The organism is Methylobacterium sp. CM6246, assembly GCF_054818005.1.
In genome coordinates this window covers 4,407,441-4,519,650 of record NZ_JBTXKY010000001.1, presented here as the reverse complement: position 1 = coordinate 4,519,650, position 112,210 = coordinate 4,407,441, and the positions used below count along the sequence as shown (strand labels likewise).

Here is a 112,210-nt window from a genome sequence, read left to right as displayed (position 1 = left end):
GGCGGCAAGACGATGCAGCTCGCTGCCACCGGCGCGCGGGTGACGGCGGTCGACCGCTCGGCGCCGCGGCTGGAGCGCCTCCGCGAGAACGTCGCCCGCCTCGGCCTCGACGTCGAGATCGCGGTCTCCGACGCCCTGGCCTTCCAGGCCCAGGACCACGACGCGGTGCTGCTCGACGCCCCGTGCTCGGCCACCGGCACGATCCGGCGCCACCCCGACGTGGCCTGGACCAAGTCGAAGTCCGACATCATCCGGCTGTCGCTGCTCCAGGTCAGGCTCCTCCAGAGCGCGGCCGAGTTGGTGCGCCCGGGCGGTCGGCTGGTCTACTGCACCTGTTCACTGGAGCCCGAGGAGGGCGAAGCGCAGATCGCCGCCTTCCTGGCCCGGGACACCCGCTTCGCGCGCGTGCCGGTGCGGCCGGAGGAGATCGGCGGCGCGGCCGAGATGATCGACGGCAACGGGGACCTGCGCACCCTGCCGTGCCACCTGCCCGAGGTCCCGGGCGCCCGCGGCGGCCTGGACGGCTTTTTCGCGAGCCGGCTCGAACGCGTGGGGTGAGGAGCGCCCCGCGGCCCTTTCCGTCATCGCGGGCGCGGCGACGCATCCGAGCAGAGCACGCGATCGAGAACGGGCGGATCCTTGGGCGAGGGACCGCGCGCGACCGGGTGCAGGCCGATCGGCACCCTACGCCGCCCTTGACAATGTTCCTATTTTGTGCTCATTAGCCGTCACCTGTCCTTCGGCGGTGTGGGGGTGACTCCACGGCGCTCCTCGGGGGTCCGTCCGGTGGCTGACCGGCGGGCTCGGGGGATGGGGCGATGCCCGCGTCGGTGGCTCTCAGCCGCCATCGCCCCGGGCGGCGTGCCGATGCAGGGCGTGTCTCGGATGCGGGCGTGAAGATCGGGCGGTAGTCTGCCCGGCGGGGTGCGGAAATGCCCCCGCGGCGACCCGGATCTGGGCGTGACCCTCAGAAACCTGCGGACCCGCCCACTACGAGGCGGATGTCGGGTGGAAGGCCACGGCGGTGATGCGGGTTCCGGGGGCGTCTCGGCTGCGATTGCGGCTTGGGCGCCATGGGCAGTGACCGCTAACACGGAGTCGCGGGGATCGGGGCGTCGCACAGACATCGCGACGAGACAGACGGCACCGGCCGGGGACCATGCCCGGCCGATGCCGCGGGTCGCCGCGGGGATCGGATCCCGCGCGTAACTTGGCCGACACCTGGGTTCCCGCGGCGTCCCGCGTCCAGCGTGCTGAATCTTCTTGGGCCATGCCCCCGGCGCACCAGGCGCGCGGGGACGATGAGGCCTGTCGGGAGGTCGCGTGCGAACCGTTGATTCGATCCGTCTGGTCTGGATCGACTAGGTTGGCTGATGAATATCCGCCGCCGAGATCTTTCGGCCGGGGATCGATAGGTTTTTGTCACACTTCGTTCGAGGAGTAAGGCGGAGCCGCCGTTGAGGCGGGGAACGATTATCGCTAGCGTGCCGCCAAATCGGGAGGATGCACGGCAACCGTGCACGGGATGGATATGGCACACGCAACCCACGCGACGACCGCGCCCGGCGCTCCCCGCGAGCCCTGGTACAAGGTCCTCTATATCCAGGTCCTGATCGCCATCGTGCTCGGCGTCCTGCTGGGCTGGTACGACCCGGCCACCGGCAAGGCGATGAAGTGGCTCGGCGACGCCTTCATCGGCCTGATCAAGATGATGATCGCGCCGATCATCTTCTGCACCATCGTACACGGCATCGCGTCTGTCGGTGATCTCAAGAAGGTCGGCCGGGTCGGCGTGAAGGCGCTGGTCTATTTCGAGGTCGTCTCCACCCTGGCGCTGCTGATCGGCGTGCTGGTCGGCGAGGTGATCCGGCCGGGTGCCGGCTTCAACGCCGACCCGACGAAGCTCGATGCCAGCAAGGTCGCGAGCTACGCCAACAAGGCGGCCGCCGATTCCACCGTCGCCCACATCCTGGCGATCATCCCCAAGAGCTTCCTGGATCCCTTCGCCACCGGCGACCTGCTGCAGGTGCTTCTGATCTCGATCCTCACCGGCGTGGTCGTGACCAGCCTCGGCGAGCGCGCGGCCGCGGTGAACAGCGCGATCGATACCGCCGGGCAGATCTTCTTCAAGATCATCGGCATCGTGGTGAAGCTCGCCCCCGTGGGCGCCTTCGGCGCGATGGCGTTCACCATCGGCGAGTACGGCATCCAGAAGGTCTACGACCTCGCCTGGCTGGTCGGCACCTTCTACGTCACCGCGATCCTGTTCGTGGTCGTGGTACTGGGCAGCATCGCCAAGGTCGCGGGCTTCTCGATCTTCCGCTTCCTCGCCTACATCAAGGACGAGCTGCTGATCGTGGTCGGCACGTCCTCGTCGGAGACCGTGCTGCCGCAGCTGATGACCAAGATGCGCCGGCTCGGCGCCTCGGATTCGGTGGTCGGCCTCGTGGTCCCGACCGGCTACTCGTTCAACCTCGACGGCACCAACATCTACATGACGCTCGCCACGCTGTTCCTGGCGCAGGCGGTGGGTGCGGACCTGACCTTCGCGCAATACGCGACGATCATCCTGGTGGCGATGCTGACCTCGAAGGGCGCCTCCGGCGTCACGGGCGCCGGCTTCATCACCCTGGCGGCCACGCTCTCGGCGATCCCGAACAGCCCGGTCCCGGTCGCCGCCATGACCCTGGTGCTCGGTATCGACAAGTTCATGTCCGAGTGCCGCGCGCTCACCAATCTCGTGGGCAACGGCGTCGCCTGCGTGGTGGTCAGCCGCTGGGAGGGCGAGCTCGACATGGCCAAGCTCAACGAGGTGATGGCCCATCCGGTCGCGATCGGCACCGACATCTCCGACCACGCGCCGCAGCCGATGGGGACCGACACCAAGGTCACCAAGGTCGCTGCGGCGGAGTGATGCCGGCGCCCAGCGGGCGGGCTCGCCTCGGCATCGATCTCGGCGGCACCAAGATCGCCGGGATCGTGCTGGATTCCAGCGGCGCGACCCTGGCCGAGGCCCGGGTCCCGGCCCCGCGCGGCGATTACCGGGGCACCCTCGACGCCCTGGCCGCCCTGGTGGAGCGACTGGAAGCCGAAGCCGGCGCCGCGTCCGGCGCTCCTTGCAGCGTCGGCATCGGCATGCCCGGCAGCCTGTCGCCGGCGACCGGCCTCGTGCGCAACGCCAACTCCCACTGGCTCAACGGTCATCCGTTCGGGATCGACCTCGCGCAGCGGCTCGACCGTCCGGTCCGGATCGAGAACGACGCCAACTGTCTCGCGGTCTCTGAGGCGGTCGACGGCGCCGGGGCCGGCGCCCGGGTGGTCTGGGCGGTGATCCTGGGCACCGGGGTCGGATCGGGCATCGCCATCGACGGCCGCGTGCTCACCGGCCGCAACGGCATCGCGGGCGAGTGGGGCCACGGCCCCCTGCCGGCGCCCACCCCCGACGAGCAGCCAGGACCGGATTGCTATTGCGGTCGCCGGGGCTGCGTCGAGACCTGGCTGTCCGGGCCAGGACTCGCCGCCGACCATGCCCGTCGGCACGGCGGCCATCGCACCGCCGAGGCTGTCGTCTCTGCCGCCCGCGACGGCGACGAGGACGCGCGGAAAACCCTGACGACGCATCTCGACCGGCTCGGGCGCGCCGCGGCCCAGGTGGTCAACCTGCTGGATCCGGACGTGATCGTGATTGGCGGCGGCCTGTCGCGCATCCCCGAGCTGATCGCCGGACTGCCCGGTGCGATCGCCCCGCACGTCTTCTCCGACGCCTTCGACACCCCCGTGCGCGCCAGCCTCCATGGCGACGCCTCCGGGGTGCGCGGTGCGGCCTGGCTCTGGGAAGCCGACCGATAACACCCGCTCGAGAGCTGGCCGCCGCTCCGGGATGCCGATGCGCCGGCGCCGGAGGAGCCTTGGACATCGCGGGCGTCGGGCGAACCTGAAAGTTACCTCCAAGGCCCGGCCGGGCGGCGCAGCCCGGGGCAAGGCGGCGGGAGGCCACAGGGGGGAGACCACAGGGACGTGTACGGCGGGCCCCTTGCCCATGCCGGGAGGGCAGGGCAGGAGGGCCGCACCCGCTACCGCGAAGCCCCGATGATCGTCCGCACCCGGCCCAACCTGTTCACCCTGCTATTCACGATGCAGGGCTCGATCCTGCCGCGGGTGGCCCAGAAACTCGTCGGGATCGTCGCGGTCTCCTGCCTCGTGGTCTGGGCGGAGGCGCGCTGGCCCGCTTTCTTCCCGGTGACCGCCGGGGTCGCGCCGTTCACGCTGGTCGGCCTCGCCCTGTCGATCTTCCTGAGTTTCCGTAACAACGCCTGCTACGAGCGCTGGTGGGAGGCTCGGAAGGCCTGGGGCAGCCTGATCGGCGAGGTGCGCAACCTCGCCCGCCTGATGCCGGCCCTGCTGCCGGCCGCCGAGGCGGCGCCCCAGCTGCGGCGCCTGTCGGCCTTCGCGCACGGCCTGCACGCCCGCCTGCGCGGCCTCGACGAGGCCCGCGCGGTGGACGGGAAGGCGCTGGGCTCGGACCTCTGCGGCCCGAACCCGACCGATTCGGTCCTGGCCGCCATGACCCGCGACCTCGCCGGGCTGATGCGGGCCGGGCGCCTCACCGACATCCAGTTCGGCCTTCTGGAAACCCGGATCGAGGCCCTGTCCGGGGTGCACACCGCCTGCGAGCGGATCGCCAACACGCCGCTGCCCTTCGCCTACACGCTGCTCGTCTACCGTACGGCCTGGCTCTACTGCCTGCTGCTGCCGGTGGGCCTCGCGGGCTCGCTCGGCTGGGCGACGCCGGTCGTGGTGGCGCTCGTCGGCTACACGTTCTTCGGCCTCGACGCCCTCGGCGACGAATTGGAGGAGCCGTTCGGCACCGAGCCGAACGACCTGCCCCTCGACGCGATGGTCCGGGCCGTCGACCGCATCGTCCACCACGCCCTGGGCGAACCGATGCCGGCGCCGCTCGCACCGGACGGGTATTGGCTGCGGTAGCGCCGGGATCAGGCGTTCCAGGCACGCAGGACCGGTTCGCTGCGGTCGTGCTCGTAGCCCAGCACGCTGACGCTGGCGGTACCGAGCACCAGCAGCGCGCCGCCCTCCGGCGGCAGGCCGATCCAGCGGGCGGCGAGCACGCGCAGACAATGGGCACTGGAAAAGAGGATCAGGTCCGCATCCAGGGCGCGGATCCGGGCGATGACCCGGTCGGCCCGGGCGCCGACATCGGCGGCCGTTTCGCCGCCGGGGCAGCCGTCGCGAAAAAGCCGCCAGCCCGGGCGCTCGGCCAGGATCTCCTTCGTGGTCCGGCCCTCGTAGGCGCCATAATCCCACTCGGCGAGGTCCGGGTCGATCGTGCGGGCCGCGCCGAACCCCGCGAGCGCGCAGGTGGTCGCCGCACGACTCGACGGGCTCGACCAGACCGCCGCATAGGCTCCGGCCGCCAGGCGCGGCGCGAGGGTACGGGCCGCCGCCTCGCCCACCGGCGTCAACAGGATGTCGCTGCGCCCGGTATGCTGCCCGGACAAGCTCCAGGCGGTCTCACCGTGTCGGACCAGAGTGATCTGTGGGAGCTTGGTCTGGGACATGCGCGCCTCCGGGTGCCTGCACGCAACGCACCTGCGCGCATCCGGCACCCAAAAACCAGGCAATACGCTGGCACCGCAACATCACCCTTGCGCCTCCGATGAAACGGACATAAACATATCTTTATGTCTAGCGCTGAGAGTCGAACGGCGGGATCGATCCCTTTTCCAGAAGCCCTGGGCGTCCTGCGCGCGGCGGCCGAGGAGACGCGCCTGCGCATCCTGGCGCTGCTCACCGACGGCGAATTGTCGGTCTCCGACCTCACCGACATCCTGGGCCAGTCGCAGCCGCGCATCTCACGCCACCTCAAGCTCTTGGTGGAAGCCGGTCTCGTCGAGCGGCATCGGGAAGGAGCCTGGGCTTTCTTCCGCCTGTCCGAGGCCCGTGCCGGCCTGGCCGACCCCCTCCTGTCCGGGTTGGACCGGAATACGCCACCGCTCTCGGAGGATCGGGCCCGGCTCGACGCGGTCCGCACCCAGAGGGCCGAGACGGCCCAGACTTTCTTTGCCCGACTGGCGCCCAAATGGGATGAGCTGCGCTCCCTGCACGTTCCCGAGGCGACGGTCGAGGCGGCGGTCCTCGATGCGCTGGGCGAGCGCCCCCTCGGCAGCCTGATCGATCTCGGCACCGGCACCGGCAAGATGCTCGGCCTGCTCGCCCCGCGGGCCGCCCGGGCCACTGGCCTCGATTCGAGCCACGCCATGCTGTCGGTCGCCCGGGCCAACCTGGAGCGGCGGGGTTTGTCGCGCGTGGACTTGCGCCAGGGCGATATCCACGCGCCGCCCTTCGCCCGGGCGAGCTTCGATCTGGTGGTGGTGCATCAGGTGCTCCACTATCTCGACGATCCGGCCCGTGCCCTGCGGGGCGCCGTGCGTCTCGTGGCGCCGGGCGGACGGCTCCTGGTGGTGGATTTCGCGCCGCACGATCTCGAATTCCTGCGGACGAGCCAGGCCCATCGCCGGCTCGGCTTCTCCGCGGACCAAGTCTCCGGCTGGCTGGCCGAGGCTGGGCTCGCCACGGTCGCAACCCGCGATCTGGTGCCCCGGGAGGTCGGCCAGCTGACCGTCACGCTGTGGCTCGCGCAGGAAGCCGGTCACCGGCAGCCCGGCCTCGACCGCGCCGCCGAACCGCTCCAGCGAGCGGTCGCCTGACCCCGAAGTCCGGCGACCCTCACACAACCTGTCACCCTTATCGTCTGAACCGACCGACATAGAGGACGAGATCCGATGCGCCGCCCCACCCACCGCGCCAGCCGAGACGGCTACCACCCGATCCGCGTCTCGATCGAATTCTTCCCCCCCAAGACCGACGAGATGGAGAAGGTCCTGTGGTCGTCGATCGAGCGTCTGGCACCGCTTCAGCCGAAATTCGTCTCCGTGACCTACGGGGCGGGCGGCTCGACCCGGGAGCGCACACACAACACGGTCGCCCGGATGATCCGCGAGACGACCCTCAAGCCGGCTGCGCACCTGACCTGCGTGGATGCCAGCCGCGAGGAGATCGACGCGGTTGTGCAGTCCTATTGGGATGTCGGCGTCCGCCACATCGTGGCCCTGCGCGGCGATCCGGCCGACGGCGTCGGCCACGCCTACCGGCCGCATCCTGAAGGCTACGCCACGACCGCCGAGTTGGTGGCGGGAATCAAGCGCATCGGCGACTTCAAAGTCTCGGTCTCGGCTTATCCCGAGAAGCACCCGGAGGCCGCCACCCTCGATGCCGACATCGACGCCCTGAAGGCCAAGGTCGATGCCGGCGCCGACCAGGCGATCACGCAGTTCTTTTTCGAGAACGAGGTCTATCTGCGCTATCTCGAGAAGGTCCGGGCCGCCGGGATCACGATCCCGATCATCCCGGGCATCCTGACGGTGCAGAACTTCAAGCAGTCGGCGAACTTCGCCCGGCGCACCGGTGCCTCGGTGCCCTACTGGCTGGCAGCCCGGTTCGAGGGGCTGGACAACGACGTGGAGACCCGCCGGCTCGTCGCCGCCGCCGTGGCGGCCGAGCAGGTGCTCGACCTGGTGGACGAGGGCGTCCAGGACTTCCACTTCTACTCGATGAACCGCTCCGACCTCGTCTACGCGATCTGCCACCTGCTCGGCCTGCGCGCGCAGGCGCCGAAGCTGGCGGCGGAGAAGGCGGCGGCTTAAATTCAGCTGCGCCCGGTTCGGGCGGCAGGGGGTTAGGACCATGACCGAACCGCAGGATAGCGTTCTTCCGATTCGCCGGGGGATACGGACCGATATACGAGACCGCAGGCGGAATGCCGCGCGCGCGTTCACCGTGGTCAACCAGCGACTCGACCAAATCGAGCGTCGGTCCGGCAATCTTCAGGACGCCGTCGACGGCGAATCGCTCCTCGGGCGCTACGCGGCGGCTGAGGTCGAAGAACGTGTCGACGCGATCGAGACGCGGCCCGCCGCCCTGGGGAAGGCGCACTGATCCGGTCGAACGCCGGACCGGTTCAAGACAAGATCACACCCTCCGCCTCGTCCTGAGGTACCGCGACGCGGCCTCGCGGGAGGGTTCCAGGGAACGCTAAGACATCTGGGGGCCACCTTCGAGGCCTCCGTTTCGCTCCGGCACCTCAGGTTGAGGTGATCTGTTGGGACCGATCATGACTGACTTTCCGCCCGTCGACGGCACCGAGATCGCAACCGCGCTGCGCCAGCGCGCGTCGGAGAAGATCCTCGTCCTCGACGGGGCGATGGGCACCGTCATTCAGCGGCTCGGTCTGACCGAGGCGGATTTCCGCGGCGACCGGTTCAAGGATCATCCGAACGACCAGAAGGGCAACAACGACCTCCTGATCCTGACGCAGCCGGACGCGATCCGGCAGATCCATCTGGATTACTTCCTGGCCGGCGCCGACGTCTGTGAGACCAACACGTTCTCCGGCACCACCATCGCGCAAGGCGATTACGGCCTCGAATCGATCATCCACGACCTGAACCGGGAGGGCGCGCGGCTCGCCCGCGAGGCGGCGCAGCTCGCTGAGAAACAGGATGGTCGCCGCCGCTTCGTCGCCGGCGCCATCGGCCCGACGAACCGTACGCTGTCGATCTCGCCGGACGTGAACAATCCCGGCTACCGCGCAGTGACCTTCGATCAGGTCAAGACCGCCTACATGGAGCAGGTCCGCGGCCTGATCGCCGGCGGCGCCGAGCTGATCCTGATCGAGACGATCTTCGACACGCTCAACGCCAAGGCAGCAGTGGCCGCGGCCTGGGACGTGTTCGAGGAGACCGGGATCCGCCTGCCGATCCAGATCTCCGGCACGATCACCGACCTGTCGGGCCGGACGCTGTCGGGCCAGACTCCGGCGGCATTCTGGAATGCGCTCCGCCACTCCGATCCGCTGACCTTCGGCCTGAACTGCGCGTTGGGTGCCCGCGAAATGCGCGGCCACATCGCCGAGCTGTCGCGGATCTGCGACACCCTGGTCTGCGCCTACCCGAACGCCGGCCTGCCCAACGAGTTCGGTCTCTACGACGAGAGTCCGGAGGCCATGGGGGCGCTGGTCGGAGAGTTCGCGCAAGCCGGCCTGGTCAACATGGTCGGAGGGTGCTGCGGCACCACGCCGGATCATATCCGGGCGATCAGCGAGGCGGTCGCCGGCAAGACGCCCCGGCAGACCCCCGAGATCCCGCGCCTGATGCGGCTCTCGGGCCTGGAGCCCTTCGTGCTCACCAAGGAAATCCCGTTCGTGAACGTCGGTGAGCGCACCAACGTCACCGGGTCGGCCAAGTTCAGGAAGCTCATCACCAACGGCGACTTCGCCGCCGCCCTCGATGTCGCCCGCGATCAGGTCGCGGCGGGCGCCCAGGTGATCGACGTCAACATGGACGAAGGCCTGCTCGACTCGCAGAAGGCGATGGTCGAGTTCCTCAACCTCGTCGCTGCCGAGCCCGATATCGCCCGGGTCCCGGTCATGGTCGATTCCTCGAAGTTCGAGGTGATCGAGGCCGGCCTGAAATGCATCCAGGGCAAGGCGATCGTGAACTCGATCTCCATGAAGGAGGGCGAGGAGAAGTTCATCGAGGCCGCCAAGATCTGCCGCTCCTACGGGGCTGCCGTGGTGGTGATGGCCTTCGACGAGCAGGGCCAGGCGGACACCTACGAGCGCAAAGTCGAGATCTGCACCAAGGCCTACCGGATCCTGACCGAGCAGGTCGGCTACCCGCCGGAAGACATCATCTTCGATCCGAACATCTTCGCGGTGGCCACCGGCATCGAGGAGCATAACGGCTACGGGGTCGCCTTCATCGAGGCGACCCGGACGATCCGCGAGACCCTGCCGCACGCCCACATCTCAGGCGGCGTCTCGAACCTGAGCTTCGCGTTCCGCGGCAACGAGCCGGTGCGCGAGGCGATGCACGCAGTGTTCCTGTACCACTGCATCCAGGTCGGGATGGACATGGGTATCGTCAACGCCGGCCAGCTGGCCGTCTACGACGAGATTCCGGCGGAGCTGCGCGAGCTGTGCGAGGACGTGGTCCTCAACCGCCGGGACGATTCCACCGAGCGCCTGCTGGAATCGGCCGAGCGCTTCAAGACCGGTGCCTCCGCCCAGGCCAAGACGGCCGACCTGACCTGGCGCGAAGCCCCTGTGGCCAAGCGCATCGAGCACGCGCTGGTCAACGGCATCACCGAGTACATCGTCGCCGACACCGAGGAGGCGCGGCAGGGCGTCGAGCGCCCGCTCCACGTCATCGAGGGCCCGCTGATGGCCGGCATGAACGTGGTCGGCGACCTGTTCGGCGCCGGCAAGATGTTCCTGCCCCAGGTGGTGAAGTCCGCCCGGGTGATGAAGCAGGCGGTCGCCTATCTCGAGCCTTACATGGAGGAGGAGAAGCGCGCCAATGGTGGCGACGGCAAGCGCCAGGCCGCCGGCAAGGTGCTGATGGCCACCGTGAAGGGCGATGTGCACGACATCGGCAAGAACATCGTCGGCGTCGTGCTTGCCTGCAACAACTATGAGATCATCGATCTCGGCGTGATGGTCCCGGCCGCCAAGATCCTCGACGTGGCCCGCAAGGAGAACGTCGACATCGTCGGCCTGTCCGGCCTGATCACGCCGTCGCTCGACGAGATGGTCCATGTCGCGGGCGAGATGGAGCGCGAGGGTTTTTCCGTGCCGTTGCTGATCGGCGGCGCCACCACGAGCCGCGTCCACACCGCGGTGAAGATCCACCCGGCCTACGCCAAGGGTCAGGCGGTCTACGTCACCGATGCAAGCCGCGCAGTCGGCGTGGTGTCGAGCCTGCTGTCGAAGGAGACCCGCGACACGACGATCGAGAAGGTGCGTGCCGAGTACGCCAAGGTCTCGGCCGCCCATGCCCGCTCGGAGCTCGACAAGCAGCGCCTGCCCCTGGCCAAGGCCCGAGCCAACGCGTTCAAGGTCGATTGGTCGGGCTACGCGCCGAAGAAGCCGGCCTTCACGGATGCCCGGGTGTTCGGGTCTTACGAGGTCGCCGACCTCGTCCCCTACATCGACTGGACGCCGTTCCTGCAGACCTACGAGTTCAAGGGCCGCTTCCCGGCGATCCTCGACGACCCGGACCAGGGTCCCGCTGCACGCGCCCTCTACGAGGATGCGCAGGAGATGCTCAAGCAGATCGTGGCGGAGCGCTGGTTCAACCCGAAGGGCGTGATCGGCTTCTGGCCGGCCAACAGCGTCGGCGACGACATCGTGCTCTACACCGGCGAGAGCCGCAGCGATCGGCTGGCGACCTTCCACGGTCTGCGCCAGCAGCTCTCGAAGCGTGACGGCCGGCCCAACACCTGCCTGTCGGACTTCGTCGCCCCCGCGGAAACCGGCATCGCCGATTACGTCGGCGGCTTCGTGGTGACGGCCGGCCTGGAGGAGGTGCGGATCGCCGAGCGGTTCGAGCGGGCCAACGACGATTACCGGGCGATCCTTGTGAAGGCGCTGGCCGACCGGATCGCCGAGGCCTTCGCCGAGCGCATGCACGAGCGCGTCCGTCGGGAGTTCTGGGGCTACGCGGCGGACGAGAGCTACACGCCGGCGGAACTGACGAGCGAGCCCTATGCCGGCATCCGCCCGGCCCCGGGCTACCCGTCCCAGCCCGATCACACCGAGAAGACGCAGTTGTTCGATCTCCTGAAGGCCGAGCGACGGATCGGGGTGAAGCTGACCGAGTCCTACGCCATGTGGCCGGGCTCCTCGGTCTCGGGACTCTACCTGGCGCACCCGCAAGCGCATTACTTCGGCGTCGCCAAGGTCGAGCGCGATCAGGTCGAGGACTACGCCCTGCGCAAGGGCATGGACATCCGTGAGGTCGAGCGCTGGCTCGGGCCGATCCTGAACTACGACCCGACGCGGTATCTGGCGGAGGCCGCGGAGTAGGGCGGCAGCCACGCCTCCAGCGGCGGCCCGACTCCGTAAAGCGGGGTCGCCGCCGGATGCGTCGTGCGATCGACCGGGATCAGCAGGTCCCGGCGCCGCGCGTGTTGACGTAGAGCGCGTAGACCGAATGCGAGGCGGACATCAGCAGCAGGTTGCGCTCGAGGCCGCCGAAGCAGAGGTTGGCGCAGCGCTCGGGCAGGCGGATCCGGCCGATCGGATTGGCTTGCGGCGATAGGACGAGCACGCCGTCCTCGGCCTCGCTCATGCCCCAGCCGCACCACAGGTTGCCATCGACGTCGACCCGGAATCCGTCCGGCGTCCCCGTGCCGGCGTCGAAGAACACCCGTCCGTTGGCGGCCTTGGTGCCGTTATCGACGATGTCGTAGACGCGGATCAGGCGGTTCGGCTTGGCGCGCGCCTCGATGACGTAGAGCTTGGACTCGTCTGGTGAGAAGGCCAGCCCGTTCGGACCCGCGAGCCCCGCCACTGCAAGGCTCGCCTGCCCGCTGGCCGGGTCGATCCGGTAGACGTTGCCCGGAAGCTCCGGAGCCGCCATCGACTCGTGCGGGTTCGGCCCGAAGGCCGGGTCCGTGAACCAGACGGCGCCGTCGGAATGGCAGACCACGTCGTTGGGCGAATTGAGCGGCTTGCCGTCGAACCGATCGAGCAGCGTGGTGATCGAACCGTCATGCTCGGTCCGGGTGACGCTCCGGGTCTTGTGCTGGCAGGTGACGAGGCGCCCTTGCCGGTCCCGGGTGTTGCCGTTGGCATAGGCGGACGGCTTGCGGAACACCGTGAGCGCGCCGGAGGCCTCGTCCCAGCGCATGATCCGGTCGTTGACCACGTCGCTGAACAGCAGCGCCCCCATGTCGCCGAACCAGACCGGCCCCTCGGCCCAGCGCAGGCCGGTGGCGACCCGCTCCACGGTGGCGGAGGCCAGGCGGTACTTGGCAAAAGCCGGATCGAGCACCTCGACGGCCGGATCGGGCACACGCTGCGACGGCTCCCATCCGGCTCCGGCGGCCCGCGCGGCTCCAAGCAGGGCCGCACCCGCGAGCAGGCCCCTGCGTGCGATCGTGGCCATATACCCTCCCTCTCCGTTTCCGCCGCCGGCGCTTGCCGGCAGCGTGCAGGCCGCTGTGTCGATGGGCTTCCTTGCGCCGGGCTGGGATCGCGGGCGGCGGGTTGGCGTCAGTGGATCTCGGGTTCGGGAATGCCGCCGGCGCCCTCCAGGAAATCGAAGTCGCAGCCCTCGTGCGCCTGCCGGACGTGCTGGGCGAACAGGCGGTTGTAACCCCGTGGATAGGCCCGGTTCGGCGGTACGAACGCGGCCACGCGCGCGGCGATCTCGGCTTCGTCGAGGTGCAGGTGAATGCGCCGCTCGGCTACGTCGACCGTGATGCGGTCGCCGTTGCGCACCGCCGCCAGCGGCCCGCCGACCGCCGATTCCGGGGAGACGTGCAGGATGCAGGCACCGTAGCTGGTGCCGCTCATGCGCGCGTCCGAGATCCGCAGCATGTCGCGCACACCCTGCCGGAGCAGCACCTTCGGGATCGGCAGCATTCCCCATTCCGGCATGCCGGGGCCGCCGACCGGGCCGGCGTTGCGCAGGACCATGATGTGGTCCGGGGTGACGTCGAGGTCGAGGTCGTTCACCGCCGCGCTCATGGCGTCGTAATCGTCGAACACCAGGGCCGGGCCGGTATGCTTGAGGAAGCGCGGGTCCGCGGCCGGCGGCTTGATCACGCACCCATGCGGCGCAAGGTTGCCGTACAGGATCGCGGTGCCGCCGGTCGTCACGATCGGCTTGTCCAGCGGGCGGATCACGTCGTCGTTGTAGACGCTCATGCCGGCGAGCCCGTCGCCGACCGTACCGCCCGTGACCGAGCGGGCGTCGAGGTGGAGGAGGGGGGACAGCCGCACCATCAGCGCCCGGATGCCGCCGGCGATGTGGAAATCCTCCATCAGCCACTGGCCCGAGGGCCGCAGGTTGGCGATCACCGGCACCTTCTGGGCGAACTCGTCGAACTCCGCGAGCTTGATCGGGATCCCGGCCCGCCCGGCCATCGCCACCAGATGGATCATCGCGTTGGTCGAGCCGGCCAGCGCGTTGTGGACCACCAGGGCGTTGTCGATCGAGCGCCGGTCGAGGATGTCGGACGGCTTCAGGTCCTCCCAGATCATCTCGACGATGCGCCGGCCGCAGGCGCTGGCCATGCGGGGGTGATCGGCGTCGGCCGCCGGGATCGAGGCCGAGCCCGGAAGCGACAGGCCGAGAGCCTCGGTGATCGACGTCATCGTCGAGGCCGTGCCCATGGTCATGCAGGTTCCCGCCGAGCGGGCGATGCCCGCCTCCATGTCGTTCCACTGCTGCGTGGTGATGGCGCCGGCTTCCTTCTCGGCCCAGTACTTCCACACGTCGGAGCCCGAGCCGAGGATCGTGCCGCCGGAATGCCCGCGCATCATCGGCCCGGCCGGCAGGAAGATCATCGGCAGGTTCATGGAGATGCCGCCCATAACCGTGCCGGGCGTGGTCTTGTCGCAACCGCCCATCAGCACCGCCCCGTCGACCGGGTGCTGACGCAGCAGTTCCTCCACCTCCATGGCCAGGAGGTTTCGGTAGAGCATCGTGGTCGGCTTGACGAAGTTTTCGGACAAGGAGAGCGCCGGGAGTTCGATCGGGAACCCACCCGCCTGCCACACGCCGCGCTTCACGTGCTCGACGCGCTCGCGGAAGTGGAGGTGGCAGGGATTGATGTCGCTCCAGGTATTGATGATCCCGACGATCGGCTTGTCGCTGAAATCGGCGCGCTCGTAGCCCATCTGAAGCATGCGCGATCGGTGACCGAAGCTGCGCAGGTCGGTGGCGCCGAACCAGCGCTGGCTGCGCAGATCGCCGAGGTCTTTCTTGCGTGCAGTCATTCAGACGGTCTCCGGTCTCGCGCGTTCGGTTGCGGCAACGACCGGCGGTCCCGCGGCGGTTCCCGGATCCGCCGAGGATGCGATGGGCCGAACCGCCAGAAGGGTAATCGTCGCAGAAGCGCACGCACAGGCTGCCAGGAAGTACAGCCCGGCCTCGTAGGTGCCCGTCGCGTCTTTCAGCCAGCCAAGGACATAGGGGCCGACGAAGCCGCCGAGATTGCCGATCGTATTGATCAGCGCGATGCCCCCGGCCGCAGCCGGTCCCGACAGGAACTCCCCCGGCATTGCCCAGAAGGCCGGCTTTGTCCCGTAGAGGCCGATCGCGGCCACCGACATCGCCGTGAGCGCCCAGAGGCTGCCCAGCATCGGCCCCGCCGTGACGAGGCCGAGCACGGCGATCAGGCCGGCAACCACGAAGTGCCAGCGGCGCTCGTCGCGCCGGTCCGACGACCAGCTCCAGGCGACCATGCCGACGGTGCCGACGACATAGGGAACCGCCGTGGCGAGGCCGGTTTCCCAGTCGGTGAGCTTCAAGCCCTTGAGGATCGGCGGCAGGAAGAAGGTGATGCCGTAGGTCGCCGTACCGATGAAGAAGTAGATCGACGCGAGCGCCAGAACCCGGCGGTCGGTCAGGGCTTGCCTGAGCGTGAAATGCCCATGCCTCCCGACCGTGCTCCGGCGCTCGGCCTCGAGCGTGTCCTCCAGCCAGATCCGCTCATCGGGTGCGAGCCAGGCGGCCCTGGCGGGCCGATCGGTCATCAGCGCGAGCACGGCGAAGGCCAGAAAGATCGACGGCACCGCTTCCAGCACGAACAGCCACTGGCAGCCGTACAGGCCGAGCGCGCCATCGAGCTGGAGGAGCGCCCCGGAGATCACCGCCGTCAGGGCGTTCGAGCCCGGCACCGCCAGGAATAGGGCCGCGACGACCCGGGCCCTGTATCGGCGGGGAAACCAGTAGGTGAAGTACAGGATCATACCGGGGAAGAAGCCGGCCTCCGCGACCCCGAGCAGGAAGCGCATCACCAGAAAGCTCACCGGCCCGGTGATGAACGCCATGCTGCCCGCGACCAGGCCCCAGGTGACCATGATCCGGGCGATCCAGAGCCGCGCTCCGTTGCGTTCCAAGAGGATGTTGCTCGGCACCTCGAAGATGACGTAGCCGAGGAAGAAGATCCCCGCGCCCCATCCGTAGAGGGTCGCGGAGAAGCCGAACTGCCGGTTCAGGCCGAATGAGGCGAAGCCGACATTGGTACGGTCCATGTAGGCGACGAAATAGATCACCACAATCAGCGGCAGAATTCGCCAAGCGACCTTGCTGACCGTTCGCTTCTCTATCTCCGTCTGCGCCGCGATAGCTGGTATGCCCCCCGACATAGCCGCTCTCCTGACCCCGGGTTTTCGTTTTCGCCGGCGACGCGCCGGTGCGTATCGGGCCCCGTCAGCGCCCGGTCTGCTTCCGCCACGCGGCGAAGTCGGCGAGACTCTGCTCGTCGGTGGCTGGGTAGAGTCCGAGGATCGAGCGCCCCTTGCGGACCTCTTCGGTGACGAAATCCTCGTAGGCGGTCATCTCCACCGCCTCGTCGGCGACCTCGTCGGCGAGATGGGCCGGGATCACCGCCACGCCGTCGCCGTCGCCCACGATCACGTCGCCCGGAAAGACCGGGGCGTCGCCGCAGCCGATCGGCACGTTGATGTCGATGGCCTGATGATGGGTGAGGTTCGTCGGCGCCGAGGGACGCACGTGGTAGCTCGGCATGTCGAGCTGGGCGATCTCGTCGGCATCGCGGAAGCCGCCGTCTGTGACGAGCCCGGCGCAGCCCCGCACCATCAGCCGGGTCGCCAGGATCGAGCCGGCCGAGGCCGCCCGGGCATCCTTGCGGCTGTCGATCACGAACACGGCGCCGAGCGGGCACTCCTCCACCGCCTTGCGCTGCGGATGCGCGCGGTCGCGGAACACCGTGATCGGGTTCAGGTCCTCGCGGGCGGGCATGTAGCGCAGGGTGAACGCCTCGCCGACCATCGTGCCGCCGCCGGCCTTCAGCGGGCGCACGCCCTGGATCATCTGATTGCGCAGGCCGCGCTTGAACAACGCGGTCATCAGCGTCGCCGTGCTGACGGTCTTGAGCTTGTCGCGCGTCGCAGAGGACAGCCCGGCCATCCGCATCTCTCCCCTTGAAGGCGGTCGCCATCGAACCCGGATCGTCGAGGATCCGGTCGGCGCGGATGCGCCCTGGACGACTCCTGATATCTCAGTGCTTGAGTAGGGCGCCGACTGGAGCCATTGTCAACAGAAGCAAGCCAAGGCTTCGAGAGGGAATCCGGTTGGGGGATGCGAGGAGCTTGACGGCAAGCCCCGACGCGCGCGCGATCGCGACCGACGCGGGACGGACGCGGTCCCTCGCCGAGACCGCCTACGACGCCATCGAGCAGATGATCATCAGCCGCCGCCTCGCACCGGGCGCGATGGTGTCGGAGGGCGAACTCGGCGCGGAACTGGCGCTCGGGCGCACCCCGGTCCGCGAGGCGCTGGCGCGGCTCAAGACGATCGGCTTCGTCGAGGTCCATCCGCGCCGCGGCGTGCTCGTCACCCCGGTCGACGTCATCCGCCACCTCGAATTGCTGGAGGTCCGGCGCCCGCTGGACGAGACGATGGCCCGCTGCATCATCGTCCGCGCCTCCGACAACGACCTGGACGCCCTGCAGCGTCATACCGAGGGCTTGCTCGTGGCCGCGGGTGCCCGGGATCGCGAGGTCTACTTCCGCCTCAAGCGCACCCTGCACGAGGCGATGGTCGGAGCGGCCTACAACCAGACGCTGACCAGCACGATGGTCCCGCTCCACGCCCAGTCCCGGCGGTTCTGGTACAGCCACGAGCCCACCGCCAGTTTCCAAGACTGCGCCGGAATCCACGCTACGATCGTGGCCGGCATCGCCGCCCGAAACGCCGAGCGGGCCCTTGCCGGAATCGCGACCCTATTCGATCTCCTCGATCAGATGACGCGACGGGCCCTCGACCGACGGCCTCTGGTCTGACAGGTTGACCGGGCCACCCGCAGCCCTACCCTGAGGCTGACATATCAGTCGCATCCCAGGACACGGCATCGGTAAGGCGCACGGCCGCAACAGGCCGGCCGCCCCTGGAGACCTCCTCCGGGCGGCATCATCGCCAGGGAGAAACGGCTTGAGCGGATTGCCCCCACGCACCGGTGCGCAGGTGCTCGTCGATCAGTTGCTCGTCCAGGGCATCGAGCGGGTGACCTGCGTCCCCGGCGAGAGCTACCTCGCGGTGCTCGACGCCCTGCGCGACAGCGGCATCGACGTGCTCGTGTGCCGGCAGGAGGGCGGCGCCGCGATCATGGCGGAAGCCGCCGGCAAGCTCACCGGCCGTCCGGGCATCTGCTTCGTCACCCGCGGCCCCGGAGCCACCAACGCCTCGGCGGGCGTCCACATCGCGCGCCAGGATTCGACGCCGATGATCCTGTTCGTCGGGCAGATCGGCCGGGCGATGCGGGGCCGGGAGGCGTTCCAGGAAGTCGATTACCGCCAGATGTTCGGTGGGCTGGCCAAGTGGGCGGTGGAGATCGACGACGCAGCCCGCATTCCGGAGATCCTCGCGCGGGCCTTCCGGGTCGCGCTGCAGGGCCGCCCCGGGCCGGTGGTGATCGCCCTCCCGGAGGACATGCTCGACGATGTGGCGGCGGTCGCCGACGCGCCGCGGGTGGTCCCGGCCGAGCCCGCCCCGTCGCCTGAGGATGTCGAGCGGCTGCGCACCCTGCTGGCCGCGGCGCGGCGACCGGTCGTGCTGCTCGGCGGCGCACGCTGGACGGAGGCCGCCCGCACCGCCCTGGCCGCCTGGGCCGAGAGCCACGACGTGCCGGTGGCAGTCTCGTTCCGGCGGGCCAACCTGTTCGATGCCGACCACCCGAACTTCGCCGGCGAACTCGGGATCGGACCGAACCCGGACCTCCTGGCCCTCATCCAGGCGTCAGACCTGCTGCTCATGGTCGGCGGGCGTCTCTCCGAGATGCCGGCCCAGTCCTACGGGCTGCTCGGCATCCCCAATCCCGGGCTGCCGCTGGTCCACGTCCATCCCGATCCGGAGGAGCTCGGCCGGGTCTATCAGCCAGCCCTGGCGATCCAGGCGAGCCCGGGGGCGTTCTGCGCAGCCCTGCCGCGCTACGACGCGCCGGGGGCAGGGCGCGCCGCCGAGGCACACGCCTCCTACCGCGCCTGGTCGGAGGCGCCGGAACCCAAGCCCGGGGCGTTCCAGTACGGCCAGGCGATCACCTGGCTGCGGGAGCGGCTGCCGCGCGATGCGGTGATCTGCAACGGCGCCGGCAACTTCGCCACCTGGATCCACCGCTACTACCGGTTCCGCGCGTTCGGCACGCAGCTCGCCCCGACCTCGGGGTCGATGGGCTACGGCCTGCCCGCCGCCGTGATGGCCAAGCGCAGCACGCCTGAGCGGATCGTCGTGACGCTCGCGGGTGACGGCGACGTGATGATGACCGTGCAGGAATTCGCCACCGCCGTGCAGTACGGCATCGCGATCGTCGTCGTGGTCCTGGACAATGGCATGTACGGCACGATCCGGATGCACCAGGAGCGCGAGTATCCCGGGCGGGTCTCCGCGACCGAACTGCGCAATCCGGATTTCGCCGCCCTGGCCCGCTCCTGCGGCGGCCATGGCGAGCGCGTCGAGCGCACCGAAGAGTTCGCCCCCGCCTTCGAGCGCAGCCTCGCCGCCGGCCTGCCGGCGATGATCCACTGCCTCGTCGACCCGGAGGCGCTGACACCGACCATGACCCTAGCAGCGATCCGCGCGAAGGCCCTGGCGGCACGCGAGGGCTGAGAGGCCTCGTCTCACCGACCCGGTGCGGAGCGTCCGCACCCGTTTCGAACAGGAGTCGATTATGACCGTGCGTGGCGAGAACCTGATCGGCGCTCAGGCCCAGCGAGGCACGCAGGCCGCGTTCCAGGCCGTGGAGGCGGCCACCGGCAACACCCTGGAACCCGATTTCCCCGGCGCGAGCCTCGCCGATCTCGACCGGGTCTGCGCCCTGGCGGATTCCGCCTTCGACACCTACCGCGAGACCGCGCCGGAGGCCCGGGCGGCCTTCCTGGAGGCGATCGCCGCCAACATCCTCGACATCGGCGATGATCTCGTCACCCGCTGCATGGCGGAGACCGGGCTGCCCCGGCCCCGGATCGAGGGCGAGCGCGGCCGCACCGTGGGTCAGCTGCGCCTGTTCGCCGGCGTCTTGCGCGAGGGCAGCGCCTTCCAGATCCGCATCGATCCGGCGCTGCCGGACCGCAAGCCGCTGCCGCGGCCGGACCTGCGCCTGCGGATGCTCGCCGTGGGACCGGTGGCGGTGTTCGGCGCCAGCAACTTCCCGCTCGCCTTCTCGGTGGCCGGCGGCGACACCGCCTCGGCGCTGGCGGCCGGCTGCCCGGTGATCGTCAAGGCGCACCCGGCCCATCCTGGCACCTCCGAGCTGGTCGGCCGGGCGATCCAGAAGGCGGTCGTCGCGAGCGGCCTGCCGGAAGGGGTGTTCTCCCTGCTGTTCGATGCGGGCCAGTCGATCGGGCAGGGGCTGGTGGCCGACCACCGGATCGCCGCGGTCGGCTTCACCGGATCGCGCCGGGGCGGCACCGCCCTGATGGAGATCGCGGCCAAGCGCCCCCGCCCGATCCCGGTCTATGCCGAGATGAGCAGCATCAACCCGGTCCTGCTGTTCCCGGGCGCCTTGGCGACCCGGGGCGAGGCGATCGGGCGGGCCTTCGCGGCCTCGCTGACGCTGGGCGCCGGCCAGTTCTGCACCAACCCGGGCCTGATCCTGGCGGTGCCCGGCCCCGGCCTCGACGCCTTCCTGGCCTCGGCCACGGCCGTCCTGCGGGAGAGCCCGGCTGCGACCATGCTGACCCCCGGCATCCACCGCGCCTATTGCGAGGGCGTCGCGCGCCTGGGCCGCCACGCCGCCGTGACGCAGCTCGCCGAAGGGCCGGACGGCGCGGCCACTCAGGGCCGGGCAGCCCTGTTCGCCACCGATTCGGACGCCTTCCTGGCCGAGCCGGCGCTGCAGGAGGAGATGTTCGGCGCGGCCGCCCTGGTGGTGCGCTGCGCAGACCTCGCCGCGATGCGGGCGGTGCTCGAGCAGCTCGAGGGACAGCTCACGGCGTCCCTGCACATCGCCCCCGAGGATCACGCGGCCGTGCGTGGGCTGCTCCCGCTGCTCGAGCGTCGGGTCGGACGCATCCTGGTCGACGGTTTCGGCACGGGGGTCGAAGTGGCACACGCCATGGTCCATGGCGGCCCGTACCCGGCGACCTCGGACGGGCGCACGACCTCGGTGGGGAGCCTCGCGATCGACCGGTTCCTCCGGCCGGTGAGCTACCAAGACCTCCCCGACGCCCTGCTGCCCGCAGCGCTCCAGGAAGCCAACCCGCTCAACCTCCCGCGCAGGCTCGACGGCACCCTCGAGCGCCGCTGACGGCCCCAGGGCCACGGGGCCACGCACGCAGCCAGCCATCCCCGCGCGCCACAGGCTCGAACCCCGCCGTTCGCGCCCGAACGACCGCTTGCCACGCCGGGGCTGCCCGTCTAGACAGCCCCGGCCCACGGTGGGGCGTCGCCAAGTGGTAAGGCAGCGGTTTTTGGTACCGCCATTCCCAGGTTCGAATCCTGGCGCCCCAGCCAAATTCCTGTGCTTCTCAGCCGACCGTTGATTCTCCGGCTCTTGTCGGATCCGTCCGGGTTCGCTCGGGAGGTCCGTTGTCCGGGATGGACAAGGAGGTATGCCTCGCCCCGCTCCCGGAGCAGGTTGAGCGCATGACCGCTCGATCCGTCGAGGCTTCAAAACGCGAGCTTCAGACCTCCCACGAGCGTGCGTGGGGCGCCGGCGAAGATCGATCCTGTCGTCTGGGCGAGGATGCCCGCTCCGTTCTGAAGGCCGGTCTTGGCGTCGATCGTATCGGCCAGGTTCTGTGCTGAGTTGGTGTAGACCCGATCGAGCAGGTTGCGCATCTCGAGGTAAAGGCTCAGCCGCCGGGCGAAACCCATGTCCGCGCCGCCCGTCAAGGCCCGGTCGTAGTGCAGGTTGAGGTTGACGACGGCAAAGCCGGACGCTTTCAGCAGGTTCGCGTTGTCGATGAAGAAGCTGCTCTGGTAGACCGACTCGGCGAACAGGCCCACGCCCGCCCACGGCCCATGCGTCTGCTCGTAGCCGAGCCGGATCAAGGCTGCGTCCGCGGGCACGCCGGGGATGTGGTTGCCGGCACGGTCGAATTGGGCGGCCCGTGTCCCGGCGCTGAGTCGCTCCACGAAGCTGGTGTAGACTTGGTCGTCGTGGGTGTAAGCCAATGTGGCGCGCCAGCCGTCTGGTGAAATCCAGCGGCCGCCGACCTCGACACCTCGGTGTTCCGAGGCCGGAGCATTGAAGACATAGGGCAGCAGGCCGGCCCCTGGTGACTGCGAGAGCAGTTCGTTGCGGAACAGTTCGTAGAAGCCGGTGACGGACAACTGCAGGTCTGGTGCGGGGGCCCAGTTCACCTCGAGGTCAAATCCCAGGTTTCTCTGGGCCTGAAGCTGCACGTTGTCGCCCGGTTGCCCCGCGGGTGTGATGAACAGGTTGGTCGCCGCAGGCGTCCCGTAGCCGATGGCGGCCCGGGCGCGGATTTGCCATTCGCGAACGGGGCTGAACACCAGCGCCAACTCGGGCGCGACATTCAGGAAGCTGCGATCCACGCGCACGACCGTGCCGACCGTGCCGGCGGCGCTGGTCGAGAAGGCGTTGTTCTGCCCGGTGATGACCGTACGCTCGACGCCGAAACCCGCCACAGCCGTCCAGTGCTCTCCGAGCGCCAGCTCGATCCGCGCCCGCCCGCCGAGATTGTCCTGCACGGTGCGCTGATCGCCGACGAGGGCTCCCAGGCGTGGGCCGCCGTAAGGCACCCTGTTGAAGATAGCCGCGTGGCCGTCGATCGTGTTGTAGGTGAGTGCCGCGTAGCCGACCGCCGGGAGCCCGAACAGCGTATCCTGTCGCCTCAGGTCGGTGAGGAAATTCCAGGCCGGGTACGATCCGCGCGGGGCCGCCGTCGAGAACGGCTGATTGAAGTCTCGCTCATCGAAACCGAGCTGCGTGCGCAGAGTGGTGGACGCGTCGAGGTCGTGCTCCCAGCGCGCGGCCACCACCGAACGCTGGTCGGCGCGCAACAAGGCCGCTTCGCTCGCTGTGACCGACGCCATCGGTTCGAAAGCGCCGTTGACGAAGTAGGCGACCGTCGTGCAGCCCGGCGCAGCGGTCGCGGCTGCCGCGCAGCCGCGCTGGTAGGGGTTGATCCGGTACTGCGCCAGAGACGAGCGGGCCGCGAGGTTCGCGTTGAGCGTGTTGTCGATGACCTTCAAAGTAAAGCGATTGTCCGGGGTCGGGGTATAGTTCGCCAAGAGGTTTATCGTCTGCGTGTCGTAGCTCGAATGATCCTGATAGCCGTTGGCGCGGACATCGCTGGCGAACAGGCTGATCTCGAACGGCCCGCTGGCGTCGCCCACGGTGAAATAGGTGTTGCGGTATCCGAAGCTGCCGGCGTCGGTGCCGATCTCGTAGCCGTCGATCTCGCGGCCGGTCCGGGTCTGGAATGCGATGGCGCCCCCCGTGGCGTAATTGCCGAACAACGCCGATTGCGGTCCGCGGAACACGTCGATGCGGCTGTAGGCATGCGGGTCGGTCAGATCGAAGCGGGAAACACCGTCCGGTTGTGTCAGGGAGAAGCCGTCTTCCACGACGACGATGTTCCTGTTCGTGCCCGTCGACCGGGCATTGCTGCCGCGGATCGACACGATGACGTCGCGGCCTCCCGTCCCCTGACGGACCGTGACGCCGGGACTGTCGATCAGGACCTGTCCGATGTCGGCGGCGGGCCGATACGCAATCGCGCCCAGGTGGGTCATCGTCGCTCCGGCCGACTCGCGGATTGGCCGGGCTCGGTCGTCCAGCCGGGGCCTGGATGCGAAATCGTCGGCGGACGGGTTCGCGTCGCCGACGACGGATAATTCATCCAGGACGAGGGCACGGGCCGCCGGTGCGGCGCCTGCGCCCGTGCACGGCAGGGAAGCCGCGAGAAGCGCGATGACGCCACAGGCTGCACGGTGGCGGGTCATGGCGTCGGAGAGCCGTCGGTCACGCACATGACGATGTAGGCCTGGAGCGCGCGCCGCCGAAGTGGATACCGGTTCGGCGCCACGGCTCCAGCCGACGTCTCGAGTGGATGCCGGATGGCGAAAGGCGCTGCGCGTGCATCGAGGCACAGTCGATGACACGGGCGTAACATGTGAAAACGGTCAGCACTACGGCCCGAGATTGAGATTGGCCCGATATCGACTTTACCGTCGAGCAGCGACGGTCCGGATCGTACGGTCTTTGCGGGCGGCTTCCTGCGTTCGCCGCGGCGCGGTCGCGGTCTCCGGCGTGGATCCCGCTGCAAGGTCGGCAAGTCAGCGGCTCGAACGCCGGGGACCACGGCTCGCCAATCGCTTACGGTCCGCGGTTGCGAAGTCACCAGATCGTGACCGCGGCTGGAGTGGGGCCTGTTACGGCCGGGTCTGGCAGGTCGGCCGTTCGGGAGGCGCCAAATCAAGGTTGCGCGAGGACGCTGCCGACGCCCTTGCGTCGGGTTGGGCCGCTTGGCATCCCAGGAACCATTCGAACCGTCGCTGGTATCGCAGTGCGGTCGCCGCACCTGGGCGGAGATCTATGGGACCGCTGCGAGCGCGTGCTTGGCCGCGCTCGCAGTCGCGATCCGACCGAGATCCTTGCCTCAACCGTCCGGGAGAGACGCCGATTCATGCCTGTCGAAGCGCTGACCTTTGACGCGCGCGCCGCCACAGACCGCGGCAGCTTCGAAGCGTATCGGCGGCTCTACAGCTCGGGCACCGACGTCACGCGCACCGACGGCTGTTTCCACGCCAGCGTCCGGATCGTGCGAGAGCCCAGGATGATCGTGTTCGATCGTCAGATCAGCGGCCTTCGGCACAGCCGGGACGCCGCGCGCGTCCGACGCGACGGCTTCGACCATTTCGCTCTGCACCTCCTCCTCTCCGGAGAACTGGTGTCGGGTCCGATCGAGGACGAGCGGCGGCTCAGTCCCGGCGAGATCATGATCGTCGACACCTCGCGGCCGCACCGATCGCAGATGGAACGCGCCCGGCTCATCTCCGTGCAGTTGGCGCGCGAGCACGTGCAGAGCGTGCTCGGGACCATCGATCACATCCACGGGGCGATCCTGCCGGCGGCCGCGGCCGGGTTGCTCTCCGACTTTCTGGCCTCGTTCGTCCGGCGGGTGGCGACGTTGCCGCCGGACGGCACCGGCCATGCGGCGCGCGCCGTGACGGAGCTCCTGGGCCTCGGCCTCGCCAACCTGCCGATCACGGACCGGGCGCTCTCGCACGAGGCGGCCGACCCCGTGCGTCGAGCGCGGGCGGAAGCGTTCATCGGGGCCCACCTGATGGACGCGGGGCTCGACGTGCAGGCTGTCGCGACCGGAATCGGGATGTCGCGCTCGGCCCTCTACAAGGTTTTCGGCGTGGACGGCGGCATCGCGCGCTACATCCAGCAGCGCCGGCTGGAGGCGGTGCGGAAGGCCCTGCTGCGGCCCGGCGAGGATCGCCCCCTGGCCAGCCTGGCACATGAGCACGGGTTCGCCAACGAAAGCCATTTCAGCCGCGTCTTCGCGGGTGCCTACGGCGCGCCGCCGGGCCGGTTCCGCACGGAGATCCGGCAGGCCCGTTCGACCGGAGCCAAAGACGGGGTCGCCCCCGACCCGGTCCTCGCGCGCTGGGTCGCCGAGCTGTACTGATGCGGGCCGTCCAGGAGGGAAGCACTCGGCCCGGACGCGCCTGGCGCGACCGGGATGGACTGCCGCTGGTCCTGCTGCTCGCGGCGGTCCAGCTGGTCGCCTTCGGCGATCGCTTCCTGATCACCCTCGTGGCGCAGCCCCTGAAGGTGGATCTCGGGCTCAGCGATGCGCAACTCGGACTGGTCCAAGGGTCCGCCTTCGCGCTGGTGAACGCGCTCGCCATGCCCGGCATGGGTGTCCTCGCGGATCGCGGCCATCGGCGTGCGCTGCTAGTCGCCAGCCTCGTCGTGTGGGGCTCGGCGACCTTCGCGTGCGGACTCGCAGACACCTTCGTGCTGCTCCTCGGTGCCCGCGCGCTCCTCGGCCTCGGCCAGGCGGCGATCACGCCCGTCGCGCTCTCGCTCCTGTCCGATCGTTTGCCGAGGCATCGGCTCGGACGAGGCATCTCGTGGTTTACGGCCGGCGGAAGCATCGGGCGCAGTTCCGCCCTCCTGCTGGGCGGGACGGTGCTGGCTTGGATGACCCTGAACGGCGGCTTCCGGATTCCCGGGATGGAGGCCGCCCTGCCGCCATGGCGTGCCCTGTTCGTCCTGGCCTGCCTCCCCAACGTCCTGCTGCTCGTCGGCGCCCTCCGCATCGTTGAACCGTCACCCGCGCCGCCAGCGCGCGACGCACGGCTGTGGGCGTGGATGCATCGGCGGCGCGCGCAGTATCTGCCGCTCTTCGGGACCGCCGTCGCGGCCGTCCTGATCGGACAGACGCTGACGGCCTGGATCCCGACCTTCTACGTGCGGGTGCATCATCTCACGCCGGCCGAGAGTGGTATACGGATCGGCCTGCTGGTTCTCGTCGCGGCGCCGGCCGGGCATCTCACGGCCGGCCGGCTGCTCGACCGCTGGCGCGCGCGCGGACGACGCAGGCCTGGATCTCTCATCCTCGCGGCCGCTCTCGCCCTGACGGGTCCCGCGGTCGCCGTGACGGCGCTCGCCTCCGACCTGAGCGTGTCCTTGACGGCGTTGACCGCTCTGGTGGCGCTTCTCGGCATGACCAGCGCACCCATATTGGCCAGGCTTCAAATCCTGACACCGAGAGCGTTTCGCGGGCGCGTCAATGCGCTCTTCGTGTCCGGCGTCACGCTGATCGCCTTCGGTCTCGGTCCCGTCCTCGTCGGCGTTCTCAACGATCGTGTCTTCGGCACCGAGGGCGTCGGGCTGGCGATGCTGACCGTCTTCATCCCCGTCTCGGCGCTTGGGTCTGTCCTCGCCCTAGTCGGCGGCACCGTTCGGGCGCCGTCTAGGCCGGACCGTTCGCGGTAGCCCTATCTCGGATCGGACCGGCGACGCTGTCGAGGCCGGGTCCCTTTCAGGCCCCGACCCGCCAGCGTTTGTCTCGGTGTCCCGTTCTTTTGTCCTGCCGTTTTTCCCGGCTCAATTGGTTAGCTTGGCGGGTTACAGTGTCTGTAAGGGCACTGCGGACCTGTGCATAACCGCCTATGCGGTCATTGCATCGTCTTTGGTTTCATGTGCGGCCAGACATCGTGTTTAAATTACAGATCAAGTCTTCAACCACAAAGATCCGGTGCGCCCCCTTCGTCCTGGAGACCCAGGTCTTCGACGAGGCGATGAGCGTCGCCGACCGGGTCGCTGCAGCGTGCCGTAAGACCGGGGCCGCCCGTTGCGATTCCACCTGGGACTGGGTCGTGGAGATCATCGGGGAGACCGGCGGCATTTTCTATTGTGCACCGGTGGCTCAAGCGTGATCGCGCCCAGCATACGGCAGATCGGTGTGATCGGTCATCGAGGCGTAGCTTCGATCCCGTCGGCCGATGTCTCAGTGCGCGCGACGGGCCGCGTGCCGAACCTTGCCGGCATCGGGCTTCACGTCGCCCGTAGCCCGAGCGATCAGGGATATGGCGTGGCGCTGACGTGGGCGGCACCACGGGTTCGCCCACGACCGACGAATCGCAATCGACCAGCTCGGTCTCGTGATGCGAGGACAGGTCTTTCTGCCGATGTACTCGTAGCGCACCTGACCGATGGGTCTCGCTCGACGTGGGTGATGCCGTCCGAGGCATCCGTGACTGTGTCGCGTACGATCGATCCGGCCAGACGGGTCTCTATGAGACGAAACTACGTAGGTTTTGGCCGCTGAACCCGCTTGGAAGCGGGCGGGGAACAGATTTCCTGCAACGCGCATCGCCCAACTACGTATGCGGCCTTAGACCAGTTAACTAAGTACCATTTGAACTAAATATTGGCTCTAGTCTCATATCGACATCCGTGATTTACCCATTTTTAGACGTAATGATTGATTAACCATCTAACCAATACCCAAGGCGAACGTCGCCGTCGAGAGGTCGGAACTATGCTGCAGAGTGCATTACAGCGACGGGGGGCGGCCGATTTCTCGGCTTATCCGGGCGCGCTTGGCGGCGGCTGCGCCGTGACGGCCGAACTCACGCTCGGGCAGGTGGGCGAGGCGGCTGAGGCCGCTCTGCCGGAGACGCCGTTCGTGGCGCGTGGGCTTCGGTTGGATTGGGCGGCCAAGCGCGGGCTCGACATCGGGGTGGCGGCGACCGCGCTGTTCCTGCTGCTGCCGCTGATGCTGCTGATCGCCGTGCTGGTCTGGGCCGGCGACCGCAAGGCGCCGATCTTCCGGCACATGCGGCTCGGCCGGGACGGGCGCAGCTTCGGCTGCCTGAAGTTCCGCTCGATGGTCACGGACGGCGAGGGCGTGCTGGCCGCGCACCTGGCCGCCAGCGCTGGCGCCCGGGCCGAGTGGGCCGCCACGCACAAGCTCTCCGACGATCCGCGCATCACCGCCATCGGCCAGGTGCTGCGCAAGACCTCGCTCGACGAGCTGCCGCAGCTGTGGAACGTCCTGCGCGGCGAGATGAGCCTGGTCGGCCCGCGCCCGATCGTGCAGGCCGAGGTCGCCCGCTACGGCCGGGCGTTCGCGACCTGCTTTGCCGTGCCGCCGGGCGTCACCGGGCTGTGGCAGGTCTCGGGCCGGTCCGACACCAGCTACGCCGAGCGCGTGGCGCTCGACCTGGACTACGCCAGCCGCTGGAGCCTGCGCCGGGACATCGCGATCATGCTGCGCACCGTCCCGGCCGTCCTCGCCCAGCGCGGCAGCAAGTAGCGTGGCCGCGCCGCCGAGGGACCACGCCATGCAGGACGACAACCCGCTCTGGTACGACTACGCCGAGGCTGAGACGCCACCCTCCAGGCCTCTGCTGCTCTTGGCGAGCGTGCTGAGCCTGTCGCTGGGTGTGATGCTGCGTGCGGCCCGTGCGCACGAAGCCTCGCACCGGCTCTGGTCGCGGATCGTTGCCCGAGTGAGCCGCCGCCCGAAGATCGATGTGCAGCACTTTTGAATGTTAGGGCCGGCGATCCGGTCCGATGGCGCACAAGGTCGGCGACGCCGGTCGCCCCGCGCGCGTCGTGGCATAACGCTCGTCACCCCTGACCGAGCATCGGCAGCGGGAGGCATGGGTGGGCGAGGCCCCCATTCCGAGCGTCTCGATCCATCCACCGCGTCATTACAGCGGCACGACCGGCGACCGTCACCGCTCGGATACGGCGGCCGATCCGGAACCATACCCATCAACCCAGAAAACAGATCAGTAAACTGACAGCAGACTCACGATAGTCCGCATGGAGAAACCGTTCGGTATTGTGATTTCCGGATCGCCGCTCCAAAGTGACTTGATATCGCGCTTCGATGTCATGGATCGATGACGCGGGTTCATGTCCGAGGAAGGCCCGGGAACCCAGCGTCGAAAGCTCGAGGCGGCAGGGCACGAGATGATGGCCTTCGAGATGGAAACGGCGTCGCGTGACGGCGAGCGGCAACGCCTGATCGAGGCGATCGAGAGCAGTTCTGACGGCTTCGCCCTGTTTGATGCCGAAGGCCGCCTCAGCCTCTGCAACGGTCATTTCCGCGACTTTCATCCCGGCCTCGATGCCGTGATCGCCCCGGGGGCAGCGTTCTCCGCAATCGCGCGAGCCGCCGCGGAACGCTGCGTCGTGCGAGAGGAGGGCGACACCGGCGACGCGTGGCTCGAAAGCCGGCTCGCACGTTTCCGCGACCCGCGCGGGCCGATCCTCCAGCAGCAGCGCGATGGACGCTGGATCCAGATCAACGAGCGCCGGACCCGGGACGGCGGGACGGTCGCGGTCTACACCGACGTCACCGAGATCAAGCGCACCGAGCAGGCCCTGCTCACGACGCAGGGGCGGCTGACCTACCTCCTGACCGCGTCGCCGTCGATGATCTGCAGCTTCGAGGTGGGTGGCCGCAACGCGCCGACCTTCATCAGCGAGAACGTGCGCGACCTCCTCGGCTACGAGCCGAGCGATTACCTCGCCGGCCCCGAATTCTGGCTGGACCGGCTGCACCCCGAGGACCGGGACCGGGTCCTGGCGGAGTTCCCGCACCTGCTGGCGACCGGCCACAACGTCATCGAGTACCGGTTCCTGCGCAAGGACGGCACCTATCGCTGGGTCCGGGACGAGCAGCGCCTCGTCCGGGGCCCGGACGGCGAGCCCGTCGAGGTCGTCGAGTCGTGGAGCGACATCACCGAGCGCAAGGCGGCCGAGTTCGCGCTCCGGGAGCAGACGGCCTTCGTCGAGCTGCTGCAGGTCACCGCGGCCTCGGCCAACGAAGCCGCCACCGTAGAGGACGCCGTGCGGTTCTGCCTGGATCGGGTCGCGGCCCATACCGGATGGCCCCTCGGGCACGCCTATCGCTTGGCCGAGGACGGGAGCGGAACCCTGGTGCCGACCGGCCTCTGGCACTGCGACGCGCCGGAGCGCTTCGCGCGGTTCCGGGACGTCACGGCGCAGACGCCGCTCTCGGCCGGCGTCGGGCTCCCGGGGCGGGTCCTGGCGTCCGGCGCGCCGGCCTGGGTCCTCGGGGCGGAGCCGGAGCCTGGCCTCCCCCCCGCCGCGGCCGCGGACGGGATCCGGGCCGCCTTCGCCTTCCCCGTCACGATCGGGCGCGAGGTCGTGGCGGTGCTGGAGTTCTTCGCCGGCGAGGCCAAGACGCCGGATCCGGCGCTGCTGAAGGTCATGGGCAACATCGGCGCCCAGCTCGGGCGGGTGATCGAGCGCAAGCGCGCGGAGGAGCACCTGCGTCAGGCCAAGGACGCCGCGGAGAACGCGAGCCGGGCCAAGAGCAGCTTCCTCGCCAACATGAGCCACGAGCTGCGCACGCCGCTCAACGCGATCATCGGCTTCACGCGGCTGGTGATGCGCCGGGCCAAGGACGTGTTGCCGCTGAAGCAGTTCGAGAACCTCGAAAAGATCCTGACGAGTTCCGAGCACCTGCTGTCGCTCATTAACACCATTCTCGACCTGGCCAAGGTCGAGGCCGGGCGGATGGAGGTGAAGGCGGCACAGTTTGCGCTGGAGCCCACCATCGACATCTGCCTCCGGACGGTCGAGCCCCTGGTCAAGAGCGAGCGCGTGCAGCTGCTCAAGGACGTGGAGGGCCTGCCGGAGACGGTCTTCACCGACCAGGAAAAGCTCAAGCAGATCCTCATCAACCTCCTCAGCAACGCCATCAAGTTCACTGAGACCGGCTCGGTGACGCTGCGGGCCCGCGCGGTCGGAGACCGGATCGCGCTCGCGGTCGCGGATACGGGCATCGGCATCCCGGACGCGGCGCTGACCGTGATCTTCGAGGAGTTCCAGCAGGTCGACAACTCCGCGAGCCGCGCCCACAGCGGCACCGGGCTCGGCCTCGCCATCAGCCACCGGCTGGCGCGGATGCTCGGCGGGGACGTGGCGGTGGAGAGTCGGCAGGGTGTGGGCTCGACCTTCACCCTCACCATCCCGCAGCGGGTCGAGGGCGCTCTCGAACTCCAGCCGAGCCCGAAGCCGTCGGCGCCCGCGACGGCTGCCGCGCCCCGGACCGGGTCCAGGCTCGTGCTCGCGATCGATGACGACCCGAACGTCGTCTACCTGCTGCAGGAGAACCTGTCGGACGCCGGCTACGAGGTGGTCGGCGCCCCCAACGCCGAGGAGGGCCTGCGCAAGGCGCGCGCACTTCAGCCGCGCGCGATCACCCTCGACATCATGATGCCGGGCACGGACGGGTGGCAGGTGCTGCACGCGCTCAAGACCGACCCGCTGACGCGCGAGATCCCGGTCATCCTGATCTCGATCGTCGACCAGAAGGAGCTCGGCTTCCACCTCGGCGCCAGCGACTACATCGTGAAGCCGTTCGAGCGCGAGTCGCTGATCGGCGCCCTCGGGCGCGCCGCCCCCAACAGCGAGCGCATCCTGGTAGTCGACGACGACCCGAACGTGGTCGACCTCGTCCGCCAGCTGCTGGACACCGAGGGCTGCACGATCGACTGGGCCCCGGACGGCGCCGCGGGCCTCGAGCGCATCGCGCAGGCGCGCCCGAGCGTGATCCTCCTCGACCTGCTGATGCCGGGCATGGACGGCCTCACCTTCCTCGACCATCTCCAGGCCGATCCCGTCGGCCGCACGATCCCCGTCGTCGTCCTGACGGCGGCGTCGTTGAACGCGGCCGACCAGGGCATGCTCCGGGAGCGCGTGCGCGGACTGATCGACAAGCAGGGCCTCGACCGCGACGCCCTGGTCCGGGAGGTCAGGCGGGCGTTGCCGCTGGCGGACAACCCGGCGGCCGAGGTGACGCAATGAGCGCTGCCATCGGAAAGGCCGCGGCAGGACCGCTGGATCGCCCGCACGCAGCCTCCGAGGAGGTCGGCGGATGAAGACCATCCTCATCGTCGAAGACGTCGAGCTCAACCGCGACCTGCTGATGCAGCTCCTAGAGGACGACTACGCGCTGATGATGGCGGTCGACGGCGCCGCCGGCGTCGCGATGGCCGCGAGCCACACCCCGGACCTGATCCTGATGGACCTCTCGCTGCCGGTCATCGACGGCTGGGAGGCGACGCGGCGGATCAAGGCCGACCCGGCGACGGCCGGCATTCCCGTCATCGCGATCACCGCCAACGCGATGAGCGGCGACGCCGACAAGGCCAAGGCGGCGGGCTGCGACGACTTCATGACGAAGCCCGTCGACGAGGACCTGCTGTTCGCCAAGCTGCAACACTGGCTCGACTGAGCGCGGGCGGCCCCAGAGAGGCTTCAGCCCAGAGTGGCATCGGCCCGGAGAGAGCGAGACCCGTGGACCCAGCGCGCATCCTCATCGTCGACGACGAAGCCTTCAACCTCGACCTGCTGGAGCAGGAACTGGAGCTTCTCGGCCATGCGAGCGTCCGGGCCGCCAACGGGCGCGCGGCCCTCGATCTGCTGAACGCGGAGCCGTTCGATCTGGTCCTGCTCGACGTGATGATGCCGATCCTCGACGGCTACGCCGTACTCGACCGCATCAAGGCGCACGAGCGGCTGCGCCATACCCCGGTGGTCATGATCTCGGCGCTGACCGAGATCAGCAGCATCGTGCGCTGCATCGAGATGGGGGCCGAGGATTACCTGCCGAAGCCCTTCGAGCCGGTGCTGCTCGAAGCCCGGATCCGCGCGTGCCTGGACCGGAAGCGGCTCCACGACCGGGAGATGGCGCATCTCGAAATCATCGAGCGGCAGCGCAAGCGCGCCGACGACCTGCTCCACGCGATCCTGCCCGTGGCGGCGGTGAGCGAATTGATGACCACCGGGCAGGTCAAGCCCCGGCTCTTCGACGATGTCGCGGTGCTGTTCATCGATCTCGTGGGATTCACGGCGTGGTGCCACACCCAAGGCCCCGAAGCCGTGGTCGCCGAGGTTCAGCGCCTCGCGGAGGCGTTCGAGGTGGTGGCCCACACGCACGGCATGGAGAAGATCAAGACGATCGGCGACGCCTTCATGGCGACCGCCAACCTGCTGTCGCCCCACGCCGACCCGGTGACCGCGGCGGTGCGCTGCGCCCGGGACATGGTCGCCATCGCGGGTGACGGGCCGACCGGCTGGCGGATCCGCGCCGGCATCCACATCGGTTCCGTCGTCGGCGGCATCGTCGGCCGGTCCAAGTTCACCTTCGATCTCTGGGGCGACACCGTGAACGTCGCCGCCCGCCTCTGTGCGCTCGGCGACGGATGCGCCGTCCACCTGTCGGAGGAGGCCTCGACCCGGGTGCAGGATGGCGGCGCGATCCGTCCCGTCGGCAAGGTCGCCCTCAAGGGGAAGGGCGAGTGCGAGGTCTATTGTTGCGCGTTGAGATAGGCGTTTCGACCGCGCGACGAATGACGCGAATCGCTACGGCGGCGGACAGGCTTCGACGCATCCGCGTCGCTCCTGAGATCCCGGCCGGGCGTCGTGGCGGTCAGGGGCTCTCCGAGACCGCCGCGACCGTCCCGGCCGGTGCGGGCCGCGGGCCTCGCGCGCGGCGCTCCTCGAGGCGCTGCAGGATGACGTAGAAGGACGGCACGAACAACACCGCCAGGCAGGTCGATGCGAGCATGCCGCTGAACACCGCGATGCCGATCGACTTGCGCGCCGCCGCCCCCGCCCCGGTGGCGGTGACCAGCGGCAGCACGCCGAGGATGAAGGCGAACGAGGTCATCAGGATCGGGCGGAAACGCAGCCGCGCCGCCTCCACGGCCGCCGCCGCGATGTCGAGCCCGGCCTGCCGCTTCTCGCGGGCGACCTCGACGATCAGGATGGCGTTCTTGCTCGCCAGCGCGATCAGCAGGATCAGGCCGATCTGCGTGTAGAGGTTGTTGGCGACGCCGAGCGACAGCAGGGCCCCGACCGTCCCCAGGAGCGCCAGCGGCACGCCGAGCAGGACCGCCAGCGGCAGGATCCAGCTCTCGTACTGCCCGGCCAGCACGAGGTAGACGAGCACGATGGCCAGCGCGAACACCCAGTAGATCTGGGAGCCCACGGCCTTCTCCTGATACGACATCGCCGTCCAGTCGTAGCCCGTGCCCGGCGGCAGCACCTTCGCGGCGATCTGCTGCATCAGGTCCAGCGACTGCCCGGAGCTGAAGCCGGGGGCCGCCCCACCCACGATCGTGGCCGTCGGGTAGAGGTTGTAGAGGCTGATCAGGGATGGGCCCTGCACCGACTTGATCTCGACGACGGTGCCGAGCGGCACCATCACGCCGTTGCCGGCGCGCACCTTCAGGTTCTGGATGTCCTCCGGGCGCAGCCGGTAATCGGGCGCGGCCTGCACGTAGACCTGGAAGGTCCGGCCGAACTTGTTGAACTGCGTGACGTAGGACGATCCGACGTAGCTCGACAGCGTCGAGAACACCTGTCCGACCGTCACGCCCAGGGCCTCGGCCTTGATCCGGTCCACCGCGATCGCGATCTGCGGCACGCCAGCCCGGAACGAGGTGTTGAGCTTCTGCAGCCCGGATTGCGCGGTCCCGTCGGCAACGATCGTCCGGGCGAGGCTTTCCAGCAGCGGGTAGTCGAAGTCGCCGTTGCGCAACTCCACCTGCATGGTGAAGCCGCTGGCATTGCCGATGCCCTGGATCGGCGGGGGGATGAGCACGAAGGTCGAGGCGCCCTCCACCCCCTCCAGCATCGCGTTGAAGCGCTCGTAGAGGCTGCGCAGGTCCTGGCCCTTCTCCTTGCCCCGGGCACCCCAATCCTTGAGCACGACGTAGGCGACGCCGGCGTTGGGCAGGGTGGCGTTGGCATCGAGGACCGAGATGCCGCTGATGGTGAGCACGTTGTCCACGCCGGGCGTCGCCTTCGCGTGCGCGCTGATCCGCTGCATCACCGCGTCGGTGCGCTCCTTCGAGGCGCCGTCCGGCAGCTGCGCCCCGATGAGGACGTAGCCCTGGTCCTCGGTCGGCAGGAACGCGGTCGGAAGGCGGGTCAGCCCCCATCCGGCCAGGCCGATCAGCAGGAGCGCGACGGCGACCATGACGCCACTGTGCCGGACCATGTGGCCGATCAGCCTTGCGTACCAGCCTTCGGCGACGCCGTAGACGCGGTTGAAGCCGCGGTAGAACACGTTGCGCTTCTCAGGCGGGACCGGCTTGCGCAGCCACAGGGCGCACTGGGTCGGCTTCAACGTGGCGGCGTTGACCGCGCTGATCAGGGCGGTGGCGGCGATCACCAGGGCGAACTGCTTGTAGAGCTGCCCGGTCAGGCCGGGCAGGAACGCGGCCGGCACGAAGACCGACATCAGCACCAGGGTGATGCCGATGATCGGGCCGAACAGCTCCTCCATCGCCTTCTCGGCCGCCGCCCGGGGCGAGAGCCCCTGGTCGATATGGTGGGCGACGCCCTCGACGATCACGATGGCATCGTCCACCACGATGCCGATGGCCAGCACGATGGCAAACAGCGTCGAGAGGTTCACGCTGAAGCCCATCGCCGCCATCGCCGCGAAGGCGCCGATGATCGTCACCGGGACCGTCGTCGCCGGCACCAGCATGGCGCGCCAGTCCTGCACGAAGACCAGGATGACGATCAGGACCAGGACGGCGGCCTCGAACAGCGTCGTGTAGACCTCGTGGATCGAGGCCTGCACGAACCCGGTCGTGTCGAACGGGATGCTGTAGACGAGGCCCGGCGGGAAGCTCTTGGCCAGCTCGCCCATCCGGGTGCGGACCGCCCCCGCCACCGTGAGCGCGTTCGCCTCCGGCAGCTGGAAGATGCCGAGGCCGGCGGCGGGCTGACCGTTCAGGGTGAACGACTGGCTGTAGGTCTGCGCGCCGAGCTCGACGCGGCCGACGTCGCGCAGGCGGGTGATGCGGCCGCCGTCCTGCGCATCCGCCTTGATGACGATGTTCTCGAAGTCCGGGGCGTCGTTCAGCCGCCCGTTGACGTTGAGGGTGTACTGGAAATCCTGGCCGGCCGGGACCGGCGGCATGCCCACGGCCCCGGCGGTGACCTCCTGGCTCTGCTGCTGGACGATGGTGACGATGGCGTCGGGGGTGAGACCCCGGGCCTGCACGAGGTCGGGGTCCAGCCAGATCCGCATCGCGTACTGGCCGGCGCCGAACACCGTGACGTTGCCGACGCCCGGGAGCCGGGCCAGCTCGTTCTGAACGTTGATGACGCCGTAATTCGACAGGAACAGGCTGTCGAATGTCCCATCGGGGGCGGACAGGGTCACGAATTGCAGGACCGCGGTGGACTTCTTCTGGGTCGTGACGCCCTGCACCTGCACCGCCTGCGGCAGCGACGACATCGCGATGGCGACGCGGTTCTGCACCAGCACTTGGGCCTGGTCGCCGTCCGTGCCGATCGCGAACGTGACCGTGAGGGTGTAGGTCCCGTCGCTGGCGCTGGTCGACTGCATGTAGAGCATGCCCTCGACGCCGTTGACCTGCTGCTCGATCGGCAGCGCCACCGTGTCGATCACCGTGCGGGCGCTGGCCCCCGGATAGCGCGTGGTGACCTGGACCGTCGGCGGGACGACGTTCGGGTATTGCGACACGGGCAGGTTGAACAGCGACACCGCGCCGACCAGCACCATCACCAGGGCGAGCACGTTGGCCAGGACAGGCCGCTCGATGAAGAAGCGCGAGATCATGCCGTGGACCCTCGGTGCCGGCGTCTCAGGGGCGGCCCGCCGGATCGGCGGGAGCGCGGATCGACGGGTGCCGACGGCCGGCGTCTCACCGCCGGATCGCCGCCGGGTCGGCCGAAGCATCGGCCGGCGCCACCTTCCGGGGCGCGACCTTGGCCCCCGGGATGGCCCGCTGGATGCCGTCCGTGACGACCCACTCGTCGGGTTTGAGCCCCGTCTGGATCACGCGTTCGCGCCCGTCCCGCGGACCGAGCGTCACCACCCGCTGCGAGACCGTGTCGTCGGCCCCGACCGTAAGCAGGTAGCTGCCCTGCTGGTTCGTCCCGATGGCGTCGTCGCGGACCAGCAGAGCCTTGTCGTCGCGTCCGACCGGGATCCGGACCCGCACGAACAGGCCCGGCAGGAGCGCATGATCGGCGTTGTCGATGAGCGCCCGGGCCAGCAGCGTGCCGGTGGACGGGTCCACCTGCGGCGCGAGGTAGTCCAGCTTGCCGATATGCGGATAGCCGGCCTCGTCCTGCAGGCCGATCTCCACCGGGATCTTGGACAGGTCGCCCAACGTCCGCTGCGTCGCGAGCAGGTGCTGCTTGACCCGCAGGACCTGCTGCTCGCCGACGTTGAAGTAGATGTAGAGCGGGTCGATGCGCACGAGCTGCGCCAGCTTGGTCGGTCCGCTGATGCCGACGAGCGCCCCGACATCCACCAGGTGGTTGGTGACCACGCCGTCGAAGGGCGCGGAGACCTGCGTGTAGCCGAGGTTGATCGCGGCGATATCGAGGTTGGCCTGCGCCTCCAGCACGGCGGCGGTGGCCTGGTCCAGCTTGGTCTTGGCATCCTCCACCCGCGCCTGCGAGGCGAATTCCTGCCGGCCCAGGGTGAACTGGCGCTGATACTCCGACTGGGCGTTGGCCAGGGCGGCCTGCTGCGCGGCGAGGGCGCCCTGCGCCTGCTTGAGCTGCGCCTCGTAGGTGTTGCGCTGGATGGAGAAGAGCGGCGCGCCCTTCTTCACCACGGCCCCGTCCGTGTAGCTGATCCCCTCCAGAAATCCCTGGACGCGGGCCTCGAGATCGACGGCCGCGAACGCCTTGGTGTTGCCGGTGAGCTCGAAGTAGCGCGTCACGTTGCGCACGACCGGCTGCGCCACCGAGACGCTCGGGGGCGGCGGCGGAACGTACTGGTTGGTGTCGCGGCACCCGGCCGCCAGCGCCGCGATGGTCGCGACGACCAGAACGCGGACGGGTCCGGAAAGCAGTGGCGCGATCGGCACGGGCGGCCCCTCGACTGGGATCGTTACGGGACGGTCGTGGGCAGAGATCCTGCCGCGGCTACCACGTGTCTTCCGCCTTGGCCTCGCGGGCGAGGGTCAGGCACTCGAGCAGATCGACGTAGCTCGGCAGCCCATCCAGCTGGGCCTCCGCGGTGCAGCGCGTCCGGTCGACGGCCGCATAGCGCGACCATTTCTGAGCGACCTGCGCGCGTGCCGACGCCTCATCGTCGAGGCAGAGTTTCTGCCGCCTGGGATCGAGGGTCATCAGCGTGGTGGCCGCCCGGCACCCCGGTCCGACATCGAAGACCGGCACGCGGTCCGCGACCGGCACCGCCAGGGTCGCTCCCATCAGCAAGGCGGGAATAGCGATCATCATCGTCGATACGCCTCCGGTCACTGCGCCGACCGGGCCAACCGATCGATCCAAGCCGCGACCACCCTCCTCAGGTGTCGCGCGCCCCGCGATGCCGCGGTGTCTCTGCGCAGGACAAACCCGATTCGGCCGCCGGTTTGCAATGGATACCACAGGCCGTGCGCGCTCCGACTTCAAAAGGCGGGCCATCAGAGCGGATTTCTACTGATAATCGGCATTCGCGCCGCGGAAACGATCGGCTTCGTTTGAATTGATTACCGAATGTGAAATGCCAATCTTGAAGCCCGGACGCGGGGCGACTCGCCAGGCCCGGCTATCCCGATGGGAGAACGACCGCCATACTGAGCGGGCAGGTCGCCGTTATTGCATTCGAGACGCCGCCTCCCATCGTCGACGCGTGCCCCCGTCCGATCCGGTGGCGCGACCGTGTCGAGTACCGCGGCCGCCAGGAGGTGCCTCGGGACGCGGCGCGCGGCCGATGCTGGCGAGGGAGGCCGCGTCGTGAGCTAGCCCGTGCCGCTCGACAGATCGGAACGGAGCCGATCCGCTGCCGGGAGGCGGCTGGCGTATCCGCGTCCCGGATCGCGCCCCGCACAGGTGGGCCCGAGTCGCGGCGTCCCCTCGCAGCGGACCCGCTCCAGCCCGAGCGCTCGCCAGCCACGTGGATGCCGGCTCGGCGCAAGCCAGAACGATGCGTCGAGGCCGTGGCATTGCGCCGGGCTGCCGTTTCGCGGTTTGCCGCGCGGCAACATCGAGCAGCGGCCGCCCGGTGGATCAACCGCCGGCGACCGTCTCGTACCGGGAGGCAACCGGTGCCGGCAGGCGCCGGGCGCGACCCTCCGGGCCACACCACGCACCATCCCGCCGGCTGCGGACATCCGCAGGTCCCGCTGAGCGAAGCGGCCCGCGCTCGCAGGCGCCTTCCGAAACCGCGTTCGAAAGCGGCGCCTACCAGAGGTGCATCAGGATGTTGGACAGTTTGGTGAACCAGTCGGTGGTCGCGGGTGCGCTGGCTTCGCCCTTGTTGATCTTGGCCATCAGGGCGATCGCGGCTTTCCGCTGGCTCTCGGGGACGGAGAACGTCTCATAGGTGGGAGCCTTGCTCACCGCCGGGACGGCGGGACCCTGCGGGCTCGTGGCGCCCGCGGATGCGGCTGGGGACGCGCTCGTTACGCTGCCCGGATTGATGGGGGCCGTCGGCGCGGCGGCGATCGGGTTGCCGGTCGGCGGGTACGGGTTCTGCGTGCCGGCGGGAGAACGGGTTGCGCTGCCCAGCACCGGCCGCGCCGTACCGCCGGAGCCGGGTGCCACCGTCGAGGCCGGGTTGGTCGGAGCGGTGGCCATGGCCGGCTGCGCGGTGGCGCTGCTCGCCACCGGGACTACGCTTGCCGGGCTCGCGACACCGTTTGCGCCGGACCCACCGGGCGGGGTCGTCACCGCCGTTGTGTCGAGGGCCGCCGGGGCCGCCGCGCTCGGTCCTGCGGTCGGCGTGTGGGCCATGCCGTTTGCCGGCGTTGTCGAGGCGGCCGCGGACTGACCCGACACGGGGGACGCGGACAGATTCGCCGTCCCCGCGGAGTTCGTCGTCGGGGCAGGGGCCTGAGGCGCTGCGCCGACGGTGGTCGGAGGGGGAGCCGAACCCGTGGCCGCAAGAGGCGCACCGCCCGAATGGGTCGCACCACCCGAGTGAGTCGTCTCCGCGGCGGCCTGGGACGGCGCGCTCGCGGTCGTGTGCGATCCGCCGCTCGTGCTGCTCACCGCGCTGGAAGCGGCACTGGTCGGCGCGCTGGCGGTCACCGTCGAGGGCGTCGTGCCGGCGGCATTCGGCGTCGGCGCGGCAGGTGCTGCGCTGAGGGTGGTCGAAGGGGACCCCGTCGTCGCACTGCCGCCTGCCGGGCCGGTTCCGCTCCCGGTGCTGGCCGGCGCAGACGCGGCGGTGGAACCCGTGGTCGGAGTCGCCGAGCCGCTCGCACTCGTCGTGGAGGTTGCAGCCGGCGGCGTCGCGCTCGCGGTGGACGCCTGCGTTGCACCGTTCGCACCGCTGCCGGTCGCGCTCGGAGCAGTGCCGGTCGATGCGACCGGGGCGCTGCTTTGCGCCGTCGTGGGGGTCGTGCTTGCGGCAGGGACCGCCGATGGAGCCGTCGATGAGGCCGTCGTGGGCGCAGCGCTGGCGGTGGGCGCGCTCGTTCCCGGTGTGGCGTTGGTCGAGCCCGAAGACGCGCCGACAGGCGGGTTCTGAACGGCTGACGGCGTGGAGGCGCCGGACCCCGTCGTCGGAGCGGCCGGTGTCGGTGCGGCGGCGGGGGACACGCCTCCGTTCGGGCTGACGCTCGACGGGGAGGCAGTCCCGGTCGGCGCCGTCGAGACGGCGGGCTTGGGGGTCGCGGCAATCGTGGCCGTGGAACTCGTCGTCGGCGCGGCGGCCGAGCCGTTCGTCGGGTTGGTCGTTCCCGATGCCGTGCCGGTGGTCGAACCGGTCGCCGGCTTGGTGGCCGACGCTGCCGACGAAGCCACGCTCGTGGCCGTGCTCGTCGTGCCCTTCGCCGCACTCGCCGTGGTCGCGGCGGCTGTCGTCGTGTTCGTCGAGGTTGCCGCGGCGGCGCCGTACAGGCCCGGATCCCGGCCGTCGGGGCTCGACACGGTGTCGCGCTTCACGGCGACTGCGGTCGGATCGTTCGAATAGGCTCGGACGTAGTCGATCTTCGAGCTGATCGGCACGCCGGCGAGATCGGCGTTGTTGCTGCCGCCCCCCTGGGTGGCCAGGTTCACCAGCATGTACATCGGGCTGTGCAGATCCGACGGCGTCGCCTGCGAGCCGGTCATCTGGCCGTCCACGTAGAAGCTGATCCGGTCGGCCTGCCAGTTCATGCCGTAGGTATGATAGCCGGTCTGGTCCGGCATCACGCTCGTGACCTGGCGGTTCTGCTGCCAGGGGATGTTCGGCGTCTGATCCGTCGTGTGGATCGTGCTGTAGACGGTGCTCGGCCCGTCGCCGTAGCGCTCGACGACGTCAAGCTCCTGGTGCTGGCCCGCGTTGTAGGGGTCGGCCTTCTGCTGGTTGGGCAGCAGCCAGAACGCGTCCCAGGCGCCGACCTGTTCGGAGAAGTCGGCCCGGACTTCGAAATACCCGTAGGTCTGCGAGAAATTGCCCTGGGTCGTCAGCAGGCCGGATTCCCAGCTGCCCGGCACGCCCGACGAAGTCCTGTCCGGGACCGCCGTGATCGACAGGGCGCCGTCCTGGAGCTGAAACGGATCGTAGCCAGACCCCTTGTCCACGAAGGACGAGTGGCCGAACCCGACATCGGCATTCGCGTCACCACGGTCTTGCGCGCGGATATCGGCCCAGGTGGTCCCCGCGCCGGTCTGTGAAATGCTGCGGGTGTTAAACTCTTCGTCGAAGGTTAGTTTATAACCGGTCAAGTCGACCATGAATGTTTCCCCAGACTTGCAGCAGGGCGCGATTGATCCATCGCAGCACAAGAGAACTTGCCTACGTCGCGTCAGCCACCCGAGTGGACGGGCAACCTACTCAGCTATTTTTCCTAAATTTAACACTGTGGAAACATTACGTACGTGGTTGCGCTGCTGTCAAGATTTGTATTTGTGCAGCATTCAAGATCCCGTTTTCGGCGTATGAAGATCAGCTCGGTTCGATGCTGCATTCGGGATTGACAGTTGCTGTCGAGCCATACCGCGCACAAGCCTATCTTCCTATTCCCGGTCCGCCCGAGACCTGTCGGAATGAAGATGGGTGTTGCCGGGGATAGCCGGTCCGGAAGCCCCGCTCAGCGGATGAAATCCTGCGTTGAGAGCGGGTTATCCTGCGGGCCGGTCCGCGCGGAATGACCGGCGTGCGATCGCGGCGGGACTTCGCTTTGGCTGGGAATGGGCGGATCCTGCCAGCTCGGATTTCGCCGGGCCCAGGTCGAGCGGAGCGGATCCGAAGCGGATTCGGGGGGTTCGACACGAAGCCGCAGGGGCGACGATCAGAAGCCGCCGGTGGCCGGCCTCCGGACGCCGGTTGGCGCAAGCCCGAGAAGGGCCAAGGATCGATTACCTACCAATCGGGCCGCACCGGTCCGGGGAGCCCGGCCGGTAACAGCGAGCCCGTCGCCGTGGCGGATCCGCATTTCATGCGATCGACCGGGGAACGCGCGCAGGAACGGGGGGGCGCCGACATCATGGGCGGTCGGGGCGGTGCACGAGTTCGGTATCGGGACGAAGCCTGCACTGTCGGGCGGACCGCCGACGCGGCATCGCGTTTTGCACTGCAACCGTTCGCACCCTGTCAGGCGCGTCGATCCGCGATTCCGACTGGGTCTTATGGGGGCGCGCGCCTATGCGGCCTGGGGATCTTTCATCCCGGGCCGCTGGTCCGGCACCCGCCGGGCGCAGGGGTGGTGCGCTCGGTCGGCGCCATCCCGGAGCAGGGCTGGGGGCTCCGGGATGCGTCTGAGCGATGCGCCGTGAAGATGCGCCGGGAGGCGTCCCGCCCGCATCAGCGGGTCGGCATCGCGGTAGCGGTGACGACACGGGTGGTCTGAGCCGCCGGGACGAGGCGCGGCGTGGTCGCCAGTTCGGTCGCGGGACGGGTGGTCGAGATCACCCGGGCCTGCTCCCGGTAGAGCGGCGGCGTCAGGTTGATGGCCTCATCGGCCAGGGCTGAACCGATCATCGGGATGGAGGCCAGGGCGGCCAGGATCAAGGAACGCGTGGTCATGGGGGGATACCTCTTGCTGTCCGGGTCCGAAGCCCGGTGTCGAGGCACTATCTACGCTGCACTGCGTCATGATCCAAACAGATAGGATCGATAATAGAAATCGATATGATCAATGACGCAAGCGGCCCGAATGTAGGGCGTGACCGGTGCCGGCTGATGCGAACCGCCGATCGCCATGCTAGGCGTATCTGGCAGTCGAGCTTGCACGGATACTGATCCTCGAACCGGGACGTCACATGCTGGGCTGGTTTCGTGCGTTGATGCCGAAGGAAGACCGGTTCTTCGACCTGTTCGAGCGCCATGCCGCCACCCTGGTCGGCGGCGCGGCCGCGCTCCGGGCCCTGCTCGATGGCACCCAGGACGTCCCGGTGGCCTGCCAGGCGATCGCCGACCACGAGGATGCCGCCGACACGATCACCCGGGATGCCCTGCTGGCCGTGCGGCGGACCTTCATCACCCCGTTCGACCGGGGCGACATCCAGGCCCTTGTCGGCTCCCTGGACGACGCCATCGACCAGATGCTCAAGACCGCCAAGACGGTGCAGCTGTTCGAGGTCACCGCCTTCGAGCCGTCGATGCGCGAGATGGGCGCGGTGATCCAGGAGGCCGCCGCCGCGACCGCCGAGGCGATGCCGAAGCTGCGGGCGCTGGGCGAGAACGCGACCGTCCTGAACACCCTGACCGAGCGGGTCATCCAGCTCGAAGGCCGGGCCGACGACCTGCACAATGCCGGGCTCAAGGCCCTGTTCAAGGCTTCCCGGCAGGATCCCATGGCCTTCGTGGTCGGGTCCGAGCTGTACGACCACCTGGAGAAGGTCATGGACCGGTTCGAGGATGTCGCGAACCAGATCAGCAGCATCGTGGTCGAGCATGTCTGAGCCGGCCGCGTGACCCTCCTGATCGTCCTCATCGCCGTCGCCCTGGTCTTCGATTTCTTGAACGGGCTGCACGACGCCGCAAACTCGATCGCCACCATCGTGTCGACCCGGGTGCTCGCGCCCCGCTACGCCGTCATCTGGGCGGCGTTCTTCAACTTCGTGGCGTTCCTGATCTTCGGCCTGCACGTGGCCGGCACGGTCGGGTCGGGCATCGTCGATGTCGACATGGTGACCGACCGGGTGATCCTGGGGGCCCTGGGCGGCGCGATCAGCTGGAACCTGATCACGTGGTACGCCGGAATCCCATCCTCGAGCTCGCACGCGCTGATCGGCGGCCTGCTCGGGGCCGGCATCGCCAAGGCGGGCCTCGGCGCGATCGTCTGGCCCGGCGTGATCGCGACCAGCGCCGCCATCGTGCTCTCGCCCGCCCTGGGCTTCGGCCTCGGGCTGCTGCTGATGCTGGCGGTATCGTGGATCTTCGTGCGCTCGACCCCTCACGCGGTGGACCGGCTGTTCCGGGGTATGCAGTTCGTCTCGGCCTCGCTCTACTCGCTGGGCCATGGCGGCAACGACGCGCAGAAGACCATGGGCATCATCGCGGTGCTGCTCTACGCCCACGGGGAGGAGGGCGGTGCGTTCCACGTGCCGCTCTGGGTGGTGCTGTCCTGCCAGACCGCCATGGCGCTCGGCACGCTGCTCGGCGGCTGGCGCATCGTCCACACGATGGGCTCGAAGATCACCCGGCTGTCCCCCATGCAGGGCTTCTGCGCCGAGACCGGTGGGGCCGTCACCCTGTTTGCCGCCACCGCGTTCGGGATCCCGGTCTCCACCACACACACGATCACCGGGGCGATCGTCGGAGTCGGTGCGGCCAAGCGGGTTTCGGCGGTGCGCTGGAACATCGCCCAGGGCATCGTGATCGCCTGGGTGGTCACGATGCCCGCGGCGGCGCTGGTCGCGGCATTGATCTACGGCGTCTCCGGCCTGGTGCTGCCGTGACCGGCCAGGAAAAATATGCGTCGCGCGCACGAAACCGAATTTAAGAGGCTTAATATAGCAACATGCGTAGGATTGAGCTATAAATCTTACTATTACGCCATACAGGGTGCTGCTTGTTGCTTATCGCGGCCCTCTTATGCGCAGCAGGAATTCTGGAAGGCTGGCTCTATCGGGCCCCGGCTGTCGTGGCGAGTTCGGTGCTGATCGCCCTGATATGCCTGCCCCTCTGGGCACTGACATCCACGATCGATGCCGTGAAGGTCCTGGTGCTGCTCGCCTATCTGGCGGCCCACCAGTCCGGCTACCTGATCGGAGCGTTTGTCGGCGCGAGCCGTCACGACGATCGCTGAACCCGATCACCAGGTCCAGATCACGCGGCCGGAATAGGCGTAGATCACGACCCACATCCCGACCGACACCGCCAGCCACGAGACCACCAGGGGCAGGGGCGGCCGCTTCGTCTCTTCCCGGCGCAGCCGCGCGAATGTGTCTCTCACCATCAACCTCCCGGACGCGCCTTGTGGTTGAAGACGCGAACGGAGGCGATTCGACAAAAGTTTCAGGACGGCGCCGCGCACCGTCGCAAACTACGGGTTTCCGAGGCCGAGGTTCGGCGCATCGTCGTGTTCCGAAAGCCGGCGGCCACCTTTCGGAACGATGCTCTAGCGCCCGAACTGCACCGGAACGCTGAGGTCGGCGACCCCGTCCTCGGCCAGCAGCTCGACCGGGGGCGCCCTGAACGGGCTCGCCCCCTGCACCGCCCGGAGCGCCCGACGGTCGAGCCCGCGGGAGCCCGAACTGCGCTCGATCTCGGCCTGACGCACCGAACCGTCGGCGGCGATCTCGATCCGCACCAACACGGTGCCGGCTGCCCGGCGGGTGTTCGCGTGCCGATCAGCGCGATCGACCGCGTCGATCCGGGTGACGAGGCCGGACAGCCAGGTGCGCACCGCCGGCGAGACCCCCATCCGCGCCGCCGCCGGCCAGGGCAGCAGCAGAACGCCGAGGAGCGCGGCGGTCCCGTAAGTCAACACGCGTGACGACATGCTGGAACAACGATCCTGTGCCTGATGGTAGCCCGGCTATCCTCACGCCGAAGGGTTTACCGGCCGTGACCCCGGCCCCGGTGTCCGGGGGCAAAGCCTGCGGTGCCGCGGGGCCCGAGCAACCTTCAGGACGGCTCGGTCCTTGCGATCTCGATCCGTTGCGGATCGTCAGCCGGCCGGATGGAAACCTTGATCCATGATGTGAAACACACCTACCGTGACGCTTATGAGGGTCGATTATCCGGTTTCGACGCAGACCAGCGCCGCCGGCATCGTCCCGGTTCCGGGACACAGGCGCGGCACCCCTTGAACCATCCCCGCCGATGGGTCCAAAGGCTCCGGTGACGCCGCAGACAACACACGTGATCCAGGAGAAAGCCTCAGATGACCCGATTGGCGGAGCTGCAGAACGACCCCGCGTTCCAGCAGGCCGTGCTCGCCGTGCGCGGGGCGGCCAGTACGCTGAGCGGTCGCGCGGTCACCGCCGAGGAAGCCAGCTTTCTGGTCGGTATCGCGTTGGCCACCTTCGCCAATGCCGGTGGCCTGAACGAGCCGACCCTGAGCCGTCTCGGACGGTTCTCCGACACGCTCGGGCAGAACGAGACCCTCGACAGCCTGACGAAGCACTGAGGCGATCGGGCGCCGGCTCGGTTCGGCGTCCGGCATCGCTGCTGGTCCTGCGGGAGACGCAGAGACTCCGATGCCCCCGATGGGACGATGCGGCACCCCGAGATAGCCGTCCGACGACGCTCTCGTGGGCCTCCGGCTACAAGAACCCCATCCGCCGGGCCAGCATCACCGCGAAGGCGAGGCCGGCCGCTAGGCTGACCACCAGCATCGCGACATTCGTCCAGAACCGGACCGGCCGACTCGAGCCCTCGATCCCGCTGGCGCGCAGCCTGACCCAGGGCACATAGAGGAACAGCGCAACCACGGTCAGGACCATGAACGCGAAGGTGGCGATCCGGCCCGCCAGCAGCGCGGCCCCGGCCAGGACGACCCAGCCGAGGACGATACCCAGCATCGTGAAGAGGGCCGTCGTGTTCAATCCTGCATCATCCCCAAACGGATGGAACGGCGCGCCATCCTAGGCGCCACGGGAAGCCGACAGGCTCGACGACGCCTTTCCGGCGATCCCTCAAGCAAACCCGAGTATCGGCGCAGCGAGAGCCCGCTGTACCCTTGAAACGATCAGTCAGTCAGGAGAAACTCTGGTGCTGCGAGACAGGATTGAACTGTCGACCTCTTCATTACCAATGAAGTGCTCTACCACTGAGCTACCGCAGCAAGCGCCGTGGCGACCCCGCTTGGGGGCGTGTCCGTCCGGCTGAGAGGGGCAATAACGGATCATCGCCGGCTTGGCAACGGTGGGTTACGCGTCCGTCGCCTTAACTTGCCGGCATGTGGCGCGAATGATCGCCGCGAGGCCCGGTTCGGACACGGCCTCGGCGGCCTCGGCAGGCGTGAACCAGCGCAACTCGCGCTGATTCGCCTCCGGGAAGTTCTTGAGCTGCTTGCGAACCTTCAGCGGGAACACCTTGACCTGGCACAGGACCGCGTCGAGGTTCTTCAGGCGCTTCTGGTAGACGTAGTAGCCGAGTGGCCGCTTGCCGACATCGCCACGCAGGCCGGCTTCCTCGTAGGCTTCGCGCGCCGCCGCTTCGAACGGCTTGCGGCCCTTCATCGGCCACCCCTTCGGGATGACCCAGCGCCGACTTTCCCGGGAGGTCACCAGGAGGATCCGGTTCTCACCGTCGCGCCCCTGCTGAAACGGCAGAACGCCCACCTGCCGGCGCGGTTCGGCCGTGTCCTCGATCGCGGCCGTCACGACAGGACCGGCCGGGTCGGAACCCGCGTTGCGCCCCGCCGGATCGGCGACGCGACAGGGAGATGAAGCGGAGGGCAGATTGTCTGATCCTCGGTCGGCGCGGGCGTGCATCAGCAACAGGGTACGCAGTATCAACAACTGACGTCAACGTAAGCGCGTGACCGAGGGAAAAGTTCAGTACAAGACTGATATCTCCCACTCTTCTCTCGTTATCCGGCTAAGGCTGGACCAGCCGATCCGTCATGCCGTCCGCCGCGCGGCCCGCTCGCCCGAGGCCGGGACCGCGGCAGAGGCCATGCCGGCGGAGACCGCGTCGGCCACCGGACCAGCCGGCGGGCTGGCGGCGGGGATGATGGTCGGAAGCGGGGCGGGCGACATCGGTTCGGCCGGTACGAGGACGGGTTTCGGCAGGTCGGGCTCCTCCGGCTCCACCGCGGGCTCGGAGGGTGCCAACGTGTTCGGCGGCTCGCGCCACGCGAACGCGTCGAGGCGGCCGCTGACCGGCGAGACCGGCGCCCAGGTGTCGGACGCGATGCCGTCGGCGATCCAGACCGGGTCGCGCGGCGCCCGGGCCGCCCGGGACAGCCACTCGCGGGCCTGACCGGACGCCGCGCCGTGCTCGGCCTCCTCGATCGCCGCCATCATCAGGCTGGAGCGGACGGTCGGGCGGTCGGCGAGCAGCGGCTTCAGGGCCTCCCGGGCCCGGCCGTATTCGCGCGCGTCGAGGGACGCCTGCGCCACGGCGAGGCGGGATTCCGGATCCCAGGACGTGAGTTTGGCCAGGGTCTCGGCCCGGGCCAGGCGGTCGCGGACCGAATCACCGGGGCGCAGGCCGAGATAGACCTTGGCGAGGTCGGGGTGCGGATTGTTCTTCCAGGCCGTCTCGACGACCTTGGCGGCCTTGCGCAGGTCGCCCCGGCGCGAGAGCAGGCGCCCCGCGATGCAGGCTGCCGGTACCAGGTCGGGGGCGAGCTTGACCGCCTGCAGGGCGCGCTCGGCGGCGAGTTCCGGCTCACCGGCCTCGCGCTCGCCGGCGATCGCCGTCAGGAGCACGGCCCGCTGGCGCCGGGCAGTCGGCTTGTCGATCAGCCCCAGGGAGGAGCGCCGCTCGATGGTCTCGAGAGCGGAACCCCAGTCGCCGTCGGCGGATTGCGCCTCCAGCATCGCCTCGTTGGCCCAGGTCACGCTCGGAGCGAGGCGGGCCGCCTCCACCGCGTAGGCGCGGGCGGCGGTCTCGTCCTCGCGGCGGCGCGCCTCGACGAACAGGCCGCGCAGGCCGAGCACCCGGGTCTCGGGGTCGTCGACCATGCGCTGGAAGGCGCTCTCGGCGGCGTCGCGGTCGCCGGAGATCTGTGCCGCCTGGGCCTTGAGCAGGAGGGTCAGCGGCTCGGGGCCGAGCAGCCGCTCGGCATCCCCGGCGTAGCGGCGGGCGGCGAGCGGGTCGCCCGAGCCCACCGCCACCATCCCGCGCGAGAGGGCGGAGAAGCCCTTCGCCCGGCGGCGTTCCGCCGAGCCGCGCACCAGCGCCTCGGGCAGGCCGATCACGCCGCGCACGATCGCCCAGAGCAGGCCCAGGACGATGGCCGCGGCGATCACGCCGACCAGGGCGACCGCGAGGCTGGTGCCGATCTGGTAGCCGTTCCAGACGACGGTGACGGTGCCGGGCCGGTCGGCGATCCAGACCGCCCCGAAGGCGGCGAGTGCGAGCAGGGCCAGGAAGGCGAGGGCGCGCCACATGGGGTCAGTGTCTCCTGTCGACGGCCGCCGGGCGGCCACCGCTGGGTGCGGGAGAGGCGGGGCGCCTGGGCGCCCGACCGGAGAAGATGCAGCCGCGCGAGACGCGGATCGACGCCGTCACTGCCTAGCGGCCTGGCGCCGCCGGGGCGGCACCGGAGGCCGCATCCGTAGGCAGGGCCTTGAAGACACCGGCGAGCAGGGCCCGTACGGACTCCTCGGCGGCGGCCCGGGCCTTGAGCTTGGCGGCGAAATCGCCGGCCTGGTCGCGCATCTCGGGCGGCAGGGCCGCGAAGGCCGCGGACGCCGCCGGCAGGTCGCCGCGGTCCAGCGCCGCCTGGACCTTGGCCTCGGGTTCGTCGGACGCCTCCGGCGTGGCGGCGGGCGCATCGACCTTGCGCACCTGCACGAGGCCGTCGGCCATGCTCAGGAGCTTGGTGCGGAAATCGCCGGTCTCGGCGGCGCTCCGGGCCAGCTGCGACCGGCGCTTGGCGGCGACTTGCTCGGCGACCGGCCGGAACGCGTTGGCGAGTTGGGCCGTGGTCGGCGCGCCGGTCTCGGCGAACGGCGCGAGCGCCGTGGCCTGGGCTTCCGCACCCGGATCCAGCTTGCGCAGCGTCGCGAGCGGCTCCGCGTAGGGCATGCCGGCCGCGAGCGCCGAGGCGACGCGATCGGCCACCACCACCCGCAGCGCCGCCTGAACGGTGGAGATTTCGGCCCGCTGGGACACGCTCTTGTCGAGCGCGGCGATCTTGTCGGCCTGCTCCTGCAGGCGGCGGTCGACCGCCTTCGCGGCCTCGGCGGCCTGGGTCTGACCCGCCTCCGCGGCGGTGCGGCTCGCCTGCGTGGCCGCCTGAACCGCCTCGGTGGCGGCCTTCACGCGGGCGTCGAGGGCCTGCTGCAGGCTGTCGAGGCGCTGGCCCAGGGCGGCGTCGGCCGTGGCATTGGCCTTGGTCCGCTGCTCGACCTCGCCCTGCAGGGCGGCGATCGTCTTCGACGCCTCGGCCGCGGCCCCCTTGTCGGGCTGATCCGCCTCGAGCGCCTTCACGCGCGCATCGAGATCGGCGACCTGCTTGGGATCGGCCGCCTGGGCCGCGCCGAGCTTGGCATCGCCCCCCTGATCCCGGCCGGGCTCCTCCTGGAGCGCGGCGACCCGCTGATCGAGGCTGTCGAGGCGCGCGGCGAGATCGGCCGGCACCGCCGCATTCGTCCCGGGCGCCTGCCCGTCCGTCGCAGCGCCGCCGGGGGCCGGGGCCTTCTCCAGAGCCTGCCGGGCCGCGGCCTCTGCGGCGGCGACACGCTTGTCGAGGTCGGCGACGGCATCGCGCGGGGCGAGCCCGTCCACCCGCTTGTCGAGGGAGGCGACCTGGCCGGACAGGGACGGATCGGAGGCGTTCGGCCGCACAGTGCCGAGGCCGGCGCGCTCCGCGCCGAATAGCGCACCCGCGCCGATCAGGCCGCCGATGAGGCCGGCCGCCGCCAGGGAGCCGAACCCGGCCCGGGCCCGCCCGGCCGGCGGGGTCACGGGGGTCAGGGCCGTCGTCCCGGAGCCCTTCGGGGGCTCCTTCGCGGCAACCTTTGCAGTGTCCTTGGCAGTTTCCTTGCCAGTTTCCTTCGCAGCGTCCTTCGACCCGTCCCTGGGCGCATCTTTCGGGGCGTCCTTGCCGGGCTGCGGCGGATCGGGAATGCGCTTGGCCTTCAGGTCCAGGATCGGCCCGGCCGTGACCGCAGCGGCCGCGGCACCGGTCGCCGCAGCACCGGGCCGGGGACCACCGCCATTCTGCGCGCCCGCACCCGGCTGGCCAGCCTTGGTGGGATCCGGCTTAGCCGCCTCGGGCTTGCCGGGTTCGAGTTTGCCGGGTTCGGATTTCGGCCCGGCGATGCCGGACGCCAGCTTGGCCTCGGAGCCCGAAGAGGCCGTGGCGCCCGGCTGGGACGCGGCAGGCTTGCTCTCGCCGGGACGATCCGTTCCAGCGGCGGACGGCTTGGCGCCGTCGCCAAGTGGTTTGCCGGCTTCTGGCTTGCCGTCGGCCGCACCGGGGCTGCCCGGCTTGACGGTCAAGACCGGCTCGGTCGCCGGCTTGGGCGGAGTGGCCGCCGGAGATCCAGTGCCGGGTGCACCCGGCTGATTCGGTGCGACCGGCACGGGCTTGACGCCCCCCACCGCGGGGGCGGGCGACTTCGCACCGGGTCGGGATTCGGTCCGGCCCGGATCGGGTTGCGCAGGGGTGGACGGAGCGCCGCCCGGCTTCGGACCGCCGGCTCCGGGCTTGTCGGCGTCGCTGGGTGGTGGCGTCACGGGCAAGTCCTCCAACTCTTCGGCGTCGCCGCGCCCCCGTAGCACCGCGGCGGCACCGGGCGCGAGGGCGAGATACGGCGGCTCTGTCCCGCTGTCACCGCGCGCCGTCGCCGAAGCGTGGCGCGAGGGCATCGAGCAGATCCGTTTCCCGCGGCCGTGCCGCAACGAAATGGACCGCGATGCCGGCGGCTTCCAGGGGGAACGCGACATCAACAGACAGGCAGTAATGCCTCAAGCGGCGGAAAGCTCCGCCGTGTCCCGATCCATCCGCGAGCGCGAGCGCGGCGGCCGCACTGCGGCGGGAGTAATGCAGCGCGGCATCGAGCGCCCCGGCGGCGAGTGCGTCGCCCACGGCAGCAGGCAGGGTCGGGACCAGATCCGCCGTGTAGGCCTCGACGATCACGATCGTGAATCCGGCGGCCGTCAGGGTCGCTTCGGGCTCGGGCTTGCGGGCGGTCCCGGTGGCGTGGAGCAGGCACGCCCCGGCCGGCAACACCTCGGCCACGAGGGCGGCGAGCCCGGCCGCGTCACCCGGTCCCTCCCGAACAGGCCCGAGCCCCGCCGCGCGCACACGCTCGGCGGTCCGGGGGCCGACCGCGAAGACCGGCAGCCCGCGCAGGCTTTGCGTGTCCCGGAGGGCCGGCACCGCGTGGGCGCTGGTGAACAGAAGCGCGTCGAACGAACCGGCGGGCGGTTCCGCGCCGGTCGGCCCGATCGCCAGCACCGGTGCCACGAGGGGGGCGTGCCCGCGCGCGGCCAGGGCCGCGCCGGTGCGGGTGGCCCCCGGCTCGGGTCGGGCGACCCAGACGCGCAACCGCTAGGTTTCCAGGGTCAGGCGGACGCCGTGACGAGCCTCGTCACCCGGTGGCAGCACGCGTTGCGCGTCGCGCTCCTGAAGCGGGCCGGAGAAATCCGCCCAGTCGGCGTAGCCGGTCCAGCACTCGAGCGACAGGAACGGCGCGGTCGGCTTCGTCCAGACGGCGAGGTGCGGGAAATCCTCCATCTCCATGCGGATCGCCTTGACCGCCCCCTGGCCGGGTCCGGTGAAGCGCATCCATCGGCTCTGCGCATTCCGGAACACGAAGGCTTCGGTGAAGATCGCCGGGTCGAGGGGCAGGGTATCGCCGGCCAGGGGGATCGGCTGCTCGTCGCGCAGCAGCAGCCCGCCGGGGCCGACCTGCGGGGCGAACGGGCGCTCGTGCCGCTCGAACGCCAACGCGTAGCCGCCGTCCCGGGCCCGCTCGCCACCCGCGAAGGGCCACGGGAAGGCCGGGTGGAACCCGAGCGCGTAGGGCAGGGGAACGTCGCCCGTGTTGACCACGGTGACGGTAAGGTCGAGCCCGGACGGCTTCACCCGGGCCGCGATGTCGAGGCGGAAGGCGAACGGGTAATGCACCCGTGTCTCCGGCCCGTCGGTCAGCCGAAGCGTCACCGCGTCGGCGCCGCGATCGACGACCGTGAACGGCAGGTCCCGGGCGAAACCGTGCTGCGCCATCGGGTAGCGCGCGGCCCCGACCGTCACCTGGCCGCCGGCCGAGGCGCCGACCACGGGGAAGAGCCAGGGAGCGTGCCGGTTCCAATGCGCCGGATCGCCGCTCCACAGGTACTCGGTGCCGCCTACCCGCCAGGAGACCGGCTCGGCCCCGTGGGTGGAGAGCACGGCCGTGGTGCCGTCCGGAGCGGTCAGGTCGATGCGCATGCTCAAGCGTGCCTCCCGGGCGATCCTCGAACCGTCGAGGTAACGGACGCGGACCGGGACGCAAGGGGAGGGCGCCACCTCACGCCGCATTCCCCAATCCCGGCAGGATCGTCTCCGGCGGCCCGGAGGCCACTATCCGGCCGGCCTCCAGCACGTGGACCGCGTCTGCCCCCTCCAGGGTCGAGAGCCGGTGGGCGATCAGGATCACGGTGCGCCGGCCCGAGAGCGCCCGCAGGGCGCGCATCACGGCCCCTTGCGTCTCGTCGTCCAGCGCGGAGGTCGCCTCGTCGAACACGATCACGTCCGGATCGTGGTAGAGCGCCCGGGCGATGCCGAGGCGCTGGCGCTGGCCGCCGGAGAGCCGCGCGCCGCGCTCGCCGACGCGCGCGGCGTAGCCGTGGGGCAGGGCGGCCACGAAATCATGCGCGCCCGCGAGCCGGGCCGCGCGCTCGACGGCGGGCAGATCCGGCGCGTCGAGGCCGAGGGCGATGTTCTCGGCAACGGTGCCGTCCACGAGAAACACGTCCTGCGGGACGTAGCCGATGCGGTTCTGCCAGGCGGGGAGGGCGCTGGCGTCGAGCACGCGCCCGTCCACGGTGATCCGGCCCGTGCCCGGGGTGAGCACCCCCAGCAGCAGGCCGGCCAGGGTCGACTTGCCCGAGCCGGTGCGGCCGGCGAGGCCGATCGTCGTGTTGACCGGGATCGTCAGGTCGATCTCGGCCAGCGCCGGCCGGCCGGTGCCGTAATCGAAGCCGACCCCCTCCAGACTGATGGCACGGCCGAAGGGCAGGCGCTCGTCGGTACGTGGGCCGGGGCGGCGCTCGCCGGAGAGTTCATCGACGATCACCCGCACCACCGGGCTGTAGAAGCGCATCAGGGAGACGGATGTGAAAATGTTCTGGAAGGCCGGGAGCATCCGGTAGCCCGCGAAGGCGAACAGGCCGAGCAGCGGCAGGATCCCGGCCACATCCAGCCCCTGGGCGAGGGCGAACAGCACCACCACGATCACCCCGCCGAAGGCCAGGGCCTCGATCACGAAGCGCGGCATCTGGCCGGTGAGCAGGCTCTCGGCGGTGGCGATCGCGTAGGCACGCGCCGGGGCGTCGAACCGGCCCGCGAAGGCCTCGGCCCGACCGTAGAGCTTCAATTCCGTGAGCGCGCCGAACGTCTCCTGCACGATCCGGAACCTTGCCTCGTTGTCGGCCACCGAGCGGCCGCCGAGCCGGGCGAGCCGGGCCCGCATGATCAGGTAGATCCCGACATAGAGGCCACCGAAGCCGCCGCCGAGGATCAGGGCGAGCTGCGGCGCGTAGGCCAGCAGGAACGCGATCACCGCGAGCGCCGAGGTCGCCCGCGAGGCCAGCACGGTGGCCGGGGTCAGCACGCCGACCACCAGCCGGTCGGTCTCGGACAGGACGTTCTTGGCAAGCTCGGCGCTGTTGGCCTGGGCGAAGAACAGCCGCTCCCGGTCGAGGTAGCGGAACAGCATCCGCCGGCTGAAGCCGTAGCCGGCCAAATGCGTGAACCGGAGCTGCGCGTAGGTCAGCCCGGCATTGACCACGGCGGTGGTCAGGATCGCCAGCAGCGCCGCCCCGCCGGTGACCAGCAGGAAGCTGCGCGCGTCGGCGAGCCCAAGGGCCTCGCGGGCCTGGGCCAGGTACGGCACGCGGGTCGCCGCCGATGGGTCGCCGACCAGGGTCAGGAACGGGATCACCGAGGCGACGCCGACCACCTCCAACAGTGCCGCGCCCGCCAGGCCCGCCGCGATCAGGACGAGCCGCCGCCGATCGCGCGCATGCATGATGCGAACGAGATCGATCAAGGCGCGCATGGTTCGGGACGGATCGGCGGGAGGGGTCGCATGGCCGGGCCGGGCTTAGAGGGCCCGGCGCCGGAGGGAAAGGCGGCTTGGCTTCCCGGCCCTGGGTCGAACACCCGCAGACATCGTCCCAAACCCGAAACGCCTGGTTTCCGAATGGCCCGAACCCAGCCCCTCTGGCGGGTTTGAATCGCGTTCTGTGCCGCTCGCCCGACGAGGCTGACCTTAGGCTCAGGCCTTTATGAAGCCGCCCCTGTCATCCCGGGGTCGCGGAGCGGAACCCGGGATCCAGAACCACCGTGGGATCAAGGCTTCGCATCGTCGGCGGCTCTGGATCCCGGGCTCGCCTCCGGCGCCCCGGGACGACCGGGAGGTTGATAGGGCGGCCTCCAGGCTGCCCGAACCTGTGCGGGCCGGCACTTTCAACGGGTTGGGTGCTGGGCCTTATCAGACCTGGACGGTCAGTCGAGCTTCTTGAGCGAGCCCAGATCCACGTCGCCGTTCTGGCTCGAGAAGGTCAGCGACTTGGTGCTGCCGTCCAACTGCGAGACGCCGCCGATCCGGTGGTCACCGCTATCGTAGGTTGAGACCTGGCCGTCGCGCTCGATCAGGAGACGATGTTTGTCCGGGAAGAACGCGTATTTCATGCCGTTCTGGGAGCCGCTGGTCGAGGGATCGCCCAGGTCCTTCGGCCAGAAGGGCTCCATGCCCTTCATCGGCTCCATGGGCTTCATGGGTTCCATCGGCTTCATCGGTTCCATCGGCTTCATCGGTTCCAAGGGGTGCCTCCTGTTCAGCTGGGTGACAGGAGGACGCGGCAGGGGGGAAACGGTTGCATCGTGCCCTGACCGCCGGGCCGGAGATCGGTCCGGCGGCGCGCACATGCAGGCGACCGAGGCCTCAGAGCCGGGCGCCCGGGACCGGCCGCTCGCGAACCTGGCCGTCGAAGCCGACATGGAGCTGGTGCTCGCGCCCGTCCCGGTCTTTGGCCGCGACGTCGAGGTGGCGCGGCCCGCGGCCGGTCACGCGCACGTCGCCGTAGCCGGCGGCCTGGACGGCGGCGGTCAGCGCCGGCACGTCCGGGTTCGGCCCGAGGCCGAGCTTGTCCTTGGCCCAGTCGAGGCTGCCACGCGGAGGTCCGCCGGCCGGCCCGATCACCACCTTGCGGCCGTCACCATGGGTCAGCACGCTGGCATGCAGGAACCCGGTCTCGAACCGGCCCTGCACCGTCACGGCCTCGCCTTTGGCCACGAGGTTGCCGCCCTCGCCGGCGGGGCCGGTCTCGACCAGCGCCCGGCCGGTGGAATCCTGGACCACGAACTTGTTGCCAAAAATCTCGGCGACCTCGCCCTTGATGGCGGTTGCGCTCGACGGGGCCAGCGCCTGGATCGCCACCGGATCCACCGGGGTCGGCTGGAACGCGGTGCCCTGCGCCAGAGACAGGCCGGCGGCACCCAAGGCCAGGGGTGCGGCGATCGCGGCCACAACCCAGGTCCGCCCCGGGACCTTTCTGGTTGGCTTGGCGGAGGCCGGCTCGCGGATCTCGCGGGCGGTGCCGTCGATGGTGTTGTCGTCGCTCATCGTTGTCGTCCTCTTGAGAAGGTTTGGGACCCGATCGGTCCGTGGCGCCTTCGTAAGACGCCCCCTCAAATCCGGCCTGAACCGCCCGGTTCAGCCTCGGTTAAAGCCGTCCGCCTATGGCCGGATCGGCGTCGAGACGCGCGGGCGATCAAGGACTTGGCCGCGGGTGCAGATCCGGGGGCCGGATGGATGGGCAGCGTGAGAGAGCGGCCCTAACTTCCGGCAGCGCCGCGGTGTCGGGCAGGCCGGGGCACGAGGGGGCAAACGTTTGAAAATCCTGCTGGTGGAGGACGACGCGGCCCTGGCTGCCGAACTGGCCAAGGTCCTGCGCGCGGAGAACTTCGTCCTCGACCGGGCCGCCACCGGCGAGGACGCGCAGCATCTCGGCGAGACCGAGGGCTACGACGCGGTGGTGCTCGACCTCGGCCTGCCCAAGGGCGACGGCGTCTCGGTGCTGCGCGCGTGGCGGGCGGCCGGGCGGACCCTGCCGGTGCTGGTGCTCACCGCCCGGGACGGCTGGAGCGACAAGGTCGCGGCGTTCAAGGCGGGAGCGGACGATTACCTGGTCAAGCCGGTCCGGGTGGAGGAGCTGGTGATCCGCCTGCGCGCCCTGGTGCGCCGGTCGCAGGGCGGCGGGGCGAGCCGGATCGCCTGTGGCCCTCTCAGCTTCGATACGGGGCTCGGCGCCTTCGAGCACGAGGGCCTGCCGCTCAAGCTCACGGGCCTCGAATGGCGGGTCCTGTCCTGCCTGATGCTCAACCGCGACGCGGTGGTGCCGCGCCCGCACCTGATCGAGCGGGTCTACGAGGGCGACGCGGATGTCGATTCGAACTCCGTGGAGGTGATCATCACCCGCCTGCGCCGGAAGATCGCCCCCGCGCGGATCGAGAGCGTGCGGGGCCACGGTTACCGCCTGCACGCGGATCCGGCCTGATGCCGCCGCCGAAGAAGAGACCGCCGCCGCACCGCTCCCTGCGGACCCGCCTGCTGGTGGCCGCCCTGGCGCTGGTGCTGGCGGCGCTCGTGGTGGCCGGGCTCGCCATCGGGGTGATCCTGCACCGCTTCGTCCGGGGGCAGATCGAAGGGCATCTCGACGCCCAGATCGTCGCGCTGCGGACCGGCCTGGAGGCGGGCCTTCTGCCCCGGGATCGCGACGCGCCGCCCTTCGACCGGGACGGGCCCGGCTGGGCCTGGGAGGTGCGCCAGGGGGCAGAGACCTTCGGCTCGGGCTCCCTGCGGGGCGGCCATATCACCGTCACCGAGCCGGGCCCCGACGACGAGCCCGACCGCCCGCATCCGGCGGACGGCACCGGGCCGCGGGGGGAGCGGCTGATCCTGCGCATCCTCGACGTGCCGGGCACGCCCCCCGCCACGATCGTCGCGGCGGCGCCCCGGGCGGCCCTGTACGGCCCCTTGCGCGAGGCCCTGACCAGCCTGGCCCTGGCGCTCGGCGTGCTCGGCCTCTGCCTGATCGCCGGACTGGCCCTGCAGGTGCGCCTCGGCTTGGCGCCGCTGCGGCGCCTGCGCGGCGACCTCGCCGCCGTGCGCACCGGGCACCGCGAGCGGGTGCCGGAGGAGCAGCCCGCCGAGATTAAGCCGCTGGTCGCCGAACTCAACGCGCTGCTGGACCAGAACGCGCAGAACCTGGAGCGGGCCCGCGGTCACGTCGCCAACCTCGCCCACGCCCTCAAGACGCCGCTGGCGACCCTGTCGATGGCGCTGGCCGAGCCTGCCCGCGATCCCGGGGGCGCCCTGCGCCTGCAGGTGGACGCCATGGACCGGCGGGTCCGCCACCACCTGCGCCGGGCCCGGGCGGCGGCGCTCGCCGGCTCGGCCCGGGGGCGCACGCCCCTGGCGCCCCGGGTCTCGGACCTGCGCGATGCGCTGGTGCGCCTCTACGCCGAGAAGGGCGTGGCGATCGAGCTGGCGGTGCCGGACGACCTCACGGTGCCCTGCGAGGGGCAGGACCTCGACGAGATGCTGGGCAACCTCGTCGACAACGCCTGCCGCTGGTGCCGCAGCCGCGTGCGGGTGACGGCACTCCCAGAGGCGAACGGCGTCCGGGTCGCCGTGGAGGATGACGGGGCCGGCCTCGCGGCCGAGGCCGCCGAGGCGGTCATGGCCCGCGGACGGCGCCTCGACGAGGGCGTACCGGGCCACGGTTTCGGGCTGCCGATCACCCTCGAACTCGCCGAGCTCTACGGCGGCGGCTTAAGCCTCGGGCGATCGGATCTCGGCGGGCTGAAGGCGGAGCTGCTGTTGCCGGCGTGAGGCCGACCTCAATCTGTTCGTTGCGCCGCTCACCGTCATCACGCGCGGTTGGGACGTGATTGAGGGTTTGGACGCGATCCGCTTGGCGCTGGTGATGTCTGAGAAGGGTGGTTTCGAGACAAAGCCGTGTGATCGGAACGAGAGTTAGCTGTCTCTCGGCGTACCGATGCCCAGGTGCTTGAACTCGGTACTCAGCCATTCGGCGCAGCGTCTGCGTTCCACCGGGTTACCGGCCTCCCCGAAGGCGCGCAGGAACCTCGCCAGCACCGTCAGCAACTTCTCCTCATCGATCGGGCGAGCGTTCGAGTCCGGGCGTCCGTAGAATGTCGAAACTGGCACGCCCAGGACGTCGGCGATGAGCTGGAGGGATCCCGCATGGAAGGCTTCGTCTGCCATACGCGCGCCCTCCCAGGAACGGTCAAGGCGTGTCAACTTAGAACGACACCCGCTGCCTTGGGGCCCATCTGTGCGGCGATGTGGCGGCCGATGGACATCAGCGCGTCTCTCAAAACGTCCTGTACCTCGTCGTCCCTGGCCACAGCAGCTTGGTATGCGGCGCACATGGACGTGGCCACGTCGTCGAGATCGCCTTCATCGAGGCCGGCAAGGTTCAAGGCTTCGAGAATGGATAAGGGGTGGTCGGGCGCCTCGGGTTCAGCGTCAGCCGGCGGTGTCAGCCCCCACTGAGCGGAGATGCTGGCCCAGGCCTGTTGCAGGCGGAAACGAGACTGCGCGTTCGCTTCGCGCATGACGGCTGCCTCCCGGCGAACCGACCGCGCCTCAGCCATAAGCGCGCGGAGTTCGGCCTGCTTCGAGTGGAGCCAGTCATCACATTCCGAGGCATCGAAAATCGCGCTCATGACTAGGTCCCCGAGAAGCGATACACGCAACTCAGGATCGATGTGTCAACTCGGGTTTGCGACCATGAGTGTTCTGCGCGCGATACGCGGGAATGCTGTGGGTCGGAGGTGGAATGTCCACTTCGGGTCGCGAGGTCCGGGTTTGGTGGCCACCCCGAGCCGAAGTTGCCAGACGGCCAACGAATGACCGCTATCGGGAAGCGCCTGTGGCAAACCAGGCGGCCAAGTTGGGTCGAACGCTGTCACCCTAAGCTCAAGCTTATCGGGCGCAGACACATTGGGCGCCGTACCCCGATCAAACGAGGAACCCCGCCAGGTCGCTGCGCTGCGCGCGCAAAGCCATGGCACCGGAGCGATCACGCCAGCGCCGCGCGCAGGATCGGCCGGATGCGCGGGTCGACGCAACGGGCGACGTTGAAGCGCATGTAGCCGTTCCAGTCGTCCGAGAGGCTGAACGCGGTGCCCGGCGCCAGGACCATGCCTTGCGCCATCGCCCGGCGCGCCACCTCGGCGCCGTCGCGCCCGTCCGGCAGGTGCATCCACAGGAAGAAGCCGCCCCGGGGCTGCGCCCAGGGTTTCAGGCCGCAGGCGCCGAGCTCGGCCGAGGCCTGGACCATGGCGCCGGCCAGCCGCCGCTTGGTCTCGGCCAGATGCCGGCGATAGCAGCCCTCGGTGATCAGGCTGTGCACCAGGGCCGCGGTGACGTGGCCGTTGCCGAGGCTCAGGGCCAGCTTGAGATCGACCAGCGGCTCGACCCAGTCGGCCCGCAGCGCGATCCAGCCGCAGCGCGCGGCGGCAGACAACGTTTTCGAGAAGCTGCCGATCTGGATCACCCGGTCCAGCCCATCGAAGCCGGCGAGCCGCGGCGCGGGCTCGGGCTCGAGGTCGCCGAAAATCTCGTCCTCGACGATCAGGGTGTCGTGCGCCTCGCACAGCTTCAGCAGCCGGTGGGCGATGACCGGGGCGAGGCTCGCGCCGGTCGGGTTCTGGAGCGCCGCGTTGGTGAGGTAGAAGCGCGGGCGGTGCCGCTCGAGCAGGGTGCCCAGAGCCCGCAGGTCCGGTCCCTCCGGGGTCAGCGGCACGCCGACCACCGCGACCCGGTGGGCTCGCAACAGCGCCAGGAAATTGAAGTAGCAGGGATCGTCCACCAGCACGGTGTCGCCGGGCTGGAGCAGGAAGCGGCAGACCAGATCGAGGGCCTGCGTGGCCGATTCGACCAGCACGATCTGGTCCGGCTCGGCGCCGACGCCCTTCTCGGCGATCTTGCGGGCGATCTGGATCCGCAGGGGCTCGTAGCCGAGTGGGCGGTCGTAATTGGTCATCTCGGCCAGATCGGCCCGGGCCACCCGGCGCAGGCCGCGCCGGATCGCCTCGTGCGGCATCCACGAATCCGGCAGCCAGCCGGCCCCGGGCTTGAGCTGGTCCGCGCCGGCCTGCTGGGCCTGGCGGGTGATCCAGAGTGGGTCCACGATCCGATCGAGCCGCGGACCCATCGCCTGGAGGGAGAGCGGCCGGGTCTTGCCGGCGACGTAGAAGCCCGAACCCGGCCGCGCCACCAGGGTGCCCTCGGCGGCCAGCCGGTCATAGGCCTCCACCACGGTCGATTTCGACACGCCCATGGATTCCGCGAACGCCCGCACCGACGGGATCCGGACCCCGGGCACGAGATGGCGCGCCGCGATGCGCTCACGGATCTCGCCGGCCACGGTCTCGACGCGCGTTCCGGCCGGCCTGCTCGCGACCTTCATCCGTACCGCCTTTCCGACCGGACAATTCTTCGAAACCGTACCGAACTGTTCCTGTCGCCGCCAGCCCCATGGCCGCAGGATCGCGGAAATCCGCACGGACGAAGGATCGAATCATGGACCCGTGCCTCACCCAGACCGCCCACGCGCCGGGCAGGCCGTCCTGGCTCGCCCGGGCTGCCCGGGCGATCGCCGAGGCCGCGGCCGAGGTGCGGACGGGCCTGTCCCGCGCGGCGATGAACCGGCGCGTCCTGCACCGACTCGCGACCCTGTCCGAGCGGGAGCTGAAGGATATCGGCCTGACACCGCAGGACGTCGCCGACGCAGCCGTGCCGGGCCGCCGCGACGCCACCGACCTGCTGATCGGTCGGCGCGACGACCGCCGCCGGGCGCGGGTGGCGGACCGGCGTTGATTCTGCGCCGGTCCGCATGGAATGGACCCTCACACGCGACCACGGCATTCAAGAGGGACCACCGATGAGCAGAGTTGCCGTGACCGCACCCGGTGCAACGGCCGTCGGCCCCTACACGCACGCCGTTCGCGCCGGCGACACCGTCTATTTATCGGGCCAGACTCCGATCGACGCGACGACTGGCCGTTTGGTCGAAGGCGGGTTCACAGCGCAGGTTCACCACTGCTTTCGAAACCTCGAAGCTGTGCTGACAGCAGCGGGACTTGGCTTCGGGGACGTGGTGAAGTGCAACGTGTTCCTGACGGACATGGGCGACTTCGCCGCGATGAACCACGTCTACGCCGAGTACTTCACGGCCCCCTACCCGGCGCGCACGACGATCGGCGTTGCGGCGCTCCCGCTGGGGGCACATGTCGAGATCGAGATGGTTGCGGCCGTCCCACGGCCCTGAGGGCGTACGCATGTCGAGCGGAACGTGGGCTCGGCAGGTGGTTGGGTCGGTGCGTGTGACCGTCCATAAGAGGTCGGTGGGCACACGCCAACGACGCCGCCCAACACGCGCTCGGCGATCCTGGGCATCACGGATCCCCAGTGCCAACGTCGTGGCGATCAAGATCGGCCTCGAGACGACGGCTCCGCGCCCGCTCTGAACCGTCCGTGGCAACTGGACTGCCACGTTGCCGCCGACATCTCACGTTCGAGGGCGCCGATCCGCAGACCAATCACGGTCCCGACGGCAGCGCAAACGCAAGAACGCCCCCGAGACGATCGGAGGCGCGGTTCGGGCATCATGTAACGGTATTGTGGAAGTGGCGCGGGCGACGGGACTCGAACCCGCGACCTCCGGCGTGACAGGCCGGCACTCTAACCAACTGAGCTACGCCCGCACGGCGTGGTCGCTTCCGAGGGGGCGTTTCGCCCGGCGACGGGGCGGGGTGTATGGGCCAGACCGGGGACTGTCAAGCGTGTCCGTGACGGTTTTGTGCGGCGATGCGCCGGACGGGCTGCGCGCTTGCGTCGTGTTGCAGGCGAGCCGCCTGCGCCCAATCTCTGCACAAGGCAGGACGTGCACTTTGTGCGACGCGACAAGCCATTGTCACGGGTCGGCGGCTCGACTAAGCCTCCGGCCGCGCGCATCCTGGCATAAGAACAATTCCACGGGCGAATCCGGTTCGGCGGCGCACCGCGGTTTCCCACGTCGATACGAGACGCTCTCGCGAGGCCCTGGCATGACCGGATTGTTGGCGGACTATCTTCCGCTCATCGTGTTCATCGGCGTTGCTCTGTTCATCGCCACCGCGCTGCTGGTCGTGCCGTTCCTGGTTGCGTTCAAGAGTCCGGACCCGGAGAAGCTCTCGGCCTACGAGTGCGGCTTCAATGCCTTCGACGATGCCCGCATGAAGTTCGACGTGCGGTTCTACCTCGTGGCGATCCTGTTCATCATCTTCGATCTCGAAGTCGCGTTCCTGTTCCCGTGGGCGATCACCTTCGGAGACCTTGGCTGGTTCGGCTTCTGGTCGATGATCGTCTTCCTGGGCGTGCTCACGGTCGGTTTCGTCTACGAGTGGCGCAAGGGCGCCCTCGAGTGGGATTGATTCGTAACAGCAGCCTGCCCGCACCGCATTCCGAGTCGCCGATGGCCCTGATCACCGACACGACCCACAGCCTGTCCCGCGCCCCCGCGGTCGCGCCCCAGCCGAAGGGGATCATCGATCCCAACACCGGCCGGCCGATCGGCGCCGACGATCCGACCTTCCTGTCGATCAGCGACGAGCTGGCCGACCGGGGCTTCCTGCTCACCACCACGGACGAGCTGATCAACTGGGCCCGCACCGGCTCGCTGATGTGGATGACCTTCGGGCTCGCCTGCTGCGCGGTCGAGATGATGCAGATGTCGATGCCGCGCTACGATTGCGAGCGGTTCGGCTTCGCGCCGCGCGGCTCGCCGCGCCAGTCCGACGTGATGATCGTCGCCGGCACCCTGACCAACAAGATGGCTCCGGCCCTGCGCAAGGTCTACGACCAGATGCCGGAGCCGCGCTACGTGATCTCGATGGGCTCCTGTGCCAACGGCGGCGGCTACTACCACTATTCCTATTCGGTGGTGCGCGGCTGCGACCGGGTCGTGCCGGTGGACATCTACGTGCCCGGCTGCCCGCCCACCGCAGAGGCGCTGCTCTACGGCGTGCTGCTGCTCCAGAAGAAGATCCGCCGCACCGGCACGATCGAGCGCTGAGGAGCGGGCATGACCAACGGCATCTCGATCCTGTCGCATACGCAGCCGGAGAGCGGCGAGTCCGCCCTCGCGGCGATGGCGGCGCGCATCACCGGCGCGCTCGGCCCGGCGGTGGTGTCCCACGCCACCGCGTTCGGCGAGCTGACCCTGGTGGTCCAGTCCTCCGACATCGTCTACGCGCTGACCTACCTGCGCGACGACCCGGCCTGCGCGTTCCGCAGCTTCATCGACATCTGCGGCGTGGACTACCCGCAGCGCGAGAAGCGCTTCGACGTGGTCTACCACCTGCTCTCGCTGCGCCACAACGCGCGCATCCGGGTGAAGGTGCAGACCGACGAGGTGACCCCGGTCCCTTCGGCGATCGAGGTGTTCCCCGCCGCCAACTGGTACGAGCGCGAGGCCTACGACCTCTACGGCATCCTGTTCTCGGGGCATCCGGACCTGCGCCGGCTGCTCACCGATTACGGGTTCGAGGGGCACCCCCTGCGCAAGGACTTCCCGCTCACCGGCTTCGTCGAGGTCCGGTACGACCAGGACGAGGCGCGGGTCGTCTACGAGCCGGTCCAGCTGACGCAGGAATTCCGGAACTTCGATTTCCTCTCGCCCTGGGAGGGCACGGATTACGTGCTCCCGGGCGACGAGAAGAAGTCGGCCTGAGGAGCGGAGCCGCCCGATGACCGAGCACAACATCCGCAACTTCGCGATCAATTTCGGCCCGCAGCATCCGGCGGCGCACGGCGTGCTGCGCCTTGTGCTGGAGCTCGACGGCGAGGTGGTCGAGCGCGTCGATCCGCATATCGGCCTGCTGCACCGCGGCACCGAGAAGCTGATCGAGCACAAGACCTACCTGCAGGCGACGCCCTATTTCGACCGGCTCGACTACGTGTCGCCGATGAATCAGGAGCACGCCTTCTGCCTGGCGATCGAGAAGCTCGCGGGCATCGAGGTGCCGCGCCGCGCGCAGCTGATCCGCGTGCTGTTCTGCGAGATCGGTCGCCTGCTGTCGCACCTGCTCAACGTCACCACGCAGGCGATGGATGTCGGCGCCCTCACGCCCCCGCTCTGGGGCTTCGAGGAGCGCGAGAAGCTGATGATCTTCTACGAGCGTGCCTCGGGCGCCCGGCTCCACGCCAACTACTTCCGGCCCGGCGGCGTCCACCAGGACCTGCCGCCCAAGCTGATCGACGACATCGAGGCCTTCTGCGACCCGTTCCTGCAGGTCGTGCAGGATCTCGACGACCTCGTCATGGCCAACCGCATCTTCAAGCAGCGCAACGTCGACATCGGTATCGTCTCGGTGGACGAGTGCATGGAGTGGGGCTTCTCCGGCGTCATGCTGCGCGGCTCGGGCATCCCGTGGGACCTGCGCAAGGCGCAGCCCTACGAGTGCTACGAAGAGATGGCGTTCGACATCCCGGTCGGCCGGAACGGCGACACCTATGACCGGCAGGTGATCCGCATGGAGGAAATGCGGGAATCGGCCAAGATCATGAAGCAGTGCTGCGCCAAGCTGCGCGAGCCGGCCGGTCAGGGCCCGATCGCGGCCATCGACGGCAAGTTCGCGCCGCCGCCCCGCCGGGAGATGAAGCGCTCGATGGAAGCGCTCATCCACCACTTCAAGCTCTACACCGAGGGTTTCCACGTCCCGGAAGGCGAGGTCTACGCCGCCGTGGAAGCACCCAAGGGCGAGTTCGGCGTCTATCTCGTGTCCGATGGGACCAACAAGCCGTACCGCTGCAAGATCCGCGCGCCGGGCTTCGCGCATCTTCAGGCGATGGATTGGATGTGCCGGGGGCACCTTCTGGCCGACGTGTCGTGCGTGCTGGGCACCCTCGACATCGTGTTCGGCGAAGTGGATCGGTAAGGCGTTAGCAGGATGGCAAACCGCAGACTCGCGCCGGCCTCTGAGCAGCCCCAGAGCTTCGCGTTCTCCCCCGAGAACGCCGCCTGGGCGAAGACCCAGATCGCAAAGTACCCGGAAGGCCGCCAGGCCTCCGCGGTGATCTCGCTGCTCTGGAAGGCGCAGGAGCAGAACGGCGGCTGGCTGCCCCGGGCCGCCATTGAGGCGGTGGCGACCGAACTCGGCATGCCCAACATCCGCGTGCTGGAGGTGGCCACCTTCTACACGATGTTCGCGCTGGAGCCGGTGGGGCGCTTCTGGGTCCAGGTCTGCGGCACGGTGCCGTGCGATTCCTGCGGCGCCCGGGGCCTGAAGGAGATGCTCGAGGCGCGCCTCGGCCCCGCCGGCCACGTCTCGCCCGACGGCAACTTCTCGTGGCTCGAGGTCGAGTGCCTGGGCGCCTGCTGCAACGCCCCGATGGTCCAGATCAACCAGGACTATTACGAGGATCTGACGCCCGAATCGCTCGGCACCCTGATGGACGACCTCGCCGCCGGCCGGCCGGTCAAGGTCGGCTCGCAGGTCGAGCGCCATGCGTCCGAGCCGCTCGGCGGCCCCGACACGCTGACCGATCCGGCCCTGTTCGACGGCTCGCGGGTCGGCGCCTGGCGCAAGCGCTTCGAAGACACCGCGAAGTCCGGCGCCGACGAGGCCGCGAAGGCGGACGAGGCGAAGTCGAGCGAGCAGCGGGCGGCGTCGCAGCCCAAGCCCGCCCGGCCCGACGCCGGACGCGCCGCCGAGCGCCCCGTCACCGATGCGCCGGCCCAGCGCGCGGCCAACGGCGAGACGCCGGTCAAGCCCGAGGATCGGGCGGACGCGGCCGAGACCGGCCGCTCGACGGCGAAGGGCGGCGCCCCCCGGGAGGGTGACGCGGACGTGCGCGAGGCGCCGGCCGAGGCGGTCTCCAAGGACGAGCGGGCCGGGGGCGACCAGGGCAGCCAGGCTGTGCCGGATCGCGGCACGGTCCCGCCGCAGCCGGAGGCGTCCGGCGCCAGCGAGGGCGAAGTCGCGGCGGAAGCCGAGGAGGCGCGCGTCGCGGACGCCCTGGCGGCCCTGCCGACGGACGCGACCCCTGAGCAGAAGGCGAACGCGGTCGGCACCCGTCCGCCCGGCCTGGATGCCGCCCGCGCCGGCCAGCCGGACGACCTGACCCGGATCAAAGGCATCGGCCCGGGCGACAGCCAGCGCCTGAATGCACTCGGCCTCTACCATTTCGACCAGATCGCCGCCTGGGGCCGCGACGAGATAACCTGGGTCGGCACCTACCTCGCGTTCCCAGGTCGCATCGACCGGGAGGACTGGGTGGGCCAGGCTCAGGCGCTGTCGGGGACGGGAGTTTGACCACCATGACCGCGGTGACGAACGAACGGATCTACGAGGTGCTGAAGGTCGTGCAGGCGCGCGCCGGGAACATGGACGGAGGCCTGCGTGAAGTGCGCGGCGAGTCGAAGGGCGTACTCGGCGATCAGCAGGCGCAGCAACTGCAGATGAACGTCGTGCAGACCGATATCGGCACCCTCTACGAAGCGTTCGGCGCCCTCGACTCCCGGCTCGCCCGGATCGAGCGCCGCCTCGACATCACCGACGCTCCGGTCAGCTGAGGAACGAAGAACATGCTGTCGGATCAGGATCGCATCTTCACCAACCTCTACGGCCTGCATTCGCCGGGCCTGGAGGCTGCCAAGCAGCGCGGCGCGTGGGACGGGACCAAGTTCCTCCTGGAGCAGGGCCGCGACTGGATCATCGAGGAGATGAAGGCGTCGGGCCTGCGCGGCCGCGGCGGCGCGGGCTTCCCCACCGGCCTCAAGTGGTCGTTCATGCCCAAGAAGTCCGACGGGCGCCCGCACTACCTCGTGGTCAACGCCGACGAGTCGGAGCCGGGCACCTGTAAGGACCGGGAGATCATGCGGCACGATCCGCACCTCCTGATCGAGGGCTGCATGCTGGCCTGCTTCGCGATGGGCGCGCATGCCTGCTACATCTACATCCGCGGCGAGTACGTGGCCGAGAAGCACGCGCTCCAGAAGGCCGTGGACGAGGCCTACGAGGCCCGTCTCGTCGGCCAGTCGAACGTCCACGACTTCCCCTTCGACATCTACGTCCACCACGGCGCCGGCGCTTATATCTGCGGCGAGGAGACGGCGCTGATCGAGAGCCTCGAGGGCAAGAAGGGGATGCCGCGGCTCAAGCCGCCGTTCCCGGCGAATATGGGCCTCTACGGCTGCCCGACGACGGTCAACAACGTCGAGTCGATCGCGGTCGCCGGCACGATCCTGCGCCGGGGCGGTTCGTGGTTCGCCGGCCTCGGCGGCAAGAACAACACCGGCACGAAGTTGTTTTGCGTCTCGGGGCACGTCAACAAGCCGTGCAACGTCGAGGCCGAGCTGGGCATCACCTTCCGCGAGCTGGTGGACCGGCATTGCGGCGGCATGCGCGGCGGCTGGGACAACCTGCTGTGCTCGATCCCGGGCGGCTCCTCGGTGCCTCTGGTGCCGGCCGACCAGATCATCGACGCCAAGATGGACTTCGACACCCTGCGCAACCTCGGCTCCGGCCTGGGAACCGCGGCGGTGATCGTGCTCGACCGGTCCACCGACATCGTCGCGGCGATCACCCGCATCTCGTACTTCTACAAGCATGAGTCGTGCGGCCAGTGCACGCCCTGCCGCGAGGGCACCGGCTGGATGTGGCGCGTGATGCAGCGCATGACCGAGGGCCGCGCGCAGAAGCGCGAGATCGACATGCTGTTCGAGGTCACCAAGCAGATCGAAGGGCACACGATCTGCGCGCTCGGCGACGCGGCGGCCTGGCCGATCCAGGGCCTGATCAAGCACTTCCGGCCCGAGATCGAGAAGCGGATCGACCGCTACACGGCCAACCCGCATTCCGATCCCATCCCGATGGCGGCCGAGTAGGCCGATGACGGGTCAGCCGGACAGCCCGATTCTCGTCGATCCGCGGCGCATCGACCACGCGGTCGATCGCCGGGGCGACGCTGTCCGCGCGTGGAAGGGCCGCCTGGCCGCGGTCGAGGACAACCTTGCCGGCGTTCACCGGCGGATCGACAGGATCGAGCGTCGCCTCGATCTCGCCGACGCCCCGCACTGAGATTGCACCGATGACAAAAATCCTCGTCGACGGCACCGAGGTCGAGGTACCGGCCGAATACACCCTGCTCCAGGCCTGCGAGGCCGCCGGGGCCGAGATCCCGCGCTTCTGCTTCCACGAGCGCCTGTCGATCGCCGGCAATTGCCGGATGTGCCTGGTCGAGCTGAAGGGCGCGCCCAAGCCGGTGGCGAGCTGCGCCTACGCGGTGAAGGATTGCCGCCCCGGCCCGAACGGCGAGCCGCCCGAGGTGCTCACCCGCTCCGGCCTGACCAAGAAGGCCCGGGAAGGGGTGATGGAGTTCCTCCTCATCAACCACCCGCTCGATTGCCCGATCTGCGACCAGGGCGGCCATTGCGACCTGCAGGACCAGGCGATGGCCTACGGGGTCGATTCGACTCGCTATCAGGAGAACAAGCGCGCGGTCGAGGAGAAGCATATCGGTCCGCTGGTGCGGACCGCGATGAACCGCTGCATTCACTGCACCCGCTGCGTGCGCTTCCTGGCGGAGGTGGCGGGCGTGCCCGACCTCGGCGCCATCGGCCGCGGCGAGGACATGGAGATCACCAGCTACCTCGAGCAGTCCATGGCGTCGGAGCTCCAGGGCAACGTCGCCGATCTGTGCCCGGTCGGCGCCCTGGTCCACCGCCCGCAGAGCTATAACGTCCGGCCCTGGGAGCTGAACAAGACCGAATCGGTCGACGTGATGGATGCGGTCGGCTCGTCGATCCGCGTCGACACCCGCGGCCGCGAGGTGATGCAGATCGAGCCGCGGGTCAGCGAAGAGATCAACGAGGAGTGGATCTCGGACAAGACCCGCTACCACGTCGACGGGCTGCGGATGCAGCGCCTCGACCGGCCCTACCTGCGCGAGAACGGCCGGCTGCGGCCCGCCTCCTGGGGCGAGGCGTTCCAGGCCATCGCCGCCAAGGTGAAGGGCACCGATCCGAAGCGCATCGGCGCCGTGGTCGGCGACCTCGCCGGCGTCGAGGAGATCTTTGCGCTTCGCGAGCTGATCAAGAGCCTCGGCTCGCCGAACCTCGACTGCCGTCAGACCGATGCCGGCCTCGATCCGGCGCTCGGCCGCGCCTCGTACCTGTTCAACCCGACCATTCCGGGCATCGAGGCCGCGGACGCGATCCTGATCGTCGGCGCCAACCCGCGCACCGAGGCCTCGCTCCTCAACGTGCGCATCCGCAAGCGCTGGCGCATGGCGCCGCTCGCGGTCGGGGTGATCGGCGAGCCGGTCGACCTGACCTATCCCAGCCACTACATCGGCGCCGGCCCCGAGTCGCTCGCGGGCCTCGCCAGCGGCGAGCACAGCTTCCTCGAGACCCTCAAGGCCGCGAAGGCTCCGCTCGTCATCGTGGGCGCCCATGTCGAGGCCGGTATCCTGGCGGCGGCCGCGACCCTCGCCAAGGAGATCGGCGCGGTGACGCCGGAGTGGAACGGCTTCGCCGTGCTGCACACGGCCGCCGCCCGGGTCGGCGCCCTCGATCTCGGCTTCGTGCCGGGGGAGGGCGGCCTCGATTTCCCGGCCATGCTGGCCACCGGCGGCGTCGACGTGCTGTTCAACCTCGGTGCCGACGAGCGCGACGTCGCCCCGGGCGCCTTCGTGGTCTACCAGGGCACCCACGGCGACCGCGGCGCCTCCCGGGCGGACGTGATCCTGCCGGGTGCGGCCTACACCGAGAAGTCGGCGACCTGGGTCAACACGGAGGGGCGGGTCCAGATGGGCAACCGCGCCGGGTTCCCGCCGGGGGATGCCCGCGAGGATTGGGCGATCCTGCGCGCCCTGTCGGACGTGCTGGGCCGGCGCCTGCCGTTCGATTCGCTCACCGCGCTGCGCCGGGCGCTCTACGCAGCCCACCCGCATCTCGCGGCGGTCGGGACCGTGGAAGCCGGCGATGTCGCGGCGGCCGTGGACCGGCTGGCCGGTCTCGGCGGCGGCACGGGCGGCCCCGCCTTCGCTTCGCCGGTGACCGACTTCTACCTCACCAACCCGATCGCCCGTGCCTCGCGGGTGCTCGCCGAGTGCTCGCGCCTGGCTCGCGAGCGTGCCGCCGAAGCGCGGCCGCTCGCGGCGGCAGAGTAGGGATCTCACGATGACCTCGCTCGAAATCCTCGGGACCGTGCTCCTGATCGTGCTGAAGAGCTTCGTGCTGCTCTCGGCGCTGCTCGTCTTCATCGCCTACGCGCTGCTGGCCGACCGGAAGATCTGGGCGGCGGTGCAGCTCCGGCGCGGACCCAACGTGGTCGGCCCATTCGGGCTGCTGCAATCCTTCGCCGACCTGCTCAAGTTCGTGCTGAAGGAACCGGTGATCCCGGCGGGCGCCAACAAGGCGATCTACCTGCTGGCGCCGCTGGTCTTCGCGATGCTAGCCCTGTCGAGTTGGGCGGTGATCCCGCTCGCCGACGGCTGGGCGATCGCCGACATCAACGTCGGCATCACCTACATCTTCGCGATCTCGTCGCTCGGCGTCTATGGCGTCATCATGGGCGGCTGGGCCTCGAACTCGAAATACGCGTTCCTGGGCGCGCTCCGGTCGGCGGCGCAGATGATCTCCTACGAGGTCTCGCTCGGCTTCGTGATCATCTGCGTGCTGCTCTGCGCCGGCTCGCTGAACCTCTCGCGCATCGTGATGGCGCAGGACACCAGCCTCGGCCTGTTCGGCTGGTACTGGCTGTGGCTGTTCCCGATGTTCGTAGTGTTCTTCATCTCGGCGCTCGCCGAGACCAACCGCCCGCCCTTCGACCTGCCGGAGGCCGAGTCGGAACTGGTGGCCGGGTACATGGTCGAGTATTCCTCGACGCCCTACCTGCTGTTCATGCTCGGCGAGTACGTCGCCATCATGAGCATGTGCGCGCTGGGCACCGTGCTGTTCCTGGGCGGCTGGCTGTCGCCGATCCCGTTCGCGCCGTTCACCTGGGTGCCGGGCGTGATCTGGTTCATCCTGAAGGCCAGCTTCCTGTTCTTCCTGTTCGCGATGGTGAAATCTATCGTGCCGCGCTACCGCTACGATCAGCTCATGCGCCTCGGCTGGAAGGTTTTTCTGCCCATTTCGCTCGTCTCGGTGGTGGTCGTGGCCTTCGTGTTGAAGCTCACCGGCCTGGCCCCGGGCGCGTGATCCAACGCAAACCGGAGATCACGGCATGAAGCTGGATCAGGTCGCCAAGAGCCTTCTCTTGAAGGAGTTCGTGTCGGGGATGATCCTCGGCATGCGCTACTTCTTCAAGCCGAAGGCGACCATCAACTACCCCTTCGAGATGGGCCATCGCGGCCCGCGGTTCCGGGGGGAGCATGCGCTGCGGCGCTATCCCAACGGCGAGGAGCGCTGCATCGCCTGCAAGCTCTGCGAGGCGATCTGCCCGGCCCAGGCCATCACCATCGAGGCGGGGCCGCGCCGCAACGACGGCACCCGCCGCACCACCCGCTACGACATCGACATGGTGAAGTGCATCTATTGCGGCATGTGCCAGGAAGCCTGCCCGGTGGACGCCATCGTGGAGGGGCCGAACTTCGAATTCTCGGTCGAGACCCGCGAGGAGCTGCTCTACGACAAGCAGAAGCTCCTGTTGAACGGCGATCGCTGGGAGCGTGAAATCGCGCGCAACATCGCGATGGATGCGCCGTACCGCTAGGGCATCATCCCGAAAGGCGGTTGCCGGCTTTCGAAAAAAGATGATGCGACGCAAAGAGATAGCGCGTCGTCCCGGTTCCGTTGCCCGGGATGATGCGCTAGAGCCATGCCGGGGGTGCTGTTGTGCCACCGGCGACCGGGTTCTATAGACGGGCCGCCCGCTGCGGCCCGTTTCCACGCAAGGCAGAAGGGGCCGCTCCGGCGGCCGATCCCGACGAGCGCATGACTGCAGCAGCCGCCTTCTTCTACCTGTTCGCGAGCGTCACGGTCGCGTCGGGCTTCATGGTGATCGCCTCGCGCAATCCCGTCGCCTCGGTGCTGTTCCTGATTCTCGCCTTCGTGAACGCCGCCGGGCTGTTCGTCCTGATGGGCGCCGAGTTCCTGGCGATGATCCTGGTCGTCGTCTACGTCGGCGCGGTCGCGGTGCTGTTCCTGTTCGTCGTGATGATGCTCGACGTGGACTTCGCCGAACTGCGCCAGGGCTTCCAGCAATACCTGCCGGTCGGCGGCCTGATCGGGGCGATCTTCCTGGTGGAGCTGCTCCTGGTGGTGGGCTCCTGGACCATCGATCCGGGCCTCGTGCAGGCACCGCTGGGCAACGTCGCGGCGGCCGAGAACCTGACCAACGCCCAGGCGCTGGGCCGGGTGCTCTACACGGATTACGCCTACTTTTTCCAGCTTGCGGGCCTGATCCTGCTGGTGGCGATGATCGGCGCGATCGTGCTCACCCTGCGCGACCGCCCGGGCGTCAAGCGCCAGAACATCGCGGTCCAGAACGCCCGCACCCAGAGCATGGCGGTGGAGACCCGCAAGGTGCCCTCCCGCCAGGGTGTCGAGGTCTGATGCGCGATTTGATGCAAGGCGGGGGATTCGAACGATGATCGGCCTGAGCCACTATCTCACCGTCGCGGCGATCCTGTTCACGCTCGGCGTGCTCGGGATCTTCATCAACCGCAAGAACATCATCGTCATCCTGATGTCGATCGAGCTGATCCTGCTCGCGGTGAACATCAACCTGGTCGCCTTCTCGACGCAGCTGAACGACATCACCGGACAGGTGTTCGCCCTGTTCGTGCTGACCGTCGCGGCCGCCGAATCGGCGATCGGCCTCGCCATCCTCGTGGTCTTCTTCCGCAACCGCGGCACCATCGCGGTCGAGGACGTGAGCATGATGAAGGGCTAGAGCACCCTTCTCCACGCGACCCGATTTCGCGGCCCCGCGTATACGGGCCTCGCGCATACGGGCCCCGAGTGACAATCCGGACGCCGCCCCGCGGCCGGCCCGGATGACGGACTGCAAGAGAGCGATGTATCACGCGATCGTCTTCTTCCCGCTGATCGGCTTCCTGATCGCCGGCCTGTTCGGCCGGTACATCGGGGCCCGGGCCTGCGAGTACATCACCACCGCGTTCCTGGCCTTCACGGCCCTGATCGCCTGGGGCGTGTTCCTCGACGGCGGCCATGCCGAGCGGGTGCAGGTGGCGTCCTGGTTCTCGGCCGGCGACCTCCAGGTCGACTGGGCCTTCAAGGTCGACGCGCTGACCCGGGTGATGCTCGTGGTCGTGACCACGGTCTCGACCCTCGTGCACCTCTACTCCGTCGGCTACATGCACGAGGATCCGCACCGGCCGCGGTTCTTCGCGTACCTGTCGTTGTTCACCTTCGCCATGCTGATGCTGGTGACGGCCGACAACCTTGTGCAGATGTTCTTCGGCTGGGAGGGCGTCGGCCTCGCCTCCTACCTGCTGATTGGCTTCTGGTACGAGAAGCCCTCCGCGAACGCCGCCGCCATGAAGGCATTCATCGTCAACCGGGTCGGCGATTTCGGCTTCTCGCTGGGTATCTTCCTGGTCTTCGTTCTGACCGGCTCGGTGGCGTTCGACGCGATCTTCGGCAAGGTCGATGCGATCAAGACCCTGAGCTTCCACTTCCTCGGCTATGACTGGAACGCCCTGACGCTGGCGTGCCTGCTGCTGTTCATGGGTGCCATGGGCAAGTCGGCGCAGTTCCTGCTGCACACCTGGCTGCCCGACGCCATGGAGGGGCCGACCCCGGTCTCCGCGCTGATCCACGCCGCCACGATGGTGACCGCCGGCGTGTTCATGGTCGCCCGCCTGTCGCCGCTGTTCGAGGAGGCGCCGAACGCGCTGATCGTCGTCACGGTGATCGGCGGCATCACGGCCTTCTTCGCCGCCACGATCGGCCTGGTGCAGAACGACATCAAGCGGGTGATCGCCTACTCGACCTGCTCGCAGCTCGGCTACATGTTCGTGGCGCTCGGCGTCGGCGCCTACTCGGCCGGCGTGTTCCACCTGTTCACCCACGCCTTCTTCAAGGCGCTGCTGTTCCTCGGCGCCGGCTCGGTCATCCACGCGATGCACCACGAGCAGGACATGCGGAACATGGGCGGCCTGCGCTCCCACATCCCGTTCACCTGCGCCATGATGGCGATCGGCTCGCTCGCGCTGATCGGCTTCCCGTACACGGCCGGCTACTACTCGAAGGACGCGATCATCGAGGCCGCCTACGCCTCGACCCGGCCCGGCCACACGCTGGCCTTCCTGTGCACCGTGGTGGCGGCGTTCTTCACGTCGTTCTACTCCTGGCGCCTGTTCTTCATGACCTTCGAGGGCCCGGCCCGCTGGGGCATCCACGGATCGCATGATCACGCGGCCCCGGCTGTCGCGCATGCCGGCACCTCCCATGCCAGCACCACCCACGCCGCGATGGCGCACGAGGCCGACGGCGCCCCGGGTCATACCGAGGGCGTGGCCCACGACGATCACGGCCACGACGTCGAGCCCGCCCACAAGAGCGACCTCGTCGCGGACGACCATCACGGGCACGGCCATCACGGCGACCACACGCCCCACGAGAGCCCCCTGGTGATGACGATCCCGCTGGCGATCCTGGCCTTCGGCGCCCTGTTCGCCGGGATCATCTTCCACGACCGCTTCATCGGGTCCGGGATGGACGCGTTCTGGGGCCATGCCCTGGCGCACGGCCCCGAGAACCACATCATGCACGAGATCCACGAGGTCCCGGCGCTCGTCTCCTACGCGCCGCTGATCATGCTGATCCTCGGCTTCGTCCTGGCGTTCTGGATGTACATCCGCCGTCCGGAACTGCCGGGTACGCTCGCCGCGCAGCAGCCGTCGCTGTACCGGTTCCTGCTCAACAAGTGGTACTTCGACGAGCTCTACGACCGGATCTTCGTGCGTCCGGCCAAGGATTTCGGCCTGTTCCTCTGGAAGCAGGGCGACGGGAAGATCATCGACGGCCTCGGTCCCAACGGCATCGCGGCGCGGGTCGTCGACGTGACCCGCGGCGTCGTCCGCCTGCAGACCGGCTACGTCTACCACTATGCCTTCGTCATGCTCATCGGCGTGGCCGGCCTGATCAGCTGGTACCTGATGGCCGGCCTGCCCAAGGGTGTTCACTGACATGCTCGGCCTCGGAATCCTCTCCGGCCTGCTGATCGTCCCGCTCTGCGGCGCGGCCTTCATCCTCACCCTGAAGGGCGACGAGGAATCGGTCGCGCGCAACACCCGCTGGGCTGCGCTCGCCACGACGATCGTCACCTTCGTGCTCTCCCTGGTGGCCTGGGGCCGTTACGACGCCACGTCGTCGAGCTTCCAGCTCGTCGAGTCGCACCCGTGGCTCGCCGAGACGATCCGGTTCAAGCTGGGCGTCGACGGCTTCTCGATGCCCCTGATCCTGCTCACCACGTTCCTGATGCCGTTCTGCATCGGTGCGTCGTGGACCTCGATCCACGTCCGGGTGAAGGAGTACTTCGTCGCGTTCCTCGTCCTCGAGACGACGATGATCGGCGTGTTCGCCTCCCTCGACCTGGTGCTGTTCTACCTGTTCTTCGAGGCCGGCCTGATCCCGATGTTCCTGATCATCGGGATCTGGGGCGGCCAGCGGCGGATCTACGCCAGCTTCAAGTTCTTCCTCTACACTCTGCTCGGCTCGGTGCTGATGCTACTCGCCGTGATGGCGATGTACTGGCAGGCCGGCACCACCGACATCCCGACCCTGCTGCAGTACCGCTTCCCGGCGAACATGCAGACCTGGCTGTGGCTGGCCTTCTTCGCGTCGTTCGCGGTGAAGATGCCGATGTGGCCGGTCCATACCTGGCTTCCGGACGCCCACGTCGAGGCGCCCACGGCCGGCTCGGTGATCCTGGCGGGCATCCTGCTGAAGATGGGCGGCTACGGCTTCATCCGGATCTCCCTGCCGATGCTGCCGGTGGCGAGCCACGACTTCGCCCCGCTGGTCTTCGCCCTCTCGGTGATCGCGATCATCTTCACGTCGCTCACCGCGCTGATGCAGACCGACATCAAGAAGCTGATCGCCTACTCGTCGGTCGCCCATATGGGCTTCGTGACGCTCGGCCTGTTCACCTTGAACGAGCAGGGCATCCAGGGCGCGCTGTTCCTGATGATCTCGCACGGCATCGTGGCGGCGGCGCTCTTCCTCTGCGTCGGCGTGGTCTACGACCGGATGCACACCCGCGAGATCGCGGCCTATGGCGGCCTCGTGAAGCGGATGCCGCTCTACGCGGTGGCGATGATGGTGTTCACCATGGCCAATGTCGGCCTGCCCGGCACCTCCGGCTTCGTCGGCGAGTTCCTGTCGATGCTGGGTGCCTTCAAGGCGAACCCGACCGTCGCGTTCTTCTCCACCTTCGGCATCATCCTGTCGGCGGCCTACGCCCTGTGGCTGTTCGCCCGGGTGATCTACGGCAAGCTCGAGAAGCCCAATCTCCAGGGCATTCTCGATCTCGACACCCGCGAGAAGATCATCCTGGCGCCGCTGGTGGCGCTGACGATCTATTACGGCGTGCACCCGGCCCCCGTGCTCGATGTCTTCGCGCCCTCCACGGAAGCGCTGATGACCGGCATGAAGGCCGCCCTCGCCAACACCCAGACCGCGGCCGCCGCGCTGCCGCTCCCACGCTGAGACGGAACAGATGCCCACCGTCCACTCCGTCCTGCCCTCGCTGGCGCCGCTGCTGCCCGAGCTGATCCTCAGCGTCGGCGTGCTGCTCATGATCCTGTACGGCGCCTGGCGCGGCGACCGCTCCGCCGAGACGGTGAGCATCGGCGCCCTGGTGCTGCTGCTGCTGGCGCTGTTCGTCGTCCTGTCGCAGCCGACGCACGGCCGGGTCACCACCCTGTCGGGGGCGTTCGTCTCCGACGCGTTCGCCAAGGTGATGAAGTCGCTGGTGCTGCTCGGCTCCGCGTCGACGATCCTGCTGGCGCATGACTTCTTCAAGCGCGAGCGGATCGACCGGTTCGAGTTCCCGGTGTTGATCGTGCTCTGCACCATCGGCATGATGGTGATGGTCTCGGCCAACGACCTGATCGCGCTCTATCTCGGGCTGGAGCTGCAGTCGCTCGCCGCCTACGTGATCGCCGCGTTCCACCGGGACGACGCCAAGTCGACCGAGGCCGGCCTCAAGTACTTCGTGCTCGGCGCGCTGTCCTCCGGGATGCTGCTCTACGGCGCCTCGCTGATCTACGGCTTCACCGGCACGGTCTCGTTCCCCGGCATCGTCTCGGCGCTGAACGAGAATGCGGGCCTGGGCATCGTGCTCGGCATCGTGTTCGTGGCCGCGGGCGTCTGCTTCAAGATGTCGGCGGTGCCGTTCCACATGTGGACGCCCGACGTGTACGAGGGCTCGCCCACCCCGGTGACCGCCTTCTTCGCCACCGCGCCCAAGATGGCGGCCGTCTCCATGACGGTGCGGGTGTTCATCGGCGCCATGCCGGACGTGACGGCGATCTGGCAGCAGATCTTCATCTTCGTCTCGGTGGTCTCGATGGCGCTCGGCTCGTTCGCGGCCATCGGCCAGCGCTCGATCAAGCGCCTGATGGCCTACTCATCGATCGCCAACATCGGCTACGCGCTGATCGGGCTCGCCTGCGGTTCCGAGGAGGGGATCAGCGGGCTCGTCACCTACATGATCATCTACCTGGCGATGACGCTGGGGACCTTCGCGATCATCCTGTCGCTCCGGCGCCGGGACGTGATGTTCGAGTCGATCGAGGACCTGTCGGGCCTGTCGCGCACCCATCCCTGGCTGGCCTTCTGCCTCGCCGCGATGATGTTCTCGCTGGCCGGCATCCCGCCGCTCGCCGGATTCTTCGCCAAGTTCTACGTGTTCGCGGCCGCCATCAAGGCCGGCCTGGTCACGCTGGCCGTGATCGGCGTCGTGACCAGCGTGGTCGGCGCCTACTACTATCTGCGGCTGGTCAAGATCATGTATTTCGACGAGCCGAAGGAGCCCTTCGAGGCGATGGCGCCCGGCCTGCGCGTGGTGCTGGCCCTGTCGAGCGTGGTCGTGGTTCTGTTCTTCCTGCTGCCCGGACCGCTGGTCGGCGTCGCCGGCCGGGCGGCCCGGTCGCTGTTCTAGGCCCGGTGCGGCCTGCGGCCCTTCCGATGCACCTGGGGCCCGCACGGAAGCGAACGCCTTGAGCTACCGTCTCGGACCCGAGGCGCGTGCCCAGGGCCACCGCCTGCACGTTCACGGCACGCTGGGCTCGACCAACACCGAGGCCATGGCCCAGGCCCAGGCGGGTGAGACCGGTCCACTCTGGGTGGTGACCCAGCGGCAGGAGGCGGGCCGGGGGCGCCGTGGAAACACCTGGGCGTCGCTGCCGGGCAACCTCGCGGCGAGCGTGCTCTGGCCGGTGGCCGGGGTGGCGCCCGAGCACTTGGCCGAGCTCGGCTTCGTCGCCGGCCTCGCCCTGATCGAGGCGCTGGAGGCGACCTGCGGCACCCTGCCGGATACCCGGGGCGCGCCTTGCGCACGATCTCTGGCGTTGAAATGGCCGAACGACGTGCTGCTCGGCGGCGGCAAGCTGGCAGGGTTGCTGCTGGAAGCCGAGACGCTGCCGGGGGGGCGCAGAGCCGCGGTCGTCGGCTTCGGCGTCAACGTCGCGGCGGCCCCGGAGGGACTCGGCGCAACGAGCTTGGCCGCGACGGGTTACGCGGGCGGCTCCGAAGCGCTACTGGAACATCTCTCGGACCGGATGGCCGTGCGAGCACGCGCCTGGGACCGAGGACGGAATTTCGCTCCCCTGCGCGAGGATTGGCTCGCGCGGGCCGCGGGTCTTGGGTCGGAGATCGCGGTGCGGAGCGGCGGACACATCCTGCGGGGCGTGTTCGAGACCATCGACGAGGGGGGGCGGCTCGTGATCCTCGCCCCCGACGGAAAACGGCATACCGTGACGGCGGGCGAGGTGCATTTTGGAACGGCCGCGACGGCGGCATGACGTTGGACGACGACAGATGGTGATGGGACAGGAGGAGCTGGTCTTCCTGCCGCTCGGCGGCGTGGGCGAGATCGGGATGAATGCGGCCCTCTACGGGTTCGGTCCGGAGAAGGGCCGGAAGTGGATCATGGTCGATTGCGGCATGGGCTTCGCCGGCGAGGAGCAGATGCCGGGGATCGACCTGATGTTCCCCGACCTCTCCTTCATCGAGGAGAGGCGGAAGGACCTGCTGGGGATCTTCATCACCCACGCACACGAGGACCATATCGGGGCGATCTCGGAGCTGTGGCCTCGCCTCAAGGTGCCGGTCTACGCGACCCGCTTCGCCAAGAACCTGCTTGAGACCCGCCGCCTCTCGGAGCCCGGCGCCCCGAAGGTCGAGCTGCGCGAAGTGAAGCCGGGCCGCCGGGTGACGGTCGGCCCGTTCGAGCTCGAATACGTGCCGGTCTCGCACTCGATCCCCGAGTCGAACGCCATCGCGATCCGCACCGCCGCGGGCCTCGTGGTCCATACCGGCGACTGGAAGATCGACCCGACCCCCGTGGCCGGCGAGGTCACCTCGCCCGAGGCGTTCACGGCGCTTGGCGACGAGGGCATCCTGGCGCTCGTCTGCGACTCCACCAACGTGGTGCGCGAGGGCTTCTCGCCGAGCGAGCGGGAGGTCGCCGCCACCCTCAAGACGCTGATCGCGGAGTCGCCCCACCGGGTCGCGGTCACGACCTTCGCGTCAAACGTGGCGCGCATCCGGGCCGTGGCCGAGGCGGCCGTGGCCTGCGGCCGCGAGATCGTGGCGGTCGGCCGGGCCATGGACCGGGTGATCGATGTGGCCCGCGAATGCGGCTACCTCGACGGCCTGCCCGAGTTCCGCCGCTCGGATTCCTGGAAGAACCTGCCCCGCGAGCGGGTCGTGGCCCTGCTCACCGGCTCGCAGGGCGAGCCGCGGGCGGCGCTCGCCCGAGTCTCCCGCAAGGACCATCCGGATATCAGCCTGGCTGCCGGCGACCGGGTGATCTTCTCGTCGCGGGCGATCCCCGGCAACGAGCGCGACGTCGGCTCAATCATCAACGACCTGATCGAGCAGGGCGTCGAGGTGATCACCGACCGGACCGAGCTGGTCCACGTCTCCGGCCACCCGAGGCGGGACGAGATGGTCGAGATGTACAAGTGGACCCGGCCGGGCACATCCATCCCGGTCCACGGCGAGGCGCTGCACCTCGACGAGCACGCCCGCTTCGCCCGGGCCCAGGGCGTCCAGAACGTCGTCAAGGCCCGCAACGGCAGCCTCGTCCGCCTGAGCCCCGGCAAGCCCGAGGTGATCGACCACGTGAAGGCCGGCCGCCTGTTCAAGGACGGCAACGTCCTGATCGACGAGAAGGACCGGGCGATCCCCGAGCGGCGCAAGCTCATGCAGGCCGGCCTGGTCTCGGTGGCCATCGCCATCGACGAGGACGGCGTCGTGCTGGGTGATCCGGCGGTGGACATCATCGGCCTGCCCAATCGCGGCCGCTCCGGCGAGCCGTTGATCGAGACGGTGGTCGATGCGGTCTCGCGCACCCTGTCGGGGATGTCGCGGGGCAAGCTCAAGGACTCGGAGGGCGTCGAGAAGGCGGTCGACCGGGCCGTGCGCACCGCCGTCAACGAGGTCTGGGGCAAGAAGCCGGCCTGCCACGTGCAGGTGGTGGAAGTCTGAGCGGTCATCCCGAAAGGCCGGTTCCGGCTTTCGGAAAACGATGCCGCGCAACCAAAGACCGAGCGCATCGTCCGGGTTCTGATATCCAGGACGACGCGCTAGGATAAAAGAACGAGACGACGGACCACGGCAGGTCCCACCCAATCCCCTCATCCTGAGGTGCCCGGCGATCGGAGATCGCTGGGCCTCGAAGGAGCCCTCCAGCCGGCCGCGCGATCCCTGGAGGTCTCCTTCGAGGTTGCTGCGCAGCACCTCAGGATGAGGTCGGCATGAGGGAGACGCGGGACCAGCCGATCGGGGCGTCAACGGGAGGAACCAAAAATGATCGGTCGGCTCAATCACGTGGCCATCGCCGTGCAGGATCTCGAGGCGGCCTGCGCCGTGTACCGCGACACCCTGGGCGCGACGATCACGCCGCCCCTGCCGCAGCCCGAGCACGGGGTCACGGTGGTGTTCGTCGAGCTTCCCAACAGCAAGATCGAGCTGATGGCGCCCTTGGGCGAAGGGTCTCCGATCGAGGCCTTCGTGGCCCGTAACCCGGGCGGCGGCGTCCACCACGTCTGCTACGAGGTCGAGGACATCCTGGCCGCCCGCGACCGGCTGAAGGCCCAGGGCGCCCGGGTGCTCGGCACCGGCGAACCGCGGATCGGCGCTCATGGCAAGCCGGTCCTGTTCCTGCACCCCAAGGACTTCCTCGGCACGCTCGTCGAGCTGGAGCAGGTGTGAACCGGATCCTGACCGCCCTGACCCGCTCGACGCCGGCGACCCTGGCCGCCGTCGCCGTGCTGGTGGCCGCCTTCGTGACCGTGGCCGTGAGCCAGTTTCGGCTCACGATCGGCGGGGCGATCGCGCTCTACTTCGTCGTGTGGTGGACGCTGCTCTTCGCGGTCCTGCCGCTGCGCAACCAACCCGAGACCCGGCCCGGGCACGTGGTGCCGGGCCAGGATCTGGGCGCCCCGGCCCGTCCGCGTCTGCGCGAGAAGGCGATTTGGACGACGCTGGTGGCCGGCGTCGCCTTCCTCGCCGCCCTGGCCATATTCCCGCTGACGGGGCTGTAGGGGGCGCGCCGCCGACGCGGCGACCGGTTCGGCGGCAGAGCGCGTTCCAGCGAACATTTCGAGCGTACGGGCAGCGGCCCCGAAGCTCCGGACCTCCCTGTCCGCCGAGAGGCGGCGACGTCACGCATCGCCTTCCGCGAAGTGCACCCTCGCGGCTCCGGCCTAGGCAGGTCGGAGGCAGCGCGCGCTCGTGCGGGAGGACGGATCCGCGCAGATCTCGGCCGGCGCCTGGGTCCCCGCGTCCCCTGTGGCTGGAGCGTCCTGGGCCATGCCCCCGGCTCCGCGGGCGCATGAGGACCAGGACACGCGTGCGGACGCGGCACGACGAACGTGGCGACGGACAAAGGCCCGCAAGCACCGGCGGCCGGCGGATCCGGCCACCGGCGTAAAACAACGGTGATCGGGCAGCACACGCCCTGGGCCGATCCCTCGCCAAGGAATAAAAAAACGTCTACACGGCCGCTCCCCGAACACGCCGACATGACGACGCTTACCTGCCGCGTATGCAGGACTGAGCCTGGAGAGCCTGAACCATGCCGATTCTCACCTTCCCCGACGGCAACACGCGGGAGGTCGCCGCCGGCACCACCGGCCGCAGCGTGGTCGAGGGCATCGCCAAGTCGCTGGCCAAGCGGACCGTCGCCATGGCGCTCGACGGCACGGTCGCCGACCTCGACGATCCGATCGCCCGGGACGCCCGCATCGAGTTCCTCGACCGGACCGACCCGCGCAGCCTTGAGCTGATCCGCCACGATTGCGCGCACGTGCTGGCCGAGGCCGTCCAGAGCCTGTGGCCGGAGACGCAGGTCACGATCGGCCCGGTGATCGAGAACGGATTCTACTACGATTTCTACCGCGAGACCCCGTTCACGCCCGAGGATTTTCCGAAGATCGAGGCGAAGATGCGCGAGATCATTGCGCGCGATGCCCCCTTCACGAAGGAGGTCTGGAAACGCGAGGACGTGCGCGCGCTGTTCGAGGGCAAGCAGGAGAAATTCAAGGTCGAGCTGATCGACGCGATCCCGCCCGGCGAGGATCTGAAGATCTACCGGCAGGGCGATTGGTTCGACCTGTGCCGCGGCCCGCACATGACCTCGACGGCCAAGGTCGGCGCCGCCTTCAAGCTGATGAAGGTCGCGGGCGCCTACTGGCGGGGCGATTCGAACAACCCGATGCTGACGCGCATCTACGGGACCGCCTGGGCGGCCCAAGCCGACCTCGACGACTACCTGCACCGTCTCGAGGAGGCCGAGCGCCGCGACCACCGCCGCCTCGGCCGGGAGATGGACCTGTTCCACTTCCAGGAGGAAGGGCCGGGCGTCGTCTTTTGGCACGCCAAGGGCTGGACGATCTTCCAGGAGCTGATCGCCTATATGCGCCGCCGGCTGCGCGGCGACTATGCCGAGGTGAACGCCCCGCAGATCCTCGACAAGGCCCTGTGGGAGACCTCCGGCCACTGGGGCTGGTACCGGGAAAACATGTTCGCCGCGCAGTCGGCGGGCGACGAGGCCGAGGACAAGCGCTGGTTCGCCCTCAAGCCGATGAACTGCCCGGGCCACGTGCAGATCTTCAAGCACGGCCTGAAATCCTACCGCGACCTGCCCCTGCGGCTGGCCGAGTTCGGCGTGGTGCACCGCTACGAGCCCTCGGGGGCCATGCACGGGCTGATGCGCGTGCGCGGCTTCACGCAGGACGACGCCCACGTGTTCTGCACCGAGGACCAGCTCGCCGACGAGTGCCTGAAGATCAACGACCTGATCCTCTCGACCTACGCGGATTTCGGCTTCGACCAGATCGTCGTGAAGCTCTCGACCCGGCCCGAGAAGCGCGTCGGCTCGGACGCGCTCTGGGACCACGCCGAGGACGTGATGACCCGGGTGCTCGCGCAGATCGAGGCGCAGTCGGCCGGCCGGATCCGCACGGAGGTCAACCCGGGGGAGGGCGCGTTCTACGGGCCGAAATTCGAGTACGTGCTCCGCGACGCCATCGGGCGCGACTGGCAATGCGGCACCACGCAGGTCGACTTCAACCTGCCCGAGCGATTCGGTGCCTTCTACATCGACGCCGACGGCACCCGGAAGTCGCCCGTGATGGTGCACCGGGCGATCTGCGGCTCGATGGAGCGGTTCACCGGCATCCTGATCGAGCACTTCGCCGGGCATTTCCCGCTCTGGTTGTCCCCGGTCCAGGTGGTGGTGGCGACGATCACGGGCGAGGCCGATGCCTACGCGCGCGATGTCGTGCGGGCCCTGGAGCGGGCAGGGCTGCGGGTCGAGGCGGATCTGCGCAACGAGAAGATCAACTACAAGGTCCGGGAGCACTCGCTCGCCAAGGTGCCGGTCCTGCTCGCGCTCGGAAAACGCGAGTCCGAGGAGCGCACGGTCTCGATCCGGCGGCTCGGCAGCCAGCAGACCCGCTCGCTGCCCCTCACGGAGGCGGTGGCGGCCTTCGTGGCGGAAGCGACCGCCCCGGACCTGCGCCGGGCGCAAGCCGTGGCCGACACGGTCCCGACCAGCGACACAATCCTCGACGGGCATCACGGCGTCCACGCGACGCCGTGACGTTTGGGGGCGGATGGACCGTCGGCCCGCCAAGATGAATCGGCGCAGAGAGAAGAATCAGCCGATCCCCGCGGCGGGCATTCGCAGGGATCGGTTGGGGCCGACTTAGGCTTGCCCGGTCGAGCCGGGCAACCCTAAGTCATCGACCCTGATCGCCCGCAGGCGTCGATTCACGCGACTTCCAGAGGGGTTGCAGCCTGTGTCGCGGAGTTTCGGTGCGAACGCCGTTTCGTCAAGGTAGGCGAAAGGAATCCCATTCTAAGTCGCCCCGGTAGCAGTCTTCGGCGGATCCTCCGGCCATCGAGCAGGAGCCAGGATCCCGCCGGGTGCTTGAAGGGGGTCGCCATGAAGGCGCGGGCGGGCAGGGTTTCGGCGCGGCTGGAACGCCATGAGCGGGCGCCGATCGCCGCCTCCGGGGGCTACGGGTTCCGTCGCGACCGGCGGCTCGGGGCCCGGATCGTCCGGGCCCTGGACAGCCTGCCGCTCGGCTTCTGCCTGTTCGATGCCGGCGACTGCCTGGTCTTCGCCAATGCCGGCTACCGGCGGATCTTCGGACAGACGGCTGGGCAGGCGCGGCCAGGCATGCATGCCCGGACCCTCATCGCGCTCAACACGGCGCGGGGCCTCAAGGCCGATCAGGACCCGGCCAGGATCTGGGCGGAGCGGCGCCGGATCCTGGCCCGGCACGATCCCGAGACCGTGCTGCAGATGCTCTCGGACGGGCGCCAGGTCGCCCTCACGCTTCAGCCGCAGCCCGATGGCGGCTGGGTCGCCCTCTACGAGGACGTGACCGAACGCCAGCGGGCGGAGGCGCTGCTGCGCCACAGGGCCGATCACGACCCGCTCACCGGCCTGCCCAACCGCTCCCTCTTCGAGACCCGCCTCGACCGGGCGGCAGCCGAGCCGGGCGGCTGCGCCCTGCTGGTCATCGACCTCGACGGCTTCAAGCCGGTCAACGACGTCTACGGCCACGCCACGGGCGACGCACTGCTGCGGCAGGTGGCCGAACGGCTCCGGGAGGGTCTCGACGATCGGGATACCGCGTCCCGCCTGGGCGGCGACGAGTTCGCCCTGCTGCTGGACGACACCCCGCTCGCGACCGTGCTGGACTTGGCCCACCGCATCCACCGACGGCTCACTGAACCCTACGATGTCGGGGCCGATCGGCCGGTCCTGATCGGGGCCGCCATCGGCATCGCCTGCGCACCGGTCCACGCCACCCAGGCGCGGATCCTCGTCGCACAGGCCGACGCGGCGATGTACCAGGCCAAACGGCTGGGCCAACCCTGCCTGTGGGACGCCACGCTGCGCCTCGGCCTCGCGCCGGTCGGTCCGGTGGCCCCGTGACGGCCGGCGGCCCCGCTCACCGGGCCTTGTCGTGCTCGGCGAGGCCGACGGCCTTGTAATCGTAGGTGGGGTAGAACTCGGTGCGGTATGCGCCCCAGGCGGTATCCTCGAGGACGCGGTTGATTTCGCGGAGCCGGGTCGCGGGCAGCCGCAGGACGATGATCTGCCCGATGCCCATGACGACGTTCCAGGACACGACCTCGACACCCGGCGGCGGGAAGGCCTTGTAGAAGCCCTGCTTGGCCAGCTGCGCGTTCAGCTCGGAGAGCGGACGCGACTGGTCGTGCCGCAGGAAGACCGTGAGCAGGATGGCGTTGTCCGGCGTCGCCGGGGCCGAGCCCGCCTGCGGCGGCGGCGGCGTCTGGGCCATGGCCGGAAGCGCCGTCGAGCAGGCCAGCAGCGCAAGCGCCGCCAGACCCGTCCGGGTCGCGATCCTCGAGCGTCTCATGCGTTCTCCCCGCTCCTCCGAACCGGCGCGACACCAACGCGCCACGCCCGCTTTCGTCGCAGCACGCGCGACCGGCGGCCCGGGTGTTCAGTCCGGCTCGACATCGTAGGACAGGCGCAGCCGCAGGCGGACGGCGCCCTGCTCGTCCCGGACGGCGATCACGTAATCCTGCCGCACCCGCGGGTCCGAGAGCCCCTGCGCGATCCGGGTCATCATGCGCACCGCCTGCGCCTGCGCGGCGGCGAGATCGGGCAGGTCGAAGCCCTTCTGGTCACGAACCAGGTTCGCACCATCGTGGAGATCGATGAAGTATCGGGGCACGGATATTGGCTCTGGAGACGCGATCGCGCGCCAGCATCGTGCTACGTTGTTTCTACGTAGTGTCCAGTGGGCGAAAGATGCATTTCGCCCCCGGCGTATACCTGCCGCGGTCCAGGCCTCGGTGAGATGCGTCAACCGCCCTGCAGGCTCTCGGCGAAGTCTTCCGGCACCTCACCGAACTGGCCGAGGATGGTCACGCCCTCGAGCTCGCCGGTCTCGTCGTCGGCGACCACCTTCAGCGCCGCCGCGCCCGGCATCCGGGCGGCCAGCGCCTCGGCCTTCTTGAGCGCGCCGAACTCGCTCTGGGCGGGCTCCTGCCGGGCCGGCCTCAGTCGCTTCCGATGCAGCTCGAACGGCTGCACCACGAATGTCGTCTTCATCGCCATCCGCTTCTTTTGAAGCACGCGGCGCGGTTGCGATAGGGCGTCCCCGCGAAAGATGGCCGCCGGCTCGCCGGGGGCGGCGACGCGTCCGGCCGTCCCCGGTCAGAGGCTGCGGGTCGTGACGCCGAGCGCCAGCAGCAGGTAGGCCCCGATGAAGAACCATTGCCGGTGCGCCACGACCGTCCGCCCGACCATCGGGATGCGGGTGTAGAGGCTGGCGACGGCAAGGCCGATGAGCACGGCCGAGACCAGGAAGGTGAGCAGGCGCGGGGCGGACAGCGTGGGCATGCCCCATGCTCGCGCCGGGACGGTTACCGGCGCGTTACCGGTCGAGCCCCGGAATGCGGGGCCGGTCCGGCGTGAGCGGGCCGGTGGAGCCCGGCAGCAACCCGACCTGAGCCAGCCACAGCGCCATGATCGCCCCGGCGATCAGGGTCGCCAGCGAGGCCAGCCGGCCGGTCCAGCGCCGCGTGATGATCATAACGGCCAGGACGACCAGAAGGGCGAGGAGGAGAACGAGCAGGAGCATGGTTGGCCAATGCCATGCCCGAGCCCGCGCGTCACCGCGGCGACGACCGCCTTTCAAAGACTAATCGCCTTGAAGTTGAGAATATCGGGGCACCCCAATCATGCAAGGTGCGGAGCCGGGGAGGGCTGGCGCCGGACGCCACCGGGGGATCGCGGCTGTGCCTTAACCATGACGCTCGATCCCCTCTGCGCCCCCACCGTGCAGGTCCAGCCGTGGTCGCAACGTCGGGCGCACAGTCCTGCACACACACTCACCGTGTCGCAACCAACGCCGGCAGGCCAACGCCGAGATGCTGCGGAGGCCTGACAACTTCCCCTGATCCAACGATCACTCTGTTGAAGAAGAATATTCCACGCCTGCGCTGACAAAGCATGTGGTGCTACGCTCGGGCCGGCGGACGCATCATCGGGTCTTCGACCAAACGGTTCGAATCACGGGCCGGACCAGGAATCCGTATAATCTCAGACGCGGCAAACGATTGGGCGCGGGCCGGAAACACTGGGGCAATGATTTTTTAAATCTGCAGACCGCCAGGATAGTTCACCTGACGGTTGTGTCAGAATTCCCTACCCGGGGGCGCGAGCATGCACAGCGATCATGTCCGTTACGCATCCAGAAGAATGATTTTGTAACTTGCATTCGGGTGGGAGAAGTAGCAAATCGCGTGTGAGGGGTACATCGGGAACCATGAAGTGACAGAAGAAGCGATTGTGCACACGCCTGACCTTATCGGCTTGGCGGGCGACGTCGTCGCCGCCTACGTATCGAACAATCCCGTTCCGGCCAGCGAGCTGCCGGCCCTGATCGCCCGGGTGCACGGCGCGATCGCAGGTCTCGCCTCCGGGACGAGCGCCGCCGCAGCCGGTGCTGAGGCGCCCGTGGCCGTCGACAAGCCGAGCGCGGGCCAGATCCGCAAGTCGGTCCAGCATGACGGGATCGTCAGCTTCATCGACGGCAAGACCTACAAGACGCTCAAGCGGCACCTGACCGCCAACGGTCTCAGCCCGCAGAGCTACCGCGAGCGCTACGGCCTCCCCACCGACTACCCGATGGTCGCCCCGAGCTACGCCGAGCAGCGCTCCGCCCTCGCCAAGGCGATCGGCCTGGGTCAGCCCGGTGCCATGGCCCACCGCGAGCGCAAAGGTCGCAAGGCGGCCTGAGCGACATCGACTTCGACGCCTCCGGCGGCGGATGCCGCCGAGGTCGTCCCGGCCCTGCACGACCGGTGCGCGCCCTCCGGATCCCTCATCCGTCGCCAGCGTGCCGCCTTCTACAAGTCCGGGCCGTCACGTCATTCGGTCCGGCCCGTAATCGTTGCCCCGCAGCCACACATGTCTGCGACGTGGCCCGACACGGACAAGCTGCCACACTCTGCACAAAGCTGATGCCCACGCCGGTACCTGTGAAGAACAGGTGCTGGGTCGAAGCATGATGAAGCGTGAGCAGACGAACTCCGTGGTGGCCTTCCCGACGCATATCGCGCCGACCGTGGCCGACGAGGACACCGCTTCGGTGATCGCGGTGCTGCAGGAGCAGCTCGCCCTCGCCCGCGAGGGGCGGCTGCGCTCGGTGGCGGTCGTCTCGGTCTCGACGGATGGCGAGGCGATCGGCACGCACTGGTCGTGCAAGGGCGCCGACATCTCCAGCCTGATCGGCAAGCTGACCGTGCTGACCCACGACATGATGTCGGCTAGGAAATAATCGGCCCGGAAATACTCGGTTTGGAAATACTCGGCCCGCACGTCGTTGGCCGGAAAGTCGCCGGCCGGAGAGTCGCTGGCCGGAGAGTCTTCGGTTCGCACGCGATCGGTGCTTCAGGGGCGTAGGGTCCAACCGGTCCTGCCGGAGGCCGACCCGCCGGGGACGGACAGGTCCGCTCGCGAGCCCCATCGCGCAGGGCCCAGGACGAACCGGGCCTGCGTGCCGCGATCCGATGCCGCTTCGCCGAGTCTCGGGCCCGGGGGGCATCCGGAAGCGGCAGCCCTATCTCTCTGTGTCGCGGGGTCGGCGCCGCGCGCGCTGCGTCGTTCCCCAGCCCACAGAGGATCCCCACACCGATGAGACGCGTTCTGCTCGCCGCCGCGCTGGCCGCGTCGACCCTGCCGTCCGCACCCGCGATGGCCGAGGACGACAAGCGCACCGAGACGATCGAGGGGCTGGTGCGGATCATCGGCGCCCAGGCCGGCATCGTCCTGTATTGCCGCAAGATCTACACCGTGGACGACACGGTGTCCGAGGGTCTGTCCCGGACGGTGCGAAGGGCCCTCGACGCCGCCCTCGGCCGTCGAAGGGCTCAGGCCGCCATCGCGGAGGAAGGCCAACGCGTCGCCAAGACCATCGCGGAGGTCGGAGCGGACCAATGGTGCGCCGACCAGCGGGACATCCTCAACACGGACGGCGTTCGGGTCTTTGTGGATTGAGGGGCTCGGCCCACCACCGTAAGCAGAGGGACCTTCCAGGTTTTTCGCCTGGAATAACCGCCGCGGGTGCCAGATAACGCGGCGCGCTCCACCGTCGTTCTGCAGTGCAGAACAGATTATGGCCTTGTTCCCACTTGGAACGTCTGTCATGTTTCGAGGACGGACGTCCTGAAAGCAGATCACGCCGGCTGCAATCGTCCTGACAAGAGCCCAAAGGGCCAGCAAGCCGGCGTCGGAGGAACACGCCATGTCCACACCGATCACCATCGCCGTCGCCCTCATCGTGTGCGGCGTCGCGGTCACCGCGTTCGCCTTCACCCGCGCGCCCCGGTCGAAGGACTTCGCGGGCTGGGACGTGATGTTCATGAGCGGGATCGGCGCCGTCGCCCTCGGGTTCCTGGCGACGCTGGTCGGGGTGGTCACCGGATAGTGAGGCCTCGCACCCTCCTTTGAGGGCGGACGCGGACAATCCGATGCATTTCCGGAACCGGTTCTGAACCCGACGCGCCGATCCTGCGCGCTTCGCAGTTCACGAGACGGCAATGCTTGATCGACGGAGCGCCCCGCGCACGGTGCTGAACGAGACCGGCAGCATCTCCATCGACGAGCACCGCAGCCTGCCTTGCATCGTCTACGATCGCTCGCTGGGCGGCGTCCGCGTCGCCCTTCCGAACGCCGAGATCGTGCCGGAGCACTTCGTGCTCAACATCGACGCCAGCGCCGAGATCCTCGTCTGCCGCTCCGTGTGGCGCAAGGCGGAGGAGATCGGCGCGACGACGAACGAGCCGGAACCCGCCCGGCCGAGCCTCCGTCGCCGGCCGGCCTGAGATCCCTCCGACCGGAGATTCCCCCGGCCGGCGCGCCTGTCAGCCGGAGCGCCGCGCGTTCCAGCGGCCGCTGCAGGTGACGATCCCGCCGGTCGACCGCCACGTGCCGCTGCCGGCGCCCTGCGTGTCGAGGCTGCCGTCGATCGGCACCGTGTTCGAGCCGCTGGTGATCGTGGCCGCGACGCGACCGCTCGACGAGACGCCGCCGTCGATATCGACGTCGTCCCCCGGGATCGAGGCGTCGCTGTCCTTGATCTGGACCTGATAGCTCGTCGAGGCCGCGCAGGGCCCTTCGGAGGTCGTCGCCACGATGGTCCAGGCGCCGTCGTAGCGATTCGGTATCTTGATCTTCTTCGTACCCGCGAGGGCTGGTGTCAGGACGCCGACGATCAGGGTCGCGGTCAGGATCGGGACAAGGCAACGGGGCACGGGGTCACTCTCGCTCGCGCCGCCGGGACCGACCACGCCGAGACAGAACCGTGAGAGGCCAAAACGGTTGCCTTGGCCATTCGGCGGGCACCTTCGCGCAGGACAACCGTTCTGTCCGTGCCGGGCCCGCCGATCGCGGGACGCGGCACCGCCCCCGGGGGACCCGCCATGCCCGATCCGAGATCACCCGGCGCCGACGAGGCGCCTGAACCCGAGCTGCCCCAGGGCCTGCCGATGCCGCCCAATACCGGCGACATGCCGCCGCCGCGATTGCCTCCGGCTCCGGAGGACGATCCCGCGCCACCGGGACGAGAGCCGGCGCCGGAGATCGACGACGTGTCGGGCCTGTGAAGACCGCCGGTATCGTGCGGGCGCCCCGGCCGATGCGGGTGTGCCTGGGCCTGGCCGCCTCGCTGGCGTCGGTCCTGGCGGCCGACGCCGCCGAGCCGCTCACCGTCGAACGGCTCAGCGCCGACGGCTGGGAGATCGCCGGCTACACCGGCACCTTCGACAACCGATCGTCCCTGATCCTGTTTCGGAGGAAGGACACGCGGTACCTGGTTCAGTGCTCGATCCTGTACGACGTGACCCGCAATCCGCGCGTGATCACCAACTGCTACGAGCTGCACTGAACCGGCTGGCGGCGGATCGGGTCGAACTTCGGCGGCCCGCGCCCGTTGGCGTCCGACCGCAAGGAACGGACGAACCCATGACCCGTACGACGTTGGCGCTCTCGGGCGCCCTGACCCTCCTGCTGGCCGGACCGGCCGCCGCGCAGGTGACCACCGGGGGGGCCGGCAATACAGGGGTCACCGCACCGCCCACCACAGGCGGCGTCGGAGCCGGCACGGTGGGCAGCGGACCCGGCGCCCCGATCACCACGGGCGCGACGGCCAATCCCAGCAACTCCTCCGTCCCGGGCACGACACCAGGGGTGAATATCGGCGGCACGCCGACGAGCGGCCCGCCCGGCACCGGCGGCACCGCGGGCGGTCCGGCACTCGGCAACCGCTGAAGCCGCGTTCCGGAAGGCGGCCGCCGGCTTTCGGACAAGGACGATGCGCGCGAGGCGCATCCACGCGGGCGGGTGCCGGCACCCGGCCCACGGCGCCGCGAAACGAACGTCGCGCGCCGGGGCGGCTCACTCGCCCCAGTCGATATCCAGGGACCGCTCGAACGCGGCCGCCGACATCTCCTTACCCTTGGGATCGGCGACCACGATCTCCCGGAACCCGCGCCGGACGAGTTCCCAGGTCTTCTCCATGGCCTGCTCGTCGGTCCCGCACGCGAAGGTCATGACGCGGCCGGACGGATCGATCCCCTTGACGGTGAACACGACGCTCTCCTCAAATCCCCGCCCGCATATAGCGCGGCGCACGCGATACTGCCCACCGACGCGGGCGCCCCGGGACCCGCAAGGCGGTCGCGACGTTTCCCCGGACCAGGAAGGCCACGCATGACTGATTCGCGAGAGCCCACGAGCGTACCGGATCGGACGTTGCCTCCGGTCGACCCGGAGGTGGAGACCGGCCCCGCGGAGGCCGAGCCGGGCGCCTCCAACAAGCCCCTGCCGACCAGCGACGACGCGCCCGAGGTCGGGCTGTCGCAGAAGGGCGGTGGCGAGGACGCGGTCGTCCGGCGCGAGACGGAGATCTGACAGAATCGGGGGTCCCGTCACGCGCCCATCCCTGGACCTTATCGCTTGTGCAGTGCACAACAGCCATGGCCGCGGCCAGACGTGCGGCCGAAGGAGACCAGTCATGGCTAACATTCCCAGCTTCGAGGTCCCGCCGCAGATGCGCGATCTGGCCGAAACCAGTGTCGAGCAGGCCCGCAAGGCGTTCGGAACGTTCATCGGTTCGGCACGCCGCGCCACCGATACCCTTCAGGGCTCGACGGACCTGACCCGGACCAATGCTTCGGACATCTACGCCCGCAGCCTGGACTATGCCGAACAGAACGTCCGTGCGGCGTTCGACCTCGCGCAGAAGCTCGCAGCCGCCAAGTCCTTCCCGGAAGCGATGCAACTCCAGGCCGAATACGTGCGCGAGCGGTTCGCCGCGATGCAGTCCCAGGCCAAGGAACTCGGCGGCCTCACGCAGGGTGCGATGCAACAGGGGGCCGAGCGCGCTAAGGCTGCGATGCAGCAGGGTGTCGACGAGACCCGCAAGGCGGTCAAGCAAGGTCAGGATGCGGCCCAGCAGATGGGCCAGGAGACGCAGAACGCCGCTGACCAGGCGTCGCACTGAGCGCAGGCACCGGAAGACCCGGCCCTTCGGGGCCGTCGCCTCCGGTCGCGTTCGGACGAGACATGTCCTGACGCCGTCTGCGGGAGCCGTTTCCGATCACATTGCGATCGGGAGCGGCTCTCAGTCCTCGATGCCACGCGCTCGCTCACGCTGAACGGGTCCCTCCTTCGGCGGCGCGCGCTCTATCCGGGACGTGGAGTTGCCGATGATGTACGGCGAAGTTGGACGCTTGACGGACGAAGCCATCCGGCTCGGCATCCGCCAGGCCGATAACGCGGCCCTTCTCGCGGTTGCGATGCACTCTGCGTGGCTCGACCTGTGGCTGGAGAGTTACCACGCCACGAGCGCTGTGCTGAACACAGGACCGGAGCAGCGCGCCCGGACCCGCCGCCTGATCGAGCGCGGCGTCTCACCGAGTCTCGCTGCGCAGGACCTGCACCTCGTCCGATAGCCGATACGCCGAACCGGATCCCGGTCCGGCTCAACGCGGCGCGACGAGTTCAGCGAGCCGATTCGGCCGAGGCCTGGTCCATCGGCCGGACGACGGCGGCCACCGGGATGCGGCCGGCATGCGTGGCCGACACGGGCTGGGGGGTGGTGGTCAGATCGTGAGCCGAGCGCGCCTGCGTGGTCGCGCGGGCCTGGTCGCGATACAGCGGCGGCGTCAGGTGGAGGTCGTCCTGCGCGAAGGCCGGGGCGGTGAAGATGGCGGCAGAGGTGAGCGCCGCCGACGCGAGGATGAGGATCGTGCGCATGGTGCGACTCCGGTTCGATCGCGGGATGCAATCGCTGAGTGCATGAGACCACGGATTTGTGCGATGCGGTATGCTCATTTCGCATTGCAACATAACGCATCGCCGGAACGGTTATGCAGTTTTCGCGCGATCGCCTAAGCGATGCCCGTGTTCCGGGGCAGATCGCGCCATGCATTCGAGACAATTGAACTAAATTGCCGTCCCTGAACTGGAAAAGATAAATTGATCTCGCGCGAAAGTTTATTTCACCACGCAGGTCCCGGCGAGGGAAGCCTGCGGTTCCTTCGGGCAGCGCTGCCGCCCTCCGCCGTTCGGCGGCCGTGATCGCTCACCCTCGAACACGTGCTCGCGCGCCCGCGCCGGCACCACGACGGTCGGACTGGGCAGACGAAACGTGAAGCGGCGTCCGGCAGCGTAGAAAAAAGTTCTCCCGAACCTCGGCGCCTCCCCCTTGTAGGAGGTCGGCGGCGCGCGACATTTCCTGACGAGGCGTCGGTTCGGAGCCGGATGCTCCGGATCGTGAGGGGCCGGCCCGGGCGCCACGTCGCACGGATCGCGACGGTGGGCAGGCCTCGCAGCGTTCGCGACACGAACCGGCAACACGAACGCCAGGCTCACGTCACATGAGCCGGTTAGACAGAGTTCAATTCTGACGTCATCCGGAGCGTGCCCATGACGCCCGCAGACCTCGACAAGCGTGCCGAGTTGACCGTGTGGCCGAACCGCTCGCGTGGGCGGTCCGCCGAAGGGCGCCCCTACGCGACCCTGCGTGAGGCGCTTGCGGCGGCGGCCGAGGCGATCGCCTTGGAGGACGCGCAGCCCTGGATCATCACCGAGGAGGGCGACGTGCTCTCACCGGGCTGGATCCGGGCCAACACCCGATCGAGCGCCCTGCAGTGATGCCCGGTGTCAGACAGTGGAGGGTGAGGGGATCCGCTCAGCACCCGATGCAGATGTCGTGCACCACATGGGCCCGGCGGGGACCGGTCCGTTGGTTCGGCAACTTTCCATCCGTCGCAGGAAAGCCGCTGCCGAGCACCTGAAACCGTCTGCGGCCGGCGGCCGGGTCGGCAGTCGCGGGTTGCGCCGGCGCCGGGGCGCCCGCATCGGCCGGGGGCGCCTGGCTCGGCGCGCTGTTTGCCATGCCGGGATCCGGCGGGGGCATCATCATCCCCTGCGCGGGCGCCGTCGGCGCGAACTCGCCCGCCAGCGCGGAGACGGGGGCGCAGACCAGGACGACCAGGATCAGCCGAGACCGCACCGGCATGTCGCTCTCTCCGCTTCTCCCCGCAGGACGGTGACCGGCACGCCGGGGCGCGCCGGCCGGGTGAATCTCAGTAAGCCCGGCCGTAGAACGGCTTGGAGACCGGATGATATCGGTCGCTCACCGGCCACGTATAGGGCTGGTCTTTAGAGGTACGGAGATCGGAGCCGAATCGCGGGGCGTTGAACCCGATGCCGTGGAGGGCGCCGGTCCGGCCCTTGGCACCCTGGGTCGCGGACGCGACATCGCGGGCCAACGCTGCGCTCGACAGGCCCATGGCGAGAACGGCCGCACATGAAACGCGGCCCAGCATAACGGCTCTCCTGACGTCTCGCATCGTCGCCTCCCATCCCGGCCGAGGTGCCGGACCTGAAGCAACGGCAGCCCTTTCGCGAGGGTTCCGCCAGTCCTCGCGACGGCCTCAGAACGCGTTCGCGGCGCCGAAGCAGGCCACCGCGAGCGGTCCGTTGCAGGCGGTGTCGGTCTGGCCGGTCCCGGCCGCGATGCCGGCGCCGCCGACCGCTCCGCCGCCGCCACGGGCCACGGTGTCGGCCCCGGCGAGGTCCTGGACCGGCGCCGCGTTCGCAGCGCCCGCGATGCCGGCGCCGCCGAACGCGCCGCCCCCGGTGGCGGTGGCTGTGGCGGACGCCGCGGTCACGGCCGGGTCGACGGCGGTCAGCCCCGCCGAGCTGGTGCCGATCCCGGCCCCGGTCCCGAATCCGCCCGCCCCGGAGGCCACCGCCGAGGCCGAGGTCGCATTGGTGTTCAGGCTCGTGCCGATGGCCGAGCCGCCGCCGAAGCCCCCCGTCCCGAAGTTCGAGAGCGCGTTGCCCGAGATCGACCCGATCGCCGAACGCGTCGACGTGTTGAAGCCGTTGCGCGTGCCGGTCGCGCCGATCGTGCTCCCGGTTCCGCTCGAACTCGATGGCGTTCCGGTGACGCCGGCGCCGCCGGTCGATCCGGATCCCGAGAGGCCCAGCCGGGCCGTGCCGGCGCTGGTGGCGCCTGTCGGCGGCGCGATGCTGCCGCCCCCGGAACCGCCGCCGCCGAAGCTCAGCTGCCCGGCATTCACGAGGCCGCCGCCCTGGGCCGAGAGGGTCGGGAACGGGCCGGAGGTGGAGCCGCCGCCGAGGCTGAGCTGTCCCGGGTTGGCGGTCGCCGTCAGCGGCTCCAGGGAGGCCGCCGCGGGGACCGTCGCGGTGGCGGACAGGTTCTGGGCCCAGGCCGGAGCGGCGAACGGGACCAGCAGGGCGGCGGCGAGGATGACCCGCATGGCTGTCGGATTCCACGAGACGGTGTGTCCTGGGCCAACACAACCGATTCGGGTGGGTTCCGCCGTCTCGGGTCCCGCCGCTGATTCAAGGGCCGGGTCGGGCCGTCGCGTCAGGCCGCCCGCACCCACACCGCGGTGTCGTGGAACGTGGCGCCGTCGTTGGGGGCGGCCGGCGTGTCGCCGATCAGCGCGTTGATGCCGCGCCCGCCCGAGAACGAGGCCGCCGGCCACAGGCTCTCGACCACCACGATCCCGGGCGGCTGCCCCTCCGCGAGGCGCGCGTGCAGCCGGACCTGGCCGCGGGTGTTGCCGATCTCCACCGCGTCCCCGGTGGCGATCCCGAGGCGGGCGCCGTCCTCCGGATGGAGCAGGCAGGTCGGGCGGCCCTCGCGCCGGATCGATTCCGGGCTGTTCGAGAAGGTCGTGTTGAGGAACTGGCGGGCCGGGGGCGCCACCATCCGGAACGGACGCTCGGCGTCGGCCGGCTCCGAGACCGCCCAATGGTCGGGCAGGGCTGGCATGCCGGCGGCGCGCGGACCGAGCGCCGACCAGTCCGGCCCGAACCGGAACCGCCCGTCCGGGTGGCCGAAGCCGGTGAGGAAATGGCTCTCGGCAAAGCCCGGCTGCGCGTCGATCCAGCGCTCCTGCTCCAGCCGGCCGAGGCCGCCCCAGCCCGAGCGGGCCAGGGTCGCGTCGGCCAGATCCCGGGCGTTCAGGTCGAAGCCCGCATGCCCGGCCCCGAGCCGGCCGGCGAGGGCGGCGATCAGGTCGTGGTTGGAGCGGCATTCCCCCGGCGGCGGCAGGAGGGCCGGCCCGGACTGGATGTGGCTGTGCCCGCCGGCCCCGTAGATGTCGTCGTGCTCCAGGAAGGTGGTGGCCGGCAGGACGAGGTCGGCGAGCGCCGCCGTCTCGGTCATGAACTGCTCGTGCACGGCCACGAACACGTCCGGCCGCAGCAGCCCGGCGCGCACCCGGTTGCTGTCGGGAGCCGAGGCGGCCGGGTTCGCCGACTGGATCAGCATCGCGCGCACCGGCGGCCCGCCCTGCAGGGCGTCGGGATCGTCGGCCAGGATCGCGCCGATCCGGCTCATGTCGAGTTCGCGCACCCCCGGGGCCTTGGCGTCGAGGCCCTCGGTCAGGGTCTTGTCCCAGTTGAAGATCGCGGCGTTCTGCCAGAGGGCGCCGCCGCCCTCGTGCTGCCAGGCGCCGGTCACGGTGGGCAGGCAGGTCACCGCGTGCAGGTTGACCGCGCCGTTATGCGTCCGGGTGAAGCCGAAGCCGCAGCGGATGTAGCTGCGCGGCGTCGACCCGTAGAGCGCCGCGAACGCCTCGATCTCCGCGACCGTGAGGCCGGTGATCGCGGCCGCCCACGCCGGGTCGCGCGTGGCGAGATGCGCCTCGAGCGCCACCGTGTCCTCGGCATGGGCCGCCAGGTAGGCCCGGTCGGCGTGACCGTCGCGGAACAGCACGTGGAGCACCGCGCAGGCCAGCGCCCCGTCGGTGCCGGGCCGGGGGGCGAGGTGGAGGTCGGCCGCCGCGGCGGTGCCGGTGCGATAGGGATCGATCACCACCAGCTTGGCGCCGCGCGTCTTGCGGGCCCGGCTGATGTGGCTCATCGCGTTGACCTGGGTGCTCACGGGGTTGCCGCCCCAGACCACGATCAGGTCGGAGAGCGCCATCTCCCTCGGGTCCGGACCCGCGATGCGGCCGATCCCGGCGCTCCAGCCGGCGATGGCGATGGCGGTGCAGATGGTGCGCTTGCGCCGGGAATAGCCCATCACGTGGGTCAACCGGTGGATGCTGTCGCGCTGGACCAGGCCCATCGTGCCGCCGGAATTGTACGGCCAGACCGCCTCCGGACCGTAGCGCTCGGCCGTCTCGCGGAAGGCCGCGGCCAGCCGGTCGAGGGCCGCGTCCCAGGTGATCGGCCGCCACTGGCCGCTGCCCTTCTCGCCGACGCGTTCCAGCGGCCCGAGAATCCGGTCCGGGTGGTGGACCCGCTCGCCGTAGCGGCTGACCTTCGCGCAGATCACCCCGGCCGTGTAGGGGTTGTCGCCCCCCTTCACCGAGACGACGCGGCCGTCCGCCACCTGCACGTCCAGGCTGCAGGCCGAGGGGCAATCGTGCGGGCAGACGGTCCGGGCCAAGCGACACACTCCGTGGCGTAGTCTCGTGGTGATGGCCGGGATGATGCAAGCGCCGTGCTTTTTTGAGGCGGGCGCACGCGAAAGCCGCGCGCTGGCTGCGATCCGTCCCTGCGGCTGGTCTGCCGGCCATCGAGGAATTCCAGCCCGGTCCGTTGAAGAAAAGGCCTTCATCCTGCCGGATTGCCGGTATGGTCTCGCGGCCCGGATCCGCTTTAACCAACGATTGTACCGTTGCCAGAAGAGTTCGCTCAAGGCTTGCGCCGCGCCGGCTGGCTCGCCGGCCTGCCCGCGCTCGCGCTGATCTGGGCTGGCGCGACGCTGTTCGCCACCCCGCAGATCGCCGACGCCCTCGACGCGGCCGGCGCGCGGGTCGCGTCCGGCACCGCCACGGCCGCCGGCGAGCCCTGGCTGCGGCTGGAGGCGCGCGGACGCGACCTGGCGGCGGAGGGCGAGGCTCCGGATGTCGGCGAGCGCGAGACGGTGCTGGCCAAGCTCGCCGCCCTGGACGGCCCCCGGCGAATCGTCTCGGAGATCGGCCTGGTGGAGACCGCCGCGCCGTTCCTGTGGGCGGCGATCCGCACCGGCTCGGCCCGGGTGGCGCTGGAGGGCAGCCGCCCGGCGGAGATCGGACGGCAGGCCCTGGAGGCGCAGATCACCGGGGCGCTGGCGCCCGGCACCGCCCTCGACGACACCGCCCGGGCGGCCCGGGGCGCGCCGCCCGATTTCGCCAGCGCGGCGGCGTTTTTGGCAGCGCGGCTGTCCGGGCTCGCCAAGGGCGGCCGGGCGGCGCTCAGCGACACGGTGCTCAGCCTGTCCGGCGAGGCCCTGGACGTGCCGGCCTACGAGGCGCTGCGGACCGCCCTGGCGAACCCGCCGGCCGGGTTCAGCGTCGGGCGGATCGAGATCGTGCCGCCCGCGGTGGCGCAGTTCCGGTTCTCGGTGGCGAAGTCGGCCCGGGGAATCGTGCTCGACGGGTTCGCGCCCTCCGCGGCGGACCGGGAGGCGGCCCTGCGGGCGGCCGCCGAAGCGGTCCCGGGGGGCAGCGTGCAGGACCGGCTGCTCACCGCCCGGGGGCTCGACCCGGCGATCGACCCAAAGACCCTGATCGGCTTCGCGTTCCGGCTGGCCGAGCTGATCCAGTCCGGCACCGTCACCTTCGCGGACGATTCCGTCTCGGTCACCGGCGACGCCATCGACGCTCAGGCGATTCCCGACGCCGCCGCGCTGATGCGCGAGGCCCGGCCCGCCGGCGTGAAGCCCGGCCCGGTGACGCTGGCGGCACGGCCGCTCTCGCCCTACCGGGTTGCGATCCGCCGGACCCCGGAGGCGGTCACGCTCACCGGCCACCTGCCCGACGACGCCACCCGGGAGCGGGTGCTGGCCGCCCTGCGCCCGCGCCTGTTCCGCGAGCCGGTGATCGACCGGACGCGCCTGGCCGACGGCGCCCCGCCGGACCTCGGCGCCGCGCTGGCGGCGGCCGCCCCCCTGGTGGCCAACCTCGCGGCCGGGGAGGTGGCGGTCTCGGACCGGGCGCTGACGCTCACCGGCGAAAGCCTCTACCGCGAGGCCGCGTCCCGGACGCCGGAGCGCCTGGCCGAGGTGCTACCCCCCGGCTGGACCGGGCGGGCCGCCGTCACGGCCCGCCAGCCCGCCGAGACCCGCGACCCGGCCGCCTGCCGGGCGGAGGCGGGCGCCGCGATCGCCGGGACGTCCCTGCGCTTCCCAACCGGCAGTGCGACCCTCGGGCCGGCCTTCTACTCGGTGCTCGACACCCTTGCGGCCCTGGCCAAGGCCTGCCCGACCCTGCGCATCGCGGTCTCGGCCCCGGCCGACCCGGCCAAGGCGAAGCCGGCCCAAGGGGTTGGGGGGACGGCTGGGGAGGGGGCTGGGGCAGTGGCCGGGGAGGGGGCCGGGGCGGGGGCCGGGGCGGGGGCCGCGGTCGAGGTCCCGCCGACCCCGATGGCCTCCCAGCCGGCGGCGACCGGTGCGGTCAAGGATGCGCCGAAGGAGCCCGCGAAGCCCGCCCCGAAGGCGCAGGCCGAGACGCACGCGGCCCCGAAGAAACCCGAAGCCGCCAAGAAGGCGGATGGCAAGAAGGCGGATGGCAAGAGTTCGGAGGGCAAGAGTTCGGGGGGCAAGAGTTCGGAGAGCAAGTCTGCCGCCTCCAGGCCCGCGTCGTCCCAGAAGTCCGCGAAGCCTTCGCCCCCCAAGGAGGCCACGGACGACCCGCCCCTCGACCTGACGCGCCTGCGTGCCCAGGCCGTGATCGAGTATCTGCTCCAGGCTGGCGTGCGGCCGGACCAGGTCGGCGCCGGGCCGGACGCGCCGGCCGGACCCGTCATCCTGGCGCTGCTGCCGTGAGGGAAGGACCGCGCGCCCGCGCCGGTTTGCGCCTATGATCGTTGCCACATGACGTTCGTGACCGCCCCCTATTCCGACCCGCCCAGTCCTTCTGAGATGCCGCGCAGCGGCTTCGAAGGAGGGCGCCGGGGATCGCCGCGGCATCCGGGGGCCTCCTGCGACGCGACCGCGGCGAGGCGGCTCGTGGGAGGCTGTGAGGCGTTCGCTTCATCGCTCGGGACAGACGATGACGTGGCGGCGTTGCTCGGAAGGGCCATCCCGCTGCGCGAGCCGAGTTGGGATGGCTCCCGCAGGTTCGGGGCCGAGGTCGACGACCGACCGCGACAGGCCTGCTCTCCGGTGCGGAAGAGGGGACCGGCACGGTATCCCGAGGCGCGATCGCGATCGGCGCCCGGGAGACCGACGGGCGATCGATCGAAGGCCTCACGGCCTCTCAGGATGCGGGAGCGGGGCGGGCAGCCCTGCCGCAGCGCCGCCGGGAGGGCCGGACGGCCGTGACGCTGCTGATCGCCGGCTTCTGGCCCGGACTCGCCGGGGCGTCCGCGCTCGGCCTGCTGGTCGGGGCGCTCGCGGGCTGGCCGGCCCGGCCAGGGGTGCCGCTCGCCCTGTGCGGGCTGGCCGTGCTGCTGGCGGGAATCGCGCTCGCCGGGATCGTGCCGGGGCTGCTCGGCCTGTGGCTGGAGGGCGCCGCCCTGATGCTGCCGCCCTACCTCGCCGGCTGCGCGCTCGGCGCCCTGGGCCGCCGACTGGCCGCGCGGCCCTGACGCCGCGGCGTCGAACGGCACGGGAACCGGTCCACCCCCCGCCGACGTTGCGTCAGCATGCATGGCCCATGGGGCCTACACCCAGAAGAGGCGATCCGATGCCGAACCTGACGCGCTCCGCCCGACGCTACGCCCTTCGCCTGCCGCGCCCCCGGGCCGGTGCGGCCGCCACCGGCCTGTTCCTGGCCGCCCTGGCGCTCTCGGCCGCCACGGTCCCGCTGGTCGAGCCGACGAACGCCAGCACCGCCCAGGCCTCGCTGGCCCGCTGAGGATCCACGGGGGCGGCGTTCCAAAGAAGGTTCGCCCCGCCGACGACGCGCGCGCTCCCTCCCCCCTCTGCGGGGGAGGGTGGCTCCCGAAGGGGGTCGGGAGAGGGGTAGCGCGACGGTACAGCGTATGGCTCCCGTCATGACCTCTCCGGACACGGCACACCCCTCTCCCGACCCGGCCTGACGGGCGGCCCACCCTCCTCCGCAGAGGGGGGAGGGAGTGAACGCGCAACATCCACTCCGGCCTGCAACCCCCACCCCTCCGACGCCGTTGTCAGCCCGGGCGGAGCCCGCCCCGGAGGTCAGCGCATGGGTTTGCTCGAATCGGCGATCGGCGGCGTGCTCGGTCAGGTGTTCGGCGGCCAGAAGCAGGGGGCCGGGGGGATGTCGCCCCTGGTGAAGGCCCTGCTGATGCTGCTGCTCGCCAAGGGCGCCAGCGGCGGCTTCGGCGACATCTTCGGGCGCGGCCATCAGGGTGAGCCCGGGCCCGAGGCCGACCGGTCCGGCGGCGCCGGCCCCTACGGGCGCGATCCGGGCCAGCACCCGGCCGATTCCGGCGGGCGCGGCGACCCGGGCGACATCGGCGGCTGGGACCAGTCCGGCCAGCGCCGGGAGGCCGGCCCTTCCGACCCGTCCCTGCCGCCCGGCGATTTTTCCGACCTGTCCGGCATGCTCGACGGCCCGGGCGAGTCCGGCCCGGCCCGGACCGGCGCCGACCCGGCCCCGCGCGGCGGTTTCGGACAGGATGACGGACAGGGTGATCTCGGCGGCCTCGACGGCTTGGTCGACCGCTTCCGCCAGGGCGGTTTGGGCGACGTGATCGAATCCTGGATCGGCCACGGCGGTAACCGCCCGGTGGCCCCGGCCCAACTCGCCCAGGCACTCGGCCCCGACACCCTCGACACCCTCCAGAGCCAGACCGGGATGGACCGCGAGACACTGCTCTCGCAGCTCGCCCAGGCGCTGCCGGAGGTGGTGCACGCGCTCACGCCTCAGGGGCGGGTGCCGGGGGCGGAGGAGCGGCGGGGGTGGTGAGGGTTGCGGTCACCCGCGTGCAGGAAAGCCGGAATGACTTGGTGGGTCGTAAGCGACCCGAAGCTTCGATCTTCTGAAGCATAAGAGTTCAAGCGATCACCGCCTGCCACAAGCGGATTTTCCGATCTCTCCCTCATCCTGCGGTGCTGCGCAGCAGCCTGGAAAGAGCCCGCCAGGGATCACCGTGACCTCTGGAGATCTCCTTCGAGGCCTACTCTGTGGCACCGCAGGATGAGGGGGAGGTTGGGACGATCATCAAACATATTCGGCGCGTCGCCGACGTCCTCCTCCAGCGGAGACCGAATCGCCCGTCAGGACTTCCAAGGGTAAGCGGTGAGGGACCGCCACTGCGTAGCGCTGGTGACTTCCCAAACGCTGCGGAGCGACATGACACGTCCATCCGGCGCTTCCAGAGGGCCTTCGAACACGCGGCGCGGCAAGCCGAGGGGAAGCACCACGGCGCGCCCCGGCCAATGATCGACCGCATGCTTCACCAGATCACCGGCGAGCCGTTCGGGCTCCTCCGCGGCATAGCCGAAGGCCTGCAGATACTTGGCTTTGGAGGCGCCATCGGTATGCAGAGGGTTGAGCAGGTAGCTGACGATCTTGGGCCATTCGACGGTCCAGACGATCGCTTCGACGTCGGCGGTCACACCGGGACGCGCTCGACGAGTCTGATGTCCCCGGGCCGGACCGTCGCCAGCGCGCCGACGGGTGTCGGAAACTCGACCACGTAGGCCTCACCGTCGCGATAAACGCCGACGATGGTTCCCTCCGTGCCCGGTGCCAGCACATCGCCATCGTCGCTGGTCGCAGCCGTCATCAATGCAACCCGGTCGAGATCCCGCAGACCCGACCGCGATGCGTCCTGCCGAAACTGGTAGGCGAATTCCAGCGTCATGGCGGCATGATAGGCGCGTGCCGGGATTGCGCAAGCACCGTTTCCGAAGACCAAGCTGAAGACTATCGGTCTCCCGAGAGCCGGTGTCCCTAGTCTTTCCCACCCGCAGCCTCATCCTGAGGCGCCGAAGCGAAGCAGAGGCCTCGAAGGAGGCCTCCAGCCAGCACCTCAATCCCTGGAGGCCTCCTTCAAGGCTGCTGCGCAGCACCTCAGAATGAGGTTGAGGTTTGGGATCGCACAGTCAGAAACGCAGCTGAGACCCGCGACCCTGCTTTTAATCACGCAAGACTAAGTAGCTTCGGCCGTCAGGCGACCCGCCGCATCACCAGCGACGCATTCGTCCCGCCAAACCCGAACGAGTTCGACAGCACCACGTCCACCTGCTTGCGCTTCGCCTCGAAGGGCACGAGGTCGATCTTGGTCTGGACGGAGGGGTTGTCGAGGTTGAGCGTCGGGGGGATCACGCCGTCGCGCAGGACGAGGATCGAAAAGATCGCCTCGACCGAGCCGGCGGCGCCCAGCAGGTGGCCGACCGAACTCTTGGTCGAGGACATCGTCGCGTTGGCGGCAGCATCCCCCAAAAGTCGCTCCACGGCCTTCAGCTCCAGTTCGTCGCCCATCGGCGTCGAGGTGCCGTGGGCGTTGATGTAGCCGATCTCGGCGGGCGAGATGCCGGCGCGCTTCACGGCCGCGGTCATGCAGCGGAAGGCGCCGTCGCCGTCCGGGGACGGGGAGGTGATGTGGTAGGCGTCGCCCGAGAGGCCGTAGCCGACCACCTCGGCGTAGATCTTTGCGCCCCGGGCCTTGGCGTGCTCGTACTCCTCGAGCACGACGATGCCGGCGCCCTCGCCCATGAGGAAGCCGTCCCGGTCGCGGTCGTAGGGGCGGGAGGCCTTTTCCGGGGTGTCGTTGAAGCCGGTGGTCAGCGCGCGGCAGGCCGAGAAGCCGGCGATCGACAGGCGGTTGACTGGCGATTCGGCCCCGCCCGCCACCATCACGTCGGCGTCGCCGAGCGCCACGAGGCGGCTCGCGTCGCCGATGGCGTGGGCGCCGGTCGAGCAGGCCGTGACCACGGCGTTGTTCGGGCCCTTGAGCCCGTAGGCGATCGAGACCTGGCCGGAGGCGAGGTTGATGATCCGGCCCGGGATGAAGAACGGCGAGATCCGGCGCGGGCCCTTCTCGTGGAGGGTGATCGCGGCGTCGTAGATGCCGCCGATGCCGCCGATGCCGGAGCCGATCAGCACGCCGGTGGCGCACTGTTCCTCATGGCTCTTGGGCAGCCAGTTGGCGTCCTTCAGGGCCTCGTCGGCCGCCGCCATCGCGTAGACGATGAATGGATCGACCTTGCGCTGCTCCTTGGGCTCCATCACCGCGTCGGGGTTGAAGGTGCCGTCGGTGCCGTCGCCGAACGGGACCTGCGCGGCGACCCGGCAGGGCAGGTCGGCGGATTCGAAGCCGCGGATCGGGCCGGCGCCGCTGTCGCCCGCGATCAGACGGCTCCAGGTGTGCTGCACCCCGCTGCCGAGCGGCGTGACCATCCCCAGACCCGTGACCACCACCCGCCGCATGCTACCTGTCCCGTCTCAAGAACCGTCTTGGGAAGCGCTCCCCCGCCGCCATCGACGCCGGCCCGGTGCCGGAGCGCATCTCGAACAACCGATCGCGGCCGGATCGGTGCCACCGAACCGCGAAACGCAGAACGGCGCGGGGGCTGCTTCGCCTCACCCGCGCCGCGTGAAACCGAATCCGGCGCCTTAAGCGGCCGAGTTCTTTTCCAGGAACTTCACCGCGTCGCCGACCGTCTGGATGGTCTCAGCGGCGTCGTCCGGGATCTCGACGTTGAATTCTTCCTCGAAGGCCATGACCAGCTCGACGGTGTCGAGGCTGTCGGCACCGAGGTCGTCGATGAAGTTGGCGCTCTCGACCACCTTCTCGGGCTCGACGCCCAGATGCTCGACGACGATCTTCTTCACGCGCTCAGCGATATCGCTCATCGGTCTTCCGTCCTCGTCCTTTTGGTCTGTCAGTCTTCTCGGGGTGCCGTGGCCGCGCCGCGCCCCTTCGGGCTTGTTGGCGAGCCGGTGTCGATCGCGCGTGTTTCGAGGTGAACTGGGAGGGCCCCGCCGGGGGGCCTTGGACTGAAAACCCGCTGAACCGTCAACCCCCTGTACGGCTGCGGGGCGTGGTAGCACAGGGTTCCCGCCCTGGCGAGAGCCGTTCAGAATCCCTTCATCGGTGTGGCCCGCGCGTGTCTAGGGCATCGCTTCGGACCTAGAACATCGCCATCCCGCCGTTCACGTGCAGGGTGTGGCCGGTGACGTACGCGGCCTCCGCGGACGACAGGTAGATGCAGGCGGCGGCAACCTCCGCGCCCTCGCCCAGCCGCCCGGCCGGCACCCGCGCCAGGATGCCCTCGCGCTGCTTCTCGTTGAGCGCGTCGGTCATCGGCGAGCTGATGAAGCCCGGCGCGATGCAGTTGACCGTGATCCCGCGCGAGGCGACCTCGGCGGCGAGCGCCTTGGTCATGCCCACGAGGCCGGCCTTGGCGGCGGCGTAGTTGCCCTGGCCGGGATTGCCGGTCGCGCCCACCACCGAGCCGATGTTGACGATCCGCCCGGAGCGGCGGCGCATCATGCCCTTCACCGCCGCGCGCGAGAGCCGGAAGGCCGCGGTGAGGTTGACGGCGAGCACCTGCTCCCACTCGTCGTCCTTCATCCGCATGAACAAGTTGTCCCGGGTGATGCCGGCATTGTTGACCAGGATGTCGAGGGGCCCGATCGCCGCCTCGGCCGCCGGCACGAGGCCCTCCACCGAGCCCTTGTCGGAGAGGTCGGCCGCCACCGAGCTCGCCCGCTCGCCGAGTTCCGCGGCCAGGGCCTCCAGCGCCGCGGGCCTCGTGCCGGACAGCGCCACGGTGGCACCCTGGGCGTGCAGCGCCCGGGCGATCGCCTGGCCGAGGCCGCCGGTGGCGCCGGTCACGAGGGCTTTCCGGCCGGTGAGATCGAACATGCGGGACTCCCTTTGTCCTAGAGCGAGAACGCCGCCACGTCCGCGGGCGTGCCGATGGCCGCGGCGCGGGCCTGGGGCGCGATGCGCTTGACCAGCCCGGTGAGCACCTTGCCGGCACCGAGCTCGTAGAACTGGTCGGCCCCCGCGCCCGCCATGGCGGCGACGCTCTCGCGCCAGCGCACCGTACCGGTGACCTGCTCGACCAGGGCCGCCCGGATCGCGTCGGGCTCCGCGACCGGGGCCGCGGTCACGTTGGCGTAGAGCGGCACCCGGGGGGCGTTCAGGGTCACGGCGGACAGCGCCCGCGCCATCGCGTCGGCGGCGGGCGCCATCAGGCGGCAATGGAACGGGGCGGAGACGTTGAGCATCACGGCGCGCTTGACCCCGCGCTCCGTGGCGATGCCGACGGCGCGCTCCACGGCCGCCCGGTCGCCCGACAGCACCACCTGGCCGCCGCCGTTGTCGTTGGCGACGTCGCAGGCCGCACCGTCCGATTCGAGCGAGGCCGCCTCCGCGATGCCGCGGGCCGCCTCGACATCGGTGCCGATCAGGGCCGCCATCGCGCCGACGCCCGGCGCCACCGCCGCCTGCATGGCCTCGCCGCGCAGGCGCAGCAGCCGGGCCGCATCCGCGATCGAGAGGCTGCCGGCGGCCGCGAGCGCCGCGTACTCGCCGAGCGAATGCCCGGCCACGCACGCGACGTCCCGGGCGAGGTCGAGGCCGCGCTCGGCCTCCAGCACGCGCAGGACCGCGAGGCTCGCCGCCATCAGGGCCGGCTGGGCGTTGGTGGTGAGGGTGAGTTCCTCGACGGGCCCCTCGAACATCAGCCGGGAGAGCGGCTGGGACAGGGCGTCGTCGACTTCGTCGAGCACGGCCCGCGCCTGCGAAAACTCCTCGGCCAGCGCCTTCGCCATGCCGACCGCCTGGCTGCCCTGGCCGGGAAAGATGAGTGCGCGCATGGCTTGTCTTGATCGCTCTCGCCGGGCGGCGCGCGAACGCCGCCCGTGTCGGCCGAAACTCTCGAATGGGGCGCGCACTCGCACCCGGGGCAGCGGGTGTCAACAATGCGTCGCACAATCCGCCACCCGCCCGGACCCTGCCCGCCGCGAAGCACCGCAGCTGCCCCCGTCCCACGCCCCTGTCCCACGCCCCTGTCCCCGCGCCCGCCAGACGCGCGCCCTGCGCAACCCGCTGTGCTTGTTGCACAACGCCATTCCGTGTAGAGTGCGGCCACACCCGACATCACCCGTCGCTTTAGCTGAGGAGCCGCCCCGCATGGCGCGCGTCACCGTCGAAGACTGCATCGAGAAGGTCGAGAACCGGTTCGAGCTGGTGCTCCTGGCGAGCCATCGGGCCCGCCTCCTGGCCGCCGGCGCCCCGCTCACCATCGACCGCGACCGCGACAAGAACCCCGTCGTGGCCCTGCGCGAGATCGGCGACGAGACGATCACGGCCGACGACCTCAAGGAACAGCTGATCCACTCGATGCAGAAATACGTCGAGGTCGACGAGCCGGAAGCCGAGACCGTGCCGCTGCTGTCGAGCTCGCCGGCCGCCGCCGCCGTGGCCCCGCAATCCTCCAGCGACGATGGGGCGGTCCAGTTCGACCGCATGAGCGAGGAGGACCTGCTGCGCGGCCTCGAGAACCTCGCTCCGCCGGTCGAGACCGACGACGAGGGCGAGTGAGCCCGAGAATCACCGAGGCGCGTGTAAGCCCAGGACAGCGAGCCGCACCACGTGGGTCTGGATGATCACGACCTGACCGCGACCGGACCCGGCGGAGACGCCGGGTTCTTGCGTTCGAACGGCGAAACGCCAGCCCCCGGCGCTTTTCCCTCGCCGGGGGCTGGCGCCGGCACGCCCGTTGCGGGAGAGTCCGCCGTGATCCCGACTCCGCGCGCCCCCCAGGAACCGACGACGTCCCGGCGGATGATGCGCCAGTACGAACTCGTCGAGCGGGTCAAGCGCTACAACCCGGCCGCCGACGAGGCGCTGCTCAACCGCGCCTACGTGTACGCCATGCAGGCGCACGGCACGCAGAAGCGCGCGTCCGGCGACCCGTTCTTCGCACACCCGCTCGAAGTCGCCGGGATCCTCACCGACCTCCACCTCGACGACGCCACCATCGTGGCCGCGGTCCTGCACGACACCGTGGAGGACACCGAGGCGACCCTGGAGGAGATCCGCCGGCTGTTCGGGCCGGAGATCGGCGCGCTGGTCGACGGGCTGACCAAGCTCAAGCGGCTCGACCTCGTCTCCAAGCAGGCCGCCCAGGGCGAGAACTTCCGCAAGCTGCTGCTCGCCGTGGCGGCGGACGTGCGCGTGCTGCTGGTCAAGCTCGCCGACCGCCTGCACAACATGCGCACCCTCCACCACATGCGGGAGGACAAGCGCCACCGCATCGCCCAGGAGACCCTGGACATCTACGCGCCGCTTGCCGGCCGGATGGGCATGCAGGAGTTGCGCGAGGAGCTGGAGGACCTGGCCTTCCGCAACATCGAGCCGGAGGTCTACGCCACCATCGAACAGCGGCTCGCCCGCCTCACCGCCAAGTCCGAGCGGGTGGTCGAGACCATCGCGCAGGTGCTCACGGAAAAGCTCTCCGCCCAGGGCATCACCGCCGAGGTCAGCGGCCGGCAGAAGCGGCCGTTCTCGATCTGGTCGAAGATGGAGCGCAAGTCGGTCGCCTTCGAGCAGCTGTCCGACATCTTCGGCTTCCGGGTGATCGTGGATACGGTCCAGGATTGCTATGCGGCGCTCGGGATCGTCCACACCAGCTGGCCGATGGTCCCGGGGCGCTACAAAGATTACATCTCGACGCCGAAGCAGAACGATTACCGCTCGATCCACACCACGGTGATCGGGCCGAAGAGCCAGCGCGTCGAGTTGCAGATCCGCACCTGCGCCATGGACGACATCGCCGAGTACGGCATCGCGGCGCATGCCCATTACAAGGACCTCGGCAAGGACGCCGCGAAGGATCCGGGCCGGGACCCGTCCAAGGAGCCGGCCGCCCGTTCCGAGGGCAGCGTGCACCCGAAGCTGGCGGCCGAGAGCGGCGCCTACCAATGGCTGCGCCGGACCATCGAGCTGCTCGCCGAGGGCGACAGCCCGGAGGAGTTCCTGGAGCACACCAAACTGGAGCTGTTCCAGGACCAGGTGTTCTGCTTCACCCCGAAGGGCCGGCTGATCGCCCTGCCGCGGGGCGCGACGCCGATCGACTTCGCCTACGCGGTGCACACCGATGTCGGCAACTCGGCGGTGGGCGCCAAGATCAACGGCCGCAT

109 protein-coding genes and 3 tRNA genes (2 of these 112 only partly in view) are annotated in these 112,210 nt (G+C 69.6%); 67 read left to right on the top strand and 45 right to left on the bottom strand.

The annotated features are described in order from the left end of the window. The 4 genes from ACYQPG_RS21925 to ACYQPG_RS21910 form a co-directional block, all read left to right on the top strand. On the top strand, nt 1-558 hold the 3' end of the coding sequence (locus ACYQPG_RS21925; protein WP_246693271.1) for an RsmB/NOP family class I SAM-dependent RNA methyltransferase. Its footprint begins 816 nt before the window's first position; 558 of the gene's 1,374 nt are visible here — the last part of the coding sequence; its start codon lies off the left edge, out of view; its stop codon occupies nt 556-558. Nucleotides 559-1,531: 973 nt separating this feature from the next. Then, nucleotides 1,532-2,914: a dicarboxylate/amino acid:cation symporter gene (locus tag ACYQPG_RS21920; RefSeq protein ID WP_147906968.1), complete on the top strand. Its 1,383-nt coding sequence runs from the start codon at nt 1,532-1,534 to the stop codon at nt 2,912-2,914. Further along, on the top strand, nt 2,914-3,849 hold the full coding sequence (locus tag ACYQPG_RS21915; protein WP_147906969.1) for an ROK family protein: 936 nt from the start codon (nt 2,914-2,916) through the stop codon (nt 3,847-3,849). The genes ACYQPG_RS21920 and ACYQPG_RS21915 overlap by 1 nt, the downstream gene beginning before the upstream one ends. A 240-nt stretch (nt 3,850-4,089) precedes the next feature. After that, nucleotides 4,090-4,986 carry a bestrophin family protein gene (locus ACYQPG_RS21910; protein WP_461232498.1) on the top strand — a complete coding sequence of 299 codons (897 nt, stop codon included), beginning with the start codon at nt 4,090-4,092 and terminating at the stop codon, nt 4,984-4,986. Between the two features lie 8 nt (nt 4,987-4,994). Here the strand turns inward: ACYQPG_RS21910 and ACYQPG_RS21905 are convergent, their stop codons facing one another. Continuing rightward, nucleotides 4,995-5,576, bottom strand: a complete 582-nt coding sequence (locus ACYQPG_RS21905; protein WP_461231756.1) for a histidine phosphatase family protein — start codon at nt 5,574-5,576, stop codon at nt 4,995-4,997. A gap of 123 nt (nt 5,577-5,699) precedes the next feature. On the opposite strand from ACYQPG_RS21905, the gene ACYQPG_RS21900 reads away from it, so the two are divergent. The 4 genes from ACYQPG_RS21900 (at nt 5,700) to metH (ending at nt 11,941) form a co-directional block, all read left to right on the top strand. Next, nucleotides 5,700-6,725 (top strand): ArsR/SmtB family transcription factor, encoded by a 1,026-nt coding sequence (locus ACYQPG_RS21900; RefSeq protein WP_461231755.1) that lies wholly within the window; start codon nt 5,700-5,702, stop codon nt 6,723-6,725. Between the two features lie 75 nt (nt 6,726-6,800). Further along, nucleotides 6,801-7,721 carry a methylenetetrahydrofolate reductase [NAD(P)H] gene (gene metF, locus ACYQPG_RS21895; protein WP_419830212.1) on the top strand — a complete coding sequence of 307 codons (921 nt, stop codon included), beginning with the start codon at nt 6,801-6,803 and terminating at the stop codon, nt 7,719-7,721. Nucleotides 7,722-7,761: 40 nt separating this feature from the next. Beyond that, entirely contained in the window at nt 7,762-8,013 is a 252-nt protein-coding gene (locus ACYQPG_RS21890; RefSeq protein ID WP_461231754.1) for a hypothetical protein, read from the top strand. Nucleotides 8,014-8,188: 175 nt separating this feature from the next. Further along, a complete protein-coding gene (metH, locus tag ACYQPG_RS21885) occupies nt 8,189-11,941 on the top strand; it encodes a methionine synthase (RefSeq protein WP_461231753.1) in 3,753 nt (1,250 codons plus the stop codon). 79 nt (nt 11,942-12,020) lie between these two features. On the opposite strand, the gene ACYQPG_RS21880 is transcribed toward metH, so the two are convergent. The 4 genes from ACYQPG_RS21880 to ACYQPG_RS21865 form a co-directional block, all read right to left on the bottom strand. Next, the gene (locus tag ACYQPG_RS21880) at nt 12,021-13,025 is read right to left on the bottom strand and encodes an SMP-30/gluconolactonase/LRE family protein (RefSeq protein ID WP_461231752.1); all 1,005 of its coding nucleotides are present in this window, start codon (nt 13,023-13,025) and stop codon (nt 12,021-12,023) included. A gap of 107 nt (nt 13,026-13,132) precedes the next feature. Continuing rightward, nucleotides 13,133-14,863 (bottom strand): L-arabinonate dehydratase, encoded by a 1,731-nt coding sequence (gene araD / locus ACYQPG_RS21875; RefSeq protein ID WP_461231751.1) that lies wholly within the window; start codon nt 14,861-14,863, stop codon nt 13,133-13,135. Continuing rightward, entirely contained in the window at nt 14,864-16,237 is a 1,374-nt protein-coding gene (locus ACYQPG_RS21870; protein WP_461231750.1) for an MFS transporter, read from the bottom strand. Between the two features lie 64 nt (nt 16,238-16,301). Continuing rightward, nucleotides 16,302-17,021 (bottom strand): ribonuclease activity regulator RraA, encoded by a 720-nt coding sequence (locus ACYQPG_RS21865; RefSeq protein ID WP_461231749.1) that lies wholly within the window; start codon nt 17,019-17,021, stop codon nt 16,302-16,304. A 182-nt stretch (nt 17,022-17,203) separates the two neighbouring features. On the opposite strand from ACYQPG_RS21865, the gene ACYQPG_RS21860 reads away from it, so the two are divergent. From ACYQPG_RS21860 to ACYQPG_RS21845, 4 genes are all read left to right on the top strand, one after another. Then, nucleotides 17,204-17,896 (top strand): GntR family transcriptional regulator, encoded by a 693-nt coding sequence (locus ACYQPG_RS21860; protein ID WP_246692361.1) that lies wholly within the window; start codon nt 17,204-17,206, stop codon nt 17,894-17,896. A gap of 148 nt (nt 17,897-18,044) precedes the next feature. Next, the gene (locus ACYQPG_RS21855) at nt 18,045-19,715 is read left to right on the top strand and encodes a thiamine pyrophosphate-binding protein (RefSeq protein WP_419830206.1); all 1,671 of its coding nucleotides are present in this window, start codon (nt 18,045-18,047) and stop codon (nt 19,713-19,715) included. Nucleotides 19,716-19,776: 61 nt separating this feature from the next. Beyond that, nucleotides 19,777-21,354 carry an aldehyde dehydrogenase (NADP(+)) gene (locus ACYQPG_RS21850; protein WP_461231748.1) on the top strand — a complete coding sequence of 526 codons (1,578 nt, stop codon included), beginning with the start codon at nt 19,777-19,779 and terminating at the stop codon, nt 21,352-21,354. Nucleotides 21,355-21,485: 131 nt separating this feature from the next. Next, nucleotides 21,486-21,560: transfer RNA gene (locus ACYQPG_RS21845), tRNA-Gln, on the top strand. 156 nt (nt 21,561-21,716) lie between these two features. On the opposite strand, the gene ACYQPG_RS21840 is transcribed toward ACYQPG_RS21845, so the two are convergent. Next, the gene (locus tag ACYQPG_RS21840; protein ID WP_461231747.1) at nt 21,717-24,020 is read right to left on the bottom strand and encodes a TonB-dependent receptor family protein; all 2,304 of its coding nucleotides are present in this window, start codon (nt 24,018-24,020) and stop codon (nt 21,717-21,719) included. A gap of 683 nt (nt 24,021-24,703) precedes the next feature. Between ACYQPG_RS21840 and ACYQPG_RS21835 the strand changes: the two genes are divergently transcribed. The 7 genes from ACYQPG_RS21835 (at nt 24,704) to ACYQPG_RS21805 (ending at nt 33,915) form a co-directional block, all read left to right on the top strand. Beyond that, nucleotides 24,704-25,714 carry a helix-turn-helix domain-containing protein gene (locus ACYQPG_RS21835; protein WP_461231746.1) on the top strand — a complete coding sequence of 337 codons (1,011 nt, stop codon included), beginning with the start codon at nt 24,704-24,706 and terminating at the stop codon, nt 25,712-25,714. Continuing rightward, complete coding sequence (locus ACYQPG_RS21830) at nt 25,714-27,030, top strand: MFS transporter (RefSeq protein WP_461231745.1); 1,317 nt, start codon at nt 25,714-25,716, stop codon at nt 27,028-27,030. Before ACYQPG_RS21835 ends, ACYQPG_RS21830 begins: the two co-directional genes overlap by 1 nt. A 1,126-nt stretch (nt 27,031-28,156) precedes the next feature. Beyond that, complete coding sequence (locus tag ACYQPG_RS21825; protein WP_461231744.1) at nt 28,157-28,855, top strand: sugar transferase; 699 nt, start codon at nt 28,157-28,159, stop codon at nt 28,853-28,855. Nucleotides 28,856-28,883: 28 nt separating this feature from the next. Further along, nucleotides 28,884-29,090, top strand: a complete 207-nt coding sequence (locus tag ACYQPG_RS21820) for a hypothetical protein (RefSeq protein WP_461231743.1) — start codon at nt 28,884-28,886, stop codon at nt 29,088-29,090. A 373-nt stretch (nt 29,091-29,463) separates the two neighbouring features. Then, entirely contained in the window at nt 29,464-32,388 is a 2,925-nt protein-coding gene (locus ACYQPG_RS21815) for a response regulator (protein WP_461231742.1), read from the top strand. 70 nt (nt 32,389-32,458) lie between these two features. After that, a complete protein-coding gene (locus ACYQPG_RS21810) occupies nt 32,459-32,818 on the top strand; it encodes a response regulator (RefSeq protein WP_461231741.1) in 360 nt (119 codons plus the stop codon). Nucleotides 32,819-32,880: 62 nt separating this feature from the next. Next, nucleotides 32,881-33,915, top strand: coding sequence for an adenylate/guanylate cyclase domain-containing protein (locus tag ACYQPG_RS21805; RefSeq protein WP_461231740.1), 1,035 nt, complete (start codon nt 32,881-32,883; stop codon nt 33,913-33,915). 100 nt (nt 33,916-34,015) lie between these two features. Here ACYQPG_RS21805 and ACYQPG_RS21800 read toward each other — a convergent pair whose 3' ends face one another. The 5 genes from ACYQPG_RS21800 to ACYQPG_RS21780 all read right to left on the bottom strand — a co-directional run bounded on the left by ACYQPG_RS21800 (nt 34,016) and on the right by ACYQPG_RS21780 (nt 43,546). Continuing rightward, nucleotides 34,016-37,189 (bottom strand): efflux RND transporter permease subunit, encoded by a 3,174-nt coding sequence (locus ACYQPG_RS21800; RefSeq protein ID WP_461231739.1) that lies wholly within the window; start codon nt 37,187-37,189, stop codon nt 34,016-34,018. Between the two features lie 85 nt (nt 37,190-37,274). Then, a complete protein-coding gene (locus ACYQPG_RS21795; protein WP_147938580.1) occupies nt 37,275-38,453 on the bottom strand; it encodes an efflux RND transporter periplasmic adaptor subunit in 1,179 nt (392 codons plus the stop codon). A 58-nt stretch (nt 38,454-38,511) separates the two neighbouring features. Beyond that, entirely contained in the window at nt 38,512-38,829 is a 318-nt protein-coding gene (locus ACYQPG_RS21790) for a hypothetical protein (RefSeq protein WP_246692638.1), read from the bottom strand. 945 nt (nt 38,830-39,774) lie between these two features. Then, complete coding sequence (locus ACYQPG_RS21785; RefSeq protein WP_461231738.1) at nt 39,775-42,255, bottom strand: family 16 glycosylhydrolase; 2,481 nt, start codon at nt 42,253-42,255, stop codon at nt 39,775-39,777. A 1,069-nt stretch (nt 42,256-43,324) separates the two neighbouring features. Next, nucleotides 43,325-43,546, bottom strand: a complete 222-nt coding sequence (locus ACYQPG_RS21780) for a hypothetical protein (RefSeq protein ID WP_461231737.1) — start codon at nt 43,544-43,546, stop codon at nt 43,325-43,327. 236 nt (nt 43,547-43,782) lie between these two features. Between ACYQPG_RS21780 and ACYQPG_RS21775 the strand changes: the two genes are divergently transcribed. The 3 genes from ACYQPG_RS21775 (at nt 43,783) to ACYQPG_RS21765 (ending at nt 45,773) form a co-directional block, all read left to right on the top strand. Further along, nucleotides 43,783-44,424, top strand: coding sequence for a DUF47 domain-containing protein (locus ACYQPG_RS21775; RefSeq protein ID WP_147906992.1), 642 nt, complete (start codon nt 43,783-43,785; stop codon nt 44,422-44,424). A gap of 9 nt (nt 44,425-44,433) precedes the next feature. After that, on the top strand, nt 44,434-45,423 hold the full coding sequence (locus ACYQPG_RS21770) for an inorganic phosphate transporter (RefSeq protein ID WP_461231736.1): 990 nt from the start codon (nt 44,434-44,436) through the stop codon (nt 45,421-45,423). A gap of 197 nt (nt 45,424-45,620) precedes the next feature. Then, nucleotides 45,621-45,773, top strand: coding sequence for a hypothetical protein (locus tag ACYQPG_RS21765; protein ID WP_246692358.1), 153 nt, complete (start codon nt 45,621-45,623; stop codon nt 45,771-45,773). Nucleotides 45,774-45,779: 6 nt separating this feature from the next. Here the strand turns inward: ACYQPG_RS21765 and ACYQPG_RS21760 are convergent, their stop codons facing one another. Further along, nucleotides 45,780-45,920, bottom strand: coding sequence for a hypothetical protein (locus tag ACYQPG_RS21760; RefSeq protein WP_187278365.1), 141 nt, complete (start codon nt 45,918-45,920; stop codon nt 45,780-45,782). Nucleotides 45,921-46,085: 165 nt separating this feature from the next. After that, nucleotides 46,086-46,469 (bottom strand): energy transducer TonB family protein, encoded by a 384-nt coding sequence (locus ACYQPG_RS21755; RefSeq protein ID WP_147906995.1) that lies wholly within the window; start codon nt 46,467-46,469, stop codon nt 46,086-46,088. A gap of 384 nt (nt 46,470-46,853) precedes the next feature. Here ACYQPG_RS21755 and ACYQPG_RS21750 point away from each other — a divergent pair, with 384 nt between their 5' ends. Further along, nucleotides 46,854-47,099, top strand: coding sequence for a hypothetical protein (locus ACYQPG_RS21750; RefSeq protein ID WP_147938583.1), 246 nt, complete (start codon nt 46,854-46,856; stop codon nt 47,097-47,099). Nucleotides 47,100-47,235: 136 nt separating this feature from the next. Here the strand turns inward: ACYQPG_RS21750 and ACYQPG_RS21745 are convergent, their stop codons facing one another. From ACYQPG_RS21745 to ACYQPG_RS21700, 10 genes are all read right to left on the bottom strand, one after another. Further along, nucleotides 47,236-47,517: a hypothetical protein gene (locus tag ACYQPG_RS21745; RefSeq protein WP_147938584.1), complete on the bottom strand. Its 282-nt coding sequence runs from the start codon at nt 47,515-47,517 to the stop codon at nt 47,236-47,238. A 164-nt stretch (nt 47,518-47,681) separates the two neighbouring features. Next, a tRNA-Thr gene (locus ACYQPG_RS21740) sits at nt 47,682-47,756 on the bottom strand. A gap of 85 nt (nt 47,757-47,841) precedes the next feature. After that, a complete protein-coding gene (locus tag ACYQPG_RS21735; RefSeq protein WP_147906997.1) occupies nt 47,842-48,297 on the bottom strand; it encodes an NUDIX hydrolase in 456 nt (151 codons plus the stop codon). Between the two features lie 240 nt (nt 48,298-48,537). Then, nucleotides 48,538-50,034: a heme biosynthesis HemY N-terminal domain-containing protein gene (locus tag ACYQPG_RS21730; RefSeq protein WP_461231735.1), complete on the bottom strand. Its 1,497-nt coding sequence runs from the start codon at nt 50,032-50,034 to the stop codon at nt 48,538-48,540. Between the two features lie 124 nt (nt 50,035-50,158). After that, nucleotides 50,159-52,093 (bottom strand): COG4223 family protein, encoded by a 1,935-nt coding sequence (locus ACYQPG_RS21725; protein ID WP_461231734.1) that lies wholly within the window; start codon nt 52,091-52,093, stop codon nt 50,159-50,161. Nucleotides 52,094-52,424: 331 nt separating this feature from the next. Next, entirely contained in the window at nt 52,425-53,144 is a 720-nt protein-coding gene (locus tag ACYQPG_RS21720; protein ID WP_147938606.1) for a uroporphyrinogen-III synthase, read from the bottom strand. A 3-nt stretch (nt 53,145-53,147) separates the two neighbouring features. After that, nucleotides 53,148-54,035 (bottom strand): aldose 1-epimerase family protein, encoded by an 888-nt coding sequence (locus ACYQPG_RS21715; protein WP_461231733.1) that lies wholly within the window; start codon nt 54,033-54,035, stop codon nt 53,148-53,150. A gap of 73 nt (nt 54,036-54,108) precedes the next feature. Continuing rightward, on the bottom strand, nt 54,109-55,860 hold the full coding sequence (locus tag ACYQPG_RS21710; protein ID WP_461231732.1) for an ABC transporter ATP-binding protein: 1,752 nt from the start codon (nt 55,858-55,860) through the stop codon (nt 54,109-54,111). A 449-nt stretch (nt 55,861-56,309) separates the two neighbouring features. Beyond that, nucleotides 56,310-56,591: a hypothetical protein gene (locus tag ACYQPG_RS21705; RefSeq protein WP_461231731.1), complete on the bottom strand. Its 282-nt coding sequence runs from the start codon at nt 56,589-56,591 to the stop codon at nt 56,310-56,312. 157 nt (nt 56,592-56,748) lie between these two features. Next, on the bottom strand, nt 56,749-57,429 hold the full coding sequence (locus ACYQPG_RS21700; protein ID WP_147938609.1) for a DNA-binding protein: 681 nt from the start codon (nt 57,427-57,429) through the stop codon (nt 56,749-56,751). Between the two features lie 268 nt (nt 57,430-57,697). On the opposite strand from ACYQPG_RS21700, the gene ACYQPG_RS21695 reads away from it, so the two are divergent. Together ACYQPG_RS21695 and ACYQPG_RS21690 are read left to right on the top strand one after the other, a co-directional pair. Further along, complete coding sequence (locus ACYQPG_RS21695; protein ID WP_147907004.1) at nt 57,698-58,363, top strand: response regulator; 666 nt, start codon at nt 57,698-57,700, stop codon at nt 58,361-58,363. Then, nucleotides 58,363-59,700, top strand: a complete 1,338-nt coding sequence (locus ACYQPG_RS21690) for a sensor histidine kinase (RefSeq protein ID WP_461231730.1) — start codon at nt 58,363-58,365, stop codon at nt 59,698-59,700. Before ACYQPG_RS21695 ends, ACYQPG_RS21690 begins: the two co-directional genes overlap by 1 nt. Before the next feature lie 144 nt (nt 59,701-59,844). Here ACYQPG_RS21690 and ACYQPG_RS21685 read toward each other — a convergent pair whose 3' ends face one another. The 3 genes from ACYQPG_RS21685 to ACYQPG_RS21675 all read right to left on the bottom strand — a co-directional run bounded on the left by ACYQPG_RS21685 (nt 59,845) and on the right by ACYQPG_RS21675 (nt 62,308). Beyond that, nucleotides 59,845-60,096 carry a hypothetical protein gene (locus tag ACYQPG_RS21685; protein WP_461231729.1) on the bottom strand — a complete coding sequence of 84 codons (252 nt, stop codon included), beginning with the start codon at nt 60,094-60,096 and terminating at the stop codon, nt 59,845-59,847. Between the two features lie 32 nt (nt 60,097-60,128). After that, nucleotides 60,129-60,560, bottom strand: coding sequence for a hypothetical protein (locus tag ACYQPG_RS21680; protein ID WP_461231728.1), 432 nt, complete (start codon nt 60,558-60,560; stop codon nt 60,129-60,131). 356 nt (nt 60,561-60,916) lie between these two features. After that, nucleotides 60,917-62,308: an aminotransferase-like domain-containing protein gene (locus ACYQPG_RS21675; protein ID WP_461231727.1), complete on the bottom strand. Its 1,392-nt coding sequence runs from the start codon at nt 62,306-62,308 to the stop codon at nt 60,917-60,919. A gap of 113 nt (nt 62,309-62,421) precedes the next feature. Here ACYQPG_RS21675 and ACYQPG_RS21670 point away from each other — a divergent pair, with 113 nt between their 5' ends. Together ACYQPG_RS21670 and ACYQPG_RS21665 are read left to right on the top strand one after the other, a co-directional pair. Next, nucleotides 62,422-62,718 (top strand): DUF1127 domain-containing protein, encoded by a 297-nt coding sequence (locus tag ACYQPG_RS21670; RefSeq protein WP_461231726.1) that lies wholly within the window; start codon nt 62,422-62,424, stop codon nt 62,716-62,718. A gap of 64 nt (nt 62,719-62,782) precedes the next feature. Further along, nucleotides 62,783-63,169 (top strand): Rid family detoxifying hydrolase, encoded by a 387-nt coding sequence (locus ACYQPG_RS21665; RefSeq protein ID WP_461231725.1) that lies wholly within the window; start codon nt 62,783-62,785, stop codon nt 63,167-63,169. A gap of 359 nt (nt 63,170-63,528) precedes the next feature. Here ACYQPG_RS21665 and ACYQPG_RS21660 read toward each other — a convergent pair. Further along, nucleotides 63,529-63,605, bottom strand: a tRNA-Asp gene (locus ACYQPG_RS21660). A gap of 342 nt (nt 63,606-63,947) precedes the next feature. Here ACYQPG_RS21660 and ACYQPG_RS21655 point away from each other — a divergent pair. The 22 genes from ACYQPG_RS21655 (at nt 63,948) to ACYQPG_RS21550 (ending at nt 87,539) form a co-directional block, all read left to right on the top strand. Further along, a complete protein-coding gene (locus ACYQPG_RS21655; protein WP_007560754.1) occupies nt 63,948-64,313 on the top strand; it encodes an NADH-quinone oxidoreductase subunit A in 366 nt (121 codons plus the stop codon). A gap of 41 nt (nt 64,314-64,354) precedes the next feature. Continuing rightward, complete coding sequence (locus ACYQPG_RS21650) at nt 64,355-64,954, top strand: NuoB/complex I 20 kDa subunit family protein (RefSeq protein ID WP_007560753.1); 600 nt, start codon at nt 64,355-64,357, stop codon at nt 64,952-64,954. A 9-nt stretch (nt 64,955-64,963) separates the two neighbouring features. After that, entirely contained in the window at nt 64,964-65,611 is a 648-nt protein-coding gene (locus ACYQPG_RS21645; protein WP_147907011.1) for an NADH-quinone oxidoreductase subunit C, read from the top strand. Nucleotides 65,612-65,627: 16 nt separating this feature from the next. Continuing rightward, the gene (locus ACYQPG_RS21640; protein ID WP_147907012.1) at nt 65,628-66,818 is read left to right on the top strand and encodes an NADH-quinone oxidoreductase subunit D; all 1,191 of its coding nucleotides are present in this window, start codon (nt 65,628-65,630) and stop codon (nt 66,816-66,818) included. Between the two features lie 12 nt (nt 66,819-66,830). Further along, a complete protein-coding gene (nuoE, locus tag ACYQPG_RS21635; RefSeq protein ID WP_461231724.1) occupies nt 66,831-68,195 on the top strand; it encodes an NADH-quinone oxidoreductase subunit NuoE in 1,365 nt (454 codons plus the stop codon). Nucleotides 68,196-68,200: 5 nt separating this feature from the next. After that, nucleotides 68,201-68,455, top strand: coding sequence for a hypothetical protein (locus ACYQPG_RS21630; protein WP_461231723.1), 255 nt, complete (start codon nt 68,201-68,203; stop codon nt 68,453-68,455). Nucleotides 68,456-68,467: 12 nt separating this feature from the next. After that, complete coding sequence (gene nuoF, locus ACYQPG_RS21625) at nt 68,468-69,769, top strand: NADH-quinone oxidoreductase subunit NuoF (protein ID WP_419830179.1); 1,302 nt, start codon at nt 68,468-68,470, stop codon at nt 69,767-69,769. 4 nt (nt 69,770-69,773) lie between these two features. Next, nucleotides 69,774-69,962, top strand: coding sequence for a hypothetical protein (locus ACYQPG_RS21620; RefSeq protein WP_461231722.1), 189 nt, complete (start codon nt 69,774-69,776; stop codon nt 69,960-69,962). A 10-nt stretch (nt 69,963-69,972) separates the two neighbouring features. Continuing rightward, the gene (nuoG, locus tag ACYQPG_RS21615) at nt 69,973-72,054 is read left to right on the top strand and encodes an NADH-quinone oxidoreductase subunit NuoG (RefSeq protein ID WP_461231721.1); all 2,082 of its coding nucleotides are present in this window, start codon (nt 69,973-69,975) and stop codon (nt 72,052-72,054) included. Nucleotides 72,055-72,064: 10 nt separating this feature from the next. Beyond that, a complete protein-coding gene (nuoH, locus tag ACYQPG_RS21610) occupies nt 72,065-73,087 on the top strand; it encodes an NADH-quinone oxidoreductase subunit NuoH (RefSeq protein WP_147853845.1) in 1,023 nt (340 codons plus the stop codon). Between the two features lie 25 nt (nt 73,088-73,112). Further along, nucleotides 73,113-73,601, top strand: coding sequence for an NADH-quinone oxidoreductase subunit NuoI (gene nuoI, locus ACYQPG_RS21605; RefSeq protein ID WP_007560744.1), 489 nt, complete (start codon nt 73,113-73,115; stop codon nt 73,599-73,601). Nucleotides 73,602-73,822: 221 nt separating this feature from the next. Continuing rightward, the gene (locus ACYQPG_RS21600; RefSeq protein WP_147907018.1) at nt 73,823-74,443 is read left to right on the top strand and encodes an NADH-quinone oxidoreductase subunit J; all 621 of its coding nucleotides are present in this window, start codon (nt 73,823-73,825) and stop codon (nt 74,441-74,443) included. A gap of 34 nt (nt 74,444-74,477) precedes the next feature. Then, nucleotides 74,478-74,783, top strand: a complete 306-nt coding sequence (gene nuoK, locus ACYQPG_RS21595) for an NADH-quinone oxidoreductase subunit NuoK (protein ID WP_147853847.1) — start codon at nt 74,478-74,480, stop codon at nt 74,781-74,783. A 124-nt stretch (nt 74,784-74,907) separates the two neighbouring features. Continuing rightward, a complete protein-coding gene (gene nuoL / locus ACYQPG_RS21590; protein ID WP_461231720.1) occupies nt 74,908-77,043 on the top strand; it encodes an NADH-quinone oxidoreductase subunit L in 2,136 nt (711 codons plus the stop codon). 1 nt (nt 77,044) lies between these two features. Further along, entirely contained in the window at nt 77,045-78,565 is a 1,521-nt protein-coding gene (locus ACYQPG_RS21585; protein ID WP_147907020.1) for an NADH-quinone oxidoreductase subunit M, read from the top strand. Nucleotides 78,566-78,575: 10 nt separating this feature from the next. Continuing rightward, the gene (gene nuoN / locus ACYQPG_RS21580) at nt 78,576-80,021 is read left to right on the top strand and encodes an NADH-quinone oxidoreductase subunit NuoN (protein WP_147938622.1); all 1,446 of its coding nucleotides are present in this window, start codon (nt 78,576-78,578) and stop codon (nt 80,019-80,021) included. Nucleotides 80,022-80,079: 58 nt separating this feature from the next. Beyond that, nucleotides 80,080-80,883: a biotin--[acetyl-CoA-carboxylase] ligase gene (locus ACYQPG_RS21575; protein WP_147907022.1), complete on the top strand. Its 804-nt coding sequence runs from the start codon at nt 80,080-80,082 to the stop codon at nt 80,881-80,883. A 16-nt stretch (nt 80,884-80,899) separates the two neighbouring features. After that, nucleotides 80,900-82,573 (top strand): ribonuclease J, encoded by a 1,674-nt coding sequence (locus ACYQPG_RS21570; RefSeq protein WP_461231719.1) that lies wholly within the window; start codon nt 80,900-80,902, stop codon nt 82,571-82,573. Between the two features lie 321 nt (nt 82,574-82,894). Then, nucleotides 82,895-83,299 (top strand): methylmalonyl-CoA epimerase, encoded by a 405-nt coding sequence (gene mce, locus ACYQPG_RS21565; protein WP_147907024.1) that lies wholly within the window; start codon nt 82,895-82,897, stop codon nt 83,297-83,299. Nucleotides 83,300-83,304: 5 nt separating this feature from the next. Beyond that, nucleotides 83,305-83,631 carry a DUF1467 family protein gene (locus tag ACYQPG_RS21560; protein ID WP_419831063.1) on the top strand — a complete coding sequence of 109 codons (327 nt, stop codon included), beginning with the start codon at nt 83,305-83,307 and terminating at the stop codon, nt 83,629-83,631. A 533-nt stretch (nt 83,632-84,164) separates the two neighbouring features. After that, nucleotides 84,165-86,192 carry a threonine--tRNA ligase gene (gene thrS / locus ACYQPG_RS21555; RefSeq protein WP_461231718.1) on the top strand — a complete coding sequence of 676 codons (2,028 nt, stop codon included), beginning with the start codon at nt 84,165-84,167 and terminating at the stop codon, nt 86,190-86,192. A 330-nt stretch (nt 86,193-86,522) separates the two neighbouring features. Then, nucleotides 86,523-87,539 (top strand): diguanylate cyclase domain-containing protein, encoded by a 1,017-nt coding sequence (locus ACYQPG_RS21550; RefSeq protein WP_461231717.1) that lies wholly within the window; start codon nt 86,523-86,525, stop codon nt 87,537-87,539. A 16-nt stretch (nt 87,540-87,555) separates the two neighbouring features. Here ACYQPG_RS21550 and ACYQPG_RS21545 read toward each other — a convergent pair whose 3' ends face one another. The 5 genes from ACYQPG_RS21545 to ACYQPG_RS21525 all read right to left on the bottom strand — a co-directional run bounded on the left by ACYQPG_RS21545 (nt 87,556) and on the right by ACYQPG_RS21525 (nt 89,220). Then, a complete protein-coding gene (locus ACYQPG_RS21545; RefSeq protein ID WP_419830175.1) occupies nt 87,556-87,987 on the bottom strand; it encodes a hypothetical protein in 432 nt (143 codons plus the stop codon). 87 nt (nt 87,988-88,074) lie between these two features. Beyond that, a complete protein-coding gene (locus ACYQPG_RS21540; RefSeq protein WP_147907028.1) occupies nt 88,075-88,308 on the bottom strand; it encodes a DUF6894 family protein in 234 nt (77 codons plus the stop codon). A 131-nt stretch (nt 88,309-88,439) separates the two neighbouring features. Further along, on the bottom strand, nt 88,440-88,694 hold the full coding sequence (locus ACYQPG_RS21535) for a hypothetical protein (protein ID WP_058194295.1): 255 nt from the start codon (nt 88,692-88,694) through the stop codon (nt 88,440-88,442). Nucleotides 88,695-88,793: 99 nt separating this feature from the next. After that, the gene (locus ACYQPG_RS21530; RefSeq protein WP_147853858.1) at nt 88,794-88,979 is read right to left on the bottom strand and encodes a hypothetical protein; all 186 of its coding nucleotides are present in this window, start codon (nt 88,977-88,979) and stop codon (nt 88,794-88,796) included. Between the two features lie 34 nt (nt 88,980-89,013). Then, the gene (locus ACYQPG_RS21525) at nt 89,014-89,220 is read right to left on the bottom strand and encodes a hypothetical protein (RefSeq protein WP_147907029.1); all 207 of its coding nucleotides are present in this window, start codon (nt 89,218-89,220) and stop codon (nt 89,014-89,016) included. 710 nt (nt 89,221-89,930) lie between these two features. Here ACYQPG_RS21525 and ACYQPG_RS21520 point away from each other — a divergent pair. From ACYQPG_RS21520 to ACYQPG_RS21500, 5 genes are all read left to right on the top strand, one after another. Next, the gene (locus tag ACYQPG_RS21520) at nt 89,931-90,380 is read left to right on the top strand and encodes a Ros/MucR family transcriptional regulator (RefSeq protein WP_461231716.1); all 450 of its coding nucleotides are present in this window, start codon (nt 89,931-89,933) and stop codon (nt 90,378-90,380) included. 271 nt (nt 90,381-90,651) lie between these two features. Beyond that, entirely contained in the window at nt 90,652-90,921 is a 270-nt protein-coding gene (locus ACYQPG_RS21515) for a hypothetical protein (protein WP_187193712.1), read from the top strand. Nucleotides 90,922-91,277: 356 nt separating this feature from the next. Further along, on the top strand, nt 91,278-91,640 hold the full coding sequence (locus tag ACYQPG_RS21510) for a hypothetical protein (protein ID WP_147907032.1): 363 nt from the start codon (nt 91,278-91,280) through the stop codon (nt 91,638-91,640). 247 nt (nt 91,641-91,887) lie between these two features. Continuing rightward, nucleotides 91,888-92,070 carry a hypothetical protein gene (locus ACYQPG_RS21505; RefSeq protein WP_147857066.1) on the top strand — a complete coding sequence of 61 codons (183 nt, stop codon included), beginning with the start codon at nt 91,888-91,890 and terminating at the stop codon, nt 92,068-92,070. A gap of 112 nt (nt 92,071-92,182) precedes the next feature. Beyond that, complete coding sequence (locus tag ACYQPG_RS21500; RefSeq protein WP_461231715.1) at nt 92,183-92,467, top strand: PilZ domain-containing protein; 285 nt, start codon at nt 92,183-92,185, stop codon at nt 92,465-92,467. Nucleotides 92,468-92,506: 39 nt separating this feature from the next. Here ACYQPG_RS21500 and ACYQPG_RS21495 read toward each other — a convergent pair whose 3' ends face one another. Then, nucleotides 92,507-92,896 (bottom strand): heme utilization protein, encoded by a 390-nt coding sequence (locus ACYQPG_RS21495; protein ID WP_147907034.1) that lies wholly within the window; start codon nt 92,894-92,896, stop codon nt 92,507-92,509. A 168-nt stretch (nt 92,897-93,064) separates the two neighbouring features. Here ACYQPG_RS21495 and ACYQPG_RS21490 point away from each other — a divergent pair, with 168 nt between their 5' ends. The 3 genes from ACYQPG_RS21490 (at nt 93,065) to ACYQPG_RS21480 (ending at nt 93,911) form a co-directional block, all read left to right on the top strand. After that, nucleotides 93,065-93,247: a hypothetical protein gene (locus ACYQPG_RS21490; RefSeq protein ID WP_461231714.1), complete on the top strand. Its 183-nt coding sequence runs from the start codon at nt 93,065-93,067 to the stop codon at nt 93,245-93,247. Next, nucleotides 93,244-93,528 (top strand): hypothetical protein, encoded by a 285-nt coding sequence (locus tag ACYQPG_RS21485; protein ID WP_246692640.1) that lies wholly within the window; start codon nt 93,244-93,246, stop codon nt 93,526-93,528. Before ACYQPG_RS21490 ends, ACYQPG_RS21485 begins: the two co-directional genes overlap by 4 nt. A gap of 77 nt (nt 93,529-93,605) precedes the next feature. Continuing rightward, nucleotides 93,606-93,911, top strand: coding sequence for a hypothetical protein (locus ACYQPG_RS21480; protein ID WP_147907036.1), 306 nt, complete (start codon nt 93,606-93,608; stop codon nt 93,909-93,911). Between the two features lie 126 nt (nt 93,912-94,037). On the opposite strand, the gene ACYQPG_RS21475 is transcribed toward ACYQPG_RS21480, so the two are convergent. Further along, nucleotides 94,038-94,232 (bottom strand): hypothetical protein, encoded by a 195-nt coding sequence (locus ACYQPG_RS21475; RefSeq protein WP_147857078.1) that lies wholly within the window; start codon nt 94,230-94,232, stop codon nt 94,038-94,040. A 120-nt stretch (nt 94,233-94,352) separates the two neighbouring features. On the opposite strand from ACYQPG_RS21475, the gene ACYQPG_RS21470 reads away from it, so the two are divergent. The 3 genes from ACYQPG_RS21470 to ACYQPG_RS21460 all read left to right on the top strand — a co-directional run bounded on the left by ACYQPG_RS21470 (nt 94,353) and on the right by ACYQPG_RS21460 (nt 95,596). Then, nucleotides 94,353-94,553 (top strand): hypothetical protein, encoded by a 201-nt coding sequence (locus ACYQPG_RS21470; protein ID WP_147907037.1) that lies wholly within the window; start codon nt 94,353-94,355, stop codon nt 94,551-94,553. A 103-nt stretch (nt 94,554-94,656) separates the two neighbouring features. Then, complete coding sequence (locus tag ACYQPG_RS21465; protein ID WP_147907038.1) at nt 94,657-95,145, top strand: phasin; 489 nt, start codon at nt 94,657-94,659, stop codon at nt 95,143-95,145. A gap of 229 nt (nt 95,146-95,374) precedes the next feature. Beyond that, nucleotides 95,375-95,596 (top strand): hypothetical protein, encoded by a 222-nt coding sequence (locus tag ACYQPG_RS21460; RefSeq protein ID WP_461231713.1) that lies wholly within the window; start codon nt 95,375-95,377, stop codon nt 95,594-95,596. Between the two features lie 49 nt (nt 95,597-95,645). Here ACYQPG_RS21460 and ACYQPG_RS21455 read toward each other — a convergent pair whose 3' ends face one another. Further along, a complete protein-coding gene (locus tag ACYQPG_RS21455; protein WP_147907040.1) occupies nt 95,646-95,900 on the bottom strand; it encodes a hypothetical protein in 255 nt (84 codons plus the stop codon). Nucleotides 95,901-96,572: 672 nt separating this feature from the next. Here ACYQPG_RS21455 and ACYQPG_RS21450 point away from each other — a divergent pair. Next, on the top strand, nt 96,573-96,800 hold the full coding sequence (locus ACYQPG_RS21450) for a hypothetical protein (RefSeq protein WP_147907041.1): 228 nt from the start codon (nt 96,573-96,575) through the stop codon (nt 96,798-96,800). A gap of 37 nt (nt 96,801-96,837) precedes the next feature. On the opposite strand, the gene ACYQPG_RS21445 is transcribed toward ACYQPG_RS21450, so the two are convergent. The 4 genes from ACYQPG_RS21445 to ACYQPG_RS21430 all read right to left on the bottom strand — a co-directional run bounded on the left by ACYQPG_RS21445 (nt 96,838) and on the right by ACYQPG_RS21430 (nt 100,584). Further along, nucleotides 96,838-97,167: a hypothetical protein gene (locus ACYQPG_RS21445; RefSeq protein WP_461231712.1), complete on the bottom strand. Its 330-nt coding sequence runs from the start codon at nt 97,165-97,167 to the stop codon at nt 96,838-96,840. 67 nt (nt 97,168-97,234) lie between these two features. Continuing rightward, entirely contained in the window at nt 97,235-97,477 is a 243-nt protein-coding gene (locus ACYQPG_RS21440) for a hypothetical protein (protein WP_461231711.1), read from the bottom strand. A 108-nt stretch (nt 97,478-97,585) separates the two neighbouring features. Next, nucleotides 97,586-98,437, bottom strand: a complete 852-nt coding sequence (locus tag ACYQPG_RS21435; RefSeq protein ID WP_461231710.1) for a hypothetical protein — start codon at nt 98,435-98,437, stop codon at nt 97,586-97,588. A gap of 110 nt (nt 98,438-98,547) precedes the next feature. After that, nucleotides 98,548-100,584: a molybdopterin-containing oxidoreductase family protein gene (locus ACYQPG_RS21430; RefSeq protein WP_461231709.1), complete on the bottom strand. Its 2,037-nt coding sequence runs from the start codon at nt 100,582-100,584 to the stop codon at nt 98,548-98,550. A gap of 231 nt (nt 100,585-100,815) precedes the next feature. Here ACYQPG_RS21430 and ACYQPG_RS21425 point away from each other — a divergent pair, with 231 nt between their 5' ends. From ACYQPG_RS21425 to ACYQPG_RS21410, 4 genes are all read left to right on the top strand, one after another. Then, the gene (locus ACYQPG_RS21425) at nt 100,816-102,945 is read left to right on the top strand and encodes a BON domain-containing protein (protein WP_461231708.1); all 2,130 of its coding nucleotides are present in this window, start codon (nt 100,816-100,818) and stop codon (nt 102,943-102,945) included. 494 nt (nt 102,946-103,439) lie between these two features. Further along, entirely contained in the window at nt 103,440-103,709 is a 270-nt protein-coding gene (locus ACYQPG_RS21420; protein WP_147910680.1) for a hypothetical protein, read from the top strand. 98 nt (nt 103,710-103,807) lie between these two features. After that, entirely contained in the window at nt 103,808-103,978 is a 171-nt protein-coding gene (locus ACYQPG_RS21415; protein WP_187193645.1) for a hypothetical protein, read from the top strand. A 309-nt stretch (nt 103,979-104,287) separates the two neighbouring features. Next, complete coding sequence (locus ACYQPG_RS21410) at nt 104,288-105,013, top strand: YidB family protein (RefSeq protein WP_461231707.1); 726 nt, start codon at nt 104,288-104,290, stop codon at nt 105,011-105,013. Nucleotides 105,014-105,324: 311 nt separating this feature from the next. On the opposite strand, the gene ACYQPG_RS21405 is transcribed toward ACYQPG_RS21410, so the two are convergent. The 6 genes from ACYQPG_RS21405 to fabD form a co-directional block, all read right to left on the bottom strand. Continuing rightward, on the bottom strand, nt 105,325-105,666 hold the full coding sequence (locus ACYQPG_RS21405) for a DUF6883 domain-containing protein (protein ID WP_461231706.1): 342 nt from the start codon (nt 105,664-105,666) through the stop codon (nt 105,325-105,327). Then, nucleotides 105,663-105,914: a DUF4926 domain-containing protein gene (locus tag ACYQPG_RS21400; protein ID WP_461231705.1), complete on the bottom strand. Its 252-nt coding sequence runs from the start codon at nt 105,912-105,914 to the stop codon at nt 105,663-105,665. The genes ACYQPG_RS21405 and ACYQPG_RS21400 overlap by 4 nt, the downstream gene beginning before the upstream one ends. Before the next feature lie 305 nt (nt 105,915-106,219). After that, the gene (gene fabF / locus ACYQPG_RS21395) at nt 106,220-107,482 is read right to left on the bottom strand and encodes a beta-ketoacyl-ACP synthase II (protein ID WP_461231704.1); all 1,263 of its coding nucleotides are present in this window, start codon (nt 107,480-107,482) and stop codon (nt 106,220-106,222) included. Nucleotides 107,483-107,668: 186 nt separating this feature from the next. Further along, nucleotides 107,669-107,908 (bottom strand): acyl carrier protein, encoded by a 240-nt coding sequence (locus tag ACYQPG_RS21390; RefSeq protein ID WP_007559070.1) that lies wholly within the window; start codon nt 107,906-107,908, stop codon nt 107,669-107,671. 277 nt (nt 107,909-108,185) lie between these two features. Next, the gene (gene fabG / locus ACYQPG_RS21385; protein ID WP_461231703.1) at nt 108,186-108,923 is read right to left on the bottom strand and encodes a 3-oxoacyl-[acyl-carrier-protein] reductase; all 738 of its coding nucleotides are present in this window, start codon (nt 108,921-108,923) and stop codon (nt 108,186-108,188) included. 17 nt (nt 108,924-108,940) lie between these two features. Further along, a complete protein-coding gene (gene fabD / locus ACYQPG_RS21380; protein WP_461231702.1) occupies nt 108,941-109,882 on the bottom strand; it encodes an ACP S-malonyltransferase in 942 nt (313 codons plus the stop codon). A gap of 316 nt (nt 109,883-110,198) precedes the next feature. Here fabD and rpoZ point away from each other — a divergent pair, with 316 nt between their 5' ends. After that, on the top strand, nt 110,199-110,609 hold the full coding sequence (rpoZ, locus tag ACYQPG_RS21375; RefSeq protein WP_147855510.1) for a DNA-directed RNA polymerase subunit omega: 411 nt from the start codon (nt 110,199-110,201) through the stop codon (nt 110,607-110,609). A 243-nt stretch (nt 110,610-110,852) separates the two neighbouring features. Next, nucleotides 110,853-112,210, top strand: the 5' portion of a protein-coding gene (locus ACYQPG_RS21370; RefSeq protein WP_461232497.1) for a RelA/SpoT family protein. The gene runs 916 nt beyond the window's last position; 1,358 of the gene's 2,274 nt are visible here — the first part of the coding sequence; the start codon lies at nt 110,853-110,855; the stop codon falls past the right edge of the window.

What these genes read in the sequence shown, in the direction of transcription:
- ACYQPG_RS21440 (WP_461231711.1), bottom strand. Translation starts at nt 97,477, where the DNA reads ATGCTGGGCCGCGTTTCATGTGCGGCCGTTCTCGCCATGGGCCTGTCG.
- ACYQPG_RS21505 (WP_147857066.1), top strand. Translation starts at nt 91,888, where the DNA reads ATGTCCACACCGATCACCATCGCCGTCGCCCTCATCGTGTGCGGCGTC.
- ACYQPG_RS21690 (WP_461231730.1), top strand. Translation starts at nt 58,363, where the DNA reads ATGCCGCCGCCGAAGAAGAGACCGCCGCCGCACCGCTCCCTGCGGACC.
- ACYQPG_RS21675 (WP_461231727.1), bottom strand. Translation starts at nt 62,308, where the DNA reads ATGAAGGTCGCGAGCAGGCCGGCCGGAACGCGCGTCGAGACCGTGGCC.
- ACYQPG_RS21670 (WP_461231726.1), top strand. Translation starts at nt 62,422, where the DNA reads ATGGACCCGTGCCTCACCCAGACCGCCCACGCGCCGGGCAGGCCGTCC.
- ACYQPG_RS21515 (WP_187193712.1), top strand. Translation starts at nt 90,652, where the DNA reads ATGAAGCGTGAGCAGACGAACTCCGTGGTGGCCTTCCCGACGCATATC.
- ACYQPG_RS21465 (WP_147907038.1), top strand. Translation starts at nt 94,657, where the DNA reads ATGGCTAACATTCCCAGCTTCGAGGTCCCGCCGCAGATGCGCGATCTG.
- nuoK (WP_147853847.1), top strand. Translation starts at nt 74,478, where the DNA reads ATGATCGGCCTGAGCCACTATCTCACCGTCGCGGCGATCCTGTTCACG.
- ACYQPG_RS21870 (WP_461231750.1), bottom strand. Translation starts at nt 16,237, where the DNA reads ATGTCGGGGGGCATACCAGCTATCGCGGCGCAGACGGAGATAGAGAAG.
- ACYQPG_RS21530 (WP_147853858.1), bottom strand. Translation starts at nt 88,979, where the DNA reads ATGCCCACGCTGTCCGCCCCGCGCCTGCTCACCTTCCTGGTCTCGGCC.
- ACYQPG_RS21730 (WP_461231735.1), bottom strand. Translation starts at nt 50,034, where the DNA reads ATGTGGCGCGCCCTCGCCTTCCTGGCCCTGCTCGCACTCGCCGCCTTC.
- ACYQPG_RS21685 (WP_461231729.1), bottom strand. Translation starts at nt 60,096, where the DNA reads ATGGCAGACGAAGCCTTCCATGCGGGATCCCTCCAGCTCATCGCCGAC.
- ACYQPG_RS21810 (WP_461231741.1), top strand. Translation starts at nt 32,459, where the DNA reads ATGAAGACCATCCTCATCGTCGAAGACGTCGAGCTCAACCGCGACCTG.
- ACYQPG_RS21620 (WP_461231722.1), top strand. Translation starts at nt 69,774, where the DNA reads ATGACGGGTCAGCCGGACAGCCCGATTCTCGTCGATCCGCGGCGCATC.
- ACYQPG_RS21390 (WP_007559070.1), bottom strand. Translation starts at nt 107,908, where the DNA reads ATGAGCGATATCGCTGAGCGCGTGAAGAAGATCGTCGTCGAGCATCTG.
- ACYQPG_RS21790 (WP_246692638.1), bottom strand. Translation starts at nt 38,829, where the DNA reads ATGATGATCGCTATTCCCGCCTTGCTGATGGGAGCGACCCTGGCGGTG.
- nuoL (WP_461231720.1), top strand. Translation starts at nt 74,908, where the DNA reads ATGTATCACGCGATCGTCTTCTTCCCGCTGATCGGCTTCCTGATCGCC.
- ACYQPG_RS21900 (WP_461231755.1), top strand. Translation starts at nt 5,700, where the DNA reads ATGTCTAGCGCTGAGAGTCGAACGGCGGGATCGATCCCTTTTCCAGAA.
- nuoG (WP_461231721.1), top strand. Translation starts at nt 69,973, where the DNA reads ATGACAAAAATCCTCGTCGACGGCACCGAGGTCGAGGTACCGGCCGAA.
- ACYQPG_RS21445 (WP_461231712.1), bottom strand. Translation starts at nt 97,167, where the DNA reads ATGCCGGTGCGGTCTCGGCTGATCCTGGTCGTCCTGGTCTGCGCCCCC.
- ACYQPG_RS21480 (WP_147907036.1), top strand. Translation starts at nt 93,606, where the DNA reads ATGACCCGTACGACGTTGGCGCTCTCGGGCGCCCTGACCCTCCTGCTG.
- ACYQPG_RS21510 (WP_147907032.1), top strand. Translation starts at nt 91,278, where the DNA reads ATGAGACGCGTTCTGCTCGCCGCCGCGCTGGCCGCGTCGACCCTGCCG.
- ACYQPG_RS21490 (WP_461231714.1), top strand. Translation starts at nt 93,065, where the DNA reads ATGCCCGATCCGAGATCACCCGGCGCCGACGAGGCGCCTGAACCCGAG.
- ACYQPG_RS21920 (WP_147906968.1), top strand. Translation starts at nt 1,532, where the DNA reads ATGGCACACGCAACCCACGCGACGACCGCGCCCGGCGCTCCCCGCGAG.
- ACYQPG_RS21820 (WP_461231743.1), top strand. Translation starts at nt 28,884, where the DNA reads ATGCAGGACGACAACCCGCTCTGGTACGACTACGCCGAGGCTGAGACG.
- metF (WP_419830212.1), top strand. Translation starts at nt 6,801, where the DNA reads ATGCGCCGCCCCACCCACCGCGCCAGCCGAGACGGCTACCACCCGATC.
- ACYQPG_RS21645 (WP_147907011.1), top strand. Translation starts at nt 64,964, where the DNA reads ATGACCAACGGCATCTCGATCCTGTCGCATACGCAGCCGGAGAGCGGC.
- ACYQPG_RS21800 (WP_461231739.1), bottom strand. Translation starts at nt 37,189, where the DNA reads ATGATCTCGCGCTTCTTCATCGAGCGGCCTGTCCTGGCCAACGTGCTC.
- ACYQPG_RS21600 (WP_147907018.1), top strand. Translation starts at nt 73,823, where the DNA reads ATGACTGCAGCAGCCGCCTTCTTCTACCTGTTCGCGAGCGTCACGGTC.
- ACYQPG_RS21710 (WP_461231732.1), bottom strand. Translation starts at nt 55,860, where the DNA reads ATGCGCGCCTTGATCGATCTCGTTCGCATCATGCATGCGCGCGATCGG.
- ACYQPG_RS21665 (WP_461231725.1), top strand. Translation starts at nt 62,783, where the DNA reads ATGAGCAGAGTTGCCGTGACCGCACCCGGTGCAACGGCCGTCGGCCCC.
- ACYQPG_RS21755 (WP_147906995.1), bottom strand. Translation starts at nt 46,469, where the DNA reads ATGTCGTCACGCGTGTTGACTTACGGGACCGCCGCGCTCCTCGGCGTT.
- rpoZ (WP_147855510.1), top strand. Translation starts at nt 110,199, where the DNA reads ATGGCGCGCGTCACCGTCGAAGACTGCATCGAGAAGGTCGAGAACCGG.
- ACYQPG_RS21650 (WP_007560753.1), top strand. Translation starts at nt 64,355, where the DNA reads ATGGCCCTGATCACCGACACGACCCACAGCCTGTCCCGCGCCCCCGCG.
- ACYQPG_RS21880 (WP_461231752.1), bottom strand. Translation starts at nt 13,025, where the DNA reads ATGGCCACGATCGCACGCAGGGGCCTGCTCGCGGGTGCGGCCCTGCTT.
- ACYQPG_RS21700 (WP_147938609.1), bottom strand. Translation starts at nt 57,429, where the DNA reads ATGAGCGACGACAACACCATCGACGGCACCGCCCGCGAGATCCGCGAG.
- ACYQPG_RS21910 (WP_461232498.1), top strand. Translation starts at nt 4,090, where the DNA reads ATGATCGTCCGCACCCGGCCCAACCTGTTCACCCTGCTATTCACGATG.
- ACYQPG_RS21905 (WP_461231756.1), bottom strand. Translation starts at nt 5,576, where the DNA reads ATGTCCCAGACCAAGCTCCCACAGATCACTCTGGTCCGACACGGTGAG.
- ACYQPG_RS21455 (WP_147907040.1), bottom strand. Translation starts at nt 95,900, where the DNA reads ATGCGCACGATCCTCATCCTCGCGTCGGCGGCGCTCACCTCTGCCGCC.
- nuoF (WP_419830179.1), top strand. Translation starts at nt 68,468, where the DNA reads ATGCTGTCGGATCAGGATCGCATCTTCACCAACCTCTACGGCCTGCAT.
- thrS (WP_461231718.1), top strand. Translation starts at nt 84,165, where the DNA reads ATGCCGATTCTCACCTTCCCCGACGGCAACACGCGGGAGGTCGCCGCC.
- ACYQPG_RS21780 (WP_461231737.1), bottom strand. Translation starts at nt 43,546, where the DNA reads ATGACCACGCGTTCCTTGATCCTGGCCGCCCTGGCCTCCATCCCGATG.
- ACYQPG_RS21785 (WP_461231738.1), bottom strand. Translation starts at nt 42,255, where the DNA reads ATGGTCGACTTGACCGGTTATAAACTAACCTTCGACGAAGAGTTTAAC.
- ACYQPG_RS21775 (WP_147906992.1), top strand. Translation starts at nt 43,783, where the DNA reads ATGCTGGGCTGGTTTCGTGCGTTGATGCCGAAGGAAGACCGGTTCTTC.
- ACYQPG_RS21630 (WP_461231723.1), top strand. Translation starts at nt 68,201, where the DNA reads ATGACCGCGGTGACGAACGAACGGATCTACGAGGTGCTGAAGGTCGTG.
- fabD (WP_461231702.1), bottom strand. Translation starts at nt 109,882, where the DNA reads ATGCGCGCACTCATCTTTCCCGGCCAGGGCAGCCAGGCGGTCGGCATG.
- ACYQPG_RS21705 (WP_461231731.1), bottom strand. Translation starts at nt 56,591, where the DNA reads ATGGAACCCATGAAGCCCATGGAGCCGATGAAGGGCATGGAGCCCTTC.
- ACYQPG_RS21525 (WP_147907029.1), bottom strand. Translation starts at nt 89,220, where the DNA reads ATGCTCCTGCTCGTTCTCCTCCTCGCCCTTCTGGTCGTCCTGGCCGTT.
- ACYQPG_RS21835 (WP_461231746.1), top strand. Translation starts at nt 24,704, where the DNA reads ATGCCTGTCGAAGCGCTGACCTTTGACGCGCGCGCCGCCACAGACCGC.
- ACYQPG_RS21815 (WP_461231742.1), top strand. Translation starts at nt 29,464, where the DNA reads ATGTCCGAGGAAGGCCCGGGAACCCAGCGTCGAAAGCTCGAGGCGGCA.
- nuoI (WP_007560744.1), top strand. Translation starts at nt 73,113, where the DNA reads ATGAAGCTGGATCAGGTCGCCAAGAGCCTTCTCTTGAAGGAGTTCGTG.
- ACYQPG_RS21840 (WP_461231747.1), bottom strand. Translation starts at nt 24,020, where the DNA reads ATGACCCGCCACCGTGCAGCCTGTGGCGTCATCGCGCTTCTCGCGGCT.
- metH (WP_461231753.1), top strand. Translation starts at nt 8,189, where the DNA reads ATGACTGACTTTCCGCCCGTCGACGGCACCGAGATCGCAACCGCGCTG.
- ACYQPG_RS21470 (WP_147907037.1), top strand. Translation starts at nt 94,353, where the DNA reads ATGACTGATTCGCGAGAGCCCACGAGCGTACCGGATCGGACGTTGCCT.
- fabF (WP_461231704.1), bottom strand. Translation starts at nt 107,482, where the DNA reads ATGCGGCGGGTGGTGGTCACGGGTCTGGGGATGGTCACGCCGCTCGGC.
- ACYQPG_RS21865 (WP_461231749.1), bottom strand. Translation starts at nt 17,021, where the DNA reads ATGGCCGGGCTGTCCTCTGCGACGCGCGACAAGCTCAAGACCGTCAGC.
- ACYQPG_RS21400 (WP_461231705.1), bottom strand. Translation starts at nt 105,914, where the DNA reads ATGACGCTGGAATTCGCCTACCAGTTTCGGCAGGACGCATCGCGGTCG.
- ACYQPG_RS21680 (WP_461231728.1), bottom strand. Translation starts at nt 60,560, where the DNA reads ATGAGCGCGATTTTCGATGCCTCGGAATGTGATGACTGGCTCCACTCG.
- ACYQPG_RS21545 (WP_419830175.1), bottom strand. Translation starts at nt 87,987, where the DNA reads ATGAGACGCTCGAGGATCGCGACCCGGACGGGTCTGGCGGCGCTTGCG.
- araD (WP_461231751.1), bottom strand. Translation starts at nt 14,863, where the DNA reads ATGACTGCACGCAAGAAAGACCTCGGCGATCTGCGCAGCCAGCGCTGG.
- ACYQPG_RS21850 (WP_461231748.1), top strand. Translation starts at nt 19,777, where the DNA reads ATGACCGTGCGTGGCGAGAACCTGATCGGCGCTCAGGCCCAGCGAGGC.
- ACYQPG_RS21750 (WP_147938583.1), top strand. Translation starts at nt 46,854, where the DNA reads ATGACCCGATTGGCGGAGCTGCAGAACGACCCCGCGTTCCAGCAGGCC.
- ACYQPG_RS21415 (WP_187193645.1), top strand. Translation starts at nt 103,808, where the DNA reads ATGCCGAACCTGACGCGCTCCGCCCGACGCTACGCCCTTCGCCTGCCG.
- nuoH (WP_147853845.1), top strand. Translation starts at nt 72,065, where the DNA reads ATGACCTCGCTCGAAATCCTCGGGACCGTGCTCCTGATCGTGCTGAAG.
- ACYQPG_RS21435 (WP_461231710.1), bottom strand. Translation starts at nt 98,437, where the DNA reads ATGCGGGTCATCCTCGCCGCCGCCCTGCTGGTCCCGTTCGCCGCTCCG.
- ACYQPG_RS21915 (WP_147906969.1), top strand. Translation starts at nt 2,914, where the DNA reads ATGCCGGCGCCCAGCGGGCGGGCTCGCCTCGGCATCGATCTCGGCGGC.
- ACYQPG_RS21450 (WP_147907041.1), top strand. Translation starts at nt 96,573, where the DNA reads ATGACGCCCGCAGACCTCGACAAGCGTGCCGAGTTGACCGTGTGGCCG.
- ACYQPG_RS21890 (WP_461231754.1), top strand. Translation starts at nt 7,762, where the DNA reads ATGACCGAACCGCAGGATAGCGTTCTTCCGATTCGCCGGGGGATACGG.
- nuoN (WP_147938622.1), top strand. Translation starts at nt 78,576, where the DNA reads ATGCCCACCGTCCACTCCGTCCTGCCCTCGCTGGCGCCGCTGCTGCCC.
- ACYQPG_RS21500 (WP_461231715.1), top strand. Translation starts at nt 92,183, where the DNA reads ATGCTTGATCGACGGAGCGCCCCGCGCACGGTGCTGAACGAGACCGGC.
- ACYQPG_RS21655 (WP_007560754.1), top strand. Translation starts at nt 63,948, where the DNA reads ATGACCGGATTGTTGGCGGACTATCTTCCGCTCATCGTGTTCATCGGC.
- ACYQPG_RS21535 (WP_058194295.1), bottom strand. Translation starts at nt 88,694, where the DNA reads ATGGCGATGAAGACGACATTCGTGGTGCAGCCGTTCGAGCTGCATCGG.
- fabG (WP_461231703.1), bottom strand. Translation starts at nt 108,923, where the DNA reads ATGTTCGATCTCACCGGCCGGAAAGCCCTCGTGACCGGCGCCACCGGC.
- nuoE (WP_461231724.1), top strand. Translation starts at nt 66,831, where the DNA reads ATGGCAAACCGCAGACTCGCGCCGGCCTCTGAGCAGCCCCAGAGCTTC.
- mce (WP_147907024.1), top strand. Translation starts at nt 82,895, where the DNA reads ATGATCGGTCGGCTCAATCACGTGGCCATCGCCGTGCAGGATCTCGAG.
- ACYQPG_RS21640 (WP_147907012.1), top strand. Translation starts at nt 65,628, where the DNA reads ATGACCGAGCACAACATCCGCAACTTCGCGATCAATTTCGGCCCGCAG.
- ACYQPG_RS21410 (WP_461231707.1), top strand. Translation starts at nt 104,288, where the DNA reads ATGGGTTTGCTCGAATCGGCGATCGGCGGCGTGCTCGGTCAGGTGTTC.
- ACYQPG_RS21830 (WP_461231745.1), top strand. Translation starts at nt 25,714, where the DNA reads ATGCGGGCCGTCCAGGAGGGAAGCACTCGGCCCGGACGCGCCTGGCGC.
- ACYQPG_RS21570 (WP_461231719.1), top strand. Translation starts at nt 80,900, where the DNA reads ATGGTGATGGGACAGGAGGAGCTGGTCTTCCTGCCGCTCGGCGGCGTG.
- ACYQPG_RS21585 (WP_147907020.1), top strand. Translation starts at nt 77,045, where the DNA reads ATGCTCGGCCTCGGAATCCTCTCCGGCCTGCTGATCGTCCCGCTCTGC.